We start from the raw sequence: 115,031 nt of genomic DNA on the forward strand, positions 1-115,031 counted from the left end.
GCCGGGAGGCGGAGAAGCGGCATGCCGAGGCGGAACGGGCGCGGGCCGAAGCGGAACGGGCGCGGGCCGAAGCGGAACGGGCGGCGCGGGAGAAGGCGGAGCAGGACAAGGCCGCCATAGCCGCCTTCGCCTCCACCCTCCAGCGCACCCTGCTGCCCCCGGCCCTTCCCGTGGTGCCGGGCCTGGAACTGGCCTGCCACTACCGCACCGCCTCGGTCCACGACGTGGGCGGCGACTTCTACGACGTCTTCCCCCTCGACGGCGAACGGTGGGCGTTCTTCCTCGGTGACGTGTGCGGCAAGGGGCCCGAGGCGGCGACCGTCACCGCCCTCGCCCGCCACGCCCTGCGGGCCGCGGCCCAGATCGACGCCGATCCCGTCACGGTGCTGAGCGCCCTCAACACCGTGCTGCTCACCGACGTCACGGCCGGCCGCCGCTTCTGCACCGTCCTCTTCGGCCTCCTGGAGCCCCGGCAGGACGGCGGCTTCACCGTCACCGTGGCCACCGGCGGCCACCCGCCGGCCTACCACGTGCGCCCCGACGACAGCGGCGCCGTCTGGGTGCGGACCGTGCGCCCCCAGGGCGGGATGCTCGTCGGCGCGTTTCCCCAGGCGCCCTTCGCCCAGACCACGTTCTCCCTGACGGCCGGCGAGAGCCTGTTCCTCTACACCGACGGGCTGATCGAGGCCCGCACCACCGAAGGCGCCCTGCTCGGTGAGGACGGCCTGGCCGGCTTCCTCCACCAGCGCACCGGCCTCGTCACCGCCAACTCCCTGGTCGAGGACAGCATCACGTTGCTGGCCTCGCTGCCCGACGGAGCCCGCGACGACGTGGCTCTGCTGGCCCTGTCCGTCCCCCACTCCCCCACCACACCCGACAGCGGTGTCGCCGCCACCGCCCACACCGCTGCCCCGCCCGACCACTTCGGCCAGGAGTGACGACCGACGTGACCGACACGCTGCACCTGACCGTCCAGCACCCCCGTCCCGGCCTCGCGATCGCCACGGTGGTCGGCGACGTGGACACCCGCACCGCGGACACCCTGCGTCGCGAGGCGTCGGGAGTCCTCGAACAGGGATGCCCGCATCTGGTACTGGACATGTCGCAGGTCGGCTTCTGCGACTCCGCCGGTCTGAGCGCGCTCATCGGCCTCTGGCACGCCGCCCAGGCGGTGGGGGGTGGGATCGCCCTCGCCGACGTCCCCGACCGCCTGATGCGGATGCTCGTCCTCACCGGCGTCGACGCGGTCCTGCCGGTCCACGCCACCGCCGCCGAAGCGGTCACCGCCATGCTGCGGGGCCACTGACCCGACCGGGGTGCAGCGCACGGCCTGCGACAGACGCCGTCAGTTCTTCGCCACGAGTTCCTCGAGGGCGACGTTGAGCCCGAGGACGTTCACCCGCGGCTCGCCCATGAAGCCGAGGGTGCGGCCCTCGGTGTGCTCGTCCACGAGCTTGCGCACCTCGGCGACGGGCAGACCGTTCCTCTCGGCGACCCGGTGGACCTGGAGGCCGGCGTACTGCGGGGAGATGTTCGGGTCCAGCCCGGAGCCGGAGGAGGTGACCGCGTCTGCGGGGACCTGGGACGGCTTGACCCGGTAGGTGCCCGTGGAGTTGTCCTTGACGACGGCGGCCCTGGCGTCCTTCACCCATGGGATGAGCTGTTCGTTGTCCCCGGACCGGTTGGTCGCGCCGGACAGGATGAGCTGGTACCGGGTGTTGACGCTGTTGGTGCCCAGGCCGTTCTGCGGGCGGCCCTGGAACCACTTCAGGTCCGGTGCCGGGGTCTCCTGGCCCTTCTTCAGCGGCAGGTGGTAGGCCTGCCCGATGAGGGAGGAGCCGACGACCTTGCCGTCCGCCTTGATCTCGGAGCCGTTCGCCTTGTCGGGGAACAGCCCCTGCGCGATGCCGGTGACGACCAGCGGGTAGAGGACGCCGGTCACCAGGGTCAGCACGAGGAGGGCGCGCAGGCCCGCCCCGACCAGCCGGGCGGTGTTCGTGACGGAGTTGTTCATGGCCTTAGCCGATCCCGGGGATGAGGGAGATGAGGAGGTCGATGATCTTGATGCCTATGAAGGGTGCGCCCAGTCCGCCGAGGCCGTAGATCGTCAGGTTGCGCCGGAGCAGCTTGTCGGCGCTGACCGGCCGGTACTGCACACCCTTGAGGGACAGCGGTACCAGGGCGACGATGACGAGCGCGTTGAAGATCACCGCGGACAGGATCGCGGAGTCGGGCGAGGACAGGCCCATGATGTTGAGCTTGTCCAGGCCGGGATAGACGGCGGCGAACAGCGCCGGGATGATCGCGAAGTACTTCGCCACGTCGTTGGCGATGGAGAACGTCGTCAACGCTCCCCGGGTGATGAGGAGTTGCTTGCCGATCCCCACGATCTCGATGAGCTTGGTGGGGTTGGAGTCGAGGTCGACCATGTTGCCGGCCTCCTTGGCGGCCGACGTGCCGGTGTTCATGGCCACGCCGACGTCCGCCTGGGCGAGCGCGGGTGCGTCGTTGGTGCCGTCGCCGGTCATGGCAACGAGCTTGCCTGCGGCCTGCTCACGCTTGATGAGGGCCATCTTGTCCTCGGGGGTGGCTTCCGCGAGGAAGTCGTCGACGCCGGCCTCCTCGGCGATCGCCTTGGCGGTGAGGGGGTTGTCACCCGTGATCATGACGGTCTTGATGCCCATGCGGCGCAGTTCCTCGAACCGCTCCCGCATTCCGTGCTTGACGACGTCCTTGAGGTGGATGACGCCCAGGATCCGGGCCCCGCGCTGGTCCTCGACAGCGACCAGCAGCGGCGTACCGCCCGCCTCGGAGATGTGCTGGGCGATCTCCTCGGCGTCGTCGGCCACCGTGCCACCCCGCTCCTCGACCCAGGCGACGACCGAACCGGCCGCGCCCTTGCGGATCCTGCGCCCGTCGGCGTCGACACCCGACATCCGGGTCTGGGCGGTGAAGGCGATCCACTCGGCACCCACCAGCTCGCCCTGGTGCCGCTCGCGCAGGCCGTATTCCTCCTTGGCGAGGACCACGATGGAGCGCCCTTCGGGCGTCTCGTCGGCCAGCGACGACAGCTGCGCCGCGTCGGCGACCTGTGCCTCGGTCGCGCCCCGCACCGGCACGAACTCGGCGGCCTGCCGGTTGCCCAGGGTGATGGTGCCGGTCTTGTCCAGCAGCAGGGTGGAGACGTCGCCGGCGGCCTCGACCGCCCGCCCGGACATGGCGAGCACGTTGCGCTGCACCAGCCGGTCCATGCCCGCGATGCCGATTGCGGAGAGCAGGGCGCCGATCGTGGTCGGGATCAGACAGACCAGCAGGGCGACCAGCACGACCATCGTCAGGTGCGTGCCCGCGAAGTCCGCCAGCGGCGGCAACGTGGCACAGGCGAGCAGGAAGACGACGGTGAGCGAGGCCAGCAGGATGTTGAGCGCGATCTCGTTCGGCGTCTTCTGCCGGGCCGCGCCCTCGACCAGGTTGATCATCCGGTCGATGAAGGTCTCACCGGGCCTGGTCGTGATCTTGATGACGATGCGGTCGGAGAGGACCCTGGTGCCGCCGGTGACCGCCGAGCGGTCACCGCCCGACTCGCGGATGACGGGCGCGGACTCGCCGGTGATCGCCGACTCGTCGACCGAGGCGACGCCCTCGACGACGTCCCCGTCGCCGGGGATGACGTCACCTGCCTCGCAGACGACCAGGTCGCCGATCCTCAGCCCGGTGCCGGGCACACTCTGCTCGCAGCCGTCCACGAGGCGGCGCGCGACCGTGTCGGTCCTGGCCTTGCGCAGGGTGTCGGCCTGGGCCTTGCCGCGGCCCTCGGCGACGGCCTCCGCGAGGTTGGCGAAGATCACCGTCAGCCACAGCCAGGCGCTGATCGTCCAGCCGAACCAGTCGCCCGGGTCCGTGAAGGAGAAGACCGTGGTCAGCACGGACCCGATCCACACCACGAACATCACGGGGGACTTGACCATCACCCGCGGGTCCAACTTGCGGAAGGCGTCCGGCAGCGACCTGACCAGCTGCCCGGGGTCGAAGAGGCCCGCGCCCACGCGGCCCTCGGGGGCCTTGTGCCCGGTGGGTGCGTCCCGGTGGGGCGCGAGGGTGGGAGTGGACATGGAGTCCTGCTTCTTCACGTCGGTGGTCATCACGCCAGCCCTTCGGCCAGCGGACCCAGCGCGAGGGCCGGGAAGTACGTCAAACCGGTGATGATGATGATGGCGCCGACCAGCAGCCCGGTGTACAGCGGCTTGTCGGTGCGCAGGGTGCCCGCGGTCTCCGGGACCGGTTTCTGCTCGGCGAGCGAGCCGGCCAGCGCCAGCACGAACACCATCGGCAGGAAACGGCCGAGCAGCATCGCGAGACCGATCGTGGTGTTGAACCACTGCGTGTCCGCGTTCAGGCCCGCGAACGCCGAGCCGTTGTTGTTGGCGCCGGACGTGTAGGCGTAGAGGATCTCGGAGAACCCGTGTGCCCCGCTGTTGGTCATCGAGTGCGCCGGGGTCGGCAGCGCCATCGCGAAGGCCGTGAGGACGAGCACCAGCGCCGGAGTGACCAGGATGTAGCAGGCCGCCAGCTTGATCTCGCGGGAGCCGATCTTCTTGCCGAGGTACTCGGGCGTGCGGCCGACCATCAGGCCGGCGATGAACACCGCGATGATCGCCATGATCAGCATGCCGTAGAGGCCGGAGCCGGCACCGCCGGGTGCGATCTCGCCCAGCATCATGCCGAGCATGGTGATGCCTCCGCCCAGGCCGGTGAAGGAGGAGTGGAAGGAGTCCACCGCACCGGTCGAGGTCAGCGTGGTCGACACTGCGAAGATCGACGAGCCGCCGATGCCGAAGCGGACCTCCTTGCCCTCCATCGCCCCGCCGGCCAGCTCGAAGGCCGTGCCGCGGTGGGCGAACTCGGTCCACATCATGAGCGCGACGAAGCCGACCCAGATGGTGGCCATGGTGGCGAGGATCGCGTAGCCCTGCTTGACCGAGCCGACCATCAGGCCGAAGGTCCGCGTGATCGAGAACGGGATCAGCAGGATCAGGAAGATCTCGAACAGGTTGGTGAAGGGGGTGGGGTTCTCGAAGGGGTGGGCGGAGTTGGCGTTGAAGTAGCCGCCACCGTTGGTGCCCAGCTCCTTGATGACCTCCTGCGAGGCGACCGCACCGCCGTTCCACTGCTGCGTGCCGCCCATGAACTGGCCGACCTCGTGGATGCCGGAGAAGTTCTGGATCACACCGCACGCGACGAGCACGAGCGCGCCGACCACGGCGATCGGGACCAGGACACGGACGACACCGCGCACCAGGTCGGCCCAGAAGTTGCCGAGTTCACCGGTGCGCGAGCGCGCGAACCCGCGCACCAGTGCCACCGCGACGGCCATGCCGACGGCGGCCGAGACGAAGTTCTGCACGGCCAGACCGGCGGTCTGCACGACGTGGCCCATGGCCTGCTCGCCGTAGTACGACTGCCAGTTCGTGTTGCTCACGAACGACGCGGCGGTGTTGAACGCCTGGTCCGGGTCGATGGCGGCGAAGCCCAGCGAGCCCGGCAGATGGCCCTGCAGACGCTGGAGCAGGTAGAGGAACAGGACGCCGACGGCCGAGAAGGCGAGCACGCCGCGCAGGTACGCGGGCCAGCGCATCTGCGTGTCGGGGTCGGCACCGATGCCCTTGTAGATCCACTTCTCGACGCGCCGGTGCTTGTCGGAGGTGTAGACCTTGGCCATATAGGCGCCGAGGGGCTTGTGGACGAGCGCGAGCGCCGCTATGAGAGCCAGCAGCTGGAGCACGCCCGCGAGTACGGGACCCATCGCTTGTCTCAGAACCTCTCCGGGAAGATCAGGGCGAGGACGAGATAGCCCAGCAGGGAGACGGCCACGACGAGGCCGACGATGTTCTCGGCGGTCACAGCTTCGTCACCCCCTTGGCGACAAGAGCCACCAGCGCGAACACCGCGATCGTGGTGACGACGAAGGCCAGATCGGCCATCGCGAACTCCTGAGGTGAGGTTCGGTTGAACGGACAGCACGAGAAAAGCGCATCCGTGGCCGGATCAGACCGGTCGTTGACGGCTCCCTGACGGCGAGACCTCCGGCTTTGACGGAACCCTGACGGCGCACAGTCCGAGGGGTGAGCGGGCTCACGGTGGAACGGACAGCGTGCTGGACGGCTGGGCACGGCTGCGCAGCGACTGGGCTCTCCTCCGGGGTGAGCGGGTGACGCGGACGACCCTGGTGTGGTTCGTGTACAGCGCGGTCGAGCTACGGCGCATGGCCGAGGAGGCGGGGTTCGGCCAGGTGGAGATCTTCGGTGGTTTCGACGGCCGCCCCTACGACGAGAACGCCGAGCGGCTGGTGCTGCGAGCGGTCCGCGAGGCATGACGGAGGGCGTGGGGGCGTACGCGCCGATATACGCGCCCTTTTGACGCGAGCTGGGCGGATCGTAGGATCAGCGGGTCATCGCCGCGACGGGAGACAGGAAGCCGGTGCGAATCCGGCACGGTCCCGCCACTGTGACCGGGGAGTGCACCCCTGAAGACGCCACTGCGCACCGCGCGGGAAGGCAAGGGGGAGCGTCGATCCGGGAGTCAGGAGACTGCCCTGTCGCGGGCCCGATCCGAGGAGCGCGGACTCCGCAGGAGGCTTCACGTGCACGACCGTCCCCCGCTGTTCCCGCCTGCCCGAAGGCACTACGCCCGGCGTGCCACGGCCGCGGCCGCCGCCCTGTGCGCGGCCCTGCTGACCGCCGGCTGCGGCTCGTCGCAGGACACCACCGAGGACGCGAAAGCCACGGCCGCGTCGTCCACGGGCTTCCCCGTCACCGTCGACAACTGCGGCGTGAAGACGACGTACGACAAACCGCCCTCCCGCGTCGTCACCATCCACCAGCACCCGGCGGAACTCATGCTCGCCCTCGGCCTCGGGGACCACATGGTCGGCACCGCCTTTCCCGACTCGGCCGTGCTGCCAGAGCTGAAGAAGGACTACGAGGAGATCCCGGAACTGGCTGAGAAGGAACCGTCGTTCGAGACGGTCCTGGACGCCGAGCCCGACCTGGTCTACGGCGGCTACGGCAGCGCCTTCGCCGAGAACGAGGGCCGTTCCCGCAAGGCGTTCGCCGACGCCGGCATCGACACCCACCTCAACCGCGAGTACTGCGGCAAGAAGCGGGTGACGATGAAGGACACCTACGACGAGATCCGCACGATCGGCAGGATCTTCGGCGTCCCGGACCGGGCCGACAAGCTGGTCGCCGACCTCACGGGCCGCGTCGGCAAAGCCGCCGCCAAGGTCGAGGGCGAGCCCGCTGTCCCCGTCTTCGTGTACGACAGCGGCGACAAGTCCGCCTTCACCGCGGGCGGCAAGAGCCTGGGCACCGAACTGATCCGGCTGGCCGGCGGCAAGAACGTCTTCGCCGACCTCGACGACGTCTTCGGCGACGTCTCCTGGGAGCAGGTCGTCGAGCGCAAACCGGAGGTCATCGCGATCTACGACTACGCCGGCGCAGGGAGCGTCGCGCAGAAGAAGAAGTTCCTGCTCTCCCAACCCGCCCTCGAGGACGTGCCCGCGATCAGGAACAAGCGGTTCGTCGTCCTGCCACTGACCGCGACGCTGGTCGGCATCCGCTCGGCGTACGCGGTCGAGGACCTGGCCCGCGGCATCCACCCCGAGAGCTTCGCGTGACGGCCCCGGTCGTCGAGACCGGTACCGAGCGCGCCGTGCGAAAACGGCGCCAGGGCGACGGGCGGGACGGCCGGGCCGGTCTCCCCGTCACCCTCCTCGTCCTGGCCGTCCTCCTGGCGATCTCCGCCACCGCCGGTCTGGCCATCGGGTCGGTCCAGGTACCGCCCGGCCAGGTGTGGGGCATCGTGACGCACGCCCTGGGCGCCGACTGGGGGGAACCGGACTGGTCGCGGGCGCGGGAGACCATCGTGCTGGACGTCCGCGCGCCCCGCGTCCTCCTCGGCGCCGTGGCCGGTGCCGGGCTGGCGGTCGTGGGAACCGCCCTGCAGGCCCTGATCCGCAACCCGCTCGCCGAGCCCTACCTGCTCGGCGTCTCCTCCGGGGCGTCCCTTGGCGCCGTCGTGGTGATCGTGTTCGGTGTGGCCCTGTTCGGGGCGGCGTCGCTGTCGGCCGCCGCGTTCGCGGGCGCCCTCGGCGCACTGCTGCTCGTCTACGCCAGCGCCCGCACCGGCGGCCGGATCACCTCGACCCGGCTGGTGCTGTCCGGTGTGGCCGTCGCCGCCGTCCTCACCGCCGTACTGAACCTGCTGCTGCTCACCACCGACCGGGGCAACGAGGCCCGAGCGGTCCTCGCCTGGACCCTCGGCGGCCTGGGCGGCGTCGACTGGGACGCACTCTGGCTTCCCAGCACCGCCCTACTGCTGGGCGTCGGCGTGCTCATGGTGCAGGCCCGCAACCTGAACCTGCTGCTCGCCGGTGAGGAGGCGGCGACCACGATGGGGCTGGACGTGGCACGCTTCCGCGCCCGTATGTTCGTCCTGCTCTCCCTCGTCACCGGCGTCCTGGTCGCGGCCTGCGGACCGATCGGCTTCGTCGGCCTGATGCTGCCCCACATCGTCCGTCTCGTCGTCGGCGGCGACCACCGCCGCGTTCTGCCGACGGCCGCACTCGGCGGTGCGGTCTTCCTCATCTGGGCCGACATCGCCGCCCGCGTGGTCGCCGCGCCCATGGAGATCCCCGTCGGAGTGCTCACCGCCCTGTGCGGCGGGCCCTTCTTCCTGTGGCTGATGCGCCGCGACGCCCGTCGGAGCACCGACCGAGGAGCACCATGACCGGCACCGAGCTCGTCATCGACACGGTCACCCTCACCGCCGGCGCGCACCGCCTGGTCGAGGAAGCCTCCCTGACCGCACGCCCCGGCAAGGTCATCGGCCTGGTCGGACCGAACGGCAGCGGCAAGTCCAGCCTGCTGCGCACCGTCTACCGCGTCCTGCGCCCCGCCACCGGCCGCGTCGCCGTCGACGGCACGGACGCCTGGTCCCTGCCCGTGCGCCGGCTGGCCCGGACGGTGGCCGCGGTGGTCCAGGACTCGGCCGCCGACTTCGACCTGACGGTGCGTGAGGTCGTCGCCATGGGCCGTACCCCGCACAAGCGGCTGCTGGACGGTGACACCCCTGAGGACGGCGACCTGATCGATTCGGCCCTCGCCGCGGTCGACGCCGCAACCCTGGCCGAACGCCCCTTCGACCGGCTCTCCGGCGGCGAACGCCAACGCGTCCTCATCGCCCGCGCCCTCGCCCAGCGACCGTCCCTCCTCGTCCTGGACGAACCGACCAACCACCTCGACATCCGGCATCAGTTGGACGTCCTCGGCACCCTGCGCCGGCTGCCCGCGACGGTCCTGGTCGCCCTGCACGACCTCAACCTGGCCGCGTACTACTGCGACCGCCTGTACGTGCTGTGCGGCGGCAGGGTCATCGCCTCGGGCCCACCCGCCGGCGTCCTCACATCCGAACTGCTCGCCGAGGTCTACGGCGTGACGGCCGAGGTCACCATCCACCCCCGGTCGGGCGCACCGCAGGTGACCTTCCTTCCCGGCGAACCGCACTCCGCCCCCTCACCGGCCCGCTGCGCTGGCGGTTGAGGGCATGCCGCCATGGAACCGGCCTCCCCGCCCGCCCGAGGGTGGGGAGGTCCGCCCGAAACTCGGCAACCGGAAGGCAGGTCAGCCCCTCTTGCCCGCCGGCTCCAGGATCGCCACGCACTCCACGTGATGCGTCATCGGGAACAGGTCGAACGCCCGCAGCGTGCGCACCCGGTAGCCGCCCTCGCCGAAGTACGCCAGGTCCCGCGCCAGCGCCGCCGGGTCGCACGCCACGTAGGCGATCCTGCGGGCGCCCAGCGCCGACAGGTGCTGGACCGTCTTGCGGCCCGCGCCGGCCCGCGGCGGGTCGAGGACGATCAGGTCGACCTCCGAGATCCCCGTGCGCGGCAGGACCGACTCGACCTTGCCCTGCTCGATGCGCACCCGCTCGAAGTCGGCCAGGTTGTGCCGCGCGTCCTCCACCGCGCGCTTGCCGGACTCGATGCCCAGCACCGCGCCCTGGTCGCCGACCCGGTCGGCGAGCGCGCCGGCGAAGAGGCCGACGCCGCAGTAGAGGTCGAGGGCCATGTCGCCCTTGCGCGGCAGCAGGCCCTGCATGACCGCCGTCACGAGGGTGTCGGCCGCCTTCGGGTGGACCTGCCAGAATCCGCCGTTGCCCACGCGGTGCGTCCGGCCGTCCGCACGCTCGCGGACGAAGGGACGGCCGTGCACCCGGTGGACGCCGCCCGAGCGCTCGTCGACGCGCAGGACGGAGACCGGGCGGTCGAGCTCGACCAGCGGCAGCCGCGCGCCCGGCTTCGGCGTGAGGATCACCTGGCGGTCCTGGGAGCCCGTCGCGGCGATCGCCTCGACGGAGTCCATGCCCGTCCAGACCCGCTTCTCGATGCCCAGCTCGCTGACACCCTCCGCGGCGATCATGCAGTGGTCGATCGGCTCCACCTCGTGGGAGCGGTGCCGGCGCAGGCCCGCCCGGCCGTCGGCGGTGACGGCGTACTGGACGCGGGTGCGCCACGCCGGGACCTGGCCGGCCGGCACCTTGTCGCCCTCGGCGGGCAGCACCGTGCCGTCCCAGCCGGCCTCCTCGGGGGTGAGCCCGGCCAGGTGCTTCAGCTGCTCGGCGACGACGTCGGCCTTCAGGCGGCGCTGCGCGCCGGGCTTGGCGTGCTGCCAGTCGCAGCCGCCGCAGCGGCCGGGCCCGGCGAAGGGGCAGGGCTCGTCGATGCGGTCCTTGGAGGCGTCCAGCACCCGCACGGCGTCGGCGCGCAGGAAGCGCGCGCCCTGCTCGCCCTCCGTCACCCGGGCCACGACCCGCTCGCCGGGCAGCGCGTGCCGGACGAACAGCACCTGCCCCTCGGAGGTGCGGGCGATGCAGTGACCGCCGTGGGCGACGGGGCCGACCTCGACCTCGTACTCCTCCCCCACCAGCGACTTCCTCGGTTCTGCCTGCATGGCGGGGTGACTCCATAACGCGTGAGGGGGACGGGCCGCACGGAAGCGGCCGGACGACAGCCCACCAGTCTACGTGGCTGCCGCCCGCCGCTTCACACGAGCCGTCGGCTCACGGCTTGTGCTCGGTGGTCTCCTTCGACCGCACCTGGGCGGGGCCCCGGCGCACCGAGCCGGGCGCGTTCCAGTTCTGCTGCCTGCGGGCGCGCCGCTTGGCCGCCTCGGAGGACTGCAGCTGGTAGGGCACCGAGGTGACCATGATCCCCGGCGTGAACAGCAGCCGGCCCTTCAGCCGCAGGGCGCTCTGGTTGTGCAGCAGGTGCTCGTACCAGTGGCCCACGACGTACTCGGGGATGATCACGGACACCGCGTCGCGCGGGGACTCCTTGCGCAGGCTCTTGACGTACTCGATGACCGGCCGTGTGATCTCGCGGTAGGGCGAGTCCAGGACCTTCAGGGGCACGTCGATGCCGCGCCGGTTCCACTCCTCCTGGAGGGCCTTGGTCTCGGCCGGGTCGACGTTGACGCTCAGGGCCTCCAGGCTGTCCGAGCGCATCAGCTTGGCGTAGGCCAGGGCGCGCAACGTCGGGCGGTGGATCTTGGAGATCAGTACGACCGAGTGGACGCGGGAGGGCCGGACGCTGTCGTCGCTCGGGCCCTCGGGGGCCGCGATCTCGGCGGCGACCCGGTCGTAGTGCTTGCGGATGGCCGTCATCGTCGCGTAGAAGATCACCATGCCGAGCAGGGCGACCCAGGCGCCGTGGGTGAACTTGGTGAGCAGGACGACGACGAGCACGAGGCCGGTGAAGAAGGCGCCGAAGGTGTTGATCGCGCGCGAGCGGATCATGTGGCGGCGCTTGGCCTGGTCCTTCTCGGTGGCCAGGTGCCGGTTCCAGTGCCGGACCATGCCGATCTGGCTGAGCGTGAAGGACACGAACACGCCGACGATGTACAGCTGGATCAGGCGCGTGGAGTCCGCCCCGTAGATGCCCACCAGGAGTCCGGCGGCACCGGCGAGGAGCACGATGCCGTTGGAGAAGGCCAGGCGGTCGCCGCGGGTGTGCAGCTGGCGCGGCAGGTAACGGTCCTGGGCGAGGATCGAGCCGAGCAGCGGGAAGCCGTTGTAGGCGGTGTTGGCCGCGAGGAACAGCACCAGCGCGGTGGCGGCGGCCAGGACGACGAACAGGAAGCTGCCCTTGCCGAAGACGGCCTCGGCGACCTGGGAGATCACCGGGTTCTGCACGTAGTCGGGGCCGAGCGGGACACCGTTGTGGACGAGGTCCTTGGCCGGGTTCTCGGCCATGCGCACGTCGGTCGCCGCGGCCAGCGCGATGATGCCGCAGAACATGGTGACGGCCAGCAGGCCCATCATGGCGAGGGTGGTCGCGGCGTTCCTGGACTTGGGCTTGCGGAAGGCGGGGACGCCGTTGGAGATGGCCTCCACGCCGGTGAGCGCGGCGCAGCCGGAGGAGAAGGCCCGCAGCAGCAGGAAGACCAGGGCGAACCCCGCGAGGCCTCCGTGCTCGGGCTTGATGACGTAGTCCGCGGTCGGCGCCCGCATCGTGTCGTCCAGGACCAGCCCGCGGAAGGCGCCCCAGGCGATCATCGTGAAGACGCCGAAGACGAAGACGTAGGTCGGGATCGCGAACAGCGAGCCCGACTCCTTCACGCCGCGCAGGTTCATCAGCGTCAGCAGCACGATCACGCCGATCGCGCACAGCACCTTGTGCTCGACGACGAACGGGATCGCCGAGCCGAGGTTCTCGATGCCGGAGGAGATCGACACGGCGACGGTGAGGACGTAGTCGACGAGCAGCGCGCTGGCGACGGTCAGGCCGGCCTTGGGGCCGAGGTTGGTGGTCGCCACCTCGTAGTCGCCGCCGCCGCTGGGGTAGGCATGCACGTTCTGCCGGTACGAGGCCACCACGGTGAACATCAGCACGACGACCGCGACGGCGATCCAGGGGCTGAAGTGGTACGCCGTGACGCCCGCGATCGACAGGACCAGCAGGACCTCGCCGGGCGCGTACGCCACGGAGGACAGCGGGTCGGAGGCGAAGACGGGGAGTGCGATGCGCTTCGGCAGGAGCGTTTCCCCGAGCCGGTCACTGCGCAGGGCGCGCCCGATCAGGAGCCGTTTGGGCACGTCGGTCAGTTTGGACACAACAGAGGATCGTAAGCGTTCGATTGCGGGGGTGCCCACCCGCCACCCCCCATCGGCGTTCCCTCTGCTCTCCGAGTGAAATCAGAGGCTGGTGCGGCTGGGGATTACGCAGGTCACCCGCTTCCCATGCCTATATGACTAGGCCCCGTCCACGCCCGGCCGCCCCGCCCCCGGAGGTCCCATGCACCCGACCGCAGAACTGATCGGCGCAGCGGCCACACTGCTCGTCCTCGGAATCCTCACGGTGGCGAGCGTGCGGAGCATCAGCCGGCGCAAGAACGGCTCGCCGGACATGCGCGGCGGTGGCATGCCGTGACCCGGGGTCTCAGCGGCCCCGCAGCCGTTCCTGTTCGGCCACCCCGGCCCGCAGTTCCGTGAGACCGATGCTGTCCGCGCGGGTCGCCGGGACCGTGCACGCGTAGGCGCCCGCCACGGTGCCGTGCAGGGCGCAGCGGCGCGGCGGTTCGCCGTTCAGCCAGGCGTGCAGGAACGCGGCCGCGAAGGCGTCGCCCGCGCCGTTGGAGTCGACGACGGGGGCCGGAGGCCGGGCGGCGGGCACGTGGGCCGGCTCCCCGTCGGCCAGGAGGTACGCCCCGTCGGCCCCGGCGGTGGCGACGACGACGCGGGCCCGTCCCCGTTCGGCGATCGAGCGCATGGTGCGCTGCGGGTCGTCCAGTGCCGCGGCGGACAGGAAGACCAGGTCGGCCTGGTGGGCGAAGGTCTCGTGGTAGGGGTCGGCGCCGTTCCAGTCGTGCAGGTCGGTGGAGATCGTGACGCCCGTCTCGCGCAGGAGGGGCAGCGCGTGGGCGCACGGCTGGGCGATGACGACGTGGGCGTGCCGGGCGGACGCGGCCAGGTCGCGCACCAGGGTCTCGGGCAGCCGGTCGGAGTCGGCGGAGCGCGTGGCGTCGTACAGGGACGTCCGGCGGCCGTCGGGACCGACGAGGTTGACGGCGCGCTTGGTGCCGAGCGGCTGGTGGACGGCGGTGAGCGGGACGGCCCGGTCGCGGTGCAGTGCGCGGACCAGGTCGCCCTCGGGGTCGTCGCCGAGCAGGTCGAGGTGGTGCGTGCGCAGGCCCAGCGCGCTGGTCGCGAGGGCGACGAAGTCCCCGCTCTGTCCGGCCCGGGTGACGATGCCCGGGCGGATCATGTGGCTGTCCGCGAAGGGCACGGGCAGTTCGGGCACGTGGACGATGGTGTCCACGCCCGCTCCGCCCAGCACCAGTACGTCGATCTCGTGGTCCATGAGGGCCCTCTCCCCGGTCCCGGGGTCCGCCGGAGCCCTCGCGGGCCCGTCGGCAACCCCCCGCGCTTTGCCGATACGTTGGAGCCGGACGGTCGGACGGTCGAACACCGCACCGGCCCCGGAGGGCATCATGGCGTGATTCCACCGGCATGATGTTGCCTGGCGGCCCGCACGCAGGCCGCGACGTGATGCCTGGCGAGCCGAAAGAGAGACATGAGCACGACATTCATGAAGGTCAGAGGGCCTGCAGGAAGCACGGTGTGACGCGATGCATATTGTCATCATGGGTTGCGGAAGGGTGGGTTCCGCTCTGGCCCAGAACCTCGAGCAACAGGGGCACACGGTCGCCGTGGTCGACCAGGACCCCACCGCCTTCCGCCGGCTGGGCTCGGGCTTCGGCGGCCGCCGCGTCACCGGCGTCGGCTTCGACCAGGACACCCTGCGCGAGGCGGGCATCGAGGAGGCCGGTGCCTTCGCCGCCGTCTCCAGCGGTGACAACTCCAACATCATCGCCGCGCGCGTGGCCCGTGAGATGTTCGGCATCGAGAACGTGGCCGCCCGCATCTACGACCCCCGCCGCGCCGAGGTCTACCAGCGCCTGGGCATCCCCACCGTCGCGACGGTCCGCTGGACGGCCGACCAGATGCTGCGCCGGCTGCTGCCCTCCGGGGCCGAGCCGCTGTGGCGCGACCCCACCGGCGGGGTCCAGCTCGCCGAGGTGCACACCTCCACGGCCTGGGTCGGGCACAAGATCAGCCGCATCCAGGAGGAGACCGGTGTGCGCGTGGCGTTCCTGACCCGGCTCGGCGAGGCGGTCCTGCCCAGCTCGCAGACCGTGCTGCAGGAGGGTGACCTGGTGCACGTGATGATGCGCACCGACGAGGTCGACAAGGTCGAGGCGGCGTTCGCCAAGGGTCCCGACGAGGAGGGCGGTCACTGATGAGGGTCGCCATTGCCGGAGCCGGCGCGGTCGGCCGTTCGATCGCGGGCGAACTGCTGGAGAACGGCCACGAGGTCCTGCTCATCGACAAGGCGCCGACCGCCATCTCGGTCGAGCGCGTCCCCCAGGCGGAGTGGCTGCTCGCCGACGCCTGTGAGATCACGTCCCTGGACGAGGCCGCGCTCCAGCGCTGCAACGTGGTCATCGCCGCGACCGGCGACGACAAGGTCAACCTGGTCGTGTCCCTGCTGGCCAAGACCGAGTACGGCGTCCCGCGCGTCGTCGCCCGGGTGAACAACCCCAAGAACGAGTGGCTGTTCAACGAGTCGTGGGGCGTGGACGTCGCCGTCTCCACCCCGCGTCTGATGTCGGCCCTGGTCGAGGAGGCGGTGAGCGTCGGCGACCTGGTCCGTCTGCTCCGCTTCAGCCACGGTGACGCCAACCTGGTGGAACTGACCCTGCCGGAGGAGTCGGCCCTGGCCGGCACGCAGGTCGGCGACGTCCAGTGGCCCGAGGACACGTCCCTGGTGACGATCATCCGCGGCACCCGCGTCCTGACCCCCACCCGGGAGGACTCCCTGGAGGCGGGCGACGAGCTCCTCTTCGTCGCGGCCCAGGCCCGCGAGGAGCAGCTGGAGGACCTGCTGTCGGTGCGCCGGGACAGCGCGGCGGGCTGACACCCGCCCGGTGGACCTGACGAAGGAGGGGCGCCCCCGGCCGGGGGCGCCCCTCCTTCGTCAGGTCCGGGGGCTCACTGCTCGGCGGACCGGGCGGCGGCCTGCCGCTCCCGCTCCTCGGCGGCCTTCTCCTCGGCCTCCATCTCGGCGAACACGTCGATCGGCGCCGGCGCCTTGGCCAGGAAGACCCAGGTCAGCCACACGGCGAGCAGGAAGGGCGGGATCTTCAGGGCGACCAGGACCCAGCCCAGCTGCGTGGTGTCGGCCCACCAGTACAGCGGGAAGAGGATCGCGCACTTGGCGAGCAGGATCGCGCCCCAGGCGTAACTGGCCTTCGCGTACGCCTTCTTGCGGCCGGGGTTGCGCGTGCGCCAGGACAGGTTCTCCTTGAAGACCGGTCCCAGGATCAGCCCGATCAGCGGCACCCCGCACAGGGTCGTGACGATGTAGGCCAGCCCCAGACCCAGCGTGTACAGCATGCCGGGCAGGTAGAAGTCCTTGGCGTTGCCGGTCATCATCGCGAAGACGACACCGAAGGCCACGCCGAAGACACCGCTGAAGGCGTGCTTGACGGTGTCCTTCATCACCAGGCGGACCGCGACCAGCACCACCGACACCGCGAGCGCCGCGATCGCGGACAGGTGCAGGTCCTTGTTGATCGTGTAGATGGTGACGAACAGCAGGCCGGGCAGCACCGTCTCGACCATGCCCCGCACGCCGCCGAAGGCCTCGAACAGGGCGGCCTCGGTCACCGCCCGGGCGTCGTGCGCGGCGTTCTCTTCGGTCGGCTTGTCGAGCGACGTCACCGGCTACTCCCGTCCGAGGGGTCTCAGTTCGTACTTGGGGTTGAACAGCACCCGGCGGCCCCGGCTCATCGAGATCCGGCCCGACGCGATCAGCTTGCGCCCCGGCTCTATCCCCACGATGGAGCGCCTGCCGAGCCACACCACGTCCAGGGCGGCCGTGCCGTCGAACAGCTCGGCCTCCAGCGCCGGGACTCCGGCCCGCGGCCGCAGGGTGACCGTGCGCAAGGTACCAGTAACCGTGACTATCTCGCGGTCCTGGCAGTCTCCGATCCGGATGCAGCCGGTGGTCTCGGTGTCCTCCCGCAGCTCCTCCGACTCCAGGTCCTCCTGCGACGAGGAGAGCCGGTCGAGCATGCGCCGGAACCGGCCCGCCGGCTTCTCGGAACGAGGAACAGCACTCATATCTGAAGCGTACCGGGGCCCGCCGCCAACTCCGTACCCGTGTGGTGAGGCCCCTATTTCTCGAACCGGTACCCCATCCCGGGCTCCGTGATGAAGTGCTTCGGGTGGGAGGGGTCGGCCTCCAGTTTGCGGCGCAGCTGCGCCATGTACACGCGCAGGTAGTTGGTCTCCGTCCCGTACGACGGCCCCCACACCTCCTGCAGCAGCTGCTTCTGCCCGACCAGGCGGCCGCCGTTGCGCACGAGGACCTCCAGCAGGTGCCACTCCGTGGGCGTCAGCCGTACGTCCCTGCCCGCGCGGTTGACCTTCTTCGCGGCCAGGTCGACGGTGAACTCGCCGGTGTCCACGAGCACGTCGGCCTCCCCGTCGCGGCCGGGCTCGGCCCGGCGCACGGCGGCCCGCAGCCGGGCCAGCAGCTCGTCCATCCCGAACGGCTTGGTGACGTAGTCGTCGGCGCCCGCGTCCAGCGCCTGCACCTTCTCGTCGGAGGAGTGCCGGGCGGACAGCACCAGGATCGGCACCCGGGTCCAGCCGCGCAGCCCCCGGATCACGTCGACGCCGTCCATGTCCGGCAGCCCGAGGTCCAGGACGACCACGTCGGGGTGGCGTGCGGCCGCGAGCCGGAGGGCGGTGGCACCGTCGTGGGCCGCGTCGACCTCGTAGCTGCGTGCCTTCAGGTTGATCACGAGTGCGCGCACGATCTGCGGCTCGTCGTCGACCACCAGGACGCGGGTCATGAGGCCTGCCTTTCGGAGTCTGCCGCGGGGCCCCGCCAGGGGCCGTCCGCGAGAAGCGGTGAGGGGCGGGAGCGCGCCGCGCGGAGGGTGAGGACCATGGTCAGTCCGCCGCCGGGGGTGTCCTCGGCGCTCAGCGTGCCGCCCATGGCCTCGGCGAAGCCGCGCGCCACCGCCAGGCCGAGTCCCACGCCGGCCCCGCGCGGGGCGTCGCCGTAGCGCTGGAAGGGCTCGAAGATGCGGTCCTTGGCCGCGTCGGGCACACCCGGCCCCCGGTCGACGACCCGCACCTCGACCCGGTCGGCGAGCGCGCTGGCGGCGACCAGCACGGGCGTGCCGGGCGGGGCGTACTTGACCGCGTTCTCGACGAGGTTGGCCACCGCCCGTTCCAGCAGTCCGGGGTCGACGGCGACCATGGGCAGCGTCTCGGGGACGTCCAGCACGGCGCTGCCCTCGGGCACGCCGCCCAGCGCCACCGGCACCACCTCGTCCAGGTCGATCTCGCGGATGAGCGGGGTGACGGTGCCGGTCTGGAGGCGGGACATGTCGAGCAGGTTGCCCACGAGGTGGTCGAGGCGGTCGGCGCCCTCCTCGATGCCCTCCAGCAGCTCCGCGCGGTCCTCCTCGGACCAGTCGACGTCCTCCGAGCGCAGCGAGGTCACGGCGGCCTTGATCCCGGCGAGCGGGGTGCGCAGATCGTGGCTGACCGCGGCGAGCAGGGCCGTGCGGATGCGGTTCCCCTCGGCCAGCGTGCGGGCCCGGTCGGCCTCCTCCTGGAGCCGGCTGCGGTCCAGGACCACGGCGGCCTGGGCGGCGAAGGCCGCCAGCACCCTGCGGTCCTCGGCGGGCAGGACGCGCCCGGTGAGGGCCAGGGCCATGTGCTCCCCGACCGGCACGTCCACGTCAGCCTGGTCGGGCCGTCCGACGGGGCGCCCGCGGCCGACGCGTGCGGCGCAGGTCCAGGGCTCGATGTCACCGGCCCGTTCCAGCAGGGCCGCGGAGTCCATGCCGAAGGTCTCCCGGACCCGTTCCAGCAGTTCCTCCAGGCCGGTCTCGCCGCGCAGCACGTTGCCCGCGAGGAACGACAGGATCTCGGACTCCGCCCGCAGCCGGGCCGCCTGATGGGTGCGGCGGGCTGCGAGGTCGACCACGGAGGCGACCGCCGCCCCGACCGCCACGAAGATCACGATGGCGACGATGTTCTTCGGGTCGGAGATGGTCCACCGGTGCAGGGGCGGTGTGTAGAAGTAGTTGAGCAGCAGGGAGCCCACGGCCGCCGAGGCGAGTGCGGGGAGCAGGCCGCCGAGCAGGGCCGCCGCCACGGTCAGCGCCAGGAACAGCAGCATGTCGTTGGCGAGGCCGAGGTCGACGGCGCTGAGCAGGGCCGCCAGGAGCGGCGGCCCGGCGACGCCGACGAGCCAGCCCCACATCCGCCGGGACCGCCCGAGGCGCGCCCCCCGGGCGACCGGGAGCCCGCGGCCCTTGGCGATCTCGCCGTGGGTGACGATGTGCACGTCCAGGTCGGGTCCGGATTCGCGGGCGACGGTCGCCCCGACACCGGGCCCGAAGACGTACTGCCAGGCCTTGCGGCGTGAGGAGCCGAGCACGATCTGGGTGGCGTTCACCCCGCGGGCGAAGGCGAGCAGCGCGGCCGGTATGTCGTCGCCGACGACGTGGTGGAACGTTCCGCCCAGGTCTTCGGCCAGGGTCCGCTGCAGCGCCAGTTCCTTCGGCGAGGCGGAGGTCAGCCCGTCGCTGCGGGCTATGTAGACGGCGAGCACCTCGCCGCCGGCCCCCTTCTCGGCCAGCCGCGCGGCCCGGCGGATCAGGGTCCGGCCCTCGGGGCCGCCCGTCAGGCCGACCACGATCCGCTCGCGCGAGCCCCAGATCCGCGACACCCCCTGCTCGCTGCGGTACCGCGTCAGGTGGGCGTCCACCCGGTCGGCCACCCACAGCAGCGCCAGCTCGCGCAGCGCGGTGAGGTTGCCGGGCCGGAAGTAGTTGGACAGGGCGGCGTCGACCTTGTCGGGCCGGTAGATGTTGCCGTGCGCCATCCGGCGCCGCAGCGCCTCCGGCGACATGTCGACCAGCTCGATCTGGTCGGCCCGGCGGACCACCTCGTCCGGCACGGTCTCCTGCTGCCGCACCCCGGTGATCGACTCGACGACGTCGCCGAGGGACTCCAGATGCTGGATGTTGACGGTCGACACGACGTCGATCCCGGCGGCGAGGAGTTCCTCCACGTCCTGCCAGCGCTTGGCGTGGCGGGAGCCGGGGACGTTGGTGTGGGCGAGTTCGTCCACCAGGGCGACGCCGGGGCGGCGGGCGAGGACCGCGTCGAGGTCCATCTCGGGGAAGAGCCCGCCCCGGTGCTCCAGCTCCCGGCGAGGCACCTGCTCCAGCCCGTGGAGCAGGGCCTCGGTGCGGGGGCGGTCGTGGTGCTCGACGAAGGCGACCACGCAGTCGGTGCCCCGCTCCACCCGGCGGTGCGCCTCGGAGAGCATCGCGTACGTCTTGCCGACGCCCGGTGCCGCACCGAGGTGGATACGGAGCTTGCCGCGTGCCATGGCCTCATTGTCTTCCGGTCTGCTGCTTTCGCAGCGTCGACCCTACGGCCACCGGGGGCCCCGCGGCGGTGCCGGGCACGTCGTCGGTGCCGTCCTTGACGGAACCCTGACGCGCCCGGCCGGTCAGCGGCTCACCCGGGGTTGTCGCCGTGGGTGAGCGTCTCCCAGGCGACGAAGAGGTTGTTGGAGCCGGCGGGGCGGTTGCGCAGGGTCAGCGTCTCGGTGTTCGTCATGGCGTTCCCGAGGCGGTTGGCGAGGGCGTTGTGCCCGACCTCCGTGACCGGCCCGAGCCCCGGTTTGAGGGAACCACCGCACAGCCAGCTCGGGACGGCGGTGCCGAGTTCGTACTTGGCGTGGAAGCCCAGGCCGTGCCGCAGCCGTTCGCCCACGTCCGTGCCGTAGAGGTCCTGGCCCTGGATGCGGCTGGTCTCGGCGATGTGCGAGATCGCCGAGAGTCCGTAGCCGGTGTGGGTGAAGTCGCGGCAGGTCTCCTGGCTGAGTCCGTTGACGAAGGTGGACTGGCCCTGCCAGTACTTGACGACCTTGTCCCGGGTGTCGAGGTTCTGGCTCGGCACGGTCCTGGGCAGGGCCCCGTCGGACTCCAGGTACACATAGGCGGCCGTACGGGTGCGGAACTTCGCCATGGCCTTGTCGTAGGACGTCCTGTCCTCCAGGAAGACGGAGATGCCGACGGCCGCCTCCATCATCGACAGTTCCCAGTTCCCGTTGGAGTTCGAGCCGTTGATGATCTCGGGCAGGTAGACGGTGCGCAGCATGGTGGCGAAGCGTCCGGAGTTCGCCCAGCCGCCGGAGTAGGTGTGCTTGATGATCTCGGCGGCCCTGGGCCAGGAGGAGCCGGCCCAGCCGGTCTGGAGCGGTGCGTTGCTGTTGGTGTGGTCGCGGATCACCGCCGACCACGCGTCCATCAGCTCGATCGCCTTGCGGGCGTGCCGCTCGTCGCGGGTGATGTACCAGGCCAGGGCCTGGGTGTAGGCGGCGATCGCGTCCTCGCGCTCGTCGGTGCAGCCGTAGTTGGGGTTGGAGTAGGAGCCGCACTCCACGACCGCCCTGGGCTTGGGCGCGCGGTTCAGGTCGGCGTACTTGCTCGCCATCATCCGGTCGAAGGCGCCCTTCCAGGGCTGGGCGCCGGCAGTGACCTGGGAGCGGGCGAAGTCCAGCTGGCCCTTGGAGACGGTGACGCCGGGGTGGGCGAAGGCGGCGGGGGCGGTGGGAGCGGCAGGGGCGGCGGGTGCGGCACCGGCGGGCCAGGCGAGGGCCCCGGCGACGAGGGCGGCCGAGGCGGCGAGGAGAGCGGTTCTGCGCATGTGTGGGGGGCCTTCCGTTCTCGTATGTGAACGTGAAGCGCCTTTATGAACGGGCGCGTTGGTCGGAGACGGTAGGTACAGACCAATGTGCCGTCAAGGTTCCGCGCACGAGAAAGGGCCGCACCCCCTCCGGGATGCGGCCCTGCCGTTGCGTGGGGTCAGCGGACCTCGGTGATCTCCGGTCCACGCTGGAGCTGTCCCATTCCGCCGGCGAAACGGGAGCCCTCCTCCTGCTGCACGCCCTCGGGCACCATCTGCGCGTCGTTCGGCAGCTTGAGGACGATGGGGTCGCGCGGCGCCATCGGGCCCTCGCCGCGCACGACGACGGTGTCCCGGAAGATCTGCTCCAGCAGCCCGGCGGCCTGCGGCTGCACCGCACCCTGACCCGAGATCACCCCGCGCAGGAACCAGCGGGGGCCGTCCACACCGACGAACCGCACGACCTGGAAGCCGCCGGTGCCGTCGGGCAGCTGCACCGGTACCTGCGCGCGCAGCTCCCAGCCCAGCGGACCCTCGACCTCGTCGATGATGCCGCCCTGCTGGGTGATGCCGGTGCCGATCTCCTCGCGCACCTCGCCCCAGATGCCCTCGCGCTTGGGCGCGGCGAAGGCCTGCAGCTGGATGGCGCTGTCGCGCAGGACGACCGTCGCGGCGACGATCGCGTCCCCGGCGACCTCGACCCTGAGTTCCATGCCGTCGACGCCCGGCACGAACAGACCGCCCAGGTCGACGCGGCCCTCTGCCGGGTCGCGGACCTCGGAACTGTCCCAGGGCCCGTCGGGGCGGGGCGCCGGCTCGAGCCTCAGGCGCTCGCCCTTGTCGTCCGCCTCGGTGTCGACACCGTCGACGACCTGCTCGGCCTCGCCGGCCGCGTCCTCGGCGGCATCCCTCTTCTTGCGACGTCCGAACACGTCACTGTCCTTCCCGGTCGGATACGACCGAAGCGTATCGATTCCCACCCGTCCGACCGCCCACGGCGGCCTGACCGCTTGTGCCGCTCGTCCCGTCCACCGCGGCATGGCCTCCGGTGGAGCCGAAGCCCCCCTCGGCGCGCACGGAGCCGGGAAGCTCCGCCACCTCACGGAAGCGGACCCTCTCGACCTGCTGGACGACCAGTTGGGCGATCCGGTCGAAGCGCTCGAACCGCACGGCCTCGCGCGGGTCGAGATTCACCACGATCACCTTGATCTCCCCACGGTACCCGGCATCAACCGTCCCCGGGGCATTCACCAGGGCGACGCCGCAGCGAGCGGCCAGACCGGATCGCGGGTGCACGAAGGCCGCGTACCCCTCCGGCAGTGCCACAGACACTCCCGTGGGCAGCACCGCCCGCTCGCCCGGGGCCAGTTCGCAGGACTCGGTGGTCCGCAGATCGGTCCCCGCGTCCCCGGGGTGCGCGTACGACGGGAGCGGTACGTCGGGGTCGACGCGCCGGATCAGCAGCTCCACCGGGTCGCGGCTCACGGGTTCACCTCGAAGGCGCGGGCGCGCCGGACCTGGTCCGGGTCGCTCATGGCGGCCCGGATCTCCTCGGGGCGGCCGTGGTCGACGAAGTGGTCGACCTTGACCTCGACGAAGAGCGCGTCCGCCCGCACGGCCATGGGCCCGTCGGGGCCGCCGACGTGTCCCGTCGCGGTCGAGTAGATCTTCCGGCCGGCCACCGCCGTGACCTCGGCCCGCAGGTGCAGCGTGGTGCCGACGGGCACGGGCCGCACGAAGTCGGTCTCCAGCCGTCCGGTCACGGCGATCGTGCGCAGCAGCCAGTTCAGCGAGCCGAGGGTCTCGTCGAGGGCGCTGGTGAGCACCCCGCCGTGCGCCAGTCCGGGAGCGCCCTGGTGGGCGGGCTGCACGGTGAACTCGGCGGTGAGAGACACGCCTTCGCCGGCCCGGGCCTCCAGGTGCAGTCCGTGCGGCTGCTCGCCGCCACAGCCGAAGCACTGGCCGTAGTGCGCGCCGAGGAGCTCACCGGGCGCCGGGGCGTCCGGGTGCCGCACCGGGGGCACGGCGTCGGCCGGGGGCTGAAGAGCTGCGGAAGTACGACTCACAGCCGCAGACCTTACCCGCGCGTCGGCCCGCCGCGGACACCGTGCCAAGCTTGGCTCCATGCAGCTCTCCGCCGCCCCGTACGAAGAACGCCTGACCGCCCCGCGGACCTGGTGGCTGATCTCGTTCCTCGTGGGCGTCTCCCTGGCCCTGGTCCTGCTCCCCTTCGGGACGCTGCCGATGCTCGGCGGGCTGGCCGGGGGCACCGCGGTCGCCGCCGTCGCCGCCAGCTCGTACGGCTCGGTGCGCATCCGGGTCGTGGGAGATCACCTGATCGCGGGCGAGGCGAGGATCCCGGTGGCGGCCCTGGGCGAGGCGGAGGTGCTGGACGCCGAGGAGGCGCGTGCCTGGCGCACGTACAAGGCCGATCCGCGCGCCTTCATGCTGCTGCGCGCCTACATCCCGACGGCGCTGCGCGTAGAGGTCACGGACCCGCAGGACCCCACTCCCTACCTGTACCTGTCCACGCGCGAGCCGGAACGCCTGGCGGCGGCGCTCACGGCGGCGAAGGCGGCGTAGCACACCCGCGCGGGCCGTCACCGGGCCGGAGGACGGGTCGGGCCGCGGACGCACCGGGCCCCGGCCCGGGCAGCGGGCAGGCCGGCCGGGCTTCCGGGTGGAACGGCGATCGAATCGAAGTGGGTCTCCCGCGGCCGGGACGGCGGGTCAGCTCTCGGCGCGGGGCGGGCCGTCCGCCGAGCCGTCCTCCCCGTGGCCACCGGGCCGCCGCGCACGGCGGTTCAGCGGGTCGTGCTCGATCTCGCCCATCTCCAGGGCGTCGGCGGGGCGCTCGAGGGCGGGGAGGGCCTCCAGGGCCTCCCAGGGCACCTGCGTCCTGCGCAGGTCGGCACGGATCCGGCCGGCGAGCTTCCTGGTCTCGCTGCGGTTCATCGCGGCACCCACGGCGGCGCCCACCAGGAAGGGCATCAGGTTCGGCATGTTGCGGACCATCCGCTTCATGATCCGCTGCCGCAGCTCACGCTTCATGCGGCTGTTCAGCGCCGTGCTGACGGTCGACGGCTTCGTCGCGTCGATGCCGCGCTCGCCCGACCACGAGTGGAGGTAGGCGGTGCTGCGCTGTGTGAGGTTGCCGGCCGGCCGCGCGCCGTACACCTCGTGCAGTTCCGCGATCAGTTTCAGCTCGATCGCCGCGACGCCGGTGACCTCGGCGGCCAGTTCCGCCGGCATCGCCATGGGCACGGGCAGCATGGCCGCTGCGCCGATGCCGGCGCCGACCGTCGCCGTCGCCCTGGTGGCCCCCGCCACCAGCTTGTCGGCGAGCTCCTCCGGCCCGAGACCGGGGAACTGTCTGCGCAGGGTCGCCAGGTCCCGCACGGGGACCCGGGGGGCCATCTCGATGATCCGGTCGGCGAGGTAGGACATTCCTGCCCGGGCCCGGTCGCCGCCCTTGCGGGCGCCTGCCCGGGCCCGCTGCCGGATCGCCCCCGCCCGCCGCCGGGCGACGGGCACGGGGACGTCCACGGACGCCGGGAGGTCACCCCGGTCCGCCGCAGGTTCGAGCGAGGCCGCCCCCGTGCCGGTGGCGCCTCGCTCGTCGTCACGCGCGTCGTACCGCGGGCCGCTCTCCGTCGGCCCTTCGTCCGCCCTCCGCTTGGAGAAGCGGCGCTTCCAGGGAGGGGTCGAGCCAGTCACGGCCGACCCGCCCTCAGTCGCAGTCGCGGCAGATCGGCTGACCGTTCTTCTCCCGGGCCAGCTGGCTGCGGTGGTGCACCAGGAAGCAGCTCATGCAGGTGAACTCGTCCTGCTGCTTCGGGAGGACCCGGACGGCCAGTTCCTCGTTCGAAAGATCGGCGCCGGGCAGTTCGAGGCCTTCCGCGGCCTCGAACTCGTCGACGTCCACGGCGGAGGCCGACTTGTCGTTCCTCCGAGCCTTCAGCTCTTCGAGACTGTCCGAGTCGACGTCGTCGTCGGTCTTGCGTGGAGTGTCGTAATCGGTTGCCATGGTCGCTCTCCCCCTCTGGGTGTCTGCGGTGTCTCCAGCGCACGTAACGCGTGAGAGGCCGGACTTGTGCCCGACCTGAGGCGGAGATTTTGCCTCACATCAAGGTCTGTTACTCAATCGACACCCAACCGGACCCCTCACGAGTGATCGGCTTGGATGGCGATGGGGACCGTACACGGTCCGAATGCCGCACTACAAAGGCGTCTCACCGTGTACTTCCCGTGATCAGGACCCCCGAAAACCGGGATTTTCCCGGCTTTCCGACAGGACTCATGATCACGGAGAGTAGATGGCCGGAATGTCGCCCCTGTGATCGATCACACACGGGACACGCGGGGCGATGGGGTGGAAATTCCGCTTAAAGCGAACAACTCCGTGTGTCGCCGAGTTGATCGGCGCCATGATCTCAGACGGGAAGCGTCACCCGCATCACGAGCCCACCTCCCTCACGCGGCTGGGCGTAGATGTGCCCGCCGTGCGCCCGGGCCACCGACCGGACGATGGACAGGCCCAGTCCGACGCCCTTGTCGCTGCCGGTGCGCTCGGTGCGCAGCCGCCGGAACGGCTCGAAGAGGTTGTCGATCTCGTACGCCGGCACCACCGGGCCCGTGTTGGACACGACCAGGACCGCCTGGCCGTGCTGGACGTCCGTGGTGACCTCCACCCAGCCGTCCTCGGGCACGTTGTAGCGCACGGCGTTCTGCAGCAGGTTCAGCGCGATGCGCTCCAGCAGGACGCCGTTGCCCTGGACGACCGCGGGCTTCTGCTCCCCGCGGATGCGCACGCCCTTGCTCTCGGCCTCGCCGTGCACCTGGTCGATGGCCTGTCCGGCGACCTCGGCGAGGTCGACCGGACCGCGCTCGACGATCTGGTTGTCGCTGCGGGCGAGCAGCAGCAGCCCCTCCACGAGCTGCTCGCTGCGCTCGTTGGTGGCCAGCAGCGTCTTGCCGAGCTGCTGGAGCTCCACGGGGGCGCCCGGATCGGACAGGTGCACCTCCAGGAGCGTGCGGTTGATCGCCAGCGGCGTCCTCAGCTCGTGCGAGGCGTTGCCGACGAAGCGCTGCTGGGCGGTGAACGCGCGCTGGAGGCGCGCCAGCATGTCGTCGAATGTGTCCGCCAGCTCCTTCAGCTCGTCGTCCGGGCCGTCCAGCTCGATCCGGCGCGAGAGGTCCGAGCCCGCCACCGCGCGGGCGGTGCGGGTGATCCGGCCCAGCGGCGACAGCACCCGCCCGGCCATGGCGTAGCCGAAGGCGAAGGCGATGACCGCCAGGCCCAGCAGTGCCAGCAGCGAGCGGCTGAGCAGGTTGTCGAGCGCGGCCTGGCGCTGGTCGTCGATGCACCTGCTGATCGCGGCGTTGAACTCGGACAGTGTGGGGCTGGCGGAGTTCACGGCGGGGCAGTTCTCACTGGCCACCTTGATCTCCGTGCCGCCGACGATCTTGAACAGCGGTTCGTTGCCGGTGTTCAGCGCCTGCGCGGCCAGCAGGTAGATGATCGACAGCAGCAGGATGCCGGCGATCAGGAACATGCCGCCGTACAGGAGCGTGAGCCGTATGCGGATGGTCGGGCGCAGCCAGGGGAAGGGCGGTACGGGCCGCCTGGGGTCCCAGGTGGGCTTCGGGGGCGCCTGCGGGGGTGCGGGGGTCGCTGCCACGGGGGATCAGATCCGGTAGCCGGAGCCGGGGACGGTGACGATGACGGGCGGCTCGCCCAGCTTGCGGCGCAGGGTCATGACCGTCACGCGCACGACGTTGGTGAAGGGGTCGGTGTTCTCGTCCCAGGCCTTCTCCAGGAGCTGCTCCGCCGAGACCACCGCGCCCTCGCTGCGCATGAGGACCTCCAGGACGGCGAACTCCTTCGGCGCGAGCTGCACCTCCCTGCCGTCGCGGAAGACCTCGCGGCGGTTGGGGTCCAGCTTGATCCCGGCCCGCTCCAGGACGGGCGGCAGGGGCACGCTGGTGCGCCGGCCCAGGGCCCGCACGCGCGCGATGAGCTCGCTGAAGGCGAAGGGCTTGGGCAAATAGTCGTCCGCCCCGATCTCCAGGCCCTCCACCCGGTCGCTGACGTCGCCGGAGGCGGTGAGCATCAGCACGCGCGTGGGCATGCCCAGCTCGACGATCTTGCGGCAGACGTCGTCGCCGTGCACGAGCGGCAGGTCGCGGTCGAGGACGACCACGTCGTAGTCGTTCACCCCGATGCGCTCCAGGGCGGCCGCACCGTCGTAGACGACGTCGACGGCCATGGCCTCCCGGCGCAGTCCGGTGGCCACCGCATCGGCGAGCAGCTGCTCGTCCTCGACGACGAGTACGCGCACGTCCCTTGTCCTTCCTGATGTCCGCCCGCCGGACGCGGGGCGCGGGCGGGCAGGGGTGTTCGGGGTCTCGGTGTTGCCCTCCATCCTGCCCTTTTCGGTCGTAAGTCGGCGGTAAGGCGGGTGGGACTGCGGGGGCCGGGAGGGGAATAGGAGATTTTCTCGGGCGGTTAGGTTTCCACGGAAGGGAGCTTGGGGAGGACGGCTTTACATCCCACGATCACGCTCTGCTGGCACCGCGCCACCATGCGGTGCGGTGCAATCCGCTTTCCGCAGGGCGGGGGCGTGGGTGTCCGGCATCGTCGCCGCCCGGCCGAGCGGCGCCGGGCATCCACATGCGGCGTGATCGTCCCTTCCGAACGGCACACCCCCGTGCCATCGACCCACGACCCAGGACGAGGGGGCGCAGCATGGACGCATTCACCGCAGGACTTCTGCAGCGCATAAGGGCGACCGAGTCCGATCTGTCCCGGGCTCGAGACGAGGGCGACGAGTTCCTCGTCGACGTGGAACAGGGCGAGCTCGACGACCTGCGCCGCCTCGCCGCCGAGCACGGTGTGGAGGTCAGCGCGATCAGCGTCTGATCCTCAGCGAACGAGAGCGGGCCCCGGCGAATCCAGCGCCGGGGCCCGCTTCGCCGTCCACGGCCGTGTTCACCTCGTGTCCGGCCTGCGGCCGCCCGCCGTTCGGCGGACCGGGGGACCGCCCCCGGGCGGGCCGGGGCCCGTTCAGTCGTGCCAGGCGCCGAAGTCCTCCAGGAGGCGCTGGAGGGGCTCGAAGACGCCGGGACTCCCGGCGATCGCGAGGTCCCCCGACGGGCGCTCTCCGGGGCGGCCACCGGTCAGCGCGCCCGCCTCCCGGGCGATGAGGTCCCCCGCCGCGAGGTCCCAGGGGTGCAGCCCGCGTTCGTAGTACCCGTCCAGGCGTCCGGCCGCCACGTCGCACAGGTCGACGGCGGCCGACCCGCCCCGGCGGATGTCGCGCAGCAGCGGGATCAGCCGCTGGGCGACGTCGGCCTGGTGGGCGCGGACCTCGGCGACGTAGTTGAAGCCGGTGGAGACGAGCGCCTGGTCCAGGGGCGGTGCGGGGCGGCAGGCCAGTCGGCGCTCCCCCGCCTGGGCACCGCTCAGCCAGGCCCCGCCGCCGCGCACGGCGTGGAACGTCTCCCCGCGCATCGGGGCCGCGACGACCCCGACGACGGTCTCGCCGTCCTGCTCGGCCGCGACGGAGACGGCCCAGGTGGGCAGGCCGTACAGGTAGTTGACGGTGCCGTCGAGCGGGTCGATCACCCAGCGGACGCCGCTGGTGCCCTCGGTGGAGGCGCCCTCCTCGCCGAGGACGCCGTCGTCCGGGCGGCGTTCGGCGATCAGGCCGGTGATCAGCTTCTCCGCCGCGATGTCCATCTCCGTCACGACGTCGATGGGGCTGGACTTGGTCGCGGCGACGGTGAGGTCGGCGGGCCGGCCGTCCCGCAGGAGGGCGCCGGCGCGGCCGGCGGCCTCCAGCGCGAGGGCGAGCAGGTCCGCGTGCAGGGGGTCGGTCACGGGGCTCCTCACGCGTAGGGGCTGTCGGCGCCCGCCGCGGCGGGCCGGGGGGCGCGGGCCGGGCAGCAGCCGACCGGGCACACCTGGTGGCTCGCCCCGAGGGAACCCAGGGCGCACGGCGTGACCTCCTGGCCCCGCTCCAGGGCGGCGCGCTCCACGACGAGGTCGCGGACGGCGGCGGCGAAGCGGGGGTCGGCGCCGACGGTGGCGGAGCGGCGCATGGGCAGCCCCAGTTCCTCCGCCTTGGCCTTGGCCTCGGTGTCGAGGTCGTAGAGGACCTCCATGTGGTCGGAGACGAAGCCGATGGGGGCGATCACCACGGCCGGGGCGCCGGCCGCGTGCCGCTCGTCGAGGTGGTCGCAGATGTCCGGCTCCAGCCAGGGGATGTGCGGGGCGCCGGAGCGGGACTGGTACACGAGCTGCCACGGGTGGTCGACGCCGGTGCGCTCCCGGACCGCCTCCGCGACCAGCTTCGCCACCTCCAGGTGCTGCGCCACGTACGCGCCGCCGTCGCCGTGGGCGTCGACGGGGCCGGAGGTGTCGGCGGAGGCCGTCGGGATGGAGTGCGTGGAGAAGGCGATGTGCGCCCCGTCCCGCACGTCCTCGGGCAGCTCCTCGAGGGAGCGGAGCACCCCGTCGATCATGGGCTCGAGGAAGCCGGGGTGGTTGAAGTAGTGCCGCAGTTTGTCGATCCTCGGCGGCTCCAGGCCCTCCTGCTCCAGCGCGGCGAGCGCGTCGGCGAGGTTCTCCCGGTACTGGCGGCAGCCCGAGTAGGAGGCGTAGGCGCTGGTGGCCAGGACCAGGACGCGGCGGCGGCCGTCGCGGACCATCTCGCGCAGGGTGTCCGTCAGGTACGGCGCCCAGTTGCGGTTGCCCCAGTAGACGGGCAGCTCCAGGCCGTGGTCCGCGAAGTCCTTGCGCAGGGCGTCCAGCAGGGCGCGGTTCTGGTCGTTGATGGGGCTGACCCCGCCGAACAGGAAGTAGTGCTGCCCGACCTCCTTGAGGCGTTCCTTGGGGATGCCCCGGCCGCGTGTCACGTTCTCCAGGAACGGGACCACGTCGTCCGGGCCTTCTGGGCCGCCGAAGGAGAGCAGGAGCAGGGCGTCGTAGGGGCTGACATCGCGCGCGTCTGGCATGGGTCCGATCCTGCCACCCGGCACCGACAGCCGGGAAACGGCGGGCGCCCGCGCGGCGGGCCGGGCCCGGTCATCTCGCGCGGCGGGCCGGATCGGGGGATCTCGCGCGACGGGCCGGGCCCGGGGATCTGGCGCGGCGGGCCGGATCGGGGGCCTCGCTCGGGGGCCGGGTGCGGGGACCTGCCGGACCGGTGCGTCCGGGAGCCGCGGGACGTAAGCTGTGTCGACTGCGTTGGCAGCTTACCGAGCCTCCCGGAGACCCCGTTGCCCAGCCCTTACCGCGCCCTGTTCGCCGCGCCCGGCACCAAGGGTTTCTCCGCCGCGGGCTTCCTCGGCCGGATGCCGCTGTCGATGATGGGCATCGGCGTGGTCACGATGGTCTCCCAGCTCACCGGCCGGTACGGCCTGGCGGGCGCCCTGTCGGCGACCATCGCGCTGTCCGCGGCGGTGGCCGGGCCGCAGGTCTCCCGGCTGGTGGACCAGTACGGGCAGCGGCGGGTGCTGCGCCCGGCGACGCTCGTCTCGCTCGCCGCGGCGGCCCTCCTGCTGCCGGCCGCGCACTACGGCTGGCCGGACTGGGTGCTGTACGTGGCCTGTGTCGGCATCGGCTGCGTGCCGAGCGTCGGCGCGATGGTCCGGGCCCGCTGGGCGGTGCTGTACCGGGGGACGCCGAAGCTGCACACCGCGTACTCCTTCGAGTCCGTGGTGGACGAGGTGTGCTTCATCTTCGGGCCGATCATCTCCATCGGCCTGTCCACGGCGTGGTTCCCGGAGGCCGGGCCGCTGCTGGCCGCGTGCTTCCTGGCCACCGGCGTGTTCTGGCTGACCGCGCAGCGCGCCACCGAGCCCGCCCCGCACCCGCGCGAGCGCACGGGCGGGGGCAGCGCGATGCGCGCGCCGGGGCTTCAGGTGCTGGTGGGGACGTTCGTCGCCACCGGCGCGATCTTCGGTGCGGTGGACGTGGTGACGGTGGCCTTCGCCGACGAGGAGGGGCACAAGGCGGCGGCCAGCGTCGTCCTCGCGGTGTACGCGGCGGGTTCCTGTGTGGCGGGCATGGTCTTCGGGCTGCTGCACTTCGCGGGGGCCCCGGAACGCCGGTGGCTGCTGGGCGTGTGCGCCATGGCCGTGAGTATGATCCCCCTCCTACTGGTCGGAAACCTGCCGTCTCTGGCCGTGGCGCTGTTCGTTGCGGGTCTGTCCATCGCTCCGACGATGATCACGACGATGTCCCTCATCGAAGAGCACGTACCACGCGCTCAGCTCACCGAGGGCATGACCTGGGTGAGCACCGGGCTCGCGGTGGGGGTCGCGCTCGGCTCCTCCGCGGCCGGCTGGGTGATCGACGCGGCCGGGGCGCGCGCGGGGTACGGGGTTCCGGCCGTGTCCGGAGCCGTCGCGGTCGCGGTGGGTTTCCTCGGGTTCCGCCGGCTCAAGCGACCGGCAGCGGGTCGGGGAGGCTCCGTTGAGCAGCACAGCGAACGGAAAGAACGGCACGTGGCGTAACTGGGGCGGCAACGTCTCGGCGCGCCCCGCCCGGGAGGTCACCCCGGCCTCCGTCGACGAGCTGGCCGCCGCCGTGCGGCATGCCGCCGAGGACGGGCTGCGGGTGAAGGCCGTCGGCACGGGGCACTCCTTCACGTCCATAGCCGCGACGGACGGCGTGTTGATCCGCCCTCAACTGTTGACCGGCATACGCAGGATCGACCGCGAGAACATGACGGTCACGGTGGAGGCCGGCACCCCGCTCAAGAGGCTCAACGTGGCGCTCGCGCGCGAGGGCCTGTCGCTCACGAACATGGGCGACATCATGGAGCAGACCGTCTCCGGCGCCACCAGCACGGGCACGCACGGCACCGGCCGCGAATCGGGCTCGATCGCCGCCCAGATCAAGGGCCTGGAGCTGGTCACGGCGGACGGCTCGGTCCTCACCTGCTCCGAGAAGGAGAACCCGGAGGTCTTCGCCGCCGCGCGGATCGGCCTCGGGGCCCTGGGCATCGTCACCGCGATCACGCTCGCCGTCGAGCCGGTCTTCCTGCTCACCGCGCGTGAGGAACCGATGCCGTTCGACCGGGTGCTCGCGGACTTCGAGGAGCTGTGGGCCGAGAACGAGCACTTCGAGTTCTACTGGTTCCCGCACACGGGCAGCACCACTACCAAGCGCAACAATCGCAGCGCCGGCCCGGAAAGGCCCGTGCCACAGGTCAAGGGCTGGATCGAGGACGAGCTGCTGTCCAACGGCGTCTTCCAGGTGGCCAACTGGGTCGGCCGGGCGGTGCCCGCCGCGATCCCCGCCATCGCGCAGGTCTCCAGCAAGGCCCTGTCCGCCCGCAGCTACACGGACGTCCCGTACAAGGTCTTCACCTCCCCGCGCCGGGTGCGCTTCGTGGAGATGGAGTACGCCGTCCCGCGCGCGGCCGTGACCGACGCGCTGCGCGAACTGAGGACGATGGTCGACCGCTCCGGGCTGCGGGTCAGCTTCCCCATCGAGGTGCGGACCGCCCCCGCCGACGACATCACCCTGTCCACCGCCTCCGGCCGCGACAGCGCCTACATCGCCGTCCACATGTTCCGCGGGACGCCCTACCAGCGGTACTTCACCGCGGCCGAGCGCATCTTCACCGCCCACGAGGGCCGTCCGCACTGGGGCAAGATCCACACCCGGGACGCCGAGTACCTCTCCGAGGTGTATCCGCGCTTCGGCGAGTTCACGGCGCTGCGGGACCGTCTGGATCCTGACCGCCGGTTCCAGAACGACTACTTGCGGAGGGTCCTGGGGGCGTAGGCGACGCCTCGGGGGTCGCGCGGCCGGCGTCCTCACTCCCCGTCGGGGTGGGCGTCGGGCCGGGTGCCGCGGTCCCCTCTCCCCCGCCGGGAGTTCCCCCGCCAGGAGAGGGCGAGGCGTCCCCGCTGCGGGAAGCACGCGCGGACGGATCAGCCGTCGCGCCGCCGTCACCCTCCGAATGCGCGTCGGAACCCGCGGAGGATTCCGACTCGTCCCCATCCCGCGACGCACCGGATTCGCCCGGCTTGCCGGAATCACCCGGATCCTGTGCGGAGTTGTGGCTGCCGGTGAGGGCGTCACCGACGGTGGTGCTGCGTCCGCCGTCGAGACTGTGGCCGGACAGCAGCTCGTAGGAGGTGATTCCGGCCATCGTCACGCCGAAGACCACGGCCGCGGCGAGGACCGGCCGTTTCCAGCCCCGGACACGGGCCCGGTGGACGGTGGCCTCGCTGAACTCGCCCGGGCGCGGCGGGATCCGCGCCTCCCGGCCGGCCGACCCGCGGGGCGCCACGGCCGGCGCGCCGCGGATCTGCTCACCCGTGCGCGTGAAGAAGTGCTGGAAGAGCGAGCCCCCGCAGGTGGCGACGACGCTCACCACACCGGCTCCGAGGATCGTGCCGTACACGCCGAAGTACGAGGCCAGCTTGGCGGCCAGGACCGCCGCCACGGCTCCGCCCGCGACCTGGGGCACGTTCAGGTCGATCCGTTTCGGCTTCTCCGCCACGGTTTCGCTCACCACACCGACACCATCGGGCCTTTCACGCATCCCCGGACCTTGCCTCCCTTTCCCGTACACGGCCTTCCAACTGCACAAGAAGAGGGACGAGCGGCCGAAACGCCCAGTTCCGGTTCCGGCGATGACGTGAACTTCCCCACGTTCAAGATCGCGGAGCAGGGGCACACGAAGGCCAAGTCTCAGTCCTTGCCAGAAGTTGGACGGCGTGCCAATCCACGCACGTGGCCCAAATGGAGTACTGTGGCGAGCCCTGGGTCCGGTCTCCCGTCAGGGTGCCCGGGGCCGTCAAGGACCGCCGGGAGGGGGCTAGTTGCACAGGGTGACGGAGTTCGTCACTTAGCGTTGCGAATAGGTAACCGTGCCATAACGGCGATCCCGGGCCCGCGCCCGACACGCCGGGCAACTCGGCAAGGTTGTGGCAGGCTGCACCCGGGCAGGCCACACTCGACTAGCGGAAGCAGCGACGCACGTGACGTCGGCAGGCACCACCCGGGAGGTCCCCATGCCCGAACTGCGTGTCGTGGCCGTCTCGAATGACGGCACACGGCTGGTGCTGAAGGCTGCGGACAGCACGGAGTACACGCTTCCCATCGACGAACGGCTCCGCGCCGCCGTGCGTGGCGACCGTCCCCGCCTCGGCCAGATCGAGATCGAGGTGGAGAGCCACCTCCGCCCCCGCGACATCCAGGCGCGTATACGTGCCGGCGCGACGGCGGAAGAAGTCGCGCAGATGGCAGGCATCCCCGTCGACCGGGTGCGCCGCTTCGAGGGCCCCGTGCTCGCCGAGCGCGCCTTCATGGCCGAGCGGGCCCGCAAGACTCCCGTGCGCCGTCCCGGCGAGACCTCCGGCCCCCCGCTGGGCGAGGCCGTGCAGGAGCGGCTGCTGCTGCGCGGCGCCGACAAGGACACCGTGCAGTGGGACTCCTGGCGCCGCGACGACGGCACCTGGGAGGTCCTGCTGGTCTATCGCGTGGCCGGTGAACCGCACTCGGCGAGCTGGACGTACGACCCGCCCCGGCGGCTCGTCCAGGCCGTCGACGACGAGGCCCGCTCGCTGATCGGGGAGTCCGACGACCTCGCCGCGCCCGAGCCGAGCTTCCCGTTCGTGCCGCGGATCGCCCGGCTGCCGCGCGACAGGCCGCTGGACCGCTCCGGCGACCGGGAGCGGCTGAGCCTGCCCGCACCGGTGACCGAGCCCGACGAGGAGGCCACCGCCCTCACGGCCTCCGCCGAACGGGACTCGCTGACCAGCCTGCTGGAAGCGGTACCCAGCTTCCGCGGCGACCTCGTGGTGCCCGAGCGCCCCGCCCCGGAGGCCGAGGACGAGCCCATCGTGGACGTGGAGGTGGAGGAGGCCCCGGCCCCCGCCGCCTCGGCCGGTTCCGCCTACGCGGACGTCCTCATGCCCCGTTCCGTCGGCAGCCACCGCGACCGGCTCGTCGGCGCCACCGACCGGCAGGCCGAGGCCGACGGCGTCCGCCCGGGCCGCCGGGCGGCCGTCCCGAGCTGGGACGAGATCGTGTTCGGGACCCGGCGCAAGAAGCAGGAGTAGCTCCGGCCACAGCACCACGGCCACAACGGCACACGAGGGCCGCGCCCACCGGGGCGCGGCCCTCGCCCGTGCCGTCCTACTGGGGGTTCGGTCCCGTCGCCACCGGGCGGTCCGGGTCCGAGGACCACTCCGACCAGGACCCCGCGTACAGGTCCGCGGGAATGCCCGCGACCGCGAGCGCCAGGATCTGGTGCGCCGCGGAGACGCCGGAACCGCAGTAGACGCCGACGCGGGAACTCCCGGTCACACCGAGCCCCTTGAAGCGTTCACGCAACTCCTCGGCGGGCAGGAGCCGGCCGTCCGCGGCCACGTTGTCCGTGGTGGGTGCCGAGACGGCGCCCGGGATGTGCCCGGCCACCGGGTCGATGGGCTCCACCTCGCCGCGGTACCGCTCCCCCGCCCGCGCGTCCAGCAGCACCCCGGAACGCGCCAGCGAGGCGGCGGCATCCGCGTCGAGCAGGCCGCTCTCCCCCGGTACGGGCGCGAAGTCGCCCTCGACCGGGTCCGGTACGGACGTCTCCAGCGGACCCCGCCAGGCCGGCAACCCTCCGTCGAGGACTCGCACGTCCGGGTGACCCGTCCAGCGCAGCAGCCACCAGGCCCGGGCCGCGGCCCAGCCCTGGCCGCCGTCGTAGACGACCACCGGCGTCCTGGACGACACGCCCGCCCGGCGCATCGCGGCGCCGAAGAGCCCCAGGTCGGGCAGCGGGTGGCGGCCGCCCCCGCCCGGTGCGGAGGCCAGCTCCCGGTCCAGGTCGACGTAGACGGCACCCGGAAGGTGCCCGGCCTCGTAGGCGGCACGGCCGTCGAAGGGCGGTGCGCCGGCCGCCTTGGCCGCGGTGAGCTGCCAGCGGACGTCGAGCAGGACCGGCGGTCGCGAGCCCGCCAGCTCGGTCACGAGGTCGGATGCGGAGATGATGGCGTTCATGGCCCCCATCCTCGCGCACGGGGTGGCCGAGCCGCCCGCGTCCGGCTACTCTGCTCCGCCGGACCCGGACGGTCACCATGCGTACGGGAACAAGCACATGCTGTACAGCTGAACGCATGTGCCCACGAGCGCGCCGCGAGGGACAGGGGCCCGCACTTCGGGCATTCTCCCGGGCAGGGCCGCCCCACAGGGCATGCCCCACGCAGGCTGCGGAGAGCACGGCCACCGCGAGGCCGAGAAGAGAGTGACGATGACCGACGCACGGGGGTCCGCCCGCCGGAACGGCGCAGCGCCCGATCGGCACACGCCCGGCGCACCCTGCTGGGTGAGCCTGATGGTGCACGGCCTTGACGCGACGGAGGAGTTCTACGGGGCGCTGTTCGGCTGGGAGTTCCGTCCCGGGCCGCAGCAACTCGGCCCGTACGTGCGCGCCCTGCTCGACGGGCGCGAGGTGGCGGGCATCGGCCGGCTGCCTCCGGACCGCCATCTGCCCGTCGCGTGGACGCCCTACTTCGCCTCGGACGACGTGGACCTGACAGCCGACACCGTGCGCAGCCGCGGCGGCACGATCGGCGTGGGCCCCCTGGACGCGGCCGACGCAGGGCGGCTGGCCATCGGTGCCGACCCCTCGGGCGCCGTGTTCGGTGTCTGGCAGGCCGCCGCGCACCTCGGCACGGCCGTCTCCGGTGTCGCGGGCGCCCCCGCGTGGAACGAGTTGCTGACCTTCGAGTCCGCGACCGTCGCCAAGTTCTACCGGACGGTGTTCGGCCACGAGGAGGAGCCGGTGGTCTCCGCCGACTTCGACTACGTCACGTTGCAGCTGGGCGGCCGGCCCGTCGCCGGGATCCACGGCCTGGGCCGGGTCCTGCCCCGCGACCGGGGGCCGCACTGGGTCACGTACTTCCAGGTCACGGACGTGTCCGACGCCGCGGACCATGTCGTGCACCTGGGCGGGCAGGTGCTCGGGCCGGTGCACGACACGGCGCAGGGGCGGGTGGCGGCGGTGGCGGATCCGGAGGGGGCGCGGTTCGCGCTGTTGCAGCCGCCGGGCTGACGGCGCAGGGGGCACGAGCGACGGTGCGCCGACCGGTTGCCGCGTCCCGGCCGGTGTCCCGTCAGGCGGACGACACCGGCAGCACGTCCGGGGACAGGGCCGCCGCTCTGGCCGACGCCGCGGTCAGGCGGCGCCGGTGGTGGCGGCGGCACAGGACCTCGTAGCCGATCTCGTCGGCGGAGTGGGTGACGTCGCCGACGACGACCTGGGCGCCCTCGACGACCATGACGCCGCCTATCGTGCGGGCGTTGTGCGTGGCCCGGGCGCCGCACCAGCACAGGGCCTCCACCTGCAGCACCTCCACCCGGTCGGCCAGTTCCACCAGCCGCTGCGAGCCGGGGAACAGCTTGGAGCGGAAGTCGGTCGTGATGCCGAAGGCGTAGACGTCCAGGCTCAGGTCGTCGACCACGCGCGCGAGTTGGTCGATCTGCTCGGGCGAGAGGAACTGCGCCTCGTCGGCGATCACGTAGTCGGCACGGCCGCCCTGGGACAGGTGGTCGACGAGGTAGGCGTACAGGTCCTGGCCGTCCTCGACCTCCACCGCGTCCGTGACCAGGCCGAGGCGGGAGGAGAGCTTGCCCTCGCCCGCCCGGTCGTCACGGGAGAAGATCATGCCCTGCAGACCGCGGGCGGAGCGGTTGTGCTCGATCTGGAGAGCCAGTGTCGACTTCCCGCAATCCATCGTTCCGGAGAAGAACACCAGCTCGGGCATGTCGGGTCGAGCACCTTTCGGCGGGTGGGGCCGGCCGGACGGGCCGGTCCGGCGGCGGGGACGTCAGGAGCGTACTTCGAGCAGGGGGACCAGTTGCTCGGCGGGGGTCATCGAACCGTGGTTGCCGACCATCGCCGACTCCTTGGGCTCCCGCTCGGAGGCGATGAGCAGCACGTCGTCGCGGGCGGCGGCGATCACGTCACCGAGCCGGTGGTACACACGTTCGTCGATCTGCGGGCCGAACCAGCCCGCCGCGACGGCCTCGTCGCGTGAGGCGACCCAGAACTGCTCGCCGAGCACCTCGCGCCAGCAGGTCAGGACGTCGTTCGCGGCACCGGGCACCGCGTACACGTGCCGGGCGCGGCCCTCGCCGCCGAGCAGGGCGACGCCCGCGCTCAGCTCCCAGTCCTCGTCGAAGTCGATGCGGTGCTGCTCGTCGAACGGCACGTCGACCATGCCGTGGTCGGCGGTGACGTAGAGAGCGCTGCGCGGCGGCAGTTGCTCGGCCAGGCGCTGGACCAGGCGGTCGGCGTACATGAGCTGGCCGCGCCAGGCGTCGGAGTCCACGCCGAAGCGGTGACCGGCTCCGTCGACCTCGGCGAAGTACGTGTAGACCAGGGAGCGGTCGCCCGCGGCCAGTTGCTCGGCCGCGAGGTCGACGCGGTCCTCGCCGGACAGCCGCCCGAGGAACCGGCCGCCGCTGAGCGCGACCTTCGTCAGCGGGGTGTTCTCGAAGGTGGGGGACGACACCTGCGCGGCGTGCACCCCCGCCTGGTGCGCCAGTTGGAAGACCGTCGGGTACGGCTGCCAGGAGCCGGGCGGGGTCCAGGGCTGCCAGCGCAGCTGGTTCATCAGCTCGCCGGTGTCCGGGTTGCGCACGGTGTAGCCGGGCAGGCCGTGCGCGCCGGGCGGCAGCCCGGTGCCGACCGAGGCGAGGGAGGTCGCCGTCGTCGCGGGGTATCCGGCGGTCAGGGGGCGTCCGGTGCCGCCGCGCGAGGTGGCGAGCAGGGACGCCATGAACGGCGCCTCCTCCGGGTGCGCCTTGAGCTGCTCCCAGCCGAGGCCGTCGATCAGGAACACGCAGTTGCGGTCGGCCGGGGTCAGCTCGGTGATCGCGGCGGTCATGCCCGGCACGTCCAGGCCGGCGGCCAGGGTGGGCAGGAGGTCGGCGAGCGATCCGCTGCCGTACTCGGGTGCGGGCGCGGAGGCGACGGTGAGCGGTTCGGGATGGGGGTCCCAGGCCGTCGTGGGATGGGACATCAGCGGGTGGTGTCCGCGGTCGCCTCGGAGAGGGCCTGCGCGAAGGCGAGGGCCTCGCGCACGGTCTCCGGTCCGTCCCCGGCCTCGCTCACGCGCAGGCTGAGGTCGTCCGCCGTGGAGTTGCCCGTGTAGCCGTGGTCCGCCTCGCAGTTGGGGTCGCCACAGGCCGCCGGCTCCAGGTCGATCCGGGAGACGGCGCCCCAGCCGATGGTGAGGACGACCTCGCGCGGCAGGGTGCCCGGCTTGTACGACTCCGGGTTGGCGACCACGCGGCTGACCACGATCGACGAGATGCGGCCGATCTTCACGGACTCCGTCGACGTCGTGGCGTAGGGCGTCGGGGAGGTGCTGTCGGCGGCCTGCTCGTCGGTGTGGCTGACGATGAAGCGGTGGTCCGTGAGGACGAGCACCGTGACGTGCCGGCGCACCTCGTTCTGGTCGAACGTCGTCTCCTGGTGGACCAGGTACGACCGGATGGGCTCGCCGCCCACGGCGGCCTCCACCGCCTCGGCCACGAGGGCCGGGTAGTAGCCGCTGCGCTCGATCGCCGCCCGCAGCCCCTGGGTCGTCGTACTGGTCTTGGCCATGACGCCCATCCTACGGGGGACCACTGACTGCGAGGCACCGCTCGCCCCGCGTCAGTGGGCGGGGAGGGTCCTCGTCAGTACGCGGGGAGGGTCCTCGGGCCCAGGTCGTCCCGGGCGGGCGGCGGTGCGAGACGGACGGAGGCGCCCAGGACGCTCAGCCCGTGCGAGGCGACGACCACCGGTTCCAGGGTGACCGCGACGACCTCGGGGTGGTCGTCCACCAGCCGGGACACGCGCAGCAGCAGCTCCTCCAGGGCGCGGGTGTCGGCCGGGGCCGAGCCGCGCCAGCCGAACAGCAGGGGCGCGGTGCGGATCGACCGCACCAGTGAGTGCGCCTCGCGGTCGGTGACCGGGATCAGCCGGTGGGCGGTGTCCCCGAGCAGCTGGGAGGCGGCCCCGGCGAGCCCGAAGGAGAGCACCGCCCCGGCCGCGGGGTCGATCACGGCCCGTACGACGACGTCCACACCGCGCGGTGCCATGCTCTGCACGACCGGGCGCAGCTCCTCGGCGGCGCCGAACATCTCGGTCAACTCCGCGTACGAGCGGCGCAGTTGCTCCTCGTCCGTGAGGTCGAGGCGTACCCCGCCCAGGTCGGCCCGGTGCCGGAGGTGCGGGGCGGTGGCCTTCAGCGCCACCGGGTAGCCGAGCCTGCGGGCGGCCTCGGCGGCCGCGTCGGGTGTCGGGGCGGGCAGGGAGCGGTGGACCTCGATGCCGTAGTGGCCGAGGAGGTCACACGCCTCGTCCGGGCCGAGGGCGGGGCTCTGCCCGCGCGTGAGCAGGCCGTCGATCAGCGCGGCGGCGCCCTTCACGTCGATGTCGTCGTACTCGGGCACCCTGCCCGGGTCGGCGGCGTCGCGCCGCCACTGTGCGTAGGCGACGGCCTGGGCGAGGGCGCGGACGGCGCGCTCCGCGGCGGGGTAGGCGGGGATGAGGTGGGCGCCGTCCGCCGCCTCGGGGGCCGCCTCGGGGGCCGCCTCGGGGGCCGCCGGGGGTTCGTACCCGGGTGTGCGGGATTGGGCCCCGGTCGTGCGGGGCTCCTCCGTGGGTGCCGGTCGCGGGTCCGGGGCCGTCCGGTGGGGAGCGGCCTGCGGTGCGTCGTCGGTCCTGGCCTGCGGGGCCGTGCTGGCCGCCGCCGACAGGGCCGCGGCAAGACCGCCCAGTTCCACGTGCACGACGAGGACCGGCTTGGACGGGGCCGCGGCCGTCGCGGAGCGCAGGGCCTGCGCGAGGGCCGCGTCGGCGACGGAGCCCTCCCCCACCGCCGGGATGGCGGTGACGACGACCGCGTCGCAGCGGTCGTCGGCGAGCGCGCGGGACAGGGCCGCGTGGAAGTCCGCCGCCGACGCCGCCGTGGTGAGGTCCTGCGGCGGGTGCGGCCGCAGGCCCTCGGCCAGGCACGCGTCGTAGGTGAGCAGGCCGAGCGACTCCGAGTTGCCGAGGATCGCCACCCGGGGTCCGGCGGGCAGTGGCTGGCGCGCCAGCAGCAGGCCCGCGTCCACCAGGTCGGTGATGGTGTCGACGCGTATCACCCCGGCCTGCCGCAGCAGGGCCGAGACGGTCGCGTGCGGCAGGCGCGTCGCCCGCACGGCGTGCCCCTGGGGGGCGGCGCCGTGCCGGGCGCCCTGGACGACGACCAGGGGCTTGGCGGCGGCGGTGCGGCGGGCGAGGCGGGTGAACTTGCGGGGGTTGCCGATGGACTCCAGGTACATCAGGACCACGTCGGTGTCGGGGTCCTCGTACCAGTACTGCAGGACGTCGTTGCCGGAGACGTCCGCGCGGTTGCCGGAGGAGACGAACGTGGACACGCCGGTCACGCCCGTGACGCCGCCGCCGCGCCGGTGCAGCCGGGACAGCAGGGCCACGCCGATGGCACCGGACTGGGCGAACATCCCGATGCGGCCCGGGCGCGGCACCTCGGGGGCTAGGGAGGCGTTGAGCCGCACCCGGGGCGAGGTGTTGATGACGCCGAAGGCGTTGGGCCCGATGATGCGCATGCCGTACGTGCGGGCCTGCCGGACGAGCGCACGCTGGCGCTCGCGCCCTTCGAGCCCGCTCTCGGCGTAGCCGGCGGACACCACGACCAGTCCCTGCACCCCGTGTTCGCCGCACTCGGCAACGACCTCGGGCACGTGCTCGGCGGGCACGGCGACGACCGCGAGGTCGACCGGGCCGTCGATGTCGCGCACCGACCGGTGGGCGGGCACCCCGTCGAGTTCCTTCTGCTCGTCGGGCAGGGCCCTGTTCACGGCGTACAGGCGGCCGGTGTAGCCGGCGTCGCGGATGTTGCCGAGGACGCTGCGCCCCACGCCGCCGGGGGTGCGTCCCGCGCCGATGACGGCGACCGAGCCGGGCGCCAGCAGCCGCTGCACCGAGCGGGCCTCCGCGCGATGCTCGCGCGCGTACTGCACGGCCAGGGAGCGGTCGGTGGGTTCGAGGTCGAACTCCAGACGGACCACGCCGTCCTCGAAGCTGCGCTTCTGGGTGTACCCGGCGTCCGTGAACACCTTGATCATCTTGGTGTTCGCGGGCAGCACCTCGGCGGCGAAGCGGCGGATGCCGCGCTCCCGGGCGACCGCGGCGATGTGCTCGAGCAGGGCGGAGGCGACTCCGCGGCCCTGGTGGGCGTCCTGGACGAGGAAGGCGACCTCGGCCTCGTCGGCGGGGGCGGACGCGGGCGTTCCGTCGGCGCCGATGCGGTCGTAGCGTACGGTGGCGATGAACTCGCCGCCGACCGTGGCCGCGAGTCCCACCCGGTCCACGAAGTCGTGGTGCGTGAAGCGGTGGACGTCCTTGGCGGACAGGCGAGGGTACGGCGCGAAGAAGCGGTAGTACTTCGACTCGTCGGAGACCTGCTCGTAGAAGCTGACGAGGCGATCGGCGTCATCGACGGTGATGGGCCGGATGCGTGCGGTGCCACCGTCGCGCAGCACCACGTCGGCCTCCCAGTGGGCGGGGTACTCGTGCCGGTCCGGCGAGGTCTGCATGGGCCCCAGAGTACGGCTCGCGTCCGACAGCGGCGCGGGGCAGTCTGTGGAGGGCGTCGGTCGGGTCGAGGCCGCGATCCGATCTCCGCCCCGGGGCGGTGGCACGACAGGGCCGCTCCTGGTGGGCTTCACGTGTGGGAAACTGGTCTAGACAACCCGGAACACCGAAGGGCAGCAACACATGGCTGAGCGCCGCGTCAACGTCGGCTGGGCCGAGGGCCTCCACGCCCGCCCCGCCTCCATCTTCGTCCGAGCCGCCACGGCCACAGGCGTCCCGGTGACGATCGCCAAGGCTGACGGCAACCCCGTCAACGCGGCCTCGATGCTGGCCGTCCTGGGCCTGGGCGCCCAGGGCGGCGAGGAGATCGTCCTCGCCTCCGACGCCGAGGGCGCGGACGCCGCTCTGGACCGGCTGGCCAAGCTGGTTGCCGAGGGTCTCGAGGAACTGCCCGAGACCGTCTGATGTGAGAGCGCCTCTCCGGCGCGTGCGGGGCCCATTCGGTGTCGACCGGATGGGCCCTTCGCATTTCGGGGCTGCATTTCCGTGCACGCACACGCACGGCCGCATGCGCGGGAGGCCGCATTTTCAGGAACAGGGCGGCGGACATACAGAATTCCGGCCCTCGGGAAATTCCCCGCTCTTTGTATACGGCTTCCGCGTTAAATCCGCGGGCTCGCCGTGTTGACGGGATGTTGCGAGTTCCTCACGCGCCCGGCGCGCTCCCCGGCCGAGCCGGACCGCAGGCGGTGGGCGGCGGTCGCGCGCTCGACGTGCAGGGCCGCGGCCGCCCGCGCGCGCTCGCCGTCGCCGCGCGCCACGGCGTCCACGATCGCGCCGTGCTCGTTCCACGACTCCACCGGGCCGGGCGGCGCCTCGACCGTGTACATCCAGGCGATCTTGTGCCGGAGCTGGGTGAGCACCGCGGTCAGCGCGGGGCTCCCGCAGGCCTGGGCCAGCGTCTCGTGGAACCAGCCGTCCAGGGAGCGCAGGTCGTCGCCGCCGCCCTGGCGCGCCCGCTCCCGGCCCAGCCGGACCAGGCCGCGCAGGACCTTGAGATGGGCCTCGGTGCGGCGCTGCGCGGCCCGGGCCGCGCCGAGCGGCTCCAGCAGCAGCCGCATCTGCAGCAGGTCGGCGGCCTCCTGCTCGGTGGGTTCGGCGACGCAGGCGCCCGCGTGCCGTCTGGTCACCACGAAGCCCTCGGCCTCCAGGGTGCGCAGGGCCTCCCGCACGGGGACGCGGGAGACGCCGTAGCGGCGGGCCAGCAGCTCCTCGGTGAGCCGGGCCCCGCGCGCGTGGACGCCGGCGACGATGTCGTCCCGGATGGCGGTGCACACCGAGTGCGCGGGAATGCGCATGACCGACCTCCGTCTGATTCCCGGGGAAAACGCCGACGCGCAGTCCACGGCTTCATTGCGAGTGACTCTATGGCAATGTGCCGCACTTTCCGGCGGCGGACGGAAATCAGGGAGAAGTTTTTGGACGACGAGCCGTCCGGGACGCGAAAAGCCCCGGCCTGCGGGCCGGGGCTTTCACGGAACTCGGGGTGACGTCAGAGGTTGACGCCGTGCGAGCGGAGGTAGGCGACGGGGTCCATGTCGGAGCCGTACTCGGGGCTCGTGCGGGCCTCGAAGTGCAGGTGCGGGCCGGTGACGTTGCCGGTCGCGCCGGACAGGCCGATCTGCTGACCGGGGGTGACCTGCTGGCCGACCGAGACGCCGATGGACGACAGGTGGCCGTACTGGGTGTACGTGCCGTCGTTCATCTTGATCACGACCTGGTTGCCGTACGCGCCGCCCCAGCCGGCCTCGACGACCGTACCGGCGCCGACGGAGTGGACCGAGGTGCCGGTCGCGGCGTGGAAGTCGACGCCGGTGTGGCTGCCGGAGGACCACAGGCCACTGCTGGCCTGGTAGCTGGTCGACACGTACGAGCCGGAGATCGGGGACACGAAGGTGTTCAGGCGCTTGCGCTCGGCCTCGCGGGCGGCGCGCTCCTTGGCCTCGCGCGCCTTCTCGGCGGCTTCCTTGGCCTTCTTGGCCGCCTCGGCGGCCCGCTCGCGCGCGGCCTCCTCGGCCTTCTTCTTCGCGGCGGCCTCCTCGGCCGCCTGCTTCTGCGCGACGGCCTGGGCGTCGATCTGCTCGGCGACGGTGTCGCCCATGGTGACGACGGGGGTGAGACCGGTCTGCTCGGGAGCCGGCTCGGCGGCGAAGGCGGCCGGAGCGGCCACGGTGCCGATGACGCCGGTCGTGGCGAGAGCCGCGACGCCCGCCGCACGGGCCGTGCCGCGCTGGAGGCGGCTGGGGCGACGGTGCTTCCCGGTGGCGCGGGTGAACGCCATGAAGTGGCTGGTCCTTTCCTTCCTTCTCGCCTACCGGGTTAGCTGACGGGTTCGGAGCAGGAAGGTCTCCTACGGACCCCCTCGCGGCTCGCGCGGGCGTCCGATTCACCCCAGGGACTGCGGTTGGGTCCCCGGCTCCCCTGGCTCGCGCCGTACGGGGACTCGGCGATGACTGTCCGGTGCCGCGGGTGCGGCGCACTGCCTGACGAACAGCCCGGATGACGCTAAGCGGCACCGCTTTCAATTCCCAAACGAAACCCGCCTTTTGTAGCGCATCCCACAGGGCAGACAGGCCTCCTCCGTACCAATTCGGGCATAAGGGAGCCCTGGTGCCTTCGATGACAACCAGGGCTCCCGCGCGCGTGTGCCCTACTCCGCGGTGACGACCGAGACTTCGCCGATGCCGAGGGCCTCGACGGGCGCCTTGATCTGCGTCGCGTCACCGACGAGCACGGTCACCAGGCGGTCCACGGGGAAGGCGCTGACGACCGCCGCGGTGGCCTCCACGGTGCCGGTCGCGGCGAGCTGCCGGTACAGCGCGGCCTGGTAGTCGTCGGGCAGGTGCTGCTCGACCTGGTCGGCCAGCGTGGAGGCGACGGCCGCCGCCGTCTCGTACTTCAGCGGCGCGACGCCGACCAGGTTCTGCACGGCGACGTCCCGCTCGGCGTCGGTCAGCCCCTCGGCCGCCAGGGTGCGCAGCACGGTCCACAGGTCCTGCAGGGCGGGACCGGTGTTGGGCGTGTCCACCGAACCGCTGATGGCGAGCATCGAGGCACCGGTGCCGTCCGGGGCGGACCGCAGGACCTGGGCGAACGCCCGCACCCCGTAGGTGTAGCCCTTCTCCTCGCGCAGCACGCGGTCCAGACGGGACGTCAGGGTGCCGCCGAGGCAGTACGTGCCGAGCACCTGGGCGGGCCAGACGCGGTCGTGCCGGTCCGGGCCGGTGCGGCCGATGAGCAGCTGCGTCTGGACGGCGCCCGGGCGGTGGACGATGACGACCCGGCCCCGGTCGTCCGCGGTGACCGGCGGCACCGGACGCGGCTCGGCACGGGAGCCGGTCCAGGCGCCCAGCGTGTCACCGAGCAGGGCGTCGAGGTCGATGCCGGTGAGGTCGCCGACGACGACGGCGGTGGCCGTGGCGGGCCGGACGTGCTTCTCGTAGAAGCCGCGTACGGCCGCGGAGTCGATCGCGGCGACGGTCTCCTCGCCACCCTGCCGGGGCCGCGACATGCGCGAGTCCGCCGGGAACAGCTGCCGGGACAACTCCTTGGCGGCCCGGCGCGAGGGATTGGCCAGCTCGTGCGGGATCTCGTCGAGGCGGTTGCGGACCAGCCGCTCGATCTCGCTGTCCGCGAACGCGGGCGCCCTCAGGGCGTCGGCCAGCAGGCCGAGCCCCTTCTCGAGCCGGGAGGCCGGGACCTCCAGGCTGATCCGGACCCCGGGGTGGTCGGCGTGCGCGTCCAGGGTGGCGCCCGCGCGCTCCAGTTCGGCCGCGAACTCCTCCGCGGAGTGCTTGTCGGTGCCCTCCGAGAAGGCCCGCGCCATGATCGTGGCGACGCCGTCCAGGCCGGCCGGCTCGGCGTCCAGGGGCGCGTGCAGCAGCACCTCGACGGCGACGACCTGCTGGCCGGGGCGGTGGCAGCGCAGGACCGTCAGGCCGTTGCCGAGAGTGCCGCGCTCCGGGGCCGGGAAGGCCCAGGGCTTGGCCTCGCCCGCCTGCGGCCGGGGGTGGAAGTCCATCGTGGCGAGCTCGGTCACTTGGCCGCCTCCTCGTTCTCGTCGCCGGCCGCGGGTGCGGTGTCCCCGGCATCGTCGGTCTCGTCGGCGACGGGCTCGTAGACGAGCACCGCGCGGTTGTCGGGGCGCAGGCGGGCCTTGGTGACCTCCTGGACCTCCTCGGCCGTGACCTCCAGCACGCGCTGGACGGCGGTCAGGGCGAGCTGGGGGTCACCGAACAGCACGGCGTACCGGCACAGTTCGTCGGCGCGGCCCGCGACCGTGCCGAGGCGGTCCAGCCACTCGCGCTCCAACTGGGCCTGGGCGCGCTCCATCTCCTCGGCCGTGGGGCCCTCCTCGGCGAACCGGGCGAGCTCCTCGTCGATGGCGGCCTCGATCACCGGCACCTCCACGTCACCGGACGTCTTGACGTCCAGCCAGCCCAGCGAGGGCGCCCCGGCCAGCCGCAGCAGGCCGAACCCGGCCGCGACGGCCGTACGGTCGCGCCGCACCAGGCGGTTGTACAGCCGGGAGGACTCGCCGCCGCCGAGGACGGTCAGGGCCAGGTCGGCGGCGTCGCACGCGCGTGTGCCGTCGTGCGGCAGTCGGTAGGCGGCCATCAGGGCACGCGCCGGGACCTCCTCCTCGACGACCTCGCGCAGCTGCTCGCCGATGGTCTCCGGCAGGGAGCCGTCGCGCGGGGCGGGCTTGCCGTCGTGGCCGGGGATGGAGCCGAAGTACTTCTCGACCCAGGCCAGCGTCTGCTCGGGGTCGATGTCGCCGACCACGGAGAGCACGGCGTTGTTCGGCGCGTAGTAGGTGCGGAAGAACGCGCGAGCGTCCTCCAGGGTCGCCGCGTCCAGGTCGGCCATCGACCCGATCGGGGTGTGGTGGTAGGGGTGGCCCTCCGGGTAGGCGAGGGCGGTGAGCTTCTCGAAGGCGGTGCCGTAGGGGACGTTGTCGTAGCGCTGGCGGCGCTCGTTCTTGACGACGTCGCGCTGGTTCTCCATCGACTCCTCGTCGAGGGCGGCCAGCAGGGAGCCCATGCGGTCGGCCTCCAGCCAGAGGGCGAGCTCCAGCTGGTGGGCGGGCATGGTCTCGAAGTAGTTGGTCCGCTCGAAGCTCGTGGTGCCGTTCAGCGAGCCGCCCGCGCCCTGGACCAGCTCGAAGTGGCCGTTGCCCTTGACCTGCGCGGACCCCTGGAACATCAAGTGCTCGAAAAGGTGAGCCAGGCCCGTACGCCCCTTGACTTCGTGGCGCGAGCCGACGTCGTACCAGAGGCACACCGCCGCGACGGGGGTCAGGTGGTCCTCGGAGAGCACCACGCGCAAGCCGTTGGCCAGGCGGTGCTCGGTCGCTGTCAGGCCTCCGGAGCCTGCCTGGGCTGTGGCCGTGTGACCCATGGGCATGTACGTCCCTTCGATCGCGGAGCGGTCTTCACAACCGCGGATTCGTGCCGGTCCTGCCACTGTATGCAAGCGCGCGAGGCCCTGGTGAAGTTCCCGGTGCCGGCCTCGTTCCGGGGGCGCGGGCGCCGCTTGTCCCGGGGCCTGGTCCCGCTTGTCAGTGCGGCGGTCCACAATGGTCCGCGTCAGATCTGGATCGCAGCAGCAAGGAGCCGGCAGCGATGGCCCGCCGCAGCACGAAGACCCCGCCGCCCGACGACTCGTACGAGGAGCGGATCCTCGACATCGACGTCGTCGACGAGATGCAGGGCTCCTTCCTCGAGTACGCGTACTCGGTCATCTACTCCCGGGCCCTGCCGGACGCCCGCGACGGTCTCAAGCCGGTGCACCGGCGCATCGTGTACCAGATGAGCGAGATGGGCCTGCGCCCCGAGCGGGGGTACGTCAAGTGCGCCCGTGTCGTCGGCGAGGTGATGGGCAAGCTGCACCCGCACGGCGACGCGTCGATCTACGACGCCCTGGTGCGCATGGCCCAGCCGTTCTCCATGCGCGTCCCCCTGGTGGACGGCCACGGCAACTTCGGCTCGCTGGGCAACGACGACCCGCCGGCCGCCATGCGGTACACCGAGTGCCGCATGGCCGAGGCGACGAGCCTGATGACGGAGTCGATCGACGAGGACACCGTCGACTTCAACCCCAACTACGACGGCCAGGAGCAGGAACCGGCCGCGCTGCCCGCCGCCTTCCCGAACCTGCTGGTCAACGGCGCCTCGGGTATCGCGGTCGGCATGGCGACGAACATGCCGCCGCACAACCTGCGCGAGGTCATCGCCGCGGCACGCCACCTGATCAGGCACCCGAACGCGGACCTCGACGCCCTGATGAAGCACGTCCCCGGTCCGGACCTGCCCACCGGCGGCCGCATCGTCGGCCTGTCCGGCATCCGCGACGCCTACGAGAGCGGCCGGGGCACGTTCAAGATCCGCGCGACCGTGGCGGTGGAGCAGGTCACGGCCCGCCGCAAGGGCCTGATCGTCACCGAGCTGCCCTTCGCGGTCGGCCCCGAGAAGGTCATCGCCAAGATCAAGGACCTGGTCGGCTCGAAGAAGCTCCAGGGCATCGCCGACGTCAAGGACCTCACCGACCGCGAGCACGGCCTGCGCCTGGTCATCGAGATCAAGAACGGCTTCGTGCCGGAGGCGGTCCTGGAGCAGCTGTACAAGCTGACGCCGATGGAGGAGTCCTTCGGCATCAACAACGTCGCCCTGGTCGACGGCCAGCCGCTCACGCTGGGCCTGAAGGAGCTGCTGGAGGTCTACCTCGACCACCGCTTCACCGTGGTGCGGCGGCGCTCGGAGTTCCGCCGCGGCAAGAAGCGCGACCGGCTGCACCTGGTCGAGGGCCTGCTGACGGCCCTGCTGGACATCGACGAGGTCATCCGCCTGATCCGCTCCAGCGAGAACTCCGCCCAGGCCAAGCAGCGCCTGATGGAGCACTTCTCGCTGAGCGAGGTGCAGACGCAGTACATCCTCGACACGCCGCTGCGCCGGCTGACCCGGTACGACCGCATCGAGCTGGAGACGGAGAAGGACCGGCTCAACGCGGAGATCGAGGAGCTGACCCGGATCCTCGACTCGGACGCGGAGCTGCGCAAGCTGGTCTCCTCTGAACTGGCCGCGGTCGCCAAGAAGTTCGGCACCGACCGGCGCACGGTCCTGCTGGAGTCGGGCGGCGCTCCGGTCGCGGCCGTACCGCTGCAGGTGGCGGACGACCCGTGCCGGGTGCTGCTGTCCTCTACGGGTCTGCTGGCCCGTACGGCCGACGCCGAGCCGTTCGCGGAGGACGCCGGCGCCAAGCGCGCCAAGCACGACGTGATCGTCTCGGCGGTACCGGCGACGGCCCGCGGCGAGATCGGCGTGGTGACCTCCTCGGGCCGGCTGCTGCGGCTGAACGTGGTCGACCTGCCGCAGCTCCCGCAGCCCCTGCCGACGCCGAACCTGGCGGGCGGCGCCCCGCTGGCGGAGTTCGTGTCGCTGGAGGGCGACGAGACGGTCGTCTGCCTGACCACCCTCGACGAGTCGTCCCCGGGCCTGGCGCTCGGCACGCAGCAGGGCGTCGTCAAGCGCGTCGTGCCGGACTACCCGTCCAACAAGGAGGAGCTGGAGGTGATCACCCTCAAGGAGGGTGACCGGATCGTCGGTGCCGTCGAGCTGCGCACCGGGGACGAGGACCTGGTGTTCATCACCGACGACGCCCAGCTGCTGCGCTTCCAGGCGTCCCAGGTCCGCCCGCAGGGGCGTCCGGCCGGCGGTGTGGCCGGCATCAAGCTGGCCGAGGGGGTGAAGGTCATCTCCTTCACGGCGGTGGACCCGGCCGCGGACGCGGTCGTCTTCACGGTCGCGGGCTCGCGGGGGACGCTGGACGACTCGGTGCAGACGACGGCCAAGCTGACCCCGTTCGACCAGTACCCGCGCAAGGGCCGGGCGACCGGCGGTGTCCGCTGCCAGCGGTTCCTGAAGGGCGAGGACTGCCTGTCCCTGGCCTGGGCCGGGCCCGCCCCGGCCCGTGCCGCACAGAAGAACGGCGCCCCGGCCGCCCTGCCGGACATCGACCCCCGCCGCGACGGGTCGGGTGTGTCCCTGGCGAAGACGGTGGCCGTGGTGGCCGGGCCGGTCTAGGCCGGCGGTTCCTCCGCGGGTTCCTCCCCGCCGGTGCGCACATAGCGCAGGACGCCCCACATGCCGTGCTCGTCGGCGTGTGGGGCGTCGTCCTTGCACGCCTCCAGTTCCTTGCCGAGGGCGGTGGTGTCGATGCCGGAGCCGATGAGGACGAGCTGGGTGAGGCGTTCGCCGCCGGCCGGCCAGGGCTCGGGGTAGAAGCGCAGGAACCGTCCCACGGCGTGCACGGCGTACCGGTTGCGCACGTCGTACGGCCCGAAGTCGACGTAGCCCTTGATGCGGTACAGCCCCGAGGGGCGGCTGTCGAGGAAGGCCATCAGCCGGCGGGGGTCGAGGGGCGCGGACGAGACGAACGAGACGCTGTCGTAGGCGGTGTGCAGGTGCCCGGCGTGCCCGCCGGGCGCGTCGTTCTCGTCGTGCTCGGGGTGCTCGTCGTGCTCCTCGTGCTCGTGCAGGTCGTCGAAGGAGAGCTGTCCGATGCGCTCCTCGCTCGGCCGGCAGTCGAAGAGGAACTCGGGGTCGATGCGGCCGTAGGTGGCCGGAACGACGGCGGCTCCGTCGGTGAGCGACCTGACCAGCCCGAGGACGCGTTCGCCGTCGGCCGCGCGGTCGAGTTTGTTGACCACGACGAGGTCGGCCAGCGCGAGGTGGCGGTCGATCCCGGGGTGGCGGGAGCGGGTCGCGTCGAACTCGGCGGCGTCGACGACCTCGACCAGTCCGCCGTAGACGACGCCGGGATGTGCGCTGGCGAGCAGCATCCGGACCAGCTCCTGCGGTTCGGCCAGGCCGCTGGCCTCGATGACGATGACGTCGATGCCGAGGGAGGGGGCCGCGAGCCGCTCCAGGTACGTGTCGAGTTCGCTCGCGTCGACCGCGCAGCACAGGCACCCGTTGCCCAGGGAGACCGTCGAGTCGCCGAGCGCCCCGGCCACGGCCATCGCGTCGATCTCCACGGCCCCGAAGTCGTTGACGATCGCGCCGATGCGGCTGCCGCCGCTGCGGTGCAGGAGGTGGTTGAGCAGAGTGGTCTTGCCCGAGCCGAGGAATCCGGCCAGGACCACGACCGGGATCTGCTGCGGTTGCGGGCTCGCCTGACGCACCGTGCGACCTCTTTCACGCCGACGCGCGCACCGGCTCACGGTGGCGGCACACGCGGGGGGATGGGATACCGGTCCAGGATACGAGCCAGGGGGTTGCGAGGGGCACCATCATCCTCCGGTAGGCGCGGAGTAGCTCGCCTTCGAGCGGGGCCAAGGGATGCGCAAGGCGTCCGAAAATGTCGTCCGGTCATAGCAGAGTGTGGTTCGTTATCGCCGTCTCGCCTCCCGTACACGAGAGAACCATTCGGACGTCAAGCGGTGCGACCCAATAGCAGGGCACCTGATCTCCCTCGCGCTCCCCATGCACTGGGAAGGGAACCTCGTTTTCCACCACACCGATGGGGAAGCATGACGCAGATGCCGGGAGGGCGGATGGATCAACGACGGTTGAAACATGTGCTGCTGTGGGGTGTGGCAACCCTGCTGGGGGTGACACTCGTCGGTGCCGCGTCCGTGGTGATCAGTGGTTGGCTCCTGGCCGGCGTGGAGGAGGCGAACGGTGGACGCCGGGAGGCAGTCGAACGCAGCGCGGTAGGTGACTACTTCGGCGGCGTGAGCGCCGTATTCTCCGGCCTCGCTCTTCTGCTGCTGGTCTTCACTCTGCTCTTCCAGCAGCGGGAGTTGCGCCTGCAGCGCGAAGAGCTCAACCTGCAGCGCCAGGAACTCATCGCCTCCCGCCAGGAACTACGTCGCAGCGCGAGAGCCGATCTACGAGCCCTGCACGTCCAATTGACCGAGATGGCGATGAACGATGCTGCGCTTGCCGGCGTGTGGAATGACTATCCCGACGAGCCACACGAAGTAGTCCGCCAGCACTTGTTCGCCAACCTGACTTTCGGCCACTTCCTCCTCTTCTACGAGTGGGGAGAGATCTCCGAAGAGGAGTTGCTCGAGTACGCCCGCACCCTCCTCAGGAGCCCGCTGTTTCAGCGGTACTGGGAGGCCTCACGCAGGGGAAAGGAGGGCCTTTCCCCTGACAGCCACGAGGGACGCCTGTTCCGCATCTTCGAGCAGGCCGTCCGCGACATACAGGGCCGAGGTACTCCCAGCACGCCTTGAGACGGCGGCCCTCAGGCGGGCACCGGCTCCGGTGCCTCAGGTCCCACGTAGCGGGCCACCGGGCGGATGATCTTCGTGTCCTCCGCCTGCTCCAGGATGTTCGCGCTCCAGCCCACCGCCCGCGCGGCGGCGAACGTCGGGGTGAACATCTCGCGGGGCAGACCGCAGAGTTCCATCACGACACCCGCGTAGTACTCGACGTTGGTGTGCAGCTCCCGGCCGGGCTTCAGCTCCGCCAGGATCGCCTCGACGTGCCGCTCGACCTCGATCGCGAAGTCCACCCGCGGGCCGCCGAACGACCGGGCGACCTCCCGCAGCATCCGTGACCGCGGGTCCTCCGTGCGGTAGATCGCGTGCCCGAACCCCATGATGCGGTCCCCGGCCAACACCCGCTCGCGCACCCAGGAGTCGATGCGGTCCGGGCTGCCGATCGCGTCCAGGGTGTCCAGCGCGCGGCTGGGCGCACCACCGTGCAGCGGTCCCGACAGCGCCGCGACCGCGCCCGCCAGACACGCCGCCACGTCCGCCCCGGTCGAGGCGATGACCCGGGCGGTGAACGTCGACGCGTTGAAACCGTGGTCGATGGTGGAGATCAGGTACTGCTCGATCGCCCGGGCATGCCGCTCGTCCGGTGTTGATCCGGTCAACATGTAGAGGTAGTTGGCCGCGTAGGAAAGGTCCGGCCGGGGTTCGATCGGCTCCTGCCCGTGGCCCAGCCGGTGCAGCGCGGTGAGCAGGGTGGGGACGGCCGCCGCCGCCTCCAGCGTGTTCTGCCGACGCTCCTCCTCGTCGATGTCGTACACGGGGCGGAAACCCTTCGCCGCACCCAGCAGCGACAGCGCCGTCCGCATCCCCGCGAGCGGGCCGGAACGTCCGCCCGCCGCAGCAATGGCGGGCAGCGCCGCCCGCACCTCGCCGGGCAGCGCCCGCAGAGCGGCGGTCTCGGCCGCGAAGGCCGCGCGCTGTACGGGGCCGGGCAGTTCACCGTGGACGAGGAGGTACCAGACGTCCTCGAATCCCCGGCTGCGGGCCAGATCGACCGCCGAGTACTGCCGGTAATGGTAGAAGCCTTCGCGCCCTCGGACGTCGCCGATGCGGGTGTCGGTGACGACGACACCGGCGAGCCCCCGGGGCGCTTCGAGAAGAGCACCTGCGGACCTGTTGACGGACATGTCTGCCTCCCTGAACTTGATCCGACTGTCCATGATTGACTGAATGCCTGTCAATATTGATTGAATCAATGCAACAGTCAATGGACCAGCGGACGGATACGGTGACCCTCATGCGCGATCAAGAGACCGCCTCACCGGGCACGGAACGGCGGCTGACCACCAAGGAGGCCGCCGAACTGCTCGGCGTGAAACCGGAGACCCTGTACGCGTACGTGAGTCGCGGGCAGCTCAGCAGCCGGCGAGCAGCCGGCGGCCGGGGCAGCACCTTCGACGCCGCGGAGGTCGAAGCGCTCGCCCGGCGCAACCGGCGGGAGAGCGCCACCGGTCCCGGCTCCGGCGGAGAGCTGGGCGTACGCACCCGCATCACGCTGATCGAGGGCGACCGGTACTACTTCCGCGGCGTCGACGCGGTCGACCTGGCAGCCCGGCACACCTACGAAGAGGTCGCCGAGTGGCTGTGGACCGGCCGGCTGCGCCCGGGCGTCACGTTCGACGCACCCGCGCCCGCCGTCGCCGTCGCCCGCCGCGCGGTCGAGGCCCTGCCCGAACACGCCTCCCCCGCCGACCGGTTGCGCGTCGCGACCATCGCCGCCGCCACCGCCGACCCGCTGCGCTTCGACCTGTCCGAGGACGCCGTGCTCGGCACCGCGCGCACGCTCATCCCCACCCTCGTCGCCGCCCTCCCCCCGGCCTGGCACGGACGACGGGACGACGGCCCTCTGGCCCACCGCCTGTGGACCCGGCTGTCGCACCGCGAGGACCCGGACGAGGCGTCCCTGCGGGCCCTCGACACCGCACTGGCCCTCCTCGTCGACCACGACCTGGCCGCCTCCACGCTCGCGGTGCGTGTCGCGGCCTCGGCCCGGGCCCACGCCTATGCGGCCGTCTCCGCCGGGCTCGGTGTGATCGAGGGCCCGTTGCACGGTGCGGCCAGCGGGCTGGCGCACCGGCTCCTGCACGACGTGCTCGACCGGGGTGACGCGGCACCGGTGATCGCGGACGAGCTCCGCGCCGGCCGCCGCATCCCCGGACTGGGCCACCGCCTGTATCAGGGCGAGGACCCACGCGCGCGTGCCCTGTTCGCCCTCCTGGAGCGCGTCCCGCGCGCGGAGCCCGCCCTGCTCGCCGCCCGCGACATCGTCGAGACGGCCGCCCGCCACACACCGCTGCACGCCAACGTCGACCTGGCGCTGGCCGTGCTCACCACCTCCTGCGGCATGCCCGCCAGTGCCGGCGAGACGATCTTCGCCGTGGCCCGGACGGCGGGCTGGGTCGCCCATGCGCTGGAGGAGTACGGCGAACGCCCCCTGCGCATGCGCCCGAGCGGTCTGTACGTCGGGCCGAGGCCGCCGCAACCCCTGCCGGAGTAGGCAGGGGCGGGGCCGAAATGAGCTCCCGCCCAACTCAGGTTAGGCTCACCTCTGTGAGTACGTGCTCAAGCGTCTCCCGGGACTCCGACGAGCCCGTTGCGGGGACCGCGGCCATCGCGAGGACCTGGCTGTTGCTGGAACAGCCCGGCCCATGGGGTGCCAAGGCGCTCACTTCGAGCCACCTGGACCCCGTGGTGGGCCGTGCCCTGGAGGCGGCCGCCAAGGACACGGGCGTACGGATCGTGCTCATCCGCCGCCCCGGGCGGCACGCGGACCGCAGGATGCCCGCCACGCGCCGGGTGTTCGCGGCGCACACCGTCCCGGGGAACGTCTGGCTGCACAGCGCCACGACCTCCGATCCGGCCCGGTTGCTCGACCTCGACCTCGCCGCCCTCGGCCGGGGCGAGCACTCCGGCTTCGACGCCGTACTCGGCGGCCGGGCCCACGAGGGCGACCCCCTCGCCCTCGTCTGCACCAACGGCAAGCGTGACCGCTGCTGCGCCCTCCTCGGCAGGCCGCTCGCCGCCGAACTGGCCTCCTCGGGGGTTCAGGGCGTCTGGGAGGTCACCCATCTGGGTGGTCACCGCTTCTCCCCGACGGCCCTGGTCCTGCCGTACGGCTACGCCTACGGCCGTGCGGAGGCCCACGCCCTCAAGGAAGTCCTGCACCGCGCTCAGGAGGGTCGCGTCGTCGTGGCGGGCTGCCGGGGAAGGTCGGCCTGGGAGCGGCCCGGCCAGGCGGCCGAGCTGGCCGTGCGCCAGGCGACGGGCGAGGACGCTGCGGAGGCCCTGCGCGTGGTGCGGACGGCGGGCGCGGCACCGCGCTGGGAGGTGACGGTCGCCCACGTCGACGGACGCCGCTGGCGGGTCGACGTGGCCCAGGGCGCCGCACTGCCGCCGCGTCCGGAGAGCTGCGGGGCGGCTGTCCTCGGCTCCCCCGCGCGGATGGACGTGGTGGCGGTGCGCGAGGACAGTCTGACGTCCGCCCTGGCGAGCTGACCGTCCGTGTGACCGATGCGTCCACCGTGCAGTGTGGATCCGCCGAGCGTGTCCAGGTGTTGATCAAGAGATCCATGCCACACCCGTCACGGCAGGTGGACGGCCGCACGTACCGTCTTGGGTATGAGCCCCACTGCACCCGTTCGCCGCCTGCGCCTCGGCCTGCCCCGGCGGGTGTTCTCGCAGGTACTGCTGATGCAGGTGGCGATCGCCGCGGGAGTCGCGGTCCTCGCGACGGGACTGTTCCTCGCGCCGCTCGGCGACCAGCTCGACGACCAGGCGATGCGCCGCGCGCTGGCGATCGCGCAGACGACCGCGCAGCAGCCGGGGCTCGCCGAGGAGGTCCGGGACACACCGCCCACGGTGAACGGCCCGGTGCAGCAGGAGGCGGAGCGGATCCGCGAGGCCACCAAGGCGGAGTACATCGTGGTGATGGACTGGCGGGGCGTGCGCTGGTCCCACACCGACCCGAAGCAGATCGGCGGCATCGTCTCCACCGACCCCGGCCAGGCGCTGGCCGGCCGGGAGGTCATGGAGATCGACAACGGCACCCTGGGCCGTTCCGCCCGCGGCAAGGTGCCCCTGCGCGACGGTGACGGCACCGTGGTCGGCGCGGTCTCCGTCGGCATCGCCTACGACAGCGTCCGGGCCCGGCTGATCCACGCCATCCCCGGTCTGCTCGCCTACGCCGGCGGCGCGCTGGCCGTGGGGGCGCTGGCCGCCTGGCTCATCTCCCGGCGGGTCCAGCGGCAGACCAGGGACCTGGCCTTCTCGGACATCGCGGCGCTGCTGTCGGAACGCGAGGCGATGCTGCACGGCATCCGCGAGGGGGTCGTCGCCCTGGACCGCACCGGCCGTATCCGGCTCGTCAACGACGAGGGGCAGCGCCTGCTCGGCCTCGGGGACACCGTGGTCGGCCGCACCCCCGACGAGGCGCTCGGCCCGGGCCGTACGGCCGACGTGCTGGCCGGGCGGGTCACCGGCACCGATCTGCTCACCGTGCGCGGCCAGCGGGTGCTGGTCGCCAACCGCATGCCCACGGACGACGGCGGCGCCGTGGCCACCTTGCGCGACCGCACGGAGCTGGAGCAACTGGGCCGCGAACTCGACTCCACACGCGGTCTGATCGACGCCCTGCGCGCCCAGGACCACGAACACGCCAACCGGATGCACACCCTGCTGGGGCTGCTCGAACTGGAGATGTACGACGACGCCGTCGAGTTCGTCGGCGAGGTCGTCGGCGACCACCGGGCGACCGCGGAGCAGGTGACCGGGCGCATCGAGGACCCTCTGGTCGCGGCCCTGCTGGTGGGCAAGGCGACCGTCGCGGCCGAGCGGGGCGTCGCCCTCGGGGTGTCCGACCGGACCCGGCTGCCCCACCGGCTGGTCGACCCGCAGGGGCTCGTCACCGTCGTCGGGAACCTGGTGGACAACGCCCTGGACGCCGTGGCGGGCACACCGCACGCGCGCGTGGAGGTCGAACTGCGCACCGAGGGCCGTACGGCGATCCTGAGGGTGCGGGACACGGGGCCGGGAATCCCGCCCGGACAACGCGAGTTGATCTTCACCGAGGGATGGTCCACGAAGAAGCCCCCGGCGCACCGGGAGCGGGGCATCGGACTGTCTCTGGTGCGCCGGCTGGCCATGCGGCAGGGTGGCAGCGCCACGGTCGGCGAGGCACACGGCGGGGGCGCCGAGTTCACGGTCGTCCTGCCGGACGCGCTGACCGAGGCCGGCCCGGCACCGGCCCTGACCGGGACGCCGTCCCGCCCGGCCCCACAGGAGGAGTCGTGATGATCGAGGTGCTGGTCGTGGACGACGACGCCAGGGTGGCCCGCGTGAACGCCGCCTATGTGGAGAAGGTGCCCGGCTTCCACGTCGCCGGTGAGGCCCACAGCGCCGCGGACGCACTGCACCAGCTGGAGACGCTGCCGAGGCTGGACCTGGTGCTGCTGGATCACTACCTGCCCGACGAGACGGGACTGGCCGTGGTCCAGGAGATGCGCCGGCGCGGCCTGCACACCGACGTGATCATGGTGACGGCGGCCCGGGACGTCTCGACCGTCCAGGCGGCCATGCGGCACGGGGCGCTGCAGTACCTGGTCAAGCCGTTCGCCTTCGCCGGACTGCGCGCCAAGCTGGAGGCGTACGCGGAGTTGCGCCGCACCCTGGACGGTGGCGGGGAGGCGGAGCAGGCCGAGGTCGACCGCATCTTCGGGGCCCTGTCGGCCGGTTCGGAGCCCTCCCTGCCCAAGGGGCACTCCCCCACCACGGCGGAACTCGTCCGCCAGTCCCTGATGAACGCCGACGGCCCCCTGTCCGCCCAGGAGATCGCCGAACGGACCGGAGTGAGCCGGCAGACCGCTCAGCGCTATCTGAAGCTCCTGGAGCGCACCGGAAGGGCCAGGCTGACCCTGAAGTACGGCGACGCGGGCCGCCCGGAACACCGTTACGTGTGGGCGACCCGCGGCTGACGGCTCCGTCCGGCCGTCCGACCGACCGCCCGGGCGGTCCTGACGCGGCCCCCGCCTCCGGGACCGGCTTCCGAGGGAGGGCGTCGCGGTCGCTCCTACGCCGCCCCCGCCCCCGTCGGCGGTTGCTCCTACGCCGCCCCCGCCCCCGTCAGCGACCGCACCTCGGTCTCCGCCTGCTTGGCCTCGTCCGGCACTTCCGCCGAGGTGACCGTGCCGAGCCAGCCCGCGAGGAAGCCCAGCGGTATCGAGACCAGGCCCGGGTTCTGCAGCGGGAAGTACTGGAAGTCGGCGTCGGGGAACAGCGCGTCGGGGCTGCCCGAAACCACCGGGGACAGCCCCACGAGGACCACCGCGGGGATCAGCCCTCCGTAGACGGCCCACACCGCGCCCCGGGTGGTGAAGCCGCGCCAGAACAGGGAGTAGAGCAGCACGGGAAGGTTCGCCGACGCGGCGACGGCGAAGGCCAGGCCCACCAGGAACGCCACGTTCAGGTCCCTGGCGAGCAGCCCGAGGGCGATCGCCACCACCCCGACCCCGACGGCCGCGACACGGGCCACCGCGACCTCGCTGCGCGGCTTGCCGCCCTTGCCCTTGCGCCGCAAGGACGCGTACAGATCGTGGGCGACCGAAGCGGAGGACGCGAGCGTGATGCCGGCGACCACGGCCAGGATCGTGGCGAAGGCGACCGCGGCGACGATCGCGAACAGCACCGTGCCGCCCGTGGACCCGGCGCCACCGCCCAGGTCGAGCGCCAGCAGGGGGACCGCGGTGTTCCCGGAGGCGTTGGAGGCGCGCACCACGTCCGGTCCCAGGACGGCCGCCGCCCCGAACCCGAGCACGACCGTCATCAGGTAGAAGCCGCCGATGAGACCGATGGCCCAGACGACGGAGCGACGCGCGGCCCGTGCGGTGGGCACGGTGTAGAAGCGGGACAGGATGTGCGGCAGCCCCGCGGTCCCCAGGACCAGGGCCAGTCCCAGGCTGATGAAGTCGAACCGGGCCGTCCAGTCCCCGCCGTAGCGCAGTCCGGGCGCGAGGAACGCCTGTCCGTGGCCGCTGCGTTCGGCCGCCGTGAGCAGCAGCAGGTCCAGGTCGCCGTGGAACCGCAGCAGGACGAGCACGGTCAGCGCGGCACTTCCGCCGAGCAGCAGCACCGTCTTGACGATCTGGATCCATGTCGTGGCCCGCATGCCGCCCAGCGACACGTAGATCACCATGAGCACGCCGACCCCGACGACGGTCCAGGACCGGGCCGCCTCGCTCGTGCCGCCCAGGAGCAGCGCCACCAGGCTGCCGGCGCCGACCATCTGCGCCACCAGGTACAGCACGGACACGGTCACGGACGACGTCCCCGCCGCGATCCGTACCGGCCGCTCCCTCATGCGCGCCGCCACCACGTCGGCGAGGGTGAAGCGCCCGCAGTTGCGGACGAGTTCGGCGACCAGGAACAGCACCACCAGCCAGGCCACGAGAAACCCGACGACGTACAGCAGTCCGTCGTAGCCGAACAGCGCGATGAGGCCGGCGACTCCCAGGAAGCTCGCCGCCGACATGTAGTCGCCCGCGATGGCGAAACCGTTTTCCATGGGCGAGAAGAGCCTCCCGCCGGCGTAGAACTCCTCCGCAGAGCCCCGCCGGTTGCGGCTCACCCAGGTGGTGATCCCCAGGGTGACCGCGACGAACACGCTGAACAGCAGCAGCGCCAGCGTCTGATGCTCACTCGTCACGAGGCTCCTCCGTTCGCCTCGCGCGTCAGCTCCTGGGTGTCCCAGCGCAGTTCGAGCGCGGCCCGGTCCCTGCGCAGCCGCGCGTGCCGCGCGTACGCCCAGGTGAGCAGGAAGGTCGTGAGGAACTGCCCGAGCCCCGCGGCCATCCCGACGTTCATCGCCCCGGCCACGGGCCGCGCCATGAGCTGCGGCGCCGTCGTCGCGGCCACGACGTATCCCACGTACCAGGTGAAGAACACCGCGCAGGCCGGGACCACGAACCTCCGGTACCGCCGCCGCACCTCCTGGAAGGCCGCGCTGCGCTGCACCTCCAGGTAGATGTCCGCAGCGGCGACGCCGGTCTCCCCCTCGCGCGCCGGCGGGGCGACCGCCTGCGCCGGGACGTCGGCCGACTCCCCCCAGCCGCTGGCGAGGGCGTCGTACCAGGGGTCGTCGTACCTCGGCTGTCCGGCCGCCCCGGCCGGGTCCGGTTCACGGCCGTGGAGTTGCTCGACCGGACTCTCCTGACCGGCCCCGACCCCGCGGGGACGATCCTTGCTTGACTGCATGGTCAAGGATGGACAGAACGGGAAGATCCCCGACTCTTCTTCCCCGCGCTCTTCACCCCATCAGGTGACGCACCCTGCCGGTGGCCGCGCGAGCCCCTTCCGCAGGCGTAACGGACCGTGGAGCCCTCGGGGCCGTGAACCTCCGGCTCACGACCCCGCCCGGTCCGGCTACGCGTCGATCCGCGACCGGTCCAGCGTCGCCGCCGAGTTGGAGATGAACTCCTTGCGCGGCGCCACGTCGTTGCCCATCAGCAGATCGAAGACCTGCTCCGCGGCCTCCAGGTCGGACAGGTTGATCCGGCGCAGCGTGCGGTGGCGCGGGTCCATGGTCGTCTCGGCCAGCTGGTCCGCGTCCATCTCGCCCAGACCCTTGTAGCGCTGGATCGAGTCCTTGTAGCGGACGCCCTTGGTCTGGAACTCCATGAGCTTGTCGCGCAGTTCCCGGTCCGAGTACGTGTAGACGTACTTGTCCTGCCCCTTCTTCGGCTGCACGATCTCGATCCGGTGCAGCGGCGGCACCGCGGCGAAGACCCGGCCCGCCTCGACCATCGGCCGCATGTAGCGGTGGAAGAGGGTCAGGAGCAGCGTGCGGATGTGGGACCCGTCGACGTCGGCGTCGGTCATCATGATGATCTTGCCGTAGCGGGCCGTGTCGATGTCGAAGGTGCGGCCCGAGCCGGCTCCTATGACCTGGATGATCGCTCCGCACTCGGCGTTCTTGAGCATGTCGGTCACGGACGACTTCTGCACGTTGAGGATCTTGCCCCGGATCGGCAGCAACGCCTGGAACTCGGAGTTCCGCGCGAGCTTGGCGGTGCCGAGCGCGGAGTCACCCTCGACGATGAACAGCTCGCTGCGGTCCACGTCGTCGCTGCGGCAGTCGGCGAGCTTGGCGGGCAGGGACGAGGACTCCAGGGCCGTCTTGCGGCGCTGGGCGTCCTTGTGCTGCCGGGCGGCGATACGCGTACGGGCCGCGGCGACGGCCTTCTCCATCACGACACGCGCCTGCTGGGCCGCGTCCCGCTTGGTGGACGTCAGGAACGCCTTCAGTTCCTTGCTGATCACGGTGTTCACGATGCGGCGGGCCGCCGAGGTCCCGAGGACTTCCTTGGTCTGCCCCTCGAACTGGGGCTCCGCGAGGCGCACGGTGACGACCGCCGTCATCCCCTCCAGGGCGTCGTCCTTGACGATGTCGTCCTCGGCGACGCGCAGCAGCTTCTTCGCCCGCAGCACCTCGTTCATCGTCGTGGCGACGGCCTGCTCGAAGCCGGCGACGTGGGTGCCGCCCTTGGGGGTGGCGATGATGTTCACGAACGACTTCAGGGTCGTGTCGTATCCCGTGCCCCACCGGAGCGCGACGTCGACGTCGAGTTCACGGGTGACCTGGGTGGGCGTCATCTGCCCGTGCTCGTCCAGGACGGGGACGGTCTCCCGGAAGGTGCCCTGTCCGGAGAAGCGCAGGACGTCGCAGATCGGCTTGTCGGAGGCCAGGTACTCGCAGAACTCGCTGATGCCGCCGTCGAAGCGGAAGGACTCCTCGCCCTTGCTGCCGCCCTCGCCGAGGCCGTACTCGTCGCGCACGACGATGGTCAGGCCGGGCACCAGGAAGGCGGTCTGGCGGGCGCGCTGGTGCAGGTTCTCCAGGGAGAGCTTGGCGTCCTTGAGGAAGATCTGGCGGTCGGCCCAGTAGCGCACGCGCGTGCCGGTGCGGGACTTCGGGATCTTCTTGGCCTTGCGCAGTCCGCTCTTCGCCTCGAACTTGGCGTCGGGGCCGTTGCCGGAGAAGGCGCCGGGGACACCGCGGCGGAAGCTGATCGCGTGGGCGTGGCCCCCGCGGTCCACCTCGACGTCCAGGCGGGCGGACAGGGCGTTCACCACGGAGGCGCCGACGCCGTGCAGGCCGCCGGAGGCGGCGTAGGAGCCGCCGCCGAACTTGCCGCCGGCGTGCAGCTTGGTCATGACGACCTCGACACCCGAGAGGCCGGTCTTGGGCTCGACGTCGACCGGGATGCCCCGGCCGTTGTCCCGGACCTCGACCGAGCCGTCGTCGTGGAGGATCACCTCGATGTGGTCGCAGAAGCCGCCCAGGGCCTCGTCGACCGAGTTGTCGATGATCTCCCAGAGGCAGTGCATGAGGCCACGACTGTCGGTCGAGCCGATGTACATTCCGGGGCGCTTGCGCACGGCCTCGAGCCCCTCGAGGACGAGCAGGTGCCGCGCGGTGTAGTTGGAACCGTCCCGCTCTGCTCCTGCCAGCAGAGCTGTGGACGGCACGGACGTATCGGCGGTCACGCGGTTCGCTCCTCGCTGAATTTCAGATGGGGCCCTCGTGGGTAAGGGCGCGGCTTCGTTCACCGGTGAGAGGGTACCGAGGCCTGGTAGAGCGGTTGTCACGCCACCCTCGTCGAAAACTCAGACTAGTCCACAGTCGCATGCTTGTTCGATCCCTCGATGGAGTGAAGCACACATCACGTTCCCTTCGAGGCATGAACCATTTAGGCTCCGGGCACGTCCTCATGAACAACCGGCAACCCAGCCGGGAGGACCGACCACCGATACATGCGAAGCCCCGTAAGACACAGAGACACGCAATACGGCACATTCGCCGCCAACCGGCAGCAGACAGCCGCCTCGCAAGATTTTTTCGAGGAAAAGCCACGAGCGGGAACGTTTTGGGGCTGGTTGGATGTTGACCCTGGTACGACAGCTCGTCGAGCTAGAGAAGAGGCGACGTGACTACTGTTCTGACCCCTGCGAGCCAGTTGACGGCCGCTGATCGCTGCGACCGCTGCGGCGCCCAGGCGTACGTACGCGTCGTCCTGCTCAGCGGTGGAGAGCTGCTCTTCTGCGCCCACCACGGGCGCAAGTTCGAGCCGGAACTCAAGAAGATCGCCGCTGAGATACAGGACGAGACGGAGCGGCTCACGGCCGTTCCCGCGACTGCCTCCGAAGAAGAGCGCTGACACCTCGCGTCCGACGACGAGCCAGCACGGCACAGGCCGGTGAACGGGCGGCTGCCTCTGCACCCAGAGGCAGCCGCCCGTCCTCGTCCCCACGCGGCGGTTCAGGCGCCGTGACAGGCCCTGGCGGGCCGTCTCACGACCGGTCCCAGCCCAGCGCGCGCATGATCTCCGAGACGCGCATGTAGACCCCCGGGTTGCCGGCCCGGCCGCAGCCGATCCCCCAGGACACGAGCCCGATCAGCCGCCCCTGGGCCACCAGCGGCCCCCCGCTGTCCCCCTGGCAGGCGTCCCTGCCGCCCTCCGTCTCTCCGGCGCAGAGCATCGTCCGGGCGTCGTACGTCCCGTCCACGCCCCCCGGATACGCCTCCTCGCAGACCTCGTCGGCGAGCACCCGCACCGGCGCCGCCCGCAGGCTGCTTGGGTACTCCCCGGCGCCCGAGATGTCGCCCCAGCCGTACACGGTCGCCGCGCCACCCGCCGTGTACGCGGGGTCACCGTCCGGGGCCATCTCGACGACCGACTCGCGGGGCAGCGGTTCCGCGAGGCCGACTACGGCGAAGTCCCCGGAGTTGCTCGCGCCGTCGTACGCCGGGTTGATCCAGGTGCGCTCCACGGCGACCTCCCGGCCCGACCCGTCGGTGAGATCCGTGCGCCCCGCTATGACCTTCAGGTCCCGCACCCGCTCCGGCGGCCCGCCGAGTGCCTCCCGGCCGAGACAGTGGGCGGCCGTGAGCACGGTGCTGGGGCCCACCACGGCGCCTCCACAGAACTGCCCGGCCCGTGTACCCCCGAACCGGTCACGGCTCGCCAGAGCCACCGTCCAGGGGCTCTGTGCCACGTCGACCGGGAAGCCGCCTATGACGACACGGTCGGAGGCCTCGGCGGCGCCGGCGCTCACGGGTATGACGGACAGCGTGGCTGCGAGGGCCACGGCTCGGGCAAGGCGACGACGCATACCTGCTCCTCACTCCTTGGTGCCGTTGAAACACCCAGAGTGATCCACGGCGCCGCCCCTCGCACCCGCGCGGGCGGCACGGCGCAAGGCCCGGTCCCTCGCGGGGAACCGGGCCTTGCGCCGTGTGCGGACGATCAGTCGAGGTAGTCGCGCAGCACCTGGGAGCGCGACGGGTGGCGCAGCTTCGACATGGTCTTCGACTCGATCTGGCGGATCCGCTCACGCGTGACGCCGTAGACCTTGCCGATCTCGTCGAGGGTCTTCGGCTGACCGTCGGTGAGACCGAACCGCATCGAGACCACGCCGGCCTCACGCTCGGAGAGCGTGTCGAGGACGGAGTGCAGCTGCTCCTGCAGAAGCGTGAAGCTGACCGCGTCGGCCGGGACGACGGCCTCGGAGTCCTCGATGAGGTCACCGAACTCGCTGTCGCCGTCCTCGCCCAGCGGAGTGTGCAGCGAGATGGGCTCGCGGCCGTACTTCTGGACCTCGATGACCTTCTCGGGGGTCATGTCGAGCTCCTTGGCCAGCTCCTCCGGGGTGGGCTCGCGGCCCAGGTCCTGGAGCATCTGGCGCTGGACGCGCGCGAGCTTGTTGATGACCTCGACCATGTGCACCGGGATACGGATGGTGCGGGCCTGGTCGGCCATGGCGCGGGTGATCGCCTGCCGGATCCACCAGGTGGCGTACGTCGAGAACTTGTAGCCCTTGGTGTAGTCGAACTTCTCGACCGCGCGGATCAGACCGAGGTTGCCTTCCTGGATGAGGTCCAGGAACAGCATGCCGCGGCCGGTGTAGCGCTTGGCCAGGGAGACCACCAGGCGGAGGTTGGCCTCCAGGAGGTGGTTCTTGGCGCGGCGGCCGTCCTCGGCGATGATCTCCAGCTCGCGCTTGAGCTTCGGAGCCAGCTTGTCGGCGTTGGCCAGCTTGTCCTCGGCGAACAGGCCCGCCTCGATGCGCTTGGCGAGCTCGACCTCCTGCTCGGCGTTGAGCAGGGGCACCTTGCCGATCTGCTTGAGGTAGTCCTTGACCGGGTCGGCGGTGGCGCCGGCGGCCGCGACCTGCTGCGCGGGGGCGTCGTCCTCGTCCTCGTCGGACAGCACGAAGCCCGCGGCCTCGGTGCCCTCGGGCTCCTCGCCGGCCTTGCCGGGGACTGCCTCCTCGAGCACCTCCTCCTCGAGGATCTCGGCGTCGTCCTTCTTGCCGCCGGTCTTCTTCGCCGCCGTCTTCTTGGCGGTCGCCTTCTTCGCGACCGTCTTCTTGGCGGTGGTGGTCTTCTTGGCGGCCGCCTTCTTCGCGGCGGGCGCCTCTTCCTCGCCGGCGGGCTCCTCTGCGGGCGCCGCCGGGGTGGCGGTGGCAGTGGCCTTCCGGGTGGTCACCGCCTTGGCCGCGACCGTCTTGGCGGCGGTGCGCTTGGCGGGGGTCTTCGCTGCGACGCTCTTTCGGGTGCGCTTGGGCTCTGCGGCACTGACCATCAGCGTCACACCCTCTTCCTCGAGGATCTGGTTGAGGCTGCGCAGTACGTTCTTCCACTGAGTGGCCGGAATCTGGTCAGCTTCGAAGGCCCGACGCACGTCATCGCCGGCGATCTGCCCCTCAGCCTTTCCCCGCTCAATGAGCGCCATGACAGAGACGGACTCGGCGATCTCCGGCGGGAGCGTACGGGATGTGCTGGCCGACACGAACAACCTCTCGGAACGTTGGAAAACGGCTTCCGGCCCCATCCACGGGGGACAGGAGCCGACCGCCGGCTTGGGGATGGGCCGACGGTGCGGGCGGGGGCCGGGGAAGATGCACAGCGCCGTGAACGACGTCCGTATTCCCTCCGCGGCTGTCACCTCTTAGGTCATCGCGTTCTTCCCGCGAGCGTTACGCCTAATCTCCGTGGCCCGAGTCACACCCCGTAAGCGGACAAAAACGGTCAGACGCGAGCACATGAGGTCACCTACGGTACCGGCCCGGCCAGCGGCGAAGCCAAGACTCCGCAGCGCACCGGCCGAGAACGGGCGGGGCCCTCAGCGGAAGCACACGGGGGAAGCCCACAGGGGAAGCCGCGACGCCCGGGGCGAAGGCCCCCGTACCGTCGGACCCCGCCGGATCCATGGCGATCCGGCGGGGTCCGAAGGGGGGCGGATCACCGACTGGGCACTGCCACAGGAGGGGGGTGGCACACCCGGCCGCGCCGCCCGCGGAACGAGGTCAGTGCTCGCGCGGGGCGGGCACCACCCGTTCCACCTCGGGGTGGACCGTGAGCAGTTGGCGCATCGCCGCCTCGGCGCCCGCACCGTCGCCGGCGGCGAGGGCGTCACAGATGCGGCCGTGGTGGGCGAGGGAGGCCTCGTTCGGGCGGTCACAGCCCGTGACCGGGCCGCCGGAGACCTGGAGGGCGGCGGACACGATGCCCGACAGGTGCTCGAGCATGCGGTTGCCCGCGACCTGGATGAGCATCGAGTGGAACTCGGCGTCGGCACGGGAGAATGTGAGCGCGTCACCCTGTGCCATCGCGTGCCCCATGATCTCGACCATGTCCGTCAGGCGCTGCTGGACGTCCTCGCGCCCGTGGCCGGCGGCGAGGCGGGCGGCAAGCGGCTCGATCGTCCAGCGCAGCTCGCTCAGCTCGCGACGCTGGTCGTCGCGCTGCGGACCGAAGGCACGCCACTCGATGATGTCCGGGTCGAGGAGGTTCCAGTCGCTCACCGGACGCACCCGCGTACCGACGTTCGGGCGGGCGCTCACCAGGCCCTTCGCCTCAAGGACGCGCAGGGACTCGCGCACGACGGTGCGGGAGACCTCGAAACGCTGGCCGATCTCCTCGGGCACCAGGGGACGGTCGGCCCCCAAGTCGCCGGAGACGATCATCTGACCCAGCTGCTGGACGAGTTGGCCGTGCAGTCCGCGGCCGCGGCTGCCCGCGGCGCGCCGGCCCACGCGCCCCAGCTCGTGGTCCGCTCCGTCCCAGGCAGGCACCCCGACACGGTCGACGGCGGGCGCCTCCGCGTAGGGGTAGCGGTCGAGTTCGCCCGGGTTCGCGAGGCCGGAGTCGGCGGAGCGGGCGGCGGTCATCATGGTGTGCGCAAGGGTACTCACGCATCCTTTGTCGGCGCCGTCTCCAACTCCCTTGAGGTCTTTGGTGAAAAGCACACGAAAGGGTGATCGCTCACCCCGTCGCAATTGACGCCTTATCGGAAAGAAATGGGCGTTCTGCGGGGAGTTGTGCGCATGGCCGAACTAAGGGTCACGGACAGTCGTCATCCGAGTCTGCTGCGCAACGAGGTGAACAGGTAGGCGCAGAGCAGTGTGGCCAGCGACAACGTCAGCGCGCCACCGACCGGTTGGGAGACCATGCCGAACGCGACCTCCAGGTACCGCTCGCCCCCGAACGGCCACCGTGGAAGGAAGGCCTCCCGAAGCCGAGCGGGAAGTCCGGCCGCGGTTCGCACGGACGGGCCGGTCACGAGTTTGTGCACGACGGGCACGACGAGGAGGGGGACCGCAGCCACGGCGGCGAGCCCTGCCGAGGTGGACCGGAAGACCCCTGCCGCCAGCACCCCTGCCCAGGCGCAGCCGACCACGAGGCCGATCCACCCCGCACCGAGCGCGGCCCAGCCGGCGGGAACGCGGGCGAGTTCCGGGCCGTAGACGAGGTGGAGCACTTCGGCGTCACAGCCGACGGTAAGCACGGCCAGCATCAGGGCGGTGATCGAGGAGACGGTCAGTTTGGCGGCCAGCAGACTCAGGCGGCGGGGGACGGTGCCGCGGTCCGCCGCGAGGGCGGGGTGCCGGAACTCGTCACCGAAGGACAGTGCGCCCAGCAGTCCCGCGCCGAGTGCCGCGGGCGGCAGGGGGAGCTCCCGCGGCCAGGCGGCGAGCAGACGCGGCTGCGGCGTGTGCCCGATCCGGGCCAGTACGACAGCGGTCACGGCGGAGACGACGAGGACGACGGCTCCGGTGAGGAAGCCGGTACCCACTCCGGCGGCACGGCGGATCTCGTAGCGCAGCGGGCGGAGGGGACTGGGCGCGGAACGGACCGAGATGGGGGGCGGGAGAGGGGGGAGCTGGTCGAGGGTTCGGATTCTGGGAGCGGGGGGTTGTGCGTTACTCGGCTCTGCGTCTTCCGTGGTGGGCCGGCGGTCGGGCGTCGGGCACGACGCGGGGGCCACCGCTGTCCGTCCCCTCTCGTCACCAGCGACCCGGTGAGTGCCGGCATCGTCGAGTGCGCTGCCGTCGGAAGACGCCGAAGGTGTGGGCGTGGGCGTGTGCCCGGGCGTGAAGGCCGGCGGCCCGGCAGGCGAGGGCTGAACCTCGGGACCAGTGCGATCCGGTTCGTGGCAGGGCGTCGGCCGCGCATGGTCGACCGTTCCTGCCCCTGGGCCCATGTCACCGATCTCGTCGGCCAGTTGATGCACCAGGATGCCATGACGGAAAGCGACCTCGCCGACGTCTGCGCAGCTACTGCCGTAGACGGACAGGCGGTTGCCGTCTTCGCGGACGACCTCGACGGAACGTCGCGCGGTGCGCGCCTGCTTGGCCAGCAGGGTGGCCAGACGCGCCGCGTGCGGACTGCGTACGGCGACCCGGGGACGGAGCCGGGTGCGTGCGAACTCCGCGGCTTCCTGATCGGCCACGAGCATGCCCTGTTCGAGCGTGACGACGTGATCGGCGTCCCGAGCGGCCTCCTTGGGGTCCGCTGTGGTGAACAGGACCGTTCCACCCTGGGCGGCATACGCCCGCAGCGTGGTGTGCATCCAGGTGCTCTCACGGGTCGAAAGCCCGTCGGTCGGGCCGTCCAGGACAAGGGTGTGCGGGTCGGCAAGGAGCGCACACGCCAGGCCGAGCCGGCGGTCCATGCCGCGCGAGAGCGTGCCGAGGCGCTCGTCGCGCAGACTCACCAGCCCGACGGCCTCGAGGACTTCATCCGCTCGCCGGACCGGAACGCCCGCGGCCGCGCACAGCATGCGCAGATGCCCGCGGACCGTACGGGCCGGGTGCCCCGGTACATCACCCAGCAGCACGCCGACCTCTCGTGAGGGGTGGGCGATCCGGTGCAGTGGACGGCCCCGGAAGTGGGTGATGCCACGGCCTTGTTGGAGTTCGAGCATGAGTCTGAGCACCGTCGTCTTGCCGGCGCCCGGCGCTCCGAGCAGCGCGGTGACGCGGCCGGCTCGCGCCTCGAAGGAGACGTCGTCGGCTGCGGGCGGAAGCTCTTTGCGGCGGTTGCTGGTCAGTCCGAAGGCCTCGATCACCCGCAGCAAGATAGCGCGCTATGTCCCCTTTTTCGGGCACCGCGAGGCCCGCGCAGGGCATGGTGGACGGCGGATGCGAACCGCTGCGAGCGAGTATCGCATCGGTGTCGCGTCCGCCCGTGTCGCCGGTCAGACTTCGGGGCGCAGCATCGGGGGGTTGAGCAGCGTCGCGCCACCGGCGCGGAAGAGCTGCGCGGGGCGCCCACCCTGGCGGGTGGTCGTCCCACCGGTCGGGACGAGGAAGCCCGGGGTGCCCGTGACCTTGCGGTGGAAGTTGCGGGGGTCCAGCGCCACACCCCAGACCGCCTCGTACACCCGGCGCAGCTCCCCCACGGTGAACTCGGGCGGGCAGAAGGCCGTCGCCAGCGACGAGTACTCGATCTTGGAGCGGGCCCGCTCCACGCCGTCCGCGAGGATCTGCGCGTGGTCGAAGGCGAGCGGGTCGACCACATCCCCATCGCGTCCGTAACCGCCCTGCTGCAGCAGTTCCTCCACCGGTGCCCATCGCGCGTTGCTGGCGTCGCCGCCCGCTCGGGGCGCGGGCAGGTCGGGAGCGAGCGCGAGATGCGCGACGCTCACGACCCGCATCCTGGGGTCCCGCTCGGGATCACCGTAGGTGGCGAGCTGCTCCAGATGCGCGCCGTTGTCCTGGGCGGGAGCGGACGGGTCGTGGACCCGCAGCCCGGTCTCCTCGGCTAGTTCGCGCGCAGCGGCCTGCGCCAAGTCCTCGTCGGCCCGTACGAAACCGCCGGGCAGCGCCCACCGGCCCTGGAACGGCGGTTCGCCCCTGCGTACCGCCAGCGCACAGAGGGCGTGGCGACGCACGGTCAGCACGACCAGGTCCACGGTGACGGCGAAGGGCGGAAACGCTGACGGGTCGTAGGGCATGCGGCGATCATAGTCGTCTGCCTGACGATAAACACTCCCTTCGCCGGTTCCCCCGGCCACTGATCCACTTCCGGGCCGTACGGGTTGCGCCGTCCGGTGACAGGTGCCTGCCGGTGACGGGTCTTGGCTGGTCACACCCCCAGTTGCAGTCCGTCGGCCGCCTCCTCGACCATGGCGAGACCGAGTCGGCTGACCCGCACGGAGAAAGGTGCTCCGGCCACCCGCAGTCCCGTGAAGCCGATCTCGCCCAGGGGCGCGCTGCGCATCGGCCGGAGGGTCACGGTGCCGGCCGGGGCGTCCGGGCGGATACCGGCCAGTGTGGTCAGCAGCAGGACCCCTGCCGCCGCCGGGATGGCCGCGGGGCGGCAGGCCGCCGGGTGCGGCAGAGGCGTGCTGCCCTGCATGCGCTGCTCCCCCGCGTACATCTCGGGCAGGCGGTAGGCGAAGGTTTCCGCGGCAGCGAGGACGCCGTGCAGCAGCGCGTCCGCCTCCTTCTCGTACGCCGCGGCGGCCAATCCCGCCACTGCGAGTGCTGTCTCCTGGACGCGTACGGCACCGGCGCGGTGGCCGAACGGGTTGTAGCCGGGCTCCTTGACCCCCAGCCCGCGCAGGCCCCAGCCGGAGTCCATGGCGGGGCTTCCCAGCAACCGGGCAAGGTTCTCCGTCTGCACCTTGTCGAGCAGGCCGGGGGCCGGCTCGCCGCGCCCCAGCAACCCGGTGTCGAGGAGGTGGACGGTGGAGGCGCCCAGACAGGGCACGGGTCTGCCGTCAGGGGTGCGGGCCGCGGCAGGCCGGCCGCCCGCTCGATCGTCGATCCAGAAGTCCCGCCGGAAGGCGGTTCGCAGGGCTTGTGCCCACTGCCGCAGTTCCTCCGCGCCCGTCCGTCCGCAGGCATCGAGGAGGTCGGCGCCGAGCAGCGCTGCTCGGTGGGCATGCGCCTGTGTCTCGCAGCGGACGAGTCCGCCCGGGTACGGGTCGCGCAGATACACGGCGTCGCCTGCGGATCTCCGCAGCCAGTTCAGACAGCGCTCGGCTGTGGGCAGCAACTCCCCCGTCTCCTGCTCGGGGAGTCCCCAGCGGCGCGCTTCGGCGAGCAGCACGGGGAAGAGCAGCGTGGCCTCCGTCCCCGTGCAGTGCGGCGGGAGGTGCGGGCCGGCGTCCCGTCGTAGTCCCGGGATCATCCCCGCCTGCGATCCCGGGCCGGCGAGTTGCGTGCGGGCGAGGGCGCGCAGCGTGCCCCCGGCCAGGCCGGTCCCGAGCGGAAGCGCCATCCGGGCCGCCACGAGCGCGTCGGCGGGAGCGGGGCCGCACCGCCAGGGGACTCCGGCGGCGAGGTGAAGGTCGGCAGGGTGTGCGGCGTCTCGCAGCAGCAGCGCTTGCAGGTCCTCGATGCTCGTCCGGAGGAGAGTGGCTGCTCTGGGATCGTCGCCCTCTGCGCGTGCGGCGGCGAGGGGGCTCGTCGCCGCACGACCCGCGGTGCGCAGCGGCCCCGCTCCGTCCGGCCGCACCCGCAGCTCCACACTCGTGCTGCCGCCCGCGGGCAGCACGAGTTCCCACCGCAGCAACCCCGTCGAGGCAAGGGCGTCCGCGGGCGGTGGTTCGGCGGTCACGGTGGCGTTGCCTGCCGCGCAGGACCAGCGCAGACCGGAACCGTGAACGCTGGCGGGCAGTTCCGGTCCCGCCTCGCCCGAGGCGATGGCCCGCAGGTCGGCGAGGTCCGTGCCCAGCGTCACTTCGACCGGTACCGGCAGCGGCCGACTCGACGCACTGTGCAGGGTGATCCGCTCCGTGCCGTCCGCGAAGCGGGTGCGCTCGACGAACACGTCCGGGTCGGGGCCGGTCTGCGCGGTCGTGCGCAGCGTGCCGACGAACCGGGCACGGTCGGCCGCGGCCAGCCGGGCCTGTACGGGGAGAGGCTCCTGCCCGGCCACACGGACCTCGCAGCGCGAGAGCACCCGGCGACCGGCGCGGTAGAAGCCCTCCAGACCGCGTCCGGTCAACTGCCCTCCCTCCGTCGAGATGGCCAGCCCGGGCAGGGCCACGCAGATCATGACCGAGTGGGCAGGGGGCAACTCGTCAGGGTGACCCGGTCCTGCCACGACTCCGCGCCGGGGTGGGGTGCTGACGGCAGGGCGTATCGCGGCAGCACCCATGGGGGTTGGGCGTCTCGTCCGGGTCAACGGGCTGGTCGGCGGTGGCGGGTGGCTTCCCGGACCTCCCGAACCCCCCGGGCTTCCCGAACCCCCCGGACCTTCCGGACCTCCCGAAGCAGAAGGGCCTGGTGTGATGGGGTTCTGACGGGAGGGGGACCCGGCTGGGGAGAAGTCGTCAGGGGCGGAGGAGTGCGGAGTCCGCTGTGACATCGAAAGGCTTCCTCTGCGCTTTGTGTGCCTGGATCGCGTTCCACGCCGGCGCCTGAGGGCTCCGACGGAGCAGGGGCGGAGCGGCGTCGCATCCCGTCCAGGTGTTCCGCCACTCAGGTGAACGGTGCGTGCTGCCCTGGAGTCACGCTCGTGGTCCCGACCTGTGACTCCCGCAGCCTCGACACATGCCTTGCGCAGTCCCGGCCTGTGGCTGTCTGTCGGGTTGGCCCGGGTGGGTGCTCATTCCTCGTCCTCGAGACGGGGGCCTGCGCTCGCGCCGAGGGATCGGCCGGCATCCGCCACAGTCGGGCGCCGACCGGGCCCGGGCCCCGCCGTACCAGCCGGTGTGCGGCCGGGACGTCGGGTGTCCTGGCCACGACTGTCCGGGAGGGCGCGGCCGGGAGTGGTGTCGCGAGCGGGACGTGCCCGCCGACGGCGTCGTACGGGCCGCTGGGTTGTCGACGACTCGTCCGTGGCTGTGTCTGCTCCGAGTGACCTCTGGCTGCCGACCTGGACGCGGCCGTCCTCGCGGCGTTGGTCTCCCACGTCCTGGCGCTGATCACGAGTCTGGCTCTGATCACCTGTCTGGCCCCGATCACCCGTCTGGCCCTGATCGCTCGGCTGCGGGGACGTGCCGGTGGCCGCGGCTGGCGTACGACCGGTGCGCTCCGATCGCAGGCAGCGGCGGATGGACTGGGGGTCCAGGCCTTCGTTGCAGGCCTGGTGCAGCAGGCGGGCGAAGAGGTAGTCGGGGTCCGCGCCCAGAGCCATGGCGAGGGCTTCCCGGGCTTCCAGTTCATCGCCGGCCGACCAGGCGACCCACCCGGCGAGGGTGAGGGGCGCGGCGGCGTGCTCGCCGTAGGGCCCCACGCATCGGCGGGCGAGTGTCCGCCACAGGCGCAGGGCGCAACCGGCTTCGTCGCCCTCCATCCACTCGGCCGCACGGTCGCGGGTCGAGCGGTCCTGCAGGCCCAGGACCAGTTTCGCGGCCTCGTCGCATCCCAGCAGTTCGTCGTCACGGAGGTCCGCCAGCAACGTCCCGGACACCGGCTCTGACGTGGCGAAGCGGTCGAGGGTGGCGGCTGCCAGTGCCAGCGTCTCCTCGGCCACTGCGGTCCTGCCCGCTTCGTCCAGGATGCGCGGGACCAACTCCATGCTGGCCCGGTCGAGTGCGGCCTCCTGCTCCAGGGCGGCCGCGTTCTCCCAGGGCAGCAGTCGGGCCCGCAGCTCGCGCAGGGTGCCGCGTACCTGAATGCCGGCGTAGGTGGCGGCGGCAGCCAGCACGGAAGTGCCGGGCAGGCCCATGGAGGCTCCCTCGGGCGAGCAGCAGTCCGCGTTGTCACAGCAGTAGGACCAGTAGCGTCCGTCCGAGATGCACAGTGCCTCGACCACCACGGCGTCGAGGGAGCCGCACTCGGTCCGCAGCCTCTGCGCCAGAGGCCGCAGCCGCTCCATGACCTGCCGTCCGGTCTCGCCCCTGGCCGGCTCCTGGCAGAGGAAGGCGACCATCGACTCGGGGCGGTTTCCCCGACGCTCGCTGCCCCTGACCAGGCCGTGGGCGAGTTGCCGTGCCGCGGACGGCCAGTCGTCCGCGCTCTCCGGGATCCCGAGCCGGGCCCGGCCGCCGAACCGTCCGCGTCCGTCCCTGTCGTGCAGCGCGACCAGCACGATGCTGTCCTCGGGGCGGTAGCCGAGGAGGTAGGGCAGGGCGTCGGCGAGTTCGGCCGGGGTGCGCAGGGTGACCTGGTGCTCGCCGGGCCCGTCGTAGGTGGTGTCCGCTGCGGGCATGCCCGGTCCGTCTCCCCGCCGCCGCTCCGGTACGCCGCTCGTGTGTCCGCCGTGCCCCACGTGCTGGGTCCCTTCGGTGATATCGCCGTTATCGGAGGATCCAGTCGCTTCGCTGTGGTTCGTCATGCGGAGACGATCTCGCGGAATGCGATCCTTCGCTTGAGCCTGTGGATAAGTCTGATCAGGGACACGCCAGCCCGACGCCGGCTGTCCCCTCGCCCGTGAGAGGGTCGGGCGTGCGCGCCCTGACATGTGAGACCCGGCACGGACCGGACGCGCACGCCCGTCGTCCCCGCCACCGGCTCGCGCTGTCAGTGTGGTCCTGTTGTATGGGACGCATGGAGCACACGAGCAACGCGGAACTCCGGGCGGCGGCCGACACGGTCCTCGCCCGTCTCGTCGGCGACCCCTCCGGCAAGGCCCGGCTGCGTGAGGACCAGTGGCGGGCGATCGAGGCGCTGGTCGCCGACAGACGCCGCGCCCTCGTCGTCCAGCGCACCGGCTGGGGCAAGTCCGCCGTGTACTTCGTGGCGACCTCGCTGCTTCGGGCGCAGGGCAGCGGCCCGACCGTCATCGTGTCCCCCCTGCTCGCCCTCATGCGCAACCAGGTCGAGGCCGCGGCCCGGGCCGGCATCCATGCCCGGACGATCAACTCCGCCAACACCGAGGAGTGGGACGTCGTTCAGGACGAGATCGCAGCGGGCGAGGTGGACGTCCTGCTCGTGAGTCCCGAGCGGCTGAACAACCCGGACTTCCGGGACCAGGTGCTGCCCCGGCTCGCCGCGGCCACCGGCTTGCTCGTGGTGGACGAGGCGCACTGCATCTCCGACTGGGGGCACGACTTCCGGCCGGACTACCGCCGGCTGCGCACGATGCTCGCCGACCTCCCGGCCGGTGTGCCGGTGCTGGCGACCACCGCCACGGCCAACGCCCGCGTGACCGCCGATGTGGCGGAGCAGCTCGGCACGGGAGGCTCCTCGGACGCCCTCGTGCTCCGGGGGCCGCTGGACCGGGACAGCCTGAGCCTCCATGTGCTGCGGCTGCCCGACGCGGCTCATCGGATGGGCTGGCTCGCCGAGCATCTCGACGAACTGCCCGGTTCCGGCATCATCTACACGCTCACCGTGGCCGCGGCCGAGGAGGTCACTGCCTTCCTCCGCCAGCGCGGACACACCGTGGCCTCCTACACGGGCAAGACGGAGAACGCCGATCGCCAGCAGGCCGAGGAGGACCTGCTCGCCAACAAGGTGAAGGCGCTGGTCGCCACCTCCGCCCTCGGTATGGGCTTCGACAAGCCCGACCTGGGTTTCGTGGTGCACCTCGGCTCGCCCTCGTCCCCCATCGCCTATTACCAGCAGGTCGGACGTGCCGGTCGCGGCGTGGAGCACGCGGAGGTGCTCCTGCTGCCGGGCAAGGAGGACGAGGCGATCTGGAAGTACTTCGCGTCGCTCGCGTTCCCGTCGGAGGAGCTGGTGCGCCGTACGCTCGACCTCCTCGCGCAGGCGGAGAGGCCCCTGTCGTTGCCCGCGCTCGAACCCCTGGTGGAGCTGCGCCGCTCCCGTCTGGAGACCATGCTCAAGGTCCTCGACGTGGACGGAGCCGTCAAGCGCGTGAAGGGCGGCTGGACCGCGACCGGACAGCCGTGGACCTACGACGCGGAGCGCTACGCGTGGGTGGCGCGCCAGCGCGAGGCCGAGCAGCAGGCCATGCGCGAGTACGCGTCCACGACGGAGTGCCGGATGGAGTTCCTGCAGCGCCAGTTGGACGACGAGGGGGCCAAGCCGTGCGGGCGATGTGACAACTGTGCGGGACCGCGCTTCACGGCGGACATGTCCGATGAGGCCCTCGACGCGGCGCGTGTGGACCTGGGCCGGGCGGGTGTGGAGGTGGAACCCCGCAAGATGTGGCCCACCGGGCTTCCGGCGATCGGAGTGGATCTCAAGGGACGCATCCCGGCCGGTGAGCAAGCCGGGGCGGGGCGGGCGCTGGGCCGTCTGTCGGACATCGGATGGGGCAACCGGTTGCGTCCCATGTTGGCGCCCCAGGCGCCTGACGGTCCTGTGCCGGACGACGTGGCGAAGGCCGTGGTCGGCGTGCTGGCCGACTGGGCCAAGGGCCCCGGCGGCTGGGCTCCGGGCGTGCCGGACGCGCAGCCCCGGCCGGTCGGCGTCGTCACGGTGGCCTCCCGCACGCGACCCGAGCTGATCCGTTCGCTGGGAGCGCGCATCGCGGAGATCGGACGTCTGCCGCTGCTGGGCGCCGTCGAGCACACGGGCGACACCCAGCCGGTCTCCCGCAGCAACAGTGCTCAGCGTCTGAAGGCACTCGACGGCGCTCTCACCGTGCCGCCCGCCCTTGCGTCAGCCCTGGCCGACACCCCGGGCCCGGTCCTCCTGGTCGACGACTACACGGAGACCGGCTGGACCCTCGCGGTCGCGGCCCGTCTGCTCCGACGCGCCGGCGCGCAGGGGGTGTATCCCCTGGTCCTGGCAGTGCAGGGATGACGAGGCGGTGGTGCCGCGCCGGACGGTTTCGGCCCGTGACCGGCGCGGCCCGGGGGGCTTCCCGGACATCCTTCGGCCGCACGGCACAAGCGCCGTCTCGCGTCGTCTCACACAGTCTCGCGCCGCAGGACGCGCACACCCCTGGACGCCGGCCACTCCCGTGGCGTACGAACGTATCGGGCTCGAACGCCCCATGGGTGGCCCGGTGCCACACGCGGCGGGGATATTCACCGCGCATCATCAGATAACGGTCTGCTGCCTCAATTGCTCGTTGCCGCATTCAAGTTCGACAGGGACAATTGAGGTCCGCTCCCCGCACGGCTCGTCCGCCGCTCCGGCAGGGCTTCGCCGCGGTGCGCGCTCCCAGGAATCCGACCCCGCCCGCAGTGTGGGCGCGTAGCCGAAGGGAGGACCGTGACCTTCGGATTCGCTCCGGCAGCGGCGCCGACGCCCGCCGCCGCCAACCGCTTGCTCGAGCCCGCGGAATGGGCCGCCGCCGGGATCCCTCTGCTGCGCAACCCGCGCGAGGTCGTCAGCGGACTGCACGCCCGGCATCATCCCCAGCCGGCGACCGCGGTCCTCGCCGTGCTCGATCCGGACGAACGCCTGCGCGCCAGCGCCTCGTTCGTCCGCCGCCCCGCACCCGCCGACGGCTGGATGTTCCGCAACGTGCTGCTCGCCCAACTGCGCCGGATCATCCCGCACGACCTGCGCCGCCGCACGCCGGTGCGCACTGCGGTGCTGCTCTACTGCCGTGAGGGCGACGCCCGTTGGACGGCGGAGGACGGCGCCTGGATGTGGGGGCTGCGCGACGCCTGCACGCTGCATGGGCTGCGCTGCGGTGCCTACATCACGCTGACCCGTGACGGTTGGCAGGTTCTCGGCGAGGGGCGTGGCGGGCGCCGCCCGCACTCGGGTTCGGAACCCGAGCCCTTCGCGACGTCCGAGGCGCCGCCGCCTGCACCACGTGCCGGTGGGGCCGCCTCCGAGATCCTGCGGCGTGCGGCAGCCGCGCGCTGAACGTCCGACGGGCCGCCCCGGATCCGACCGGGGCCACCTCGTCTCGCACGCACGGCTTCCCGGACCCGTCGGCGGTCGCGCCCAGAAGACAGACCGAGCGCCTGGGGCGGCCCCTGATGGACGCCCCACCGAACTGCCTGTCAATCCGCGAGCACACCGAACCGGCCACCCTGCGAAGCCGCTGCGGTGCCGACACAGCGGCCCTGTCCCGACGCCGGCCGGAACGAATGCCCTGCTAGGGGTCAGACGCCCGCGCCGAGCACGGAGTTGATCCGCTGCGGGTCGCCGCAGACGATCAGCAGGGTCTTGGCCCGGGAGTGCGCCAGCGACAGCGCACTGACCGCCGCGGGCTCGTCGCCGCCGTTGACGGCGACCACGACGACCGGGCGGGACGCGGCACGGTTCGCGATGGTCGCGTCCGTGTAGAAGACGTCGTCACCGGCATCGTGCTGGGCCCAGTAGGAGGCGTCACCGAACGACAGCTCGTGAGCGGCCCACGGATGCTGCTCACCGGTCGTGATCACGAGGACCTCGCCGGGGGCTCGACCGGAGTCCAGCAGCAGGTCCACGGCTTCCTCGGCAGCGTCGAGCGCGCCTTCGACGGAAGCGGGGATCAGCTGGATCTGCGGTCCGGCGGAAGTCGCCGGGCTGGGGACGGGGCCCGCCGGAGCGGGCTTGGCGGCCACATCACGCGGTGCGCGCTGCGCCGGCGGCGCGGGCCGGAGAGGCCCTGGACGACCGGGACGCGGCGGCGCCGCGGGACGGGGGCCGGGTACGGGGCGGGGGGTCGGCGCGATGCGGCCGCTGGCCGGAGTGGCGCGGGGACCCTGGGCACTCTCGTGAATCTGAGGCTCCTCGGGAATGAGAGGCATGAGTTGATTTTTATCAAACACTGGTACGACCCGCGTCAGCGGGTGGTGCATGCGCACGAACGAATCGGTCAGAAGTCGAAGCCGAGCTGACCCTCGATCTCCGGAACGCTTCCGTCCGCCCAGCTGCGGGCCTTCTTGAGGTGCCGCCACTGGGGCAGCGCATCAAGATACGCCCAGGACAACCGGTGGTGGGGAGTGGGACCCCGCTCCGCCAGTGCGGCCTTGTGCACGGGTGAGGGATACCCGGCGTTGTCCGCAAAACCGAAGTCTGCATGGTCGATACCCAGTTCGGCCATCATTTTGTCGCGCTGGACCTTGGCGATCACCGAGGCCGCCGCGACCGCCACGCACGACTGGTCACCCTTGATCACCGTGCGGACCCGCCACGGCGCACCGAGGTAGTCGTGCTTGCCGTCGAGAATGACCGCATCGGGACGGATGGGCAGGGCGTCCAGAGCACGCCCCGCCGCGAGGCGCAGCGCGGCAGTCATGCCGAGAGCGTCTATCTCCTCGGGGGTTGCGTGCCCCAGGGCGAACGAGGTCACCCAGGTGCGCAGTTCCTCGGCGAGCAGGGTGCGCCGCTTGATGGTGAGCAGCTTCGAGTCCGTGAGGCCCTCGGGTGGGCGGCGCAGTCCGGTGATCGCCGCGCAGACGGTGACGGGACCGGCCCACGCGCCGCGCCCCACCTCGTCGACACCCGCAATGATCTTCGCTCCGGTCGTGGCTCGAAGGGAGCGCTCGACGGTGTGGGTAGGTGGTTCGTACGGCATGGCGCACCTACATTACGCCGCTCCGCTCCCCCGGCGACACCCCGGTCGGCCTCCGTCCGGCCGCAGCCCCGGCGGCAACGCCTCAGCCGTCGGCCGGACGCAGGAGCGGAACCATCAACTGGTCGATCATCTCCTCGACTTCACGATCCTGCCATTCGCAGCCGCACATCTTGGAGCGGTACATCATCATCGCCGGAATGGCGTCGAAAACGTAGCCGTTGGCAGCCTCGGGGCGCACTTCCCCTCGCTCGATCCCTCTGTCGATGACCGCACGCAGCATCTTCAGGGTGGGCTCCACGACCCCGTCGAAGATCACAGCATGGAAGCGTTCCGCCTGAGCCGTGTCGCATTCGTGAATCACCGAGCGCAGCGCGAAACCGGGCCGGGAGAACATCGCGTCGCGGGCCCGCAGGCACAGCGCGAGGAGGTCCTCACGCACACCCCCCTCGTCCGGCGTCTCGTCGAACTGGGGCAACCCGGCGCGCAGGGCGTCGGCGACCAGGTCCTCCTTGGAGGGCCAGCGACGGTAGACCGCGGCCTTGCCGGTCTGGGCGCCGACCGCGACGCCCTCCATCGTCAGGCCGTTCCAGCCGACCGTACTGAGCTGCTCCAGAGCGGCGTCGAGGATCGCGCGTTCCAGTACGGCACCGCGCCGGCGGGCGGTCGTCTGAGCGGGAGCGTCCGCCCAGCTGGGGGTGACCATCTGTCTCTCCAACGAACAAGGGAAACGGGGACTTCGGGGATGGGGGACAACGCGCCGTGCGGCCACAACGGGGGACATGCCGAACGACGACGCCGCGAGTGAACGCTTGCGTTCACTGTCGGGGACTCACTACGGTTGACGCGACAGTGAACGCGAGCGTTCACTAAGGCACTCGTGGGGGACCCATAGTGACAACCTCTCCATTGCTCCATAAGCAGAAGCCGGGCGCGGCCCGCCGGGAAGGACGCCCCGGCATCGCACTCACGGTCATCGCGGCCTGCCAACTCATGGTGGTACTCGACGCGACGATTGTGAACATCGCGCTCCCGCACATTCAAGATGCGCTCCAATTCAGCACCACCGACCTCACCTGGGTCGTCAGCTCCTACACGCTCACCTTCGGCGGTCTGCTGCTCCTGGGCGGCCGCGCCGGTGACATCCTGGGCCGGCGCCGGGTCTTCATGACCGGCATCCTGCTGTTCACCCTGGCCTCGCTGCTCGGCGGACTCGCCCAGGAACCCTGGCAGCTGCTGGCTGCACGTGTCCTGCAGGGTGTGGGAGGTGCGATCGCGTCGCCCACCTCGCTGGCCCTCATCACCACCACGTTCCCCGAGGGTCCTGAGCGCAACCGGGCCTTCGGTGTCTTCGCCGCGGTCTCCGCGGGCGGCGGGGCCATCGGCCTGCTCGCGGGCGGCATGCTCACCGAGTGGCTCGACTGGCGCTGGGTCCTCTTCGTCAATGTGCCGATCGGTGTGCTGATCGCCGTACTGACACCGCTCTACATCAATGAGAGCGAGCGACACACCGGCCGGTTCGACATCGCGGGTGCGGTGACGTCGACCGCCGGTATGGCGTCCCTGGTCTACGGCTTCATCCGAGCCGCGGACGAGGGGTGGCGCGACAGCCTCACCATCGGGTCCTTCGCTGCCGCCGTGGTGCTGCTGGCGGCCTTCGTGATCATCGAATCCCGGGCCAAGGAGCCGATCACTCCGCTGCGGATGTTCGCCGACCGCAACCGCTCGGGCACCTACGTGATCATGCTGAGCCTGGCCGCGGCGATGTTCGGCATGTTCTTCTACATCGTGCTGTTCGTGCAGAACGTGCTCGGATACACCCCGATCCAGGCGGGCCTCGCCTTCCTTCCGGTGACGGTCGTGATCGCGCTCGGCGCAGGGCTGTCGCAGCGCTTCCTGCCGGTGCTCGGCCCCAAGCCGTTCATGCTCGCGGGCACGGCGCTCGCCACGATCGGCCTCGCCTGGCAGGCACTGATCAGCTCGGACAGCTCGTACGTCAGCGGGGTGCTCGGTCCGATGCTGGTGTTCGGCTTCGGCATGGGCCTGAACTTCGTGACGCTGACGCTCACCGCGGTGTCCGGCGTCGCACAGCACGAGGCCGGCGCCGCCTCCGGACTGCTCAACACCATGCAGCAGGTGGGCGGTTCGCTGGGACTGTCGATCCTCACGACCGTCTTCGGCACGGCGACCAGGAACGAGGCCGAGGAGCAGCTTCCGCACTTCATGGCCGAGGGGTCGGCGGAGCAGAAGGCGGAGTTCGCGACGACTCACCAACTGCCCGCCCCATGGGGTCACGAGGTACTGGCCCAGGGCATCTCCGCGGCCTTCATACCGGCGGCCTCGATGGCCGTCCTCGCCCTGATCACCGCGGCGGTGGTGATCCGGGTGCGCAAGAGCGACTTGGAGGCGCTGTCCGGCTCGGCGGGACCGGGCATCGGCTGAGCGGAACCCGTTGCGGACCGGCTTCAGCGGCTCGCCGGCGGGTCTCACAGAGGCCTGGCGGCGGCTGCCGGGCCGGTCCGCCTCCAGGGGCGGACGGCCACCTCCGTATCCGAAGACGCGCGGCACGGGCACCCGGCGGGTCCCGGCCACCGTAGCGCAGCGCACAGCCAGCGCGACGGCCGCCCTGCAAGAGCGCAGAAAGAGCAACAGCACCTGCATGACCACCCCCTGCTTTCGCGTGCGACACCGTGCTCCACAATCGGCCCGCGGACCCCGAAGGCCCACTCAGCCGATGTCATGACAACGCACGGTCGATCACGCAGAGTTCCCGGTGCGCACGCAGAGTTTCCGGTTCGTGCGCAGGGTTCTCGGCGCGTACGCAAAGTTCCCGGCGTACACGCGTAAGGCCCTGAGGAGGCGGACTAAGCGGTCGCAGGCACCCAGCCAGGAAGCGCTTCGGTTCGTGCCACCCACTCGGCAGGAGGCGCCCCGGCCTTCCCGGCCGCGATCACGCCGCCGACGATGGCGCACGTGGTGTCGATGTCGCCACCGGCCCGGGCGGTCGTCCAGAATCCCTGCTCGAAATCGCCGAGGCAGCGTGCGGCCGACCAGAGGGCGAAGGGCACGGTGTCATGGGCGGTCTTCCGCCGCCCGCATCCCAGTACCGCCGCGACCGTGGCCGCGTCCCCGTAGTCGAGCATGTCCCGGGCCCGGCGCAGCCCCGCACCCACGGCGCTCTTCGGCACCAGGTCGATGACCCCGTCGAGCAGGGCCTCGGGACCCGGCGGTCCGTCCGGTGCCGCGGCGAAGGCGGCAGCAGCGGCGACGGCCATCGCCCCGACGACGGCCTCACGGTGCTGGTGGGTGGTGTAGGCGGAGATCTCCGCCTGGTGGGTCGCCTGCTCCGGGTCGCCCGCGTACCAGGCACCCAGCGGAGCGATGCGCATGGCGGCGCCGTTGCCCCAGGACCCCTGCCCGTTGAACAGCGCGGCGGCTAGTTCGCGCCAGTCACCGCCCTCCCGGACGCGACCCAGCAAGCGGCCGACCGCAGGGCCGTAGCCCCGGTCGGCGTCATGGTGCTCCGCGAAGGACCGGGCGAGGGCGTCCTGGTCGATGCGGTGGTGGGCGGCCAGCACCGCGACGACGGAGCAGGCCATCTCCGTGTCGTCCGTCCACTGCCACGGTCCGTCCGGCACCTCGCGGCGTTTGAGGAGCGGGTAGTTCACCGGCACGAAGTACTGGGAGCCCAGGGCGTCCCCGACAGTCAGCCCGCGCAGGCCGGCCAGGGCGCGGTCCAGGCGCACGTCGAGGGAGAAGTCAGCGGTCATCGCCCTGCCACTCTATCCGGTGACCCCGTACGGTTCGGGGTCTCGCCAGCGGTCGAACGGCCGGTCGAGCACGTACTTGCCGTCGTCCCCCAGAACGAGCATCCGCACCTCGCCGTTCCCCGGATTCGACAGGGACTCGAACTCCGCCACCGTCCAGTGGAACCACCGCATGCAGAACAACCGCATGGCCAGGCCGTGCGTGACGATCAGCACGTTCGGCGGATGCTCGGGGTCCTCGAAACTGCGGAAGAGGCTCTCCAGGAACCCCCCGACCCGGTCGTAGACGTCGGCCCCGGACTCCCCCTGGGCGAAGCGGTAGAAGAAGTGGCCGTAGGCGTCCCGGTAGGCCTTCTGCAGCCGCACGTCGTCCCGGTCCTGCCAGTTCCCCCAGTCCTGCTCGCGCAGCCGAGGCTCCTCGCGGACCCGTATGAGATCGGGTTCGAGGTGGAAGGCGCGCAGGGTCTCGTGCGTGCGGCGGTAGGGGGAGACGTAGACGCTGACGCGCTCCTTGCCGAAGATCTCGCGCAGGTGCTCGCCGGTGGCCTCGGCCTGCTGTCTGCCCCGCTCGGTCAGAGCCAGGGCGTGATCGGGTTCACGCTCGTAGACGGAGTCATCGACATTGCCCGTCGACTCGCCGTGCCGGACAAGGACGATGCGCCGTGGTCGTGCCATGCCGAAACCCTAGATCGAGTGGCGGCCCGTCGAGCACACATGCCGCACCGTTACAGCGTAGGTCACACAGCTCCCGCACCTCAGGTCACATCCACCACCGCCCGCGTGCCCGGCGGCACCCGCCCGCCCGCAGAAGGCGTGCTGCCGCCCCGCACAGATTCCTGGCTCACCGCGCTTCACACCGTCCAGCTCGGCTCCATGTCCACGACGGCCCCGGTGAGGGCGGCCACGTCGGCTTCGGTCTGGGCGCGCAGGGCGAGCCGCTCCACCCGCTCGGTGCGGTACTTGCCGTGCTCGGCGGCCGACCGCCACATCGACAGCACCATGTACTCGTTCCCCGGCGCCTCACCGAAGAGGCCGCGCACCATGCCCGGGGAGCCCGCCATCGCGGGGTTCCAGACCTTCTCCTGCATCAGCACGAAGTGCTCCGCCCGCTCCGCGTGGACGCGGCACAGCGCCACCCGCAGCAGGTCGGCGTCCGTGAAGCGCGGTTCGAAGCCGGTCTTCACGTCGAAGCGGTGATCGAACAGCCTGACCCGGGCGTCCTTGAACGTGCCCGACTGCGCTGTTGCGAGCCGGTCGTGGGAGCGCGCCATGAAGGAGTCGTAGAAGGCCCGGCTCTCCCAGAAGGCGAAAATGTGCGCCACGTCGGGCCGCCCCCGGCTCCAGCCACCCCCCTGTCCCCGAAATCCCGGCTCTCCCAGAAGCCCCGCCCATTTCCGCTGCCCCCGCTCGAAACCGCGGCGGTCCACCACGGTGCAGCGAATCCACTTGACCAGCACCGCGCCATGGTAAGGCCCCGGGCGTGGCGTCGGTCACTCTCCGCCGTACCGCTCCCCCACGCACGCGCCCGCGCGCGTGGCAGGATGGACAAGCAGTCGTGAGAGCCCGGCAGTTGGGGCGAACATGCGGTCGGTGCGGGGAAGGGGACTTGGGTGGACGGGCTGAACAAGGGGCTTCGCAAGATCGAGATCGCGATGCGGTGGGACCCCAGTCCCGCGGGGCAGCCGTCCACGGACCTGGATCTGGTCGCGGCGACGTACCTGTCGGACGACCCGCACGGCGACCCGGCCTACGTCGTGCACTTCGACAGCCGCTCGCCCGACGGCACCATCTACCTCAACCGGGACAGCCAGGACGGGCAGGGCTTCGGTTACGACGAGGTCATGACGCTGGAGCTCGACCGGCTGGACGTCCGCTACGCGCGCGTGGTGGTGGGAGTCGTCATCCAGCAGCGTCCCGCGGAGCGCACCTTCGTCAGTGTGATCAACCCCGGCCTGCGGATCCGTGAGGGCTACACCGTCCTGGCGGAGGACGACTTCGGCGGTGTCCTCGGAGCGACGGCCACCACGGTCGCCGAGTTCGTCCGGGACGGCTCCGGACCGTGGGAGTTCCGTTCGGGTCTGCACGGCTTCGAGGGTGACCCGGCGGAGTTCACCCGGACGATGGGGGCGGCTCACCGCCCCTGACCGGACGCACCGGACGGCCGGCCCGGCGGGGCTCGGGGACGGTTCGGACGCTGATGCGGCCGGTCACGGCCCGTCGGCACGGAGCTCGTGACGACGAGAGGGGCACCGCCCGAAGGCGGTGCCCCTCTGTCACGCGGTCAGGCGCTTGTCATGCGGTCGGCCGCTCGGCGTCAGCTGCAGCCGCTGGTGGAGCCGCAGCCCTCGCAGATGTAGCAGGAACCGGCGCGCTGCATCTTCGTGCCGCAGGAGAAGCACAGCGGGGCGTCGGCCTGGATGCCCAGCTGCATCTCGACCAGTTCGGCGCTGGTGTGCGCCTGCTGCGGGGCGGGCTTGGCCGCCTCCTCCGCCTTCGGCGCGGCGACTGCCTTCAGCTCCTGGGCGCGCGGCGCCGACTGGGCCAGGCCCTCGACGTCGACCTCGTCCTCGGACGGCTCGTACGAACCGGTCTCCAGGTGCCGCTGGCGCTCCTCGGCGGAGTGGATGCCGAGCGCGGAGCGCGTCTCGAACGGCAGGAAGTCCAGCGCCAGGCGGCGGAAGATGTAGTCGACGATCGACTGCGCCATCCGCACGTCCGGGTCGTCCGTCATGCCGGCCGGCTCGAAGCGCATGTTGGTGAACTTCGAGACGTACGTCTCCAGCGGCACGCCGTACTGGAGGCCGACGGAGACCGCGATGGAGAAGGCGTCCATCATGCCCGCGAGGGTCGAGCCCTGCTTGGACATCTTCAGGAAGACCTCACCGAGACCGTCGTCCGGGTAGGAGTTGGCGGTCATGTAGCCCTCGGCGCCGCCGACGGTGAAGGACGTGGTGATGCCGGGACGTCCCTTCGGGAGGCGCTTGCGGACCGGGCGGTACTCGACCACCTTCTCGACCGCGGTACGGATCGTCTCCTCGGCCTTCTCGGTGATCTCCGCCTTCTCCTTCTCCTTGGTCTTGGCGGAGAGCGGCTGGCCGACCTTGCAGTTGTCGCGGTAGATCGCGAGGGCCTTGACGCCCAGCTTCCAGGCCTCGAAGTAGATCTCCTCGACCTCCTCGACGGTCGCCGTCTCCGGCATGTTGACCGTCTTGGAGATGGCGCCGGAAATCCACGGCTGGATCGCGGCCATCATGCGCACGTGGCCCATCGGGGAGATGGCCCGCTCGCCCATGGCGCAGTCGAACACCTCGTAGTGCTCCGGCTTGAGGCCGGGGGCGTCGATCACGTTGCCGTTCTCGGCGATGTGGGCGACGATCGCCTCGATCTGCTCCTCGAGGTAGCCGAGGCGGCGCAGGGCCTGCGGGACGGTGCCGTTGACGATCTGCATAGAGCCGCCGCCGACGAGCTTCTTGAACTTGACCAGCGCGAGGTCGGGCTCGACACCGGTGGTGTCGCAGGACATCGCGAGACCGATGGTGCCGGTCGGGGCGAGCACGGACGCCTGCGCGTTACGGAAACCGTTCTTCTCACCCAGGCGCAGGACCTCGCCCCAGGCCTCGCTGGCGGCGGCCCACACCGGGGTGTCCAGGTCGTCCATGCGGACGGCCTTGTCGTTGGCGTCGGAGTGCTGCTTCATGACGCGCTTGTGGGCGTCGGCGTTGCGGGCGTAGCCGTCGTACGGGCCGACCACCGCGGCGAGCTCGGAGGAGCGGCGGTAGGCCGTGCCGGTCATCAGGGAGGTGATGGCGCCGGCGAGGGCGCGGCCGCCGTCGGAGTCGTAGGCGTGACCGGTGGCCATCAGCAGGGCGCCGAGGTTGGCGTAGCCGATGCCCAGCTGGCGGAACGCGCGCGTGTTCTCGCCGATCTTCTGGGTCGGGAAGTCCGCGAAGCAGATCGAGATGTCCATCGCGGTGATGACCAGCTCGACGACCTTCTGGAAGCGGTCGGCCTGGAACGACTGGTTGCCCTTGCCGTCGTCCTTGAGGAACTTCATCAGGTTCAGCGAGGCCAGGTTGCAGGACGTGTTGTCCAGGTGCATGTACTCGCTGCACGGGTTCGACGCGGTGATCCGGCCGGACTCGGGGCAGGTGTGCCAGTTGTTGATCGTGTCGTCGTACTGGATGCCGGGGTCGGCGCAGGCCCAGGCGGCCTGGGCGATCTTGCGGAAGAGCGCCTTGGCGTCGACCTCCTCGATGACCTCGCCGCTCATCCGGCCGCGCAGCCCGAACTGGCCGCCCTGCTCGACCGCCTTCATGAACTCGTCGTTGACGCGGACGGAGTTGTTGGCGTTCTGGTACTGGACGGACGTGATGTCGTCGCCGCCCAGGTCCATGTCGAAGCCGGCGTCGCGCAGGACGCGGATCTTCTCCTCTTCCTTGACCTTGGTCTCGATGAAGTCCTCGATGTCGGGGTGGTCCACGTCGAGGACGACCATCTTGGCGGCACGCCGGGTGGCGCCACCGGACTTGATCGTGCCGGCGGAGGCGTCGGCGCCGCGCATGAAGGAGACGGGGCCGGAGGCGTTGCCGCCGGAGGACAGCAGCTCCTTGGAGGAGCGGATGCGGGAGAGGTTCAGGCCGGCGCCGGAGCCGCCCTTGAAGATCATGCCCTCTTCCTTGTACCAGTCGAGGATCGACTCCATGGAGTCGTCGACGGACAGGATGAAGCAGGCGGAGACCTGCTGGGGCTGCGGCGTGCCCACGTTGAACCACACGGGGCTGTTGAAGCTGAAGATCTGGTGCAGGAGGGCGTAGGCCAGCTCGTGCTCGAAGATCTCGGCGTCGGCCGGGGAGGAGAAGTACCGGTGGTCCTCTCCGGCCTTCCGGTACGTCTTCACGATGCGGTCGATCAGCTGCCTGAGGCTGGTCTCGCGCTGCGGGGTGCCCACGGCACCGCGGAAGTACTTGCTGGTGACGATGTTGACCGCGTTCACCGACCAGAAGTCGGGGAACTCCACGCCGCGCTGCTCGAAGTTGACCGAGCCGTCGCGCCAGTTGGTCATGACGACGTCACGGCGCTCCCAGGCCACCTCGTCGTAGGGGTGGACCCCAGGGGTGGTGTGGATGCGCTCGATACGCAGGCCCTTGCTCGCCTTGGCGCTCTTGGCGCGGGAACTCCGTGCCGGACCGCTCGCCGTCTCTGTCATGCCGCCTCCCTGTACGGGCGAAAACGCCCTGAAGTGCCCCGTTGTTCCCGGTGCACGGTGTTCTGTCTGATGCTGCGGGCGCCCACTCACACAGCCCGCAACGGGTCTTCACATCGCCGCCGTCCGGCCGGCCCCGGAGCTGCCTTCCGGGTCCGGCCCGCCACTCAGTCGGCGGCGCCTGCGGGCTCGGGGACCTGTTTCGTCCCTCCGGGCCCGCGGTCGTCTTCCTGGCCCCCCGCCTCGTCGCGGTCTCCGTCATCCGCGTCGGGGTGTCCCGTCTGGGTCCTGAGTTCCGCGATGGCCGTCTCGAAGTCGTCGAGCGAGTCGAAGGCTCGATAGACGGACGCGAACCTCAGGTAGGCGACGAGATCCAGCTCCTGCAACGGGCCGAGTATGGCCAGCCCCACGTCGTGGGTGGTCAGCTCGGCACTTCCGGTGGCCCGCACCGCCTCCTCGACCCGCTGGCCGAGCTGGGCGAGCGCGTCCTCGGTGACCGGCCGCCCCTGACACGCCTTGCGCACACCGTTGATGATCTTCGTGCGGCTGAAGGGTTCGGTGACCCCCGACCGCTTGACCACCATCAGCGAGCACGTCTCCACGGTCGTGAAACGACGGGAGCAGTCAGGGCACTGTCGGCGCCTGCGGATCGACGTGCCGTCGTCGGTCGTCCGACTGTCGACCACACGGCTGTCGGGGTGCCTGCAGAAGGGGCAGTGCATGGACTCCAACCCTCCTCACAGCAGACTCAATAGCCTGGCAGGACCTCTTGCGCCCCACGAAGCAGCCCCAAGCATAGGCGATGACCTTGGGCCTGAAGACCCGGGGCACCACAACTTCTGGGCTGCTGTAGCAATCCAACCACTAGATGTAGGGATTGGCGCATACATCGAGGTCGTACGCGCGTGTCGCACGCGCGTGCCCCGGCAAGACGCCGCTCGTCGGGCCGCACAGGCCCCCTCCAGCCCCTTGGAGGCACCCGAGCGACCCCGGAACGCGACCCGGCCGGCGCACTTTCCGCACAGCCGTATCGCTGCGGCACATGCGGAGATAGCGTGGGCGCCGCGGGGAGGGGGCGTGGGACTCCCGCACAGATGAGGGCCGGTCCCAGGGCAGGGGAATGCCGGATGGCAGACTGGGGCAGCAGTCCACGAGGCGATCACCCCGGCGGTGAAGAGTACAGCAATGGGCCCATTTGCCCGCCGGGCGGCGCGGCCTCCAATACACCCGGACACGCGATCGCGCCCACCAATCCGCGTTTTTTCACTCGAACGTGTGTTTGGCGCAACCTTTCGAAAGCAACTACCGTTGTCCAGCAGGGAGACCATCGAGAGGGGCCGACGTGACCACCACCGCAGACAGTGCCGCCATTACTGCCCAGGACCGCTCCCAGGGCCGACTGGAGCCGGTGCATGCGATGAACGAAGCCACGAACCCTGAGGGGCACAAGCGCTCCCTGCCGGGCCGACCTCCGGGCATCCGGGCGGACAGCTCCGGACTCACCGACCGCCAGCGCCGGGTGATCGAGGTCATCCGGGACTCGGTGCAGCGGCGCGGGTACCCCCCGTCGATGCGGGAGATCGGCCAGGCCGTCGGCCTCTCCAGCACCTCGTCGGTCGCCCATCAGCTGATGGCACTGGAGCGCAAGGGCTTCCTGCGCCGCGACCCGCACCGACCCCGCGCCTACGAAGTACGCGGCTCCGACCAGGCCGCCACCGTGCAGCCCACGGACACGGCGGGCAAGCCGGCCGCCTCGTACGTCCCGCTGGTCGGCCGTATCGCCGCGGGTGGCCCGATCCTGGCCGAGGAGTCCGTCGAGGACGTCTTCCCTCTCCCCCGCCAGCTCGTCGGCGACGGTGAGCTGTTCGTCCTCAAGGTCGTCGGCGACTCGATGATCGAGGCCGCGATCTGCGACGGCGACTGGGTCACGGTGCGCCGTCAGCCGGTCGCCGAGAACGGCGACATCGTGGCGGCCATGCTCGACGGGGAAGCCACCGTCAAGCGCTTCAAGCGCGAGGACGGCCACGTCTGGCTCCTGCCGCACAACGCGGCCTACGAGCCGATCCCCGGCGACGACGCGACCATCCTCGGCAAGGTCGTGGCCGTACTGCGCCGCGTCTGACCCAGCGCGCCGCGTCGGACGAGCCAAGCGGCTCGCCCTCAGACCGGGCCCCGGAACCCCTGCGCCGGTTCCGGGGTCCTGCGCTGTCCGGGCCCATCCGGGGTCGCTGCCATGGCCCTCAGCGCTCTCGGGGCTCGTGCCGCGGCAGGGGCAGGGTCGGCGCTTGCCGCACGCCGGTGGAGCGGCCGCGCGCCCCGTCGCCCGGGCGCCCCCGTCGCCCGGGCGCTCCGTGGCCCGGGTGCGCCGTCGCCCGGGCGTGGAAGGCTGGGCGGGCCTGCCTCGCCGCAGCCGCAGACCGGCCCCCAGGGGTCAGGCGTCCTCCGCCTGCTCCGTCACCGCCTCCGCCTGCTTCGCCCCGGCGTCGATCGCCGACAGCGACCTGCGTACCTGGTTCCGGTCCGTGGTGAACCAGAAGTCCGGCAGCGACGCCTTCAGATAGCTCCCGTACCGCGCCGTCGCCAGACGCTGGTCCAGCACGGCGACCACGCCACGGTCTCCGGACGCCCGCACCAGGCGGCCGGCGCCCTGGGCCATCAGAAGCGCGGCGTGGGTTGCGGCGACGGCCATGAAACCGTTGCCGCCCGCGTCCTCGACGGCCTTCTGGCGGGCACTCATCAGCGGGTCGTCCGGACGCGGGAACGGGATCTTGTCCATGACGACCAGCTGGCAGCTGGGCCCCGGGACGTCCACGCCCTGCCACAGGGACAAGGTGCCGAACAGGCACGTCTTGGGGTCGGCCGCGAAGTTCTTGATGAGCTCGCCGAGCGTCTCCTCGCCCTGGAGCAGGATCGGGTACTCGGGGATGCGCGAACGCAGCTCCTCGGCGGCCACCTGCGCCCCGCGCATGGAGGAGAAGAGACCCAGGGTGCGGCCGCCCGCCGCCTGGATCAGTTCGGTCAGCTCGTCGAGCATGTCGGCGCGGTCGCCGTCCCGAGCGGGGCGGGCCAGGTGCTTGGCGACGTACAGGATGCCCTGCTTGCGGTAGTCGAAGGGCGAGCCGACGTCGATGCCCTTCCACTTCGGGACATCGTCCCCTTCGGTGCCCTCGGCGGCCAGGCCGAGGGAGGCGCCGACGCCGTTGAAGTCGCCACCCAGTTTGAGCGTCGCGGAGGTCAGGATCACCGAGCGGTCGGCAAAAAGCTTCTCCCGCAGCAGGCCCGAGACGGACATGGGGGCGACGCGCAGGGAAGCGCCGAATCGGTCGTGGCGCTCGTACCAGACGACGTCCCATTCGGAGCCGTTGGTGATCCGCTCCGCCACGTCGTGCACGCTTTCCACCGAGGCGAGAGCCTGCTTGCGGACCGCGTCCTCATCCTGGACGGACTTGTCACGGGTCGTGCCGATCGCGGAGATGACCGTGCGGCACGCGTCGCGCAGGGCCATGAGGGCGTACCCGAGGTCCTCCGGGATCTCCTCCAGGCGACCCGGCAGTGCCAGTTCCATCAGCCGCTCGAAGCCCTCCGCGGCGGTCTGGAGCTGATCGGCGGCCTTCTCGTTCACGAGTTTCGCGGCCCGCCGCACCGCGCGGTTGACCTGTCCCGGCGTGAGTTCGCCCGTGGCCACCCCGGTGACCCGTGAGACCAGTTCGTGGGCCTCGTCGACGATGAGCACCTCGTGCTGCGGGAGCACCGGGGCGCCTTCGATGGCGTCGATCGCGAGCAGTGCGTGGTTGGTGACGACGACCTCGGCGAGCTTCGCCCGCTCCCGGGCCATCTCGGCGAAGCACCCCGCGCCGTACGCGCACTTCGATGCGCCGAGGCACTCCCTGGACGAGACCGACACCTGGGCCCAGGCCCGGTCCGAGATGCCCGGCGTGAGGTCGTCACGATCCCCGGTCTCGGTCTCGTCGGCCCAGTCACGCACACGCAGCAGGTCCTGGCCCAGTTTGCTGGTGGGCGCGGCCGCCTCGAACTGGTCGAAGAGGCCGTCCTCCTCATCCTGCGGCACGCCCTCGTGCATGCGGTGCAGACACAAGTAGTTCGACCGGCCCTTGAGCATCGCGAACTCCGGGCGGCGGCGCAGCAAGGGGTGCAGCGAGTCGACCGTCCTGGGCAGGTCCCGCTCGACCAGCTGCCGTTGCAGGGCCAGGGTGGCGGTCGCGACCACCACCCGCTCCCCGTGCGCGAGCGCGGGCACCAGATAGCCCAACGACTTGCCGGTGCCGGTGCCGGCCTGGACCAGCAGATGGGAGCCGTCGTCGATCGCTTCCTCGACGGCTTCGGCCATGGCTACCTGACCGGGGCGCTCCGTACCGCCGACGGCAGCGACGGCAGCGTGCAGGAGTTCGGGGAGTGAGGGCTTCGTCATAGCGCGACCACCCTACGACCCGGCACTGACAAACGTCTGGTCACGGTGAGGAGGGAGAGAGGGGGCAGGGTGGCGGAGGAGGTGGGGATCGGGGTGGCGAAGGAAGGCTGGAGGGCGGTGGGGATGGTGGGGACGGGTGGCGAGCTCATGGTGGACTCCTCGGCGCGGCGGAGCGGGGCGGTTCGTGAGGGAGCGCGGGTGGAGGTGCCCTCTCGGCGCCGCTCCCCTTCGCTCGAGTGGGCCGGGCAGCCGAGGCCGTAGGGCCGGATCACTTTTTGTCCGTGAGCGGGAACCGCGGCAGCCGGCGCCGCGTTCAATGAGTGATGGCGCGGTGACACAGAGCTACAACACATGACGGAGTGACCGGTCCCGGATCATGAGGGCACCGGTCTTACCCGGCAGGTCGATCTCGACCGAGAGCCGGAAACCGGCGGTGAGGAAAGCGGCGATGGAGGGGGTGTTGCGAATGTCGGGTTCCGCGATGACGCGTGCGCAGGAGGGTCGCTGCGTGAGAACGAGATCGGCCACGGCGCGAAGCAGCAGGCCGCCGAGACCGCGTCCACGGTCGGGAATCTCACCAAGAAGGAGATGTAGCCCCGTGTCGTGGGGCCGGGCCGGGTAGAACCGGGCCAGCGGATCCAGATCGGCGCGGTAGATCTCCCAGTAGCTCATCGGCCTTCCGTCCAGCACCCCGATGCACGGCACGCTGCGTCCGTCACCGGTGAGCTGGGCACGGATGTGGCCCTCGGTCACGCTCTGCGGCCCTGACAGCTCCCAGAAGGCCGCGGCGGCGGGGTCGTTCATCCAGCGGCTGATCAGCCGGAGGTCGCGTTCGAGGCGCACGGGGACGAGGTGGAACGCACCCACAGGCGTCCGGACCGGCCCCCAGCCGGCGATCCCGTCCAGGAGGTCGTCGATCGCCGGGCGGAAGGTCGCGTGGTCGGAAGGCGAGAGCCAGTGATGCGCTCCATCGGAGGACTCACCCGAGGTGGATCCGCCGAACCCTGTAGCTGCTTCCTCGATGGAGGCGAAGAACTCGTCCGGGAGACGCAGGTCCATGGTGTCCTCGCCGTGCGCGTCACCGCTGGACTCTCCGTGGCCATCCGTGCGGCCATCCCTGCTCGCGTCCTCGCCGGCTTCGCCCCCGTCGCCCCCGTTAGGGCCGGCGTGAGGACGAAGGGTCGCAGGGCGAGTGCCGGGCCCGGCAGGGTCCCCACTGGCGGGATGGCCGTCAGCCGGGGCGGTGACGGCGAGATGGGTCTCGGCTGTCGGCTCAGCGGGAAGCACCGAGGGCTCCTCTCGGTCGGACAAGGAGGTGGTGGGGCGGTTTACGCGGAGGGTCCATGGGAGGAATGCCGGCGATCGACGGCGGCCGACCGAGGTCACGAGCGGTTGATGTGATCAACAGTGGAGGGGGTTGGCGATGGTGACGTAGACGGACTGGGTGTCCACCGGGCCGACGAGCTCGTCCATGCCGTGCAAGCGGGTCAGCAGGTTGGCCTTGCAGCGCAGGACCGGCGAGTCGAGCAACCGGGTGGGCAGGGAGGATCGTGATCGATCCGGGCTGGAGGCCAGGCGCTGCAGGAACCGGCGGAAGGCAGCGAGCAGCAGCCGTTCGTCGGCGAGTCGCTGGGAGCCGAACGCGCCGATGAGTCCGAGCACGTTGTTGATCGCCAAGTAGTACGTGAGGCGCTCGTCGGCGATGTCGTCCGGCACGAACGTGTCGCTGCGTTCCCCGATGCCGGGCAGCCGCGCTTCGAGGTCCGCGCGTCGGGACTCGCGGTAGTAGTAGCCCTGGTTGTCCCGGTAGCGCCCGCCTGCCGGCCAGCCGGCGGTGTCCAGCAGGAGCAGGGTGTTCTGCTGATGCGCCTCCAGGGCGACGCCCGCCTCACCGTCGAGCCACAGGACGGGGCGCACCACGTGCTCGAGGTAGCGCAGCAGCCACTCGGCGGCGACGGCTCCGCGGGGACGACCGGTCCGACGGGCGAGGTGTGTGACGACCCGCGCCAGGCGGGACTGCATGGGCGGTTCGGCCGTCCCGGACCGGTGTGCCCTTGGACCCGACAGGGGTGAACCCGGTGACGCCGGGATCAGCGAAGGAGGCCCGAGCGCGGACGACATGAGCGCAGGAGGCCCAAAGGAAGGTGGGACCGGCGGGTGTGGAGACAGGGAGACGAGCCCGGCGACGCAGGAGACGTCGTCGGAGGGGGTGAACGGGTTGTGGCGGATCACGACGTCGAGACCGGGCAACGGGGCGCCGTCCGGAGCGTCGACGGCCAGCCAGGCGGGGTCCCGCACGATGTCGAAGCCCGGGTGCACGGCTTGCCACTGCCGGGCGAGGCCGCTGCGGAGCAGACGGTGGACCTCGACGCCGCGGTGGAGTTCCTTGCGCAGGTTCTCTCGACGGGAGTTGGTGATGCGTAGACCGAGCGACAGTTTGAGCATCGCCGGGGCGCCGGAGCGATAGACGGTGCGAACGGAGGAGGTGGGATGCCAGAAAGTTCCGTGCGCTCCCAAGTCGCGTAGCAGTCCGCTGTCCAGCAAGGCGGCGGTGTGGGGCCGATGGCGGACCTCGCGGGCCTGCCAGGGGTGAAGGGGGAGCAGGGCGTATCCGTCCAGCGGCGGGAGGCCGGGTCCGGCGAGGCGCGCGGTGAGTGTGGTCGCGGGCACCGGGCGACCGCGTTCGGTCCAGGAGGTGTCGGTGGCGAGGATCGAGGGATCGACAGCCATCCAGTGCAGGGGGAAGGAACCATGCGACTCAGGTGAGAAGCGCCGGGTTTCGGCTTCCGTGAGGTCCTCGCGGCCCTTGGGAGCGGGGTGCAGAGGATGCCCGAGGAGGAGCGCCTGCTCCGCGGAGAGGAACAGGTCGGCGCCATCGGCCGGGTGCTCCCGGCGGTCGCTGACGAAGGTGGCGACGCGGCGTACGGAGTCGGCGACACCTGCGACGAACCCGACGCTGTCGGTGGCGGCGACACCAGTCGCAGGCCCGTGCTCAGGGAGACGGCCCTGGGCAGGGACGCGGCCCGGGTCATGGTCGGGACTCTGCTCGCCCATGCGGGACGGGGCGAGTTCGCCGGCGGTGGACTCCCGAGCGAGCAGCGCGGCGATCGTGACGGCGTCGACCGTCGGGGCATGGTCAAGAGCGCCGGCGAAGCGCGCGGGGCCGAAGCGGTGCCAGCCCGTGGGGGACCAGTAGCGGACCGGAACGAGCAGGGCCGTGCCGCTGGAGGGAAGCGGGACGCGAAGCAGGCCGTCGGCAGGGGCGGATCGGCCGGTCTCGCGCACCCAGCAGCGGAGCAGGTTCTCCACGGCGGCCGCGTCGGCAACGGTGTAGGGGTCCGGATCGCACAGCGGGTCGGTGCCCGGGGTGTCGCCCTCCGGACCTCCGGTCGGCTGCCTCCCCGGCCTCTGATGAGGGACCACGGGAGGTGTCGACACAGCCGGCATCTGCGAGGTTCCGGGGTGGGCGGGGTCCTGGTCCGGCGTCGTCGCGGGGTGACGGTCGGGCTCGGGCCCGGAGATGGCGTTCAAGGCGGATACCTCGGAGGGGGGTGCGAAACATGCGGTGGGTCGGGATGAGCATGCGGACGAGCAGGGCTACTCGACGGCAACCACGCCGGGCCGGTGAGGGCCGGCCGGTAAGCCCGGGCGGCGTGGGCCCGCGTCGAAGCGACGGGTGTGCGAAGACTCGGCGGGAGCCACGCTCGTTGCGTGACGTGTCACGCCCTGACGGATCACTCGTGGACCCGGTGTCGGCGCTGCTGTCGTGCCGCCCCGTGGACCCGGGCCACTGCCTCGACCGCGTCGGCAAGGCGATCGAGTACGGCGTTCGCCTGTTCGTCGGAGATCGTCAAAGGCGGCGACAGGCGAACGCTTCTCCCCTGTCCGCAGAGACCGACGATGAGTCCGCGTCGCAGGCACTCGCGCTGGAGGTCGGCCGCCAGGGAGGAGGCGGACCGGGCTCCCCTACCCCCGGCACCGCACTCCCCCGGCGCGTCGGCGTCCGTGGGCTCCTCTCGCGACTCCTCCGCCTCCTCGGCAGCGATCAGATCTATGCCGATCAGCAGCCCTCTCCCCCGCACTCGGTGCACGATGGGCGAAGCGTCGGCCAGCGGCCGGAGTTGAGCGAGCATGCGGGCGCCGAGGTGAGCGGCCCGCTCGGCGAAACCGTTCTCGCGCACGTGGGCCAGGGTGGCCGCACCAGCGGCCATGGCGAGTTGGTTGCCGCGGAAGGGGGCAGTGTCGGCGGCTGGTTGCCCGCCGGAGAGGTCGTCGCGCTGGATGACGACGGTCAGCGGCAGGCTTCCGCCGATGTCCGGGGAGAGGATCATCGCGTCGGGGGTCACGCCGCTGTCGCCGACCGCCCAGAAGGCACCGGTCCGTCCGAATCCGGTGTGCGTCTCGTCGACGATGAGAGGGATGGAGCGGTCGGCTGTGAGCTGGCGGATGCGCCGCAACCAGGCGCTGGGAACGGGGAGGACCCCACCCCCTCCCTGTACAGGCTCAACGATCACGCCCGCGGGGAGAGCACTGCCGGTGCTCGGGGCGTCCAGCAGGGACTCGGCCCAGTCGGCAGCGAGGTCGAGGTCCCGCCCGTCGTCGAGGCCGTGGGGGCAGTGGAGGTCACGCACCTCGGCGAGGGAGGCGGTCGGCTGCGCGGCAGCGCGTGGGTCGTAGGGCTGGGAGGCCGCGCGCCGGTGGGCTTCGGTGAACGTCATCAGGCCGGTCCGTCCGGTCGCCGCGCGTGCCCATCGGCAGGCGGTCTCCAGCGCGTCACCGGTGGACGGGTCGCAGAACCGCACGTGCGCCCGGTGCGCCAGCCCTGGAGGCAGGGTGCGGTGGAGCTCCGTGAGGAAGGCTTCCGTGACCGGAGTGGCGAGATCGAGAGCGTTGAGGGGGGCGCCGGAATCGAGGACGGAGCGGATGGCCTCCAGGACGACCGGGTGGTTGTGCCCGAGGGCGAGCGCCCCGGCGCCGGAGGTGCAGTCGAGGTAGCGCCGGCCGTCCGCGCCTTCGATGGTCAGCCCTCGGGCACGAACGGGCACCAGGGGCAGGGCGCGGGCGTAGGTGCGGGCGGCGGCGTCGCGGGCGGACTGACGGCGCCGGCTTCCCTCCGGCGCACGAGGGACTTCCCGTACCGCGGCGTCGAAGGCACCACCCGGTGTCGGCTTCACCTGGGCACACACCACGGCGGTCCCCTCGGACACGCGACCCTCACCAGCGGACTCCGGCACGGCTTCCCTGACCTCCCACGGCGCACGGGCACGGGGGATCGCAGACGGACAGCAGGACCCCCACCGCTACCAACCCCCGGCCGCGTTCTCGGTTACGGGTTGCTTCAAGATCCTCTCCGTGACGGAACTGTTGCGGTTCCGTCGGACCTCCCCCACAGGCACCGCATAGTGTGTGGTGCCGTCCCGGACGCCGTGAGGCCGGCCTCAACTCTCCGCGAGTGGGCCGGAGATCACGCCCTGGACGACGGTTCGTCCCAGTTCGTTCACCCCAGGGGGAGTCAGATCATGCGATCCATACGGCAGTCGTCCAGCACCGGCCGAGGGGGGAGGGCGCGCCGCAGGAACTCCCCCGTGCTGGCCGCCGTGGCCCTGGCCTCGGCTCTCGCGCTGACCGCCACCGCCTGTGACTCGGGCGACGCCGAGGCCGGCGGTGAGGCATCGGCCTCCGCTTCGGCGTCGGACGACGGCAAGTTCAAGCTGCCGGACGACATCCGCGACCGGCTGCGGGAGCACGGGATCGACATCGACAAGTGGAAGGACGGCGCCTGGAAGAACTGGGACCGGGACGACTGGCTGCGCGAGGCCAACGAGTACATCAACCCGATCATCGAGGGCCTGTGGAACCCGGACCGCATGCGGGACGCCGAGGAGCCCGAGCAGGGCGTCGGCGAAAGCGACATCTCCGGTGACCAGGGGGTCACGGACCCGGCGCCCAAGCCTGTCCGGGCGGAGGGGGTTGCGTCGTCGTACCACGCCAACGAGCCCACTGCCGGGAAGGTGTTCTTCGACTCCCCGGAGGGCTCGGCGGTCTGCTCGGCGACGGTGGTGGAGGACCCGGCCCACCCGGGCAAGTCGAACCTGGTGTGGACGGCGGGGCACTGTGTGCACGCGGGCAAGAAGGGCGGCTGGTACCGCAACATCGCGTTCGTGCCCTCGTACAACGACGGCGGCAAGGCGGTCGAGGAGTTGGAGAACGCGACCCGTGAGGAGGTCGCCCCGTACGGCGTCTGGTGGGGTGACTGGGCGCAGACCTCGGACCAGTGGATCGAGCAGGGCGGTTCGACGGGCGGGGACGGCGCGCCGTACGACTTCGCGGTGATCCACGTGACTCCCGAGAAGGGCAGTGGCGGCAAGTCGCTGGAGGAGATGGTGGGTTCGGCTCTGCCGGTCGACTTCAAGGCGCCTGCCGTGCCCGATGTCCAGAGCGTGACGGCGATCGGTTACCCGGCCGCGCCGCCGTACGACGGGCAGAAGCTGTACCGGTGCCAGGACCGGCCCGGACGGCTGTCCATCACCGAGTCGGACCCGACGATGTACCGCATCGGATGCACCATGACCGGCGGTTCGTCGGGCGGTGGCTGGGTCGCGACGCGGTCGGACGGCAAGCCGGCGCTGGTGTCCAACACCTCGATCGGCCCGGTGACGTCCGGCTGGCTCGCCGGGCCGCGCCTGGGCGAGGTGGCCAAGGGCGTTTACGAGTCGGTGAGCAAGAAGTTCGCGGGGCAGTGAATCGGCGCTGAGCGTACAGAGCACCAGCGCGCACCATCAACGGGGGATCAGCACCATGCGTTCACGTTCCACACTTCTGTCCATGCCCAGGCGCGGGCGGCGCTCCGTCCTGGCCGCGATCGGCCTCGTCGGCGCACTGGGCTTCACCGCCACCGCGTGTGGTGGTGGGGCGGACTCGGCGAGCGACAAGCCCGACGCCACGAGCTCGCGGACCGCTGACGCCGCCGGTGGCGGCAAGGTCGAGATTCCGGCCGACCTGGCGGGCCGGCTCAAGGAGCACGGCATCGATGTCGACCGGTGGAAGGACGGCGGCTGGAAGGACTGGGACAGGGAGAAGTGGCTCAGTGACGCCGAGGACTTCGTCAACCCGGTGATCGAGGGGCTGTGGAAGCCGGAGCGGATGCAGTCCGCGGAAGAGGCCAACAAGACGGTCACGACCAAGGACGCCGCGGCCGGCCAGGGTGTCAGCGACCCCGACCCGGCGCCCGTGCGAGCCCAGGCCGAGAAGACGCCCTACCACCGCAACGCTGCGCCGGTCGGCAAGGTCTTCTTCGACTCGCCCGACGGCCCGGCGGTGTGCTCCGGCACCGTGGTCAAGGACGTCAATCACCCAGGCAAGTCCAACCTGGTGTGGACGGCGGGCCACTGCGTGCACGCCGGCGGCAACGGCGGCTGGTACCGCAACCTGGTCTTCGTCCCCGCCTACAACGACCTCGACAAGTCCGAGGCGGAGCTGAGCAACGCGAACCCGGCGGAGATCGCCCCCTACGGCAACTGGTGGGCGGACTGGGCCTCGACCTCGAGCCAGTGGATCCGGGGAGGTTCGGAGTCCGGCGGTGACGGTGCCGCCTACGACTACGCCGTGCTGCACGTGAAGCCCGAGCGGGGGACGAAGTCCCTGGAGGAGACGGTCGGCGCCGCCCTGGACGTGGACTTCTCCGCTCCGTCCGCCGCGGAGGCGGCCAAGATCGGCGCCTGGGGTTACCCGGCCGCTCCGCCGTACAACGGGCTGCAGATGTTCCGGTGCGTCGATGTCCCGGGCCGGTTCTCCCTGTCCCCGGCCCTGCCGACCATGTACCGCATCGGCTGCACCATGACCGGCGGTTCCTCGGGCGGCGGCTGGTTCCGCGTGCTGAACGGCAAGTCCGTGCTGGTCTCCAACACCTCGATCGGCCCCGCCGACAACACCTGGCTGGCCGGCCCGCAGTTGGGCCGCGACGCCGAGGCGCTCTACCAGAACATGAGCAGGACCTACGGCGGTCGCTGATCCCGGCAGACGGATCCGCACACGGCGCCGAGCGCCCGGACGAACGAACGAAGGCCCGCCCCCGATGACCTCGGGGGCGGGCCTTCGCGATGACCGCGAGGGGTCAGGCGAGCGGTGCGGGGACGTACGGCGCGAGTTCCGCCGCCAGTTCCTCGTGCACCCGCAGCTTGAGCAGCGTGCCCTCCGCGGTGTGCTCCTCGGAGAGCACCTCGCCCTCGTCGTGCGCACGGGCGACCAGCTTGCCGTGCGTGTACGGCACGAGCGCCTCGATCTCGACCGACGGGCGCGGCAGCTCGCTGTCGATCAGCGCGAGCAGTTCCTCCATGCCCTGGCCGGTGCGGGCCGAGACGGCGATGGACCGCTTCTCGACGCGCAGCAGCCGCTGCAACGTGAGCGGGTCGGCCGCGTCGGCCTTGTTGATCACGACGATCTCCGGCACGCCGGTGGCGCCGACGTCCCTGATCACCTCGCGCACGGCCGCCAGCTGCTCCTCCGGCGTCGGGTGCGAACCGTCGACCACGTGCAGGATCAGGTCGGACTCGCCGACCTCCTCCATCGTGGAGCGGAACGCCTCGACGAGGTGGTGCGGCAGATGGCGTACAAAGCCGACCGTGTCGGCCAGCGTGTACAGCCGTCCACTCGGGGTCTCGGCCCGGCGCACGGTCGGGTCGAGAGTCGCGAACAGCGCGTTCTCCACGAGCACGCCCGCACCCGTGAGGCGGTTGAGCAGGGAGGACTTGCCCGCGTTGGTGTAGCCGGCGATGGCGACCGAGGGCACCTTGTGACGCTTGCGCTCCTGGCGCTTGATCTCGCGGCCGGTCTTCATCTCCGCGATCTCACGGCGCATCTTCGCCATCTTCTCGCGGATCCGTCGCCGGTCCGTCTCGATCTTGGTCTCACCGGGACCACGGGTGGCAAGGCCGCCGCCCTTGCCGCCGCCCATCTGACGGGACAGCGACTGACCCCAACCGCGCAGCCTCGGCAGCATGTACTGCATCTGCGCGAGCGCCACCTGCGCCTTGCCCTCTCGGGACTTGGCGTGCTGGGCGAAGATGTCCAGGATCAGGGCCGTACGGTCGATGACCTTGACCTTGACGACGTCCTCGAGGTGGATGAGCTGGCCCGGGCTGAGCTCACCGTCGCAGATGACGGTGTCCGCGCCCGTCTCGAGGACGATGTCGCGCAGTTCCTCGGCCTTGCCGGAACCGATGTACGTGGCCGCGTCGGGCTTGTCGCGGCGCTGGGTGACGCCGTCGAGCACCAGCGCGCCGGCCGTCTCCGCGAGGGCGGCGAGCTCCGCGAGGGAGTTGTCCGCGTCCTGCACGGTTCCCGAGGTCCAGACACCGACGAGGACGACCCGCTCCAGGCGGAGCTGGCGGTACTCGACCTCGGTGACGTCCTCGAGCTCGGTGGAGAGGCCCGCCACGCGGCGCAGGGCCGCGCGCTCGGAGCGGTCGAACTGGTCGCCGTCCCGCTCTCCGTCGATCTCGTGGCTCCAGGCGACGTCCTCTTCCATCAGGGCATCGGCCCGAAGACCCTCGGGGTGGCTGTGCGCGAAGCGCTTGGTGTCCTGGGAAAAGGAAGAAGAGGAGGTCATTGGATCCTTACGTAGCTGGGAAACCGACTTCTGCGACGGACTGCGGTGTGCCTGCCGTCACTGTCCACAACGCACGGGCGGTCCGGGAGATTCCCGGCGATCCGTGCCGCGCCGACCTGAAGATGGTCGCACGGCACGGGTCGTCTCGTCACCGGGTTATCGGGCGGGAGCGACGCCCCGTCCGGGTGGATTCCGGGACGCGCCCCAGCCCTTCCCGCTGCGTTTTCGGGAAGCGGCGGGCCGCATGACAGCTGCATGCCCGCCCGGTCCGGCGGGCTAACCGAACGACAGGCACTCCGGTGGGCGGCGGCCGGCCTGCCCGGCTGCCCGGCTGCCCGGCTGCCCGGCCACCACAGCGTGCCCAGCCGACCCTGCGGGCCGGGCCCGGCCCCAGACACACCCCCGGCCAACGCGGTATCCCCGGCCACATGGCAAGCCCGGCCACGCCCTACGCCTGACCTACTCCACACTCCGGACCTACGCCGCGCTCCCGGCCGACACGGCCCGCCCTGCCCCACCAGCCCCACCGCCCGGCCCCGGCCCCGGCCCCGCAGCCGCCGCGGGTGTCGCGGGCGACGACGGCCCTTCAGCCGACTCCGACCCCACTGCCGACTCCGACCTGGCAGCCGGCTCCGGCTTCCCGGGCGACTTCGGCTGTGCGGACGACTCCGGTTTCGCGGGCGACTCCGGCTTCCAGTCCGGGTGCCCCGGCATCGGCGGGGTCTTCTCCCCGTACAGCCAGCCCTGGAAGAAGTCGTCCAGGTCGCGTCCCGCGACCTCGGCGGCGAGCCGGACGAAGTCCTCGGTCGTGGCCGTGGCGTCCTGGTGGCGGCCCACCCACTCGCGCTCCAGCCGCTCGAACGCCGGCCGGCCAATCTCCTGGCGCAGGGCGTAGAGGACGAGGGCGGAGCCGTCGTAGACGACGGGCCGGAAGATGCCGATCTTGTGGCCCGCCTCCGGCGGCTTGGGGAGGGCGGGCGGTCCGCCCGTGGCCCGCCAGCGGTCGGAGGCGCCGTAGGCCGCCTTCATCCGGTCCCGCAGCGGCTTGCCCGCCTTCTCCTCGGCGTACAGCGCCTCGTACCAGGTGGCGTGTCCCTCGTTGAGCCACAGGTCGGACCAGGTACGGGGTCCGACACTGTTGCCGAACCACTGGTGGGCCAGTTCGTGCACCATGATCGACTCGACGTACCACGGGGGGTAGACCGGCTCGGTGAACAGTTCCCGCTCGAAGAGGGAGAGGGTCTGGGTCTCCAGTTCGAAGCCGGTGGCGGCATCGGCCATGAGCAGGCCGTACGCCTCGAAGGGGTAGCGGCCGACCTTGCTCTCCATCCACTCGATCTGGGCGGGCGTCTTCTCCAGCCAGCTTTCGAGCGCCTCGCGGAACTGGGTGGGCACGACGTCCCGGATCGGCAGGCCGTGCGGTCCCGTGCGGTGGAGCACCGTGGAGCGGCCGATGGACACCTGGGTGAGTTCGGTGGCCATGGGATGGTGCGTGCGGTACGTCCATGTGGTCGAGCCGCCGGCCCTGTGCGTGCCGGCAAGCAGGCCGTTGGCCACGGCCGTGTACTCGTCGGGCGCAGTGACGCGGACGGTGAACATAGCCTTGTCGGAGGGGTGGTCGTTGCAGGGGAAGACCAGGTGGGCCGCGTCGGCCTGGTTGGCCATGGCGAGACCGTCCCCCGTGCGGACCCAGCCGCCCTCGCGGCCGTCGGCGGACACGGGGTCGCTGGTGTGCCGCACGGTGATCCGCACCCACGTGCCGTCCGACACGGAGTCCTCCGGTGTGATCACCAGGTCCTCGCCGGCGGTGCGGAACTGCGCGGGGTCGCCGTCGACCTCGACCGACTCCACGGTGCCGTGGGCGAAGTCCAGGTTGATCCGGTCGAGGTCGGCGGTGGCCCAGGCGTCGATGGTGGTCACGGCGCGCAGCGGCTCGCTGTTGCTGCCGGGGTAGACGAAGGAGAGGTCGTACGCGGCGACGTCGTAACCGGGGTTGCCCAGGTACGGGAAGAGGCGGTCACCGATGCCGAGCGGTACGGCAGGGGCGCTCGCGGCGACGAGGCTGACGGAGACGGCGGAGGCGAGGAGCGCGGCGGAGGTCCGGCGACGGCGGGTGCGGGCGGCTCCGGGGCTAGCGGGACGAAGGTCGTGGGGGGCATCGGGGGCGTGGGGGGCGTGGGGCATGCCCCACCGCTACCAGCGTGCGCGGGCGCGACGAGCGCGGCGCGCGCCCGCCCCACTCGATCCGGGGACCGACCCGTGCGCCGGGTGCCCGGCGGGGACGGGCCGGCGCGGGAATCGCGGGCAAACGGGGGCAAGCCCGAGTGAACCCAGGCGGCGGGTATCGGCCGGCCTGTCCTGGTCGGACCGGCTCAGCCGCCCTGCGTCTGCGGTTGCGTCCGGCTCACGTCGTACACCCCGGCCACATTGCGCATGGCGCGCATCAGGGTGGGCAGGCGGGCGGCGTCGGGGAGCTGCACGGTGTAGGTGTGGCGCACCTGCTGCTGGGCCGGGGGCTCGACGGTCGCGGAGACGATCGCGGCCCCTTCGAGCGCCATGGCCTCGGTGAGGTCCGCGAGCAGATGCGGACGGACGAACGATTCAGCGACCAGCGTGACCCGGCACTCGGCGGTCTCCCCCCAGCGCACGCCCACCTCCGAGCGCTCCCCGTCTCTCATGCGCGCCACGGCGGCGCACTCCACGCGGTGCACGGTGACCGCTCCCCCGCGTACGGCGAAGCCGGTGATCTCGTCGGGTGGTACGGGCGTACAGCAGCGGGCGAGCCGGGCGCTCGCGCCGGGAAGGTCGGCGAGGACGTCCGCACCGGGACCGCGATCGGCACTCGCGCCGCGCCCGCCGCCGGCACCGGAGCCGGACGCGGCACCCGAACCGGAGGCGGCACCCCGGCCCGCTCCGGCGGGACGCTCGGCACCCTGCTCGGAGTCTCCGCCGGCGTCGGCGGCCAGGCCGGCGGTGGGCTGCCCGAAAGCCGTCCGTCCCTGCGCCGCCTGGCCCTGCGGCGTCTGACCCTGCGGCGTCTGACTGCCCTGGGCCTCGGCCTGCGCGGGATGGGCGGCCAGCCACCGCTGGATGGCGATGCGGGCAGCCGGCGTGTGCGCGTGCTCCAGCCACTCCCGTGACGGCTCGGACGCCGGGTCCTGGCCCATGAGGAGCTGGACGGTGTCGCCGTCCTTCAGCACGGTGCTCAGCGTCGCGAGGCGGCCGTTGACGCGGGCGCCGATGCAGGCGTGCGCGTCCTCCCCGTACTGCGCGTACGCCGCGTCCACGCAGCTGGCGCCCTCGGGCAGACCGATCGTGCCGCCGTCGGGACGGAAGACGGTGATCTCGCGGTCCTGGGCGAGGTCCTCGCGCAGGGTGGACCAGAAGTGGTCGGGATCGGGCGCCGCCTCCTGCCAGTCGAGGAGCCGGGACAGCCAGCCGGGGCGGGTGGGGTCGACGCGCTCCCCGTCGGCCGGGTCGTCGGGAGCCGGTGCGTACGGGTTACCGAGGGCGACGACGCCGGCCTCGGCGACCTTGTGCATCTGGTGGGTGCGGATGAGGACCTCGACGACCTGGCCGTCCTCCCGGGCGACGGCCGTGTGCAGGGACTGGTACAGGTTGAACTTCGGCACGGCGATGAAGTCCTTGAACTCCGAGACCACCGGCGTCATGCACGTGTGGAGTTCGCCCAGGACGCCGTAGCAGTCGGCGTCCTCGTGCACCAGGACCAGGACCCGGCCGAAGTCCGAGCCGCGCAGGCGGCCGCGCTTGCGGGAGACCCGGTGCACGGAGACGAAGTGGCGGGGGCGGATGAGCACTTCGGCCGTGATGTCCGCCTCGCGCAGCACACCGCGCACCTCGTCGGCGACCTCCGCGAGCGGGTCGTCCGTCCGGTCGGCGTTGCCGACGATCAGTTCCCTGGTCCGCGCGTACTCCTCGGGGTGCAGGATCGCGAAGACCAGGTCCTCCAATTCGGTCTTCAGGGCCTGGACGCCGAGGCGTTCGGCGAGCGGAATGAGCACGTCACGTGTCACCTTGGCGATGCGCTCCTGCTTCTCGGGGCGCATGACGCCCAGGGTGCGCATGTTGTGCAGCCGGTCGGCGAGTTTGATCGACATGACGCGCACGTCGTTGCCGGTGGCGACGAGCATCTTGCGGAACGTCTCGGGCTCGGCTGCGGCGCCGTAGTCGACCTTCTCCAGCTTGGTCACGCCGTCGACGAGGTAGCGGACCTCCTCGCCGAACTGATCACGGACCTGGTCCAGCGTCACGTCCGTGTCCTCGACGGTGTCGTGGAGCAGTGAGGCGGTCAACGTCGTGGTCTCCGCGCCGAGTTCGGCGAGGATCAGAGTCACCGCCAGCGGGTGCGTGATGTACGGCTCGCCGCTCTTGCGCATCTGGCCCCGGTGGGAGGACTCGGCCAGGACGTACGCGCGGCGCAGCGGGTCGAGGTCCGCGTCGGGGTGGTGGGCGCGGTGGGCCTCGACGACGTGGCTGATCGCGTCGGGCAGCCGGTCCCGCGCGGCGGGGCCGAGCAGGGCGGCTCTGCCGAGGCGGCGCAGGTCGATCCGGGGGCGGGCCTTTCTGCGCGGCGCTGTCGGCGTCAGCGATCCCGACACCGCGCCCGGCATCGGGCCTGGGGTCACGGAATTCGTGGCCTCCGCACTCATGGGCACCTCCGGCTGCGTCAACCGGCGGACGGGGTGCCCCAGGGCGGACACGGCTCAGGGGGCGGCTTCGGTCCCCCGTCCGGGCCGGTGCTTGATGCTACCGAGCCCACCACGCGTGGCTGGCCGCCTCTCGCCGAGCGTGAAACTGATCACCCATTCGAGGGACGAATGTGAAGTTTGCACCCCTCCATAACAGGGCCGTGCCGATCGACTTCCCGCCAATTGGCTTGATCTTTACGATCTTTAGGATTCATTCGGGCCCGAGTGGCCGACAGCACACCGCGGTGACCGAATCGGCCTCACGCGCGCGTGGCGGCGTCCAGCCAGTCCGCGTCGATCTCGCCCTCGGCCACGATGACGGCCGGGCCGGTCATCTCGATCTCCCCGTCGGGCCGCTCGGTGATCACCAGGGTGCCGCCGGGCACGTCCACGGTGTAGGTCACCGGCGTGCCGGTGAGCGTCGGGTCGGCGCCGTCGCGGCGGGCGGTGGCCACGGCGACCGCGCACGCGCCCGTGCCGCAGGAACGGGTCTCACCGGAGCCGCGCTCGTGCACACGCAGCGCGACGTGCCGCGGGCCGCGGTCGGTCACGAACTCCACGTTCACGCCGTCCGGGTAGGCCGAGGCGGGGCTGAAGGGCGGCGGGGAGTACAGGTCGCCCGCGTGGGCCAGGTCCTCCACGAAGGCGACCGCGTGCGGGTTGCCCATGTTGACGTTGCGCGCCGGCCAGCTGCGCTCACCGACACGCACCGTGACGTCGCCCTCGGGGAGGACCGCCTTGCCCATGCCGACGGTGACGTCGCCGCTCTTGGCGAGGTGCACGGTCTTCACGCCCCCGCGCGTGGCGACGGCGAGGTCGCCCTCGGTGACGTGTCCGGCGCGCTGGAGGTAGCGGGCGAACACGCGCACGCCGTTGCCGCACATCTCGGCGACCGAGCCGTCGCCGTTGCGGTAGTCCATGAACCACTCGGCCTCGGCCGCCATGTCGCGCGCCTCCGGATGCGCCGCGGAGCGCACGACGTGCAGCAGTCCATCGCCGCCGATGCCCGCGCGGCGGTCGCACAGGGCGGCGACGGCGGCCGGGGGGAGGTCGATGGCGTTCTCGGGGTCCGGGACGATCACGAAGTCGTTCTCGGTGCCGTGCCCCTTGAGGAAGGCGATCCGCGTGCTCATGCCCTCGATCGTACGGGCTGCCGGGCGACCACCACCCTGCGGGATTCGCGCCCCGGCGCGACGGGCACGGGCAGGGACACGGGCGCGGCGGGGGGCTTGCGCTGTTCGGGCGTGCGCCGCTCTACCGGAGCCGCGCCACGCGCCACACGGCCAGGACGACCACGGCGGCGACCACCAGCGCGTACGCCAGGACCACCCGCCAGTCGGGTCTGCGGCCGGAGCCGCGGGCCGGCAGGCCGGGCCAGGTGGAGCCGACGCGGCGCGCCGCCATCATGCCCCAGCCCGCCGCCGTCGAGCAGATCAGCAGACCGAGCATGGCGATGACGGCCCCGCTGTCGCCGAAGTCGAAGGCGAGCGGGAACGCGAACATCAGGGAACCGAGCGCCGCCAGGGCCACGATCGGGGCGAGTTGCCACAGACGCAGCCGACGCTGCGGGCGCAGTTCGACCTCGACCTCGTCGGCGAACATCTCCTCCGGCTCGGGGCCGTCGTCCGTCACGCTCGGTGTCTCGTCGGGCCCGTCGTCGCTGAGGCGGTCGGTCTCCGGCTCCGGTCCGTCACCGAACACCGCCCCGTCCCGCTCGGCAGTGACGCCGTCGGTGCTTCGTGCGGTGTCGCGAGGGCCGGCCTCCATCGCCACGCGCCCTCCCAACTTGGACTCAACTCGGTCGATCGAAGCTCGATGATGGCACGCCGCCGAAGGCCCCGATGACGGCCTGGGCGTCCCGATGCCAGGACGTGATCAGGCTGTAACCGGTCGTTCGACCAAGGACAGTGCGAGCTGCGGAAGTCGGGGGAGATCCGCCGCGGCCCCACTCAACCAGTGCACCCGGGGATCGCGCCTGAACCATGAATCCTGGCGGCGCGCGAAGCGCTTGGTGGCACGGACGGTCTCGGTGCGCGCTTCCTCCAGAGTGCACTCCCCGGCGAGCGCCGTCAGCACCTGCTGGTAGCCGAGCGCACGCGAGGCGGTCCGCCCGTCGCGCAACCCCTGCGCCTCCAGTGCGCGTACCTCGTCGACGAGCCCGGCGTCCCACATCCGGTCGACGCGGCGCGCGATGCGCTCGTCGAGCTCCGGTCGCGCCACGTCGACGCCGATCTGCACGGTGTCGTACACCGAGTCGTGCCCGGGGAGGTTGGCGGTGAAGGGCTTGCCGGTGATCTCGATGACCTCCAGGGCGCGGACGATCCGGCGGCCGTTGCCGGGCAGGATGGCCCGGGCGGCCTGGGGGTCGGCGGCGGCCAGCCGGGCGTGGAGCACGCCGGATCCGTGCAGCGCGAGCTCCTCCTCCAGCCGGGCGCGGACCTCGGGGTCGGTGCCGGGGAACTCCAGGTTGTCGACGGCCCCGCGGACGTACAGCCCCGAGCCGCCGACCAGGACCGGCCAACGGCCCTGCGCGAGCAGCGCGTCGATCCGCTCCCGGGCCAGGCGCTGGTACTCGGCGACGGAGGCCGTGACGGTGACGTCCCAGACGTCCAGCAGGTGGTGCGGGACTCCCCCGCGCTCCTCGGGCGTCAGCTTGGCGGTGCCGATGTCCATCCCTCGGTAGAGCTGCATGGAGTCGGCGTTGACGACCTCGCCGCCGAGACGCTGGGCCAGGAAGACGCCCAGATCGGACTTTCCGGCCGCGGTCGGTCCGACGACGGCGATGACGCGGGGGGCGGGGGGTGCGCTGCTCACCGGGACAGTCTCGCAAACCTAGAAGCCGGCTCTCGAACGAGTTACGTGACGCCGCGGTCGCGGGGTCGTTGCCCGTTGCGAGGTTCCTGCCGCCGGATCACGGAGGCGGCGGCCCGGGCCGCGCAGACGGACGCACCGGGCAACGCGGGGTTTCGCCCGCACGAGTAACGTATGGAGTGGATATGGGCGTGTTTGCACGACTCTTCCGGCGGTCGAAGGCCACGGCGGAGGCGCCTGCCGCCGAGGCCCAGGCCGAGTCGGCGAAGGCCGGGGCCGAGGCGGAGGAGGCGGCGGCGGCCGGGACCGCGGAGACGAAGGGCGCGGACGCGACCGCGCAGGCGGACGAGCCGGCCGCCGAGGCCACCGCCGAGGCCATCACCGAGGCCATCGCCGAGAAGGCCGAGCCGGAGGGCGTCGACATCCCCAAGCAGCAGTCCACCGAAGAGGCGGCGGACAACGAGGCCGGTGAGGGCGCCCGTACGTGACCGCCCCCCGCGCGAGGGAAGGTGAACCATGGGTCTGCTGGACAACGTGAAGGCCAAACTGGGCCCGGCCAAGGACAAGGTCTCAGACCTCGCGCAGCGGCACGAGGACAAGATCCACCACGGTCTGGACAAGGCCGCCGAGGCCGTCGACAAGAGCACCAAGGGCAAGTACAGCGACCGGATCCAGTCCGGCACGGGCAAGGCCAAGGGCGCCATGGGCCGGCTCGCGCACAAGGAGGACGGCACACCGGGCACGGGCGGCACGGCGTCGGCGACGGGAACGACGTCGACGCCGGGCACCCCTCCCGGGCCGAGCGCGGGAGCCACACCCGCGGACGCGGGCGGCACGGCTCCGCCGCGTGACACGGGAGGCACCACCCCGCCGGACGACGTACCTCCGCCCACCTCCTGACGCGCGCCCGGCACGGGCACGGCACACCGGAGTCATCCCGCACGGCACACGGGCGTCATCCCGCGCGGCACACGCGGGACACCCCGGACGGCCGCGGAGCACCCCTGCTCCCGGCCGTCCGCCGTCCACCGTCCGTCCAGGCCTCAGCCGACTCCGCCGTGCGCGCCGTGTGCGCCGTGTGCGCCGTCTCCGACCGCGTCCCTACGACCAGGTGGCGACGAGGTACCCGACGCCGTACGGCGCGTCCTCGTACAGCAGTGATCCGCCGAGGCCGGCGCCCCCGGCCGCGCCGGCCAGCACCTGCCAGGGAGCCCGGCCGGACACCTTCAGCTCCTGCGCCAGACCCGTGTCCAGACCGCTGAGGGCGGTCAGGTCGGCCGCACCGAGCGCACGGGCCACCCCGGCGTCGAACGGCGCGGCGCGTTCGTCGAGGTACCCCGGAGCCTTGAGCGTCCGGCACGCGCTGGCGTCGCCCATGACCAGCAGTGCGACCCGTCCGGCCCGGTCGGCGACCTCACGCCCGATCCCGAGGCACCGCTGCGGGGCGAGCTGCTCGCCGACGCCCAGTCCTTCGACGGGCGCGTCACGCCATCCCGTGCGCTCCAGCAGCCAGGCGGCCACGGCCAGGGAGTACGGCAACCGCTGTGCCCCCTGCGCGTCCCCGGCCGGTCCCAGCCGTACACCGAGATCGACACCGAAGCCCCGGAACGAGCCCGCGGTGCCCTGCGCGTACGACGCGGACCCGGTGCCCTCCACCGGCCCGACCACCACGAGCCGGTCGGGGCGGGCGGCGGCGAGCACGCCCAGCGCATCCACGCAGGCGGCTCGCGCGGCGTCCAGTTCCGGTGCCGCGCCCGCGGCGACCTCGGGCACGAGCAGGGGCGGGCAGGGGCAGGCTGCGGCGGCGACAAGCATGATCGGCAGGGTAACGCTCGAGGAGCACCGCCACCGCGGGCGGCAGCGCTCCCGCCCCGGTCAGTCGCAGCCGCAGCCGCCCGCCGCCACGGGCAGCGGCTCGGGAGCGCCGATCTTCGGCAGGCCCAGCATCACGCCGACGGGCTTGGACTTCTCGGCCGCGTTGCGCTTCTCCCAGGCGTCGCCCGCGCGCGTGCGGCGCACGCCCAGGGTCGGCCCCTCGGCGAGGAGGTGGTGCGGGGCGGCGTAGGTGATCTCGACCGTGACGACGTCGCCCGGGCGGACCTCCTCGTCCGGCTTGGTGAAGTGGACGAGGCGGTTGTCGGGGGCGCGGCCGGACAGGCGGTGGGTGCTGTCGTCCTTGCGGCCCTCGCCCTCGGCGACCATCAGCTCCAGGGTGCGGCCGACCTGCTTCTTGTTCTCCTCCCAGGAGATCTCCTCCTGGAGGGCGACGAGGCGCTCGTAGCGCTCCTGGACGACCTTCTTGGGGATCTGGCCGTCCATCTCGGCGGCCGGGGTCCCGGGGCGCTTGGAGTACTGGAAGGTGTAGGCCTGCGCGAAGCGGGCCTCGCGCACCACGTGCAGCGTCTGCTCGAAGTCCTCCTCGGTCTCGCCGGGGAAGCCCACGATGATGTCGGTGCTGATGGCGGCGTGCGGGATGGCGGCGCGGACCTTCTCGATGATCCCGAGGAAGCGCTCCTGGCGGTAGGAGCGGCGCATCGCCTTCAGGACCGGGTCCGAGCCGGACTGCAGCGGCATGTGGAGCTGCGGCATCACGTTCGGCGTCTCGGCCATGGCGGCGATGACGTCGTCGGTGAAGTCACGCGGGTGCGGTGAGGTGAAGCGCACGCGCTCCAGCCCGTCGATCTTCCCGCAGGCGCGCAGCAGCTTGCTGAAGGCCTCGCGGTCGCCGATGTCCGAGCCGTACGCGTTGACGTTCTGACCGAGCAGCGTGACCTCGGAGACGCCCTCGGCTACCAGGGCCTCGATCTCGGCGAGGATGTCGCCGGGGCGGCGGTCCTTCTCCTTGCCGCGCAGCGCCGGGACGATGCAGAAGGTGCAGGTGTTGTTGCAGCCGACGGAGATCGACACCCACGCCGCGTAGGCGCTCTCGCGGCGCGTGGGCAGGGTCGAGGGGAACGCCTCCAGCGACTCGGCGATCTCGACCTGCGCCTCCTCCTGCACGCGGGCGCGCTCCAGCAGGACGGGGAGCTTGCCGATGTTGTGCGTGCCGAAGACGACGTCCACCCAGGGCGCCCTCTTCACGATGGTGTCCCGGTCCTT

The 115,031-nt window shown here is 71.7% G+C and carries 95 protein-coding genes and 2 riboswitches (2 of these 97 cut by a window edge); of the genes, 32 read left to right on the forward strand and 63 right to left on the reverse strand.

The window, feature by feature from the left end; translation table 11 throughout:
• Positions 1-938, forward strand: the 3' portion of a protein-coding gene (locus tag ACH4C6_RS19400) for a PP2C family protein-serine/threonine phosphatase (RefSeq protein ID WP_398109802.1). Its footprint begins 568 nt before the window's first position; only the last 938 of its 1,506 coding nucleotides appear in the window; its start codon lies beyond the left edge, outside the window; its stop codon occupies positions 936-938.
• 8 nt (positions 939-946) lie between these two features.
• The gene (locus ACH4C6_RS19405) at positions 947-1,306 is read left to right on the forward strand and encodes an STAS domain-containing protein (RefSeq protein WP_398109803.1); all 360 of its coding nucleotides are present in this window, start codon (positions 947-949) and stop codon (positions 1,304-1,306) included.
• Positions 1,307-1,345: 39 nt separating this feature from the next.
• Here the strand turns inward: ACH4C6_RS19405 and ACH4C6_RS19410 are convergent, their stop codons facing one another.
• From ACH4C6_RS19410 to kdpF, 4 genes are read right to left on the reverse strand one after another with little or no spacing between them, the layout of a single operon-like run.
• Positions 1,346-2,014, reverse strand: a complete 669-nt coding sequence (locus ACH4C6_RS19410) for a potassium-transporting ATPase subunit C (RefSeq protein WP_398109804.1) — start codon at positions 2,012-2,014, stop codon at positions 1,346-1,348.
• A gap of 4 nt (positions 2,015-2,018) precedes the next feature.
• On the reverse strand, positions 2,019-4,142 hold the full coding sequence (kdpB, locus tag ACH4C6_RS19415; protein WP_398109805.1) for a potassium-transporting ATPase subunit KdpB: 2,124 nt from the start codon (positions 4,140-4,142) through the stop codon (positions 2,019-2,021).
• Positions 4,142-5,803: a potassium-transporting ATPase subunit KdpA gene (kdpA, locus tag ACH4C6_RS19420; protein WP_398109806.1), complete on the reverse strand. Its 1,662-nt coding sequence runs from the start codon at positions 5,801-5,803 to the stop codon at positions 4,142-4,144. The genes kdpB and kdpA overlap by 1 nt, the downstream gene beginning before the upstream one ends.
• Before the next feature lie 8 nt (positions 5,804-5,811).
• Positions 5,812-5,901, reverse strand: coding sequence for a K(+)-transporting ATPase subunit F (gene kdpF / locus ACH4C6_RS19425; RefSeq protein ID WP_037722934.1), 90 nt, complete (start codon positions 5,899-5,901; stop codon positions 5,812-5,814).
• 250 nt (positions 5,902-6,151) lie between these two features.
• On the opposite strand from kdpF, the gene ACH4C6_RS19430 reads away from it, so the two are divergent.
• The 4 genes from ACH4C6_RS19430 to ACH4C6_RS19445 all read left to right on the forward strand — a co-directional run bounded on the left by ACH4C6_RS19430 (position 6,152) and on the right by ACH4C6_RS19445 (position 9,599).
• Complete coding sequence (locus ACH4C6_RS19430) at positions 6,152-6,373, forward strand: hypothetical protein (protein ID WP_398109807.1); 222 nt, start codon at positions 6,152-6,154, stop codon at positions 6,371-6,373.
• A gap of 93 nt (positions 6,374-6,466) precedes the next feature.
• Positions 6,467-6,590: riboswitch (cobalamin riboswitch) on the forward strand.
• Between the two features lie 50 nt (positions 6,591-6,640).
• Positions 6,641-7,675: an ABC transporter substrate-binding protein gene (locus tag ACH4C6_RS19435; RefSeq protein WP_398109808.1), complete on the forward strand. Its 1,035-nt coding sequence runs from the start codon at positions 6,641-6,643 to the stop codon at positions 7,673-7,675.
• Positions 7,672-8,787 (forward strand): FecCD family ABC transporter permease, encoded by a 1,116-nt coding sequence (locus tag ACH4C6_RS19440; protein WP_398109809.1) that lies wholly within the window; start codon positions 7,672-7,674, stop codon positions 8,785-8,787. The genes ACH4C6_RS19435 and ACH4C6_RS19440 overlap by 4 nt, the downstream gene beginning before the upstream one ends.
• Positions 8,784-9,599: an ABC transporter ATP-binding protein gene (locus tag ACH4C6_RS19445; RefSeq protein ID WP_398109810.1), complete on the forward strand. Its 816-nt coding sequence runs from the start codon at positions 8,784-8,786 to the stop codon at positions 9,597-9,599. The genes ACH4C6_RS19440 and ACH4C6_RS19445 overlap by 4 nt, the downstream gene beginning before the upstream one ends.
• A gap of 81 nt (positions 9,600-9,680) precedes the next feature.
• On the opposite strand, the gene ACH4C6_RS19450 is transcribed toward ACH4C6_RS19445, so the two are convergent.
• Complete coding sequence (locus ACH4C6_RS19450; RefSeq protein ID WP_398109811.1) at positions 9,681-11,009, reverse strand: class I SAM-dependent RNA methyltransferase; 1,329 nt, start codon at positions 11,007-11,009, stop codon at positions 9,681-9,683.
• 109 nt (positions 11,010-11,118) lie between these two features.
• Positions 11,119-13,170 carry an APC family permease gene (locus tag ACH4C6_RS19455; protein ID WP_398109812.1) on the reverse strand — a complete coding sequence of 684 codons (2,052 nt, stop codon included), beginning with the start codon at positions 13,168-13,170 and terminating at the stop codon, positions 11,119-11,121.
• Positions 13,171-13,351: 181 nt separating this feature from the next.
• On the opposite strand from ACH4C6_RS19455, the gene ACH4C6_RS19460 reads away from it, so the two are divergent.
• Positions 13,352-13,486 carry a hypothetical protein gene (locus ACH4C6_RS19460; RefSeq protein WP_398109946.1) on the forward strand — a complete coding sequence of 45 codons (135 nt, stop codon included), beginning with the start codon at positions 13,352-13,354 and terminating at the stop codon, positions 13,484-13,486.
• A 9-nt stretch (positions 13,487-13,495) separates the two neighbouring features.
• Here the strand turns inward: ACH4C6_RS19460 and ACH4C6_RS19465 are convergent, their stop codons facing one another.
• A complete protein-coding gene (locus ACH4C6_RS19465) occupies positions 13,496-14,416 on the reverse strand; it encodes an adenosine kinase (protein WP_398109813.1) in 921 nt (306 codons plus the stop codon).
• A 268-nt stretch (positions 14,417-14,684) separates the two neighbouring features.
• Here ACH4C6_RS19465 and ACH4C6_RS19470 point away from each other — a divergent pair, with 268 nt between their 5' ends.
• Positions 14,685-15,356: a potassium channel family protein gene (locus tag ACH4C6_RS19470; RefSeq protein WP_398109815.1), complete on the forward strand. Its 672-nt coding sequence runs from the start codon at positions 14,685-14,687 to the stop codon at positions 15,354-15,356.
• A complete protein-coding gene (locus ACH4C6_RS19475) occupies positions 15,356-16,033 on the forward strand; it encodes a potassium channel family protein (protein WP_398109816.1) in 678 nt (225 codons plus the stop codon). Before ACH4C6_RS19470 ends, ACH4C6_RS19475 begins: the two co-directional genes overlap by 1 nt.
• Positions 16,034-16,107: 74 nt before the next feature.
• Here ACH4C6_RS19475 and ACH4C6_RS19480 read toward each other — a convergent pair whose 3' ends face one another.
• The 8 genes from ACH4C6_RS19480 to ACH4C6_RS19515 all read right to left on the reverse strand — a co-directional run bounded on the left by ACH4C6_RS19480 (position 16,108) and on the right by ACH4C6_RS19515 (position 23,912).
• Positions 16,108-16,839 (reverse strand): DUF3159 domain-containing protein, encoded by a 732-nt coding sequence (locus ACH4C6_RS19480; RefSeq protein ID WP_398109817.1) that lies wholly within the window; start codon positions 16,837-16,839, stop codon positions 16,108-16,110.
• A 3-nt stretch (positions 16,840-16,842) separates the two neighbouring features.
• Complete coding sequence (locus ACH4C6_RS19485; protein WP_398109818.1) at positions 16,843-17,241, reverse strand: OB-fold nucleic acid binding domain-containing protein; 399 nt, start codon at positions 17,239-17,241, stop codon at positions 16,843-16,845.
• A 53-nt stretch (positions 17,242-17,294) separates the two neighbouring features.
• Positions 17,295-17,978, reverse strand: a complete 684-nt coding sequence (locus ACH4C6_RS19490; protein ID WP_398109819.1) for a response regulator — start codon at positions 17,976-17,978, stop codon at positions 17,295-17,297.
• Positions 17,975-20,542 (reverse strand): ATP-binding protein, encoded by a 2,568-nt coding sequence (locus tag ACH4C6_RS19495; protein WP_398109820.1) that lies wholly within the window; start codon positions 20,540-20,542, stop codon positions 17,975-17,977. Before ACH4C6_RS19495 ends, ACH4C6_RS19490 begins: the two co-directional genes overlap by 4 nt.
• A 131-nt stretch (positions 20,543-20,673) precedes the next feature.
• Entirely contained in the window at positions 20,674-21,867 is a 1,194-nt protein-coding gene (locus ACH4C6_RS19500) for an alginate lyase family protein (RefSeq protein ID WP_398109821.1), read from the reverse strand.
• Between the two features lie 158 nt (positions 21,868-22,025).
• Entirely contained in the window at positions 22,026-22,778 is a 753-nt protein-coding gene (locus ACH4C6_RS19505) for a DUF3710 domain-containing protein (RefSeq protein ID WP_398109822.1), read from the reverse strand.
• Position 22,779: 1 nt separating this feature from the next.
• A complete protein-coding gene (gene dut / locus ACH4C6_RS19510; RefSeq protein ID WP_398109823.1) occupies positions 22,780-23,331 on the reverse strand; it encodes a dUTP diphosphatase in 552 nt (183 codons plus the stop codon).
• The gene (locus tag ACH4C6_RS19515; protein ID WP_398109824.1) at positions 23,328-23,912 is read right to left on the reverse strand and encodes a PaaI family thioesterase; all 585 of its coding nucleotides are present in this window, start codon (positions 23,910-23,912) and stop codon (positions 23,328-23,330) included. Before ACH4C6_RS19515 ends, dut begins: the two co-directional genes overlap by 4 nt.
• A gap of 58 nt (positions 23,913-23,970) precedes the next feature.
• On the opposite strand from ACH4C6_RS19515, the gene ACH4C6_RS19520 reads away from it, so the two are divergent.
• Positions 23,971-24,429, forward strand: a complete 459-nt coding sequence (locus tag ACH4C6_RS19520; RefSeq protein ID WP_398109825.1) for a DUF3093 domain-containing protein — start codon at positions 23,971-23,973, stop codon at positions 24,427-24,429.
• A 147-nt stretch (positions 24,430-24,576) separates the two neighbouring features.
• Here the strand turns inward: ACH4C6_RS19520 and ACH4C6_RS19525 are convergent, their stop codons facing one another.
• The 4 genes from ACH4C6_RS19525 to ACH4C6_RS19540 form a co-directional block, all read right to left on the reverse strand.
• Positions 24,577-25,563, reverse strand: coding sequence for a hypothetical protein (locus ACH4C6_RS19525; protein WP_398109826.1), 987 nt, complete (start codon positions 25,561-25,563; stop codon positions 24,577-24,579).
• 13 nt (positions 25,564-25,576) lie between these two features.
• Complete coding sequence (locus tag ACH4C6_RS19530) at positions 25,577-25,873, reverse strand: DUF4193 domain-containing protein (RefSeq protein WP_003993510.1); 297 nt, start codon at positions 25,871-25,873, stop codon at positions 25,577-25,579.
• A 406-nt stretch (positions 25,874-26,279) separates the two neighbouring features.
• On the reverse strand, positions 26,280-27,527 hold the full coding sequence (locus tag ACH4C6_RS19535) for a sensor histidine kinase (RefSeq protein ID WP_398109827.1): 1,248 nt from the start codon (positions 27,525-27,527) through the stop codon (positions 26,280-26,282).
• A gap of 6 nt (positions 27,528-27,533) precedes the next feature.
• Positions 27,534-28,187 (reverse strand): response regulator transcription factor, encoded by a 654-nt coding sequence (locus tag ACH4C6_RS19540; protein ID WP_010353034.1) that lies wholly within the window; start codon positions 28,185-28,187, stop codon positions 27,534-27,536.
• 407 nt (positions 28,188-28,594) lie between these two features.
• Between ACH4C6_RS19540 and ACH4C6_RS19545 the strand changes: the two genes are divergently transcribed.
• Positions 28,595-28,768, forward strand: coding sequence for a hypothetical protein (locus ACH4C6_RS19545; RefSeq protein WP_398109828.1), 174 nt, complete (start codon positions 28,595-28,597; stop codon positions 28,766-28,768).
• A 144-nt stretch (positions 28,769-28,912) separates the two neighbouring features.
• On the opposite strand, the gene ACH4C6_RS19550 is transcribed toward ACH4C6_RS19545, so the two are convergent.
• Complete coding sequence (locus ACH4C6_RS19550; protein ID WP_398109829.1) at positions 28,913-29,728, reverse strand: inositol monophosphatase family protein; 816 nt, start codon at positions 29,726-29,728, stop codon at positions 28,913-28,915.
• A gap of 8 nt (positions 29,729-29,736) precedes the next feature.
• Positions 29,737-30,864, reverse strand: a complete 1,128-nt coding sequence (locus ACH4C6_RS19555; protein WP_398109830.1) for a ferrochelatase — start codon at positions 30,862-30,864, stop codon at positions 29,737-29,739.
• A 264-nt stretch (positions 30,865-31,128) separates the two neighbouring features.
• Here ACH4C6_RS19555 and ACH4C6_RS19560 point away from each other — a divergent pair, with 264 nt between their 5' ends.
• Together ACH4C6_RS19560 and ACH4C6_RS19565 are read left to right on the forward strand one after the other, a co-directional pair.
• Positions 31,129-32,367 (forward strand): MFS transporter, encoded by a 1,239-nt coding sequence (locus ACH4C6_RS19560; RefSeq protein WP_398109831.1) that lies wholly within the window; start codon positions 31,129-31,131, stop codon positions 32,365-32,367.
• Complete coding sequence (locus tag ACH4C6_RS19565) at positions 32,327-33,646, forward strand: D-arabinono-1,4-lactone oxidase (RefSeq protein WP_398109832.1); 1,320 nt, start codon at positions 32,327-32,329, stop codon at positions 33,644-33,646. Before ACH4C6_RS19560 ends, ACH4C6_RS19565 begins: the two co-directional genes overlap by 41 nt.
• Here the strand turns inward: ACH4C6_RS19565 and ACH4C6_RS19570 are convergent.
• Entirely contained in the window at positions 33,570-34,412 is an 843-nt protein-coding gene (locus tag ACH4C6_RS19570; RefSeq protein WP_398109833.1) for a hypothetical protein, read from the reverse strand. The two genes, ACH4C6_RS19565 and ACH4C6_RS19570, sit on opposite strands and share 77 nt — an antisense overlap.
• Positions 34,413-34,884: 472 nt before the next feature.
• On the opposite strand from ACH4C6_RS19570, the gene sepH reads away from it, so the two are divergent.
• Positions 34,885-35,934 (forward strand): septation protein SepH, encoded by a 1,050-nt coding sequence (sepH, locus tag ACH4C6_RS19575; RefSeq protein WP_398109834.1) that lies wholly within the window; start codon positions 34,885-34,887, stop codon positions 35,932-35,934.
• Positions 35,935-36,010: 76 nt separating this feature from the next.
• Here sepH and ACH4C6_RS19580 read toward each other — a convergent pair whose 3' ends face one another.
• A complete protein-coding gene (locus ACH4C6_RS19580) occupies positions 36,011-36,862 on the reverse strand; it encodes a sulfurtransferase (protein ID WP_398109835.1) in 852 nt (283 codons plus the stop codon).
• A gap of 250 nt (positions 36,863-37,112) precedes the next feature.
• Here ACH4C6_RS19580 and ACH4C6_RS19585 point away from each other — a divergent pair, with 250 nt between their 5' ends.
• Positions 37,113-37,916, forward strand: a complete 804-nt coding sequence (locus ACH4C6_RS19585; RefSeq protein ID WP_398109836.1) for a VOC family protein — start codon at positions 37,113-37,115, stop codon at positions 37,914-37,916.
• A gap of 61 nt (positions 37,917-37,977) precedes the next feature.
• Here the strand turns inward: ACH4C6_RS19585 and ACH4C6_RS19590 are convergent, their stop codons facing one another.
• The 4 genes from ACH4C6_RS19590 to ACH4C6_RS19605 all read right to left on the reverse strand — a co-directional run bounded on the left by ACH4C6_RS19590 (position 37,978) and on the right by ACH4C6_RS19605 (position 43,459).
• The gene (locus tag ACH4C6_RS19590) at positions 37,978-38,628 is read right to left on the reverse strand and encodes a thymidine kinase (RefSeq protein WP_398109837.1); all 651 of its coding nucleotides are present in this window, start codon (positions 38,626-38,628) and stop codon (positions 37,978-37,980) included.
• Between the two features lie 63 nt (positions 38,629-38,691).
• Positions 38,692-39,888 carry an alkaline phosphatase family protein gene (locus ACH4C6_RS19595; protein ID WP_398109838.1) on the reverse strand — a complete coding sequence of 399 codons (1,197 nt, stop codon included), beginning with the start codon at positions 39,886-39,888 and terminating at the stop codon, positions 38,692-38,694.
• Positions 39,888-40,475, reverse strand: a complete 588-nt coding sequence (locus ACH4C6_RS19600) for a DUF5998 family protein (protein WP_398109839.1) — start codon at positions 40,473-40,475, stop codon at positions 39,888-39,890. The genes ACH4C6_RS19595 and ACH4C6_RS19600 overlap by 1 nt, the downstream gene beginning before the upstream one ends.
• A gap of 74 nt (positions 40,476-40,549) precedes the next feature.
• A complete protein-coding gene (locus tag ACH4C6_RS19605; protein ID WP_398109840.1) occupies positions 40,550-43,459 on the reverse strand; it encodes a GNAT family N-acetyltransferase in 2,910 nt (969 codons plus the stop codon).
• Between the two features lie 181 nt (positions 43,460-43,640).
• Here ACH4C6_RS19605 and ACH4C6_RS19610 point away from each other — a divergent pair, with 181 nt between their 5' ends.
• Positions 43,641-43,922, forward strand: a complete 282-nt coding sequence (locus tag ACH4C6_RS19610) for an HPr family phosphocarrier protein (protein ID WP_029382363.1) — start codon at positions 43,641-43,643, stop codon at positions 43,920-43,922.
• A 197-nt stretch (positions 43,923-44,119) separates the two neighbouring features.
• On the opposite strand, the gene ACH4C6_RS19615 is transcribed toward ACH4C6_RS19610, so the two are convergent.
• The 4 genes from ACH4C6_RS19615 to ACH4C6_RS19630 all read right to left on the reverse strand — a co-directional run bounded on the left by ACH4C6_RS19615 (position 44,120) and on the right by ACH4C6_RS19630 (position 48,923).
• On the reverse strand, positions 44,120-44,815 hold the full coding sequence (locus tag ACH4C6_RS19615) for a GntR family transcriptional regulator (protein ID WP_398109841.1): 696 nt from the start codon (positions 44,813-44,815) through the stop codon (positions 44,120-44,122).
• A 194-nt stretch (positions 44,816-45,009) separates the two neighbouring features.
• Positions 45,010-45,798 (reverse strand): M23 family metallopeptidase, encoded by a 789-nt coding sequence (locus tag ACH4C6_RS19620; protein ID WP_398109842.1) that lies wholly within the window; start codon positions 45,796-45,798, stop codon positions 45,010-45,012.
• Between the two features lie 13 nt (positions 45,799-45,811).
• Positions 45,812-45,976: riboswitch (cyclic di-AMP (ydaO/yuaA leader) on the reverse strand.
• A 191-nt stretch (positions 45,977-46,167) separates the two neighbouring features.
• Positions 46,168-47,556, reverse strand: a complete 1,389-nt coding sequence (locus ACH4C6_RS19625; RefSeq protein ID WP_398109843.1) for a M16 family metallopeptidase — start codon at positions 47,554-47,556, stop codon at positions 46,168-46,170.
• The gene (locus tag ACH4C6_RS19630) at positions 47,553-48,923 is read right to left on the reverse strand and encodes a M16 family metallopeptidase (RefSeq protein ID WP_398109844.1); all 1,371 of its coding nucleotides are present in this window, start codon (positions 48,921-48,923) and stop codon (positions 47,553-47,555) included. Before ACH4C6_RS19630 ends, ACH4C6_RS19625 begins: the two co-directional genes overlap by 4 nt.
• Before the next feature lie 218 nt (positions 48,924-49,141).
• On the opposite strand from ACH4C6_RS19630, the gene ACH4C6_RS19635 reads away from it, so the two are divergent.
• On the forward strand, positions 49,142-51,598 hold the full coding sequence (locus tag ACH4C6_RS19635) for a DNA topoisomerase (ATP-hydrolyzing) subunit A (protein WP_398109845.1): 2,457 nt from the start codon (positions 49,142-49,144) through the stop codon (positions 51,596-51,598).
• Here ACH4C6_RS19635 and ACH4C6_RS19640 read toward each other — a convergent pair.
• On the reverse strand, positions 51,595-52,698 hold the full coding sequence (locus tag ACH4C6_RS19640) for a CobW family GTP-binding protein (protein WP_398109846.1): 1,104 nt from the start codon (positions 52,696-52,698) through the stop codon (positions 51,595-51,597). The two genes, ACH4C6_RS19635 and ACH4C6_RS19640, sit on opposite strands and share 4 nt — an antisense overlap.
• Before the next feature lie 348 nt (positions 52,699-53,046).
• Between ACH4C6_RS19640 and ACH4C6_RS19645 the strand changes: the two genes are divergently transcribed.
• Positions 53,047-53,757 (forward strand): DUF6082 family protein, encoded by a 711-nt coding sequence (locus ACH4C6_RS19645; RefSeq protein WP_398109847.1) that lies wholly within the window; start codon positions 53,047-53,049, stop codon positions 53,755-53,757.
• 11 nt (positions 53,758-53,768) lie between these two features.
• Here the strand turns inward: ACH4C6_RS19645 and ACH4C6_RS19650 are convergent, their stop codons facing one another.
• Positions 53,769-54,929, reverse strand: a complete 1,161-nt coding sequence (locus ACH4C6_RS19650) for a citrate synthase (protein WP_398109848.1) — start codon at positions 54,927-54,929, stop codon at positions 53,769-53,771.
• 110 nt (positions 54,930-55,039) lie between these two features.
• Here ACH4C6_RS19650 and ACH4C6_RS19655 point away from each other — a divergent pair, with 110 nt between their 5' ends.
• From ACH4C6_RS19655 to ACH4C6_RS19670, 4 genes are all read left to right on the forward strand, one after another.
• Positions 55,040-56,299, forward strand: coding sequence for a citrate/2-methylcitrate synthase (locus ACH4C6_RS19655; protein ID WP_398109849.1), 1,260 nt, complete (start codon positions 55,040-55,042; stop codon positions 56,297-56,299).
• A gap of 53 nt (positions 56,300-56,352) precedes the next feature.
• Positions 56,353-57,297 carry a sucrase ferredoxin gene (locus tag ACH4C6_RS19660; RefSeq protein WP_398109850.1) on the forward strand — a complete coding sequence of 315 codons (945 nt, stop codon included), beginning with the start codon at positions 56,353-56,355 and terminating at the stop codon, positions 57,295-57,297.
• 123 nt (positions 57,298-57,420) lie between these two features.
• A complete protein-coding gene (locus ACH4C6_RS19665) occupies positions 57,421-59,091 on the forward strand; it encodes an ATP-binding protein (RefSeq protein WP_398109851.1) in 1,671 nt (556 codons plus the stop codon).
• A complete protein-coding gene (locus ACH4C6_RS19670; RefSeq protein WP_398109852.1) occupies positions 59,091-59,771 on the forward strand; it encodes a response regulator in 681 nt (226 codons plus the stop codon). Before ACH4C6_RS19665 ends, ACH4C6_RS19670 begins: the two co-directional genes overlap by 1 nt.
• Before the next feature lie 128 nt (positions 59,772-59,899).
• Here the strand turns inward: ACH4C6_RS19670 and ACH4C6_RS19675 are convergent, their stop codons facing one another.
• The 3 genes from ACH4C6_RS19675 to ACH4C6_RS19685 form a co-directional block, all read right to left on the reverse strand.
• The gene (locus ACH4C6_RS19675; protein ID WP_398109853.1) at positions 59,900-61,498 is read right to left on the reverse strand and encodes a cation acetate symporter; all 1,599 of its coding nucleotides are present in this window, start codon (positions 61,496-61,498) and stop codon (positions 59,900-59,902) included.
• Positions 61,495-62,046 (reverse strand): DUF485 domain-containing protein, encoded by a 552-nt coding sequence (locus ACH4C6_RS19680; protein ID WP_398109854.1) that lies wholly within the window; start codon positions 62,044-62,046, stop codon positions 61,495-61,497. Before ACH4C6_RS19680 ends, ACH4C6_RS19675 begins: the two co-directional genes overlap by 4 nt.
• A 168-nt stretch (positions 62,047-62,214) precedes the next feature.
• On the reverse strand, positions 62,215-64,338 hold the full coding sequence (locus ACH4C6_RS19685; RefSeq protein WP_398109855.1) for a type IIA DNA topoisomerase subunit B: 2,124 nt from the start codon (positions 64,336-64,338) through the stop codon (positions 62,215-62,217).
• A gap of 440 nt (positions 64,339-64,778) precedes the next feature.
• Between ACH4C6_RS19685 and ACH4C6_RS19690 the strand changes: the two genes are divergently transcribed.
• Positions 64,779-65,009, forward strand: coding sequence for a hypothetical protein (locus ACH4C6_RS19690; protein ID WP_398109856.1), 231 nt, complete (start codon positions 64,779-64,781; stop codon positions 65,007-65,009).
• A gap of 133 nt (positions 65,010-65,142) precedes the next feature.
• Here ACH4C6_RS19690 and ACH4C6_RS19695 read toward each other — a convergent pair whose 3' ends face one another.
• From ACH4C6_RS19695 to ACH4C6_RS19725, 7 genes are all read right to left on the reverse strand, one after another.
• Positions 65,143-65,964 (reverse strand): S1 family peptidase, encoded by an 822-nt coding sequence (locus tag ACH4C6_RS19695; RefSeq protein ID WP_398109857.1) that lies wholly within the window; start codon positions 65,962-65,964, stop codon positions 65,143-65,145.
• A gap of 134 nt (positions 65,965-66,098) precedes the next feature.
• On the reverse strand, positions 66,099-67,643 hold the full coding sequence (locus ACH4C6_RS19700; protein ID WP_398109858.1) for an RNA polymerase sigma factor: 1,545 nt from the start codon (positions 67,641-67,643) through the stop codon (positions 66,099-66,101).
• 517 nt (positions 67,644-68,160) lie between these two features.
• Entirely contained in the window at positions 68,161-69,048 is an 888-nt protein-coding gene (locus ACH4C6_RS19705) for a FadR/GntR family transcriptional regulator (RefSeq protein ID WP_398109859.1), read from the reverse strand.
• A gap of 161 nt (positions 69,049-69,209) precedes the next feature.
• Entirely contained in the window at positions 69,210-71,204 is a 1,995-nt protein-coding gene (locus tag ACH4C6_RS19710; protein ID WP_398109860.1) for an ATP-binding cassette domain-containing protein, read from the reverse strand.
• Positions 71,205-71,333: 129 nt separating this feature from the next.
• Positions 71,334-72,092, reverse strand: coding sequence for an NUDIX domain-containing protein (locus tag ACH4C6_RS19715; RefSeq protein ID WP_398109861.1), 759 nt, complete (start codon positions 72,090-72,092; stop codon positions 71,334-71,336).
• A 131-nt stretch (positions 72,093-72,223) separates the two neighbouring features.
• Positions 72,224-74,143, reverse strand: coding sequence for a glycogen debranching N-terminal domain-containing protein (locus ACH4C6_RS19720; RefSeq protein ID WP_398109938.1), 1,920 nt, complete (start codon positions 74,141-74,143; stop codon positions 72,224-72,226).
• 552 nt (positions 74,144-74,695) lie between these two features.
• Entirely contained in the window at positions 74,696-76,369 is a 1,674-nt protein-coding gene (locus tag ACH4C6_RS19725; protein ID WP_398109862.1) for a DUF4192 domain-containing protein, read from the reverse strand.
• A gap of 212 nt (positions 76,370-76,581) precedes the next feature.
• On the opposite strand from ACH4C6_RS19725, the gene ACH4C6_RS19730 reads away from it, so the two are divergent.
• Both ACH4C6_RS19730 and ACH4C6_RS19735 read left to right on the forward strand, forming a co-directional pair.
• Positions 76,582-78,747, forward strand: a complete 2,166-nt coding sequence (locus ACH4C6_RS19730; RefSeq protein ID WP_398109863.1) for a RecQ family ATP-dependent DNA helicase — start codon at positions 76,582-76,584, stop codon at positions 78,745-78,747.
• Between the two features lie 414 nt (positions 78,748-79,161).
• Positions 79,162-79,767, forward strand: coding sequence for a hypothetical protein (locus tag ACH4C6_RS19735; protein ID WP_398109864.1), 606 nt, complete (start codon positions 79,162-79,164; stop codon positions 79,765-79,767).
• 242 nt (positions 79,768-80,009) lie between these two features.
• Here the strand turns inward: ACH4C6_RS19735 and ACH4C6_RS19740 are convergent, their stop codons facing one another.
• The 3 genes from ACH4C6_RS19740 to ACH4C6_RS19750 form a co-directional block, all read right to left on the reverse strand.
• On the reverse strand, positions 80,010-80,639 hold the full coding sequence (locus ACH4C6_RS19740; protein WP_398109865.1) for a hypothetical protein: 630 nt from the start codon (positions 80,637-80,639) through the stop codon (positions 80,010-80,012).
• Positions 80,640-80,707: 68 nt separating this feature from the next.
• Positions 80,708-81,409, reverse strand: a complete 702-nt coding sequence (locus ACH4C6_RS19745) for a ribonuclease HII (protein WP_398109866.1) — start codon at positions 81,407-81,409, stop codon at positions 80,708-80,710.
• A gap of 82 nt (positions 81,410-81,491) precedes the next feature.
• The gene (locus ACH4C6_RS19750; RefSeq protein ID WP_398109867.1) at positions 81,492-82,112 is read right to left on the reverse strand and encodes a TetR/AcrR family transcriptional regulator; all 621 of its coding nucleotides are present in this window, start codon (positions 82,110-82,112) and stop codon (positions 81,492-81,494) included.
• A 188-nt stretch (positions 82,113-82,300) separates the two neighbouring features.
• On the opposite strand from ACH4C6_RS19750, the gene ACH4C6_RS19755 reads away from it, so the two are divergent.
• The gene (locus ACH4C6_RS19755; protein ID WP_398109868.1) at positions 82,301-83,848 is read left to right on the forward strand and encodes an MFS transporter; all 1,548 of its coding nucleotides are present in this window, start codon (positions 82,301-82,303) and stop codon (positions 83,846-83,848) included.
• 422 nt (positions 83,849-84,270) lie between these two features.
• Here ACH4C6_RS19755 and ACH4C6_RS19760 read toward each other — a convergent pair whose 3' ends face one another.
• The 3 genes from ACH4C6_RS19760 to ACH4C6_RS19770 all read right to left on the reverse strand — a co-directional run bounded on the left by ACH4C6_RS19760 (position 84,271) and on the right by ACH4C6_RS19770 (position 86,630).
• Entirely contained in the window at positions 84,271-85,176 is a 906-nt protein-coding gene (locus ACH4C6_RS19760; RefSeq protein ID WP_398109869.1) for an ADP-ribosylglycohydrolase family protein, read from the reverse strand.
• A gap of 12 nt (positions 85,177-85,188) precedes the next feature.
• Positions 85,189-85,848 carry a histidine phosphatase family protein gene (locus ACH4C6_RS19765; RefSeq protein WP_398109870.1) on the reverse strand — a complete coding sequence of 220 codons (660 nt, stop codon included), beginning with the start codon at positions 85,846-85,848 and terminating at the stop codon, positions 85,189-85,191.
• Between the two features lie 176 nt (positions 85,849-86,024).
• Positions 86,025-86,630, reverse strand: a complete 606-nt coding sequence (locus ACH4C6_RS19770) for a YdbC family protein (RefSeq protein WP_398109871.1) — start codon at positions 86,628-86,630, stop codon at positions 86,025-86,027.
• Between the two features lie 153 nt (positions 86,631-86,783).
• Between ACH4C6_RS19770 and ACH4C6_RS19775 the strand changes: the two genes are divergently transcribed.
• Positions 86,784-87,317 carry a TerD family protein gene (locus ACH4C6_RS19775; RefSeq protein WP_398109872.1) on the forward strand — a complete coding sequence of 178 codons (534 nt, stop codon included), beginning with the start codon at positions 86,784-86,786 and terminating at the stop codon, positions 87,315-87,317.
• A gap of 170 nt (positions 87,318-87,487) precedes the next feature.
• Here ACH4C6_RS19775 and ACH4C6_RS19780 read toward each other — a convergent pair whose 3' ends face one another.
• Positions 87,488-90,379, reverse strand: coding sequence for a vitamin B12-dependent ribonucleotide reductase (locus ACH4C6_RS19780; protein WP_398109873.1), 2,892 nt, complete (start codon positions 90,377-90,379; stop codon positions 87,488-87,490).
• Positions 90,380-90,543: 164 nt separating this feature from the next.
• Positions 90,544-91,098, reverse strand: a complete 555-nt coding sequence (gene nrdR / locus ACH4C6_RS19785; RefSeq protein ID WP_398109874.1) for a transcriptional regulator NrdR — start codon at positions 91,096-91,098, stop codon at positions 90,544-90,546.
• Positions 91,099-91,718: 620 nt separating this feature from the next.
• Between nrdR and lexA the strand changes: the two genes are divergently transcribed.
• The gene (gene lexA / locus ACH4C6_RS19790; RefSeq protein ID WP_333935681.1) at positions 91,719-92,498 is read left to right on the forward strand and encodes a transcriptional repressor LexA; all 780 of its coding nucleotides are present in this window, start codon (positions 91,719-91,721) and stop codon (positions 92,496-92,498) included.
• A 309-nt stretch (positions 92,499-92,807) separates the two neighbouring features.
• Here lexA and ACH4C6_RS19795 read toward each other — a convergent pair whose 3' ends face one another.
• The 4 genes from ACH4C6_RS19795 to ACH4C6_RS19810 all read right to left on the reverse strand — a co-directional run bounded on the left by ACH4C6_RS19795 (position 92,808) and on the right by ACH4C6_RS19810 (position 100,012).
• Complete coding sequence (locus ACH4C6_RS19795) at positions 92,808-94,805, reverse strand: ATP-dependent DNA helicase (protein WP_398109875.1); 1,998 nt, start codon at positions 94,803-94,805, stop codon at positions 92,808-92,810.
• 342 nt (positions 94,806-95,147) lie between these two features.
• Positions 95,148-96,092: a GNAT family N-acetyltransferase gene (locus tag ACH4C6_RS19800; RefSeq protein ID WP_398109876.1), complete on the reverse strand. Its 945-nt coding sequence runs from the start codon at positions 96,090-96,092 to the stop codon at positions 95,148-95,150.
• Between the two features lie 114 nt (positions 96,093-96,206).
• Positions 96,207-98,252, reverse strand: coding sequence for an IucA/IucC family protein (locus tag ACH4C6_RS19805; protein ID WP_398109939.1), 2,046 nt, complete (start codon positions 98,250-98,252; stop codon positions 96,207-96,209).
• Positions 98,253-98,539: 287 nt separating this feature from the next.
• The gene (locus tag ACH4C6_RS19810) at positions 98,540-100,012 is read right to left on the reverse strand and encodes an aminotransferase class III-fold pyridoxal phosphate-dependent enzyme (RefSeq protein ID WP_398109877.1); all 1,473 of its coding nucleotides are present in this window, start codon (positions 100,010-100,012) and stop codon (positions 98,540-98,542) included.
• Positions 100,013-100,324: 312 nt separating this feature from the next.
• On the opposite strand from ACH4C6_RS19810, the gene ACH4C6_RS19815 reads away from it, so the two are divergent.
• On the forward strand, positions 100,325-101,548 hold the full coding sequence (locus ACH4C6_RS19815; protein ID WP_398109878.1) for a trypsin-like serine peptidase: 1,224 nt from the start codon (positions 100,325-100,327) through the stop codon (positions 101,546-101,548).
• 82 nt (positions 101,549-101,630) lie between these two features.
• Positions 101,631-102,815, forward strand: coding sequence for a trypsin-like serine peptidase (locus tag ACH4C6_RS19820; RefSeq protein WP_398109879.1), 1,185 nt, complete (start codon positions 101,631-101,633; stop codon positions 102,813-102,815).
• A gap of 103 nt (positions 102,816-102,918) precedes the next feature.
• Here ACH4C6_RS19820 and hflX read toward each other — a convergent pair whose 3' ends face one another.
• The 6 genes from hflX to miaA form a co-directional block, all read right to left on the reverse strand.
• The gene (gene hflX / locus ACH4C6_RS19825; protein ID WP_398109880.1) at positions 102,919-104,412 is read right to left on the reverse strand and encodes a GTPase HflX; all 1,494 of its coding nucleotides are present in this window, start codon (positions 104,410-104,412) and stop codon (positions 102,919-102,921) included.
• 477 nt (positions 104,413-104,889) lie between these two features.
• Entirely contained in the window at positions 104,890-106,596 is a 1,707-nt protein-coding gene (locus ACH4C6_RS19830) for a M1 family metallopeptidase (protein ID WP_398109881.1), read from the reverse strand.
• A gap of 188 nt (positions 106,597-106,784) precedes the next feature.
• Positions 106,785-109,082 carry a RelA/SpoT family protein gene (locus ACH4C6_RS19835; protein WP_398109882.1) on the reverse strand — a complete coding sequence of 766 codons (2,298 nt, stop codon included), beginning with the start codon at positions 109,080-109,082 and terminating at the stop codon, positions 106,785-106,787.
• A 299-nt stretch (positions 109,083-109,381) separates the two neighbouring features.
• Positions 109,382-110,254, reverse strand: a complete 873-nt coding sequence (gene dapF, locus ACH4C6_RS19840; protein ID WP_398109883.1) for a diaminopimelate epimerase — start codon at positions 110,252-110,254, stop codon at positions 109,382-109,384.
• A gap of 121 nt (positions 110,255-110,375) precedes the next feature.
• Positions 110,376-110,888 carry a hypothetical protein gene (locus ACH4C6_RS19845; protein ID WP_398109940.1) on the reverse strand — a complete coding sequence of 171 codons (513 nt, stop codon included), beginning with the start codon at positions 110,886-110,888 and terminating at the stop codon, positions 110,376-110,378.
• A 108-nt stretch (positions 110,889-110,996) separates the two neighbouring features.
• Positions 110,997-111,935, reverse strand: a complete 939-nt coding sequence (gene miaA, locus ACH4C6_RS19850; protein WP_398109884.1) for a tRNA (adenosine(37)-N6)-dimethylallyltransferase MiaA — start codon at positions 111,933-111,935, stop codon at positions 110,997-110,999.
• A 182-nt stretch (positions 111,936-112,117) separates the two neighbouring features.
• Between miaA and ACH4C6_RS19855 the strand changes: the two genes are divergently transcribed.
• Positions 112,118-112,420 (forward strand): hypothetical protein, encoded by a 303-nt coding sequence (locus tag ACH4C6_RS19855; protein WP_398109885.1) that lies wholly within the window; start codon positions 112,118-112,120, stop codon positions 112,418-112,420.
• Positions 112,421-112,448: 28 nt separating this feature from the next.
• Positions 112,449-112,832, forward strand: coding sequence for an antitoxin (locus tag ACH4C6_RS19860; protein ID WP_398109886.1), 384 nt, complete (start codon positions 112,449-112,451; stop codon positions 112,830-112,832).
• 201 nt (positions 112,833-113,033) lie between these two features.
• On the opposite strand, the gene ACH4C6_RS19865 is transcribed toward ACH4C6_RS19860, so the two are convergent.
• The gene (locus ACH4C6_RS19865) at positions 113,034-113,747 is read right to left on the reverse strand and encodes a class III extradiol dioxygenase subunit B-like domain-containing protein (RefSeq protein WP_398109887.1); all 714 of its coding nucleotides are present in this window, start codon (positions 113,745-113,747) and stop codon (positions 113,034-113,036) included.
• A gap of 60 nt (positions 113,748-113,807) precedes the next feature.
• On the reverse strand, positions 113,808-115,031 hold the 3' portion of the coding sequence (miaB, locus tag ACH4C6_RS19870; RefSeq protein WP_398109888.1) for a tRNA (N6-isopentenyl adenosine(37)-C2)-methylthiotransferase MiaB. Its footprint extends 294 nt past the window's final position; 1,224 of the gene's 1,518 nt are visible here — the last part of the coding sequence; its start codon lies beyond the right edge, outside the window; it ends in the stop codon at positions 113,808-113,810.

This window comes from Streptomyces sp. NPDC017943, assembly GCF_044328425.1.
In the GTDB taxonomy this organism is placed as follows: domain Bacteria; phylum Actinomycetota; class Actinomycetes; order Streptomycetales; family Streptomycetaceae; genus Streptomyces; species Streptomyces djakartensis_A.

Excerpts from the sequence above, each read along its gene's own strand:
- kdpB (WP_398109805.1), bottom strand. The coding sequence starts at position 4,142 with ATGACCACCGACGTGAAGAAGCAGGACTCCATGTCCACTCCCACCCTC.
- ACH4C6_RS19580 (WP_398109835.1), bottom strand. The coding sequence starts at position 36,862 with ATGAACGCCATCATCTCCGCATCCGACCTCGTGACCGAGCTGGCGGGC.
- ACH4C6_RS19680 (WP_398109854.1), bottom strand. The coding sequence starts at position 62,046 with ATGCAGTCAAGCAAGGATCGTCCCCGCGGGGTCGGGGCCGGTCAGGAG.
- ACH4C6_RS19450 (WP_398109811.1), bottom strand. The coding sequence starts at position 11,009 with ATGCAGGCAGAACCGAGGAAGTCGCTGGTGGGGGAGGAGTACGAGGTC.
- ACH4C6_RS19670 (WP_398109852.1), top strand. The coding sequence starts at position 59,091 with ATGATCGAGGTGCTGGTCGTGGACGACGACGCCAGGGTGGCCCGCGTG.
- ACH4C6_RS19460 (WP_398109946.1), top strand. The coding sequence starts at position 13,352 with ATGCACCCGACCGCAGAACTGATCGGCGCAGCGGCCACACTGCTCGTC.
- ACH4C6_RS19600 (WP_398109839.1), bottom strand. The coding sequence starts at position 40,475 with ATGGCCAAGACCAGTACGACGACCCAGGGGCTGCGGGCGGCGATCGAG.
- ACH4C6_RS19410 (WP_398109804.1), bottom strand. The coding sequence starts at position 2,014 with ATGAACAACTCCGTCACGAACACCGCCCGGCTGGTCGGGGCGGGCCTG.
- ACH4C6_RS19590 (WP_398109837.1), bottom strand. The coding sequence starts at position 38,628 with ATGCCCGAGCTGGTGTTCTTCTCCGGAACGATGGATTGCGGGAAGTCG.
- ACH4C6_RS19570 (WP_398109833.1), bottom strand. The coding sequence starts at position 34,412 with ATGCGTGAAAGGCCCGATGGTGTCGGTGTGGTGAGCGAAACCGTGGCG.
- nrdR (WP_398109874.1), bottom strand. The coding sequence starts at position 91,098 with ATGCACTGCCCCTTCTGCAGGCACCCCGACAGCCGTGTGGTCGACAGT.
- sepH (WP_398109834.1), top strand. The coding sequence starts at position 34,885 with ATGCCCGAACTGCGTGTCGTGGCCGTCTCGAATGACGGCACACGGCTG.
- ACH4C6_RS19605 (WP_398109840.1), bottom strand. The coding sequence starts at position 43,459 with ATGCAGACCTCGCCGGACCGGCACGAGTACCCCGCCCACTGGGAGGCC.
- ACH4C6_RS19495 (WP_398109820.1), bottom strand. The coding sequence starts at position 20,542 with ATGGCACGCGGCAAGCTCCGTATCCACCTCGGTGCGGCACCGGGCGTC.
- ACH4C6_RS19530 (WP_003993510.1), bottom strand. The coding sequence starts at position 25,873 with ATGGCAACCGATTACGACACTCCACGCAAGACCGACGACGACGTCGAC.
- ACH4C6_RS19830 (WP_398109881.1), bottom strand. The coding sequence starts at position 106,596 with ATGCCCCACGCCCCCCACGCCCCCGATGCCCCCCACGACCTTCGTCCC.
- ACH4C6_RS19745 (WP_398109866.1), bottom strand. The coding sequence starts at position 81,409 with ATGCCGTACGAACCACCTACCCACACCGTCGAGCGCTCCCTTCGAGCC.
- ACH4C6_RS19665 (WP_398109851.1), top strand. The coding sequence starts at position 57,421 with ATGAGCCCCACTGCACCCGTTCGCCGCCTGCGCCTCGGCCTGCCCCGG.
- ACH4C6_RS19635 (WP_398109845.1), top strand. The coding sequence starts at position 49,142 with ATGGCCCGCCGCAGCACGAAGACCCCGCCGCCCGACGACTCGTACGAG.
- ACH4C6_RS19475 (WP_398109816.1), top strand. The coding sequence starts at position 15,356 with ATGAGGGTCGCCATTGCCGGAGCCGGCGCGGTCGGCCGTTCGATCGCG.
- ACH4C6_RS19725 (WP_398109862.1), bottom strand. The coding sequence starts at position 76,369 with ATGACGAACCACAGCGAAGCGACTGGATCCTCCGATAACGGCGATATC.
- ACH4C6_RS19795 (WP_398109875.1), bottom strand. The coding sequence starts at position 94,805 with ATGACGAAGCCCTCACTCCCCGAACTCCTGCACGCTGCCGTCGCTGCC.
- dapF (WP_398109883.1), bottom strand. The coding sequence starts at position 110,254 with ATGAGCACGCGGATCGCCTTCCTCAAGGGGCACGGCACCGAGAACGAC.
- ACH4C6_RS19465 (WP_398109813.1), bottom strand. The coding sequence starts at position 14,416 with ATGGACCACGAGATCGACGTACTGGTGCTGGGCGGAGCGGGCGTGGAC.
- ACH4C6_RS19815 (WP_398109878.1), top strand. The coding sequence starts at position 100,325 with ATGCGATCCATACGGCAGTCGTCCAGCACCGGCCGAGGGGGGAGGGCG.
- kdpA (WP_398109806.1), bottom strand. The coding sequence starts at position 5,803 with ATGGGTCCCGTACTCGCGGGCGTGCTCCAGCTGCTGGCTCTCATAGCG.
- ACH4C6_RS19730 (WP_398109863.1), top strand. The coding sequence starts at position 76,582 with ATGGAGCACACGAGCAACGCGGAACTCCGGGCGGCGGCCGACACGGTC.
- ACH4C6_RS19485 (WP_398109818.1), bottom strand. The coding sequence starts at position 17,241 with ATGAGTGCTGTTCCTCGTTCCGAGAAGCCGGCGGGCCGGTTCCGGCGC.
- ACH4C6_RS19820 (WP_398109879.1), top strand. The coding sequence starts at position 101,631 with ATGCCCAGGCGCGGGCGGCGCTCCGTCCTGGCCGCGATCGGCCTCGTC.
- ACH4C6_RS19645 (WP_398109847.1), top strand. The coding sequence starts at position 53,047 with ATGACGCAGATGCCGGGAGGGCGGATGGATCAACGACGGTTGAAACAT.
- hflX (WP_398109880.1), bottom strand. The coding sequence starts at position 104,412 with ATGACCTCCTCTTCTTCCTTTTCCCAGGACACCAAGCGCTTCGCGCAC.
- ACH4C6_RS19615 (WP_398109841.1), bottom strand. The coding sequence starts at position 44,815 with ATGCGCATTCCCGCGCACTCGGTGTGCACCGCCATCCGGGACGACATC.
- ACH4C6_RS19865 (WP_398109887.1), bottom strand. The coding sequence starts at position 113,747 with ATGCTTGTCGCCGCCGCAGCCTGCCCCTGCCCGCCCCTGCTCGTGCCC.
- ACH4C6_RS19650 (WP_398109848.1), bottom strand. The coding sequence starts at position 54,929 with ATGTCCGTCAACAGGTCCGCAGGTGCTCTTCTCGAAGCGCCCCGGGGG.
- ACH4C6_RS19610 (WP_029382363.1), top strand. The coding sequence starts at position 43,641 with ATGGCTGAGCGCCGCGTCAACGTCGGCTGGGCCGAGGGCCTCCACGCC.
- ACH4C6_RS19655 (WP_398109849.1), top strand. The coding sequence starts at position 55,040 with ATGCGCGATCAAGAGACCGCCTCACCGGGCACGGAACGGCGGCTGACC.
- ACH4C6_RS19720 (WP_398109938.1), bottom strand. The coding sequence starts at position 74,143 with ATGATCTGCGTGGCCCTGCCCGGGCTGGCCATCTCGACGGAGGGAGGG.
- ACH4C6_RS19585 (WP_398109836.1), top strand. The coding sequence starts at position 37,113 with ATGACCGACGCACGGGGGTCCGCCCGCCGGAACGGCGCAGCGCCCGAT.
- ACH4C6_RS19490 (WP_398109819.1), bottom strand. The coding sequence starts at position 17,978 with ATGACCCGCGTCCTGGTGGTCGACGACGAGCCGCAGATCGTGCGCGCA.
- ACH4C6_RS19765 (WP_398109870.1), bottom strand. The coding sequence starts at position 85,848 with ATGGCACGACCACGGCGCATCGTCCTTGTCCGGCACGGCGAGTCGACG.
- ACH4C6_RS19695 (WP_398109857.1), bottom strand. The coding sequence starts at position 65,964 with ATGCGTCGTCGCCTTGCCCGAGCCGTGGCCCTCGCAGCCACGCTGTCC.
- ACH4C6_RS19545 (WP_398109828.1), top strand. The coding sequence starts at position 28,595 with ATGGACGCATTCACCGCAGGACTTCTGCAGCGCATAAGGGCGACCGAG.
- ACH4C6_RS19780 (WP_398109873.1), bottom strand. The coding sequence starts at position 90,379 with ATGACAGAGACGGCGAGCGGTCCGGCACGGAGTTCCCGCGCCAAGAGC.
- ACH4C6_RS19520 (WP_398109825.1), top strand. The coding sequence starts at position 23,971 with ATGCAGCTCTCCGCCGCCCCGTACGAAGAACGCCTGACCGCCCCGCGG.
- ACH4C6_RS19630 (WP_398109844.1), bottom strand. The coding sequence starts at position 48,923 with ATGCCCATGGGTCACACGGCCACAGCCCAGGCAGGCTCCGGAGGCCTG.
- ACH4C6_RS19445 (WP_398109810.1), top strand. The coding sequence starts at position 8,784 with ATGACCGGCACCGAGCTCGTCATCGACACGGTCACCCTCACCGCCGGC.
- ACH4C6_RS19595 (WP_398109838.1), bottom strand. The coding sequence starts at position 39,888 with ATGTCCCATCCCACGACGGCCTGGGACCCCCATCCCGAACCGCTCACC.
- ACH4C6_RS19500 (WP_398109821.1), bottom strand. The coding sequence starts at position 21,867 with ATGCGCAGAACCGCTCTCCTCGCCGCCTCGGCCGCCCTCGTCGCCGGG.
- ACH4C6_RS19760 (WP_398109869.1), bottom strand. The coding sequence starts at position 85,176 with ATGACCGCTGACTTCTCCCTCGACGTGCGCCTGGACCGCGCCCTGGCC.
- ACH4C6_RS19740 (WP_398109865.1), bottom strand. The coding sequence starts at position 80,639 with ATGCCTCTCATTCCCGAGGAGCCTCAGATTCACGAGAGTGCCCAGGGT.
- ACH4C6_RS19835 (WP_398109882.1), bottom strand. The coding sequence starts at position 109,082 with ATGAGTGCGGAGGCCACGAATTCCGTGACCCCAGGCCCGATGCCGGGC.
- ACH4C6_RS19750 (WP_398109867.1), bottom strand. The coding sequence starts at position 82,112 with ATGGTCACCCCCAGCTGGGCGGACGCTCCCGCTCAGACGACCGCCCGC.
- ACH4C6_RS19805 (WP_398109939.1), bottom strand. The coding sequence starts at position 98,252 with ATGCCGGCTGTGTCGACACCTCCCGTGGTCCCTCATCAGAGGCCGGGG.
- ACH4C6_RS19555 (WP_398109830.1), bottom strand. The coding sequence starts at position 30,864 with ATGCCAGACGCGCGCGATGTCAGCCCCTACGACGCCCTGCTCCTGCTC.
- ACH4C6_RS19860 (WP_398109886.1), top strand. The coding sequence starts at position 112,449 with ATGGGTCTGCTGGACAACGTGAAGGCCAAACTGGGCCCGGCCAAGGAC.
- ACH4C6_RS19845 (WP_398109940.1), bottom strand. The coding sequence starts at position 110,888 with ATGGAGGCCGGCCCTCGCGACACCGCACGAAGCACCGACGGCGTCACT.
- ACH4C6_RS19715 (WP_398109861.1), bottom strand. The coding sequence starts at position 72,092 with ATGCCCTACGACCCGTCAGCGTTTCCGCCCTTCGCCGTCACCGTGGAC.
- ACH4C6_RS19855 (WP_398109885.1), top strand. The coding sequence starts at position 112,118 with ATGGGCGTGTTTGCACGACTCTTCCGGCGGTCGAAGGCCACGGCGGAG.
- ACH4C6_RS19620 (WP_398109842.1), bottom strand. The coding sequence starts at position 45,798 with ATGGCGTTCACCCGCGCCACCGGGAAGCACCGTCGCCCCAGCCGCCTC.
- ACH4C6_RS19470 (WP_398109815.1), top strand. The coding sequence starts at position 14,685 with ATGCATATTGTCATCATGGGTTGCGGAAGGGTGGGTTCCGCTCTGGCC.